The following is a 111,656-nucleotide window of genomic DNA, read 5'->3' as shown; positions in this document are numbered from 1 at the left end:
GGTGTCGTCGGCGAGAAGGTTAACTCCGCGGGCGCAACGCCCGGACTGACCGGTGCCTGGGCGGTCGCCGCGCGAGCGCTGCTTTCCTCGCTCTTCAACTCGGCCACTGCCTGCTCGGACATCACCCGCGACGGTCCGGAGTCGATCACGACAGGGCGAGCGCTGCCGCGATATACCTGCAGCCATTCGTTCGGTTTGCCAGCAAATAGCTGTGCCGCAGCCGAGCCCTCGCAAGGACCCACGCCCGTCGCCGAGCAGTCGGCGCCCAACGGCGTCATCACGATGCCGCCGCTAAGCACGTCTGCGCGCGTCACGTTTTCGTCGGTGAACACGGTGAAATCGGTGCCGCGCACGCCGAGCGCGGCGACCGGAGTGTTCATCCGATAGTGGTCGCGTGCGGCCTGAGCACCCGTACCCGATATCTCGCGCACCATGCCCCTCGTCAGCGACAGCTTGATGACCGTCTTGCGTGGATCGGCCGGGTTGTATTCGTAGCGTTCGAATGTCAGCGATGAATTGGGTCGCACACTGATAAAGCCGTGATCGACCGTGGTGATGTACACGTAGCCATCTTTGCCCGTCTCGACGGTGTCGCCCTGCTCAATGGAAGCGCCTTTGGCAAGCGGGGTGCAAAACGTTTGCGCGCGTTGTGCACACGCCTGTCCAATCACGAGGACTGCATTGCCAATCGTCGCGGACTCCGCATGCGCGTCATGGTGCACAAGAAATGCCGTGCAAACAACGAACTGCAATGCGGCCGAACGACCCCCTCGAAGTATGCGTTCCTGCATCTGATCTTTTCCCCGAGATCCTCACGGCACTGCGATCGAATAATCCGGTAATGATTAGCGAAATTTTGTAATTAGGATGTGACGGCCGTCACAGATGCCAGCGCTCGATACGCATATCGTCCTGCGTGCCCATGTCAGCAAATTACAATTGAGAGAGATGTCGACCGAAGAAGAAAGAATCAATGGAGGCCCATTAAAGGCCATGGATCTCTTGAAACAACAAAAGCTGCTGCGCAACGTTGCGAACGAAGTCATTGAAGAGACCAGCCGCCACATTCGCTATCGCCGCTTCTCGAAGCGGGAATTCGTCGTTCATAAGGGCGACGCCGGTTCATCGCTACTCATGTTGATGTCCGGGCGCCTGCAGGTGATCGCACTGTCGGAAGACGGCCGCGAGGTGGGACTCGATTTCGTCGAGCCGGGTGACTATTTTGGCGAGTTGTCGATTATCGACGGCGGTCCTCGCTCGGCTTCGATCATTGCGATCACGGAATCAGTGGTCGGCTTTTTGCCGAAGCATCAGGCGCAAACACTGTTTTACCGTAATCCCGCAGTGGTGGAGGCGCTGTTGCAACGGCTGTGCCGCACGATTCGCCAGGCTTCGAATTACCGGTCGATGCTCGGTCTGACGCGCGCTTACGCCAGGGTCTATTCAGTGCTCGAGGCTTCCATGAAAACGAGTGCAGGCGGCCTGTTGACAATCGAGAATCTACCCAACCAGCAGGCCATTGCGATCATGGCCAATGTGAGCCGCGAAACAGTATCGCGCGCGATCCGTTCTCTTATCGACGGAGAGGTGATCGAACGTGACTATCGACGCCTGATCGTTCGCAATGCGGAAATGCTGGCCAAGCTTGCAAGGGGCGAGGCTGAGTTGCAACTACGTGCGAAAGCGATGGGTGAAGGCGCTACGGTCGGGCAATCGCGCCCCTCCTGACCGGTTGTTCGAGCTAGGCCCTGGCAGGAGCGACGCTGTACCGATCAAGCATTCCACTCCATGCGTCACGATTTGTGACGCACATCACACACTCAGCCCCGTTGGTTTGCTTTACTTAAAGTTCCGGTGCGATATGCATTGCCGCCGAAACTTTCATGCAAGCCAAGCTAAAGTTCCTCGAGAAATTCGCCGTCTTTCACCGAAAGAATCCGCGCACCAGATCGTACGATCGGGTCATAAGCATTGGCTCCAATTGCGAAGTGACCTGGAATATCCGCCATCACTTCGAGACGCGAACGGCTTATCCGTTCGATTGGTGGATGACGCCCTTCCGAGCTCTGCTCGACGTTCTCGATGCGCGATTCAGCGGCCTTTTCGAGCCGTCGCATCTGACTATTCCTGCGGATCGAGGCACCGTCGTCGATACGCGCTTCAATCTCATGTATCACCACGATTTCGCGAGAGATGAAGAAGGTCGCGTGATTGTGGACGACGTCGAAAAGCAGCTTCCGGATTTGCGGAAGAAATATGCCCGGAGAATTGATCGCTTCGTCAACGAACTAGACGGCAAAAAGGTGTTGTTCGTTCGAAACAGATGCGGCAACGATCCGGCGTATTTGAATGGCGATTACGGCGACATTCAACCCGATCAATGCATCGAGATTCACCGTGTGCTCTCGGCGCTTCTGCCGCGCACGCAGTTCGATTTGTTCGCGACGAACAAGCCAGGTTTCGAGGCTTTTTCGTATCGCGGCTCCGAAATCTTCAGCGACTCGATCGTCGAGTATGGCGATTGCAGCGACTATATGGTGTCGCCCAAAGGTTGGGCGGAGATGTTCGAGCGCAACCGCATTGTTCTTCGCGCGGGTCATGAGGCATCGACGCGCACCTTGACAGTTTGACCCGGAAAGCACATATCGTCAGGTCGAGTTCGTGACCAGTTAGCCAGATCGACGATAACTAACCATAATCTCCCGGCGGATCGGCGGGACGACTGAATACATGCACCGACTCAACCGGCGATGCTGTTCTAGCCTCGCCGCAACAGGATTCGCGGCGAGCGGCAGCGCATGAATCTGCGCCGTTTTACTTGTATCGGCATCCCGACTTGATTGAATTGAACGCCATTTCGTTTATCCTGTTTCTATAGTCATGCGGTGGTCCAAACCAGCAGTGCTCTCGTCGGAGGTCACGGCCAATGAGTCCCGTCATCGTCACCCTGCTCGTGCTCCTGGGCATCGGGCTGTTGCTTGCGCTCTGGCTAATGGGCATCTACAACGGGCTGGTGGTTGCCCGGAAGCGCTTCGAGAACGCCTTTGCGCAGATCGATGTGCAGCTCAAGCGGCGCTATGACCTGATTCCGAACCTGGTCGAAGCGGTCAAGGGCTATATGGGCCATGAGAGGGAGACGCTCGACGCCGTCATCAAGGCCCGCAACAGCGCGATGGCTGCCGAGCAGAAAGTCGCCGCCAACCCCAGCGACCCGGCGGCCATTAAGGGGTTCAACCAGGCCGAGGCTCAGCTGGGCGGCGTCCTGGGCCGGCTCTTTGCCCTCTCCGAGGCATACCCGGACCTCAAGGCAAACCAGAACATGCTCGCCTTGCAGGAAGAGCTGACTTCGACCGAGAACAAGGTCGGCTTCGCCCGGCAAGCGTTCAACGATGCCGCCACCGAGTACAACATCCGGCGCGAGGTGTTCCCGGCGGTTACCGTGGCCGGCATGTTCGGCTTCAGGCAGGCGACGCTATTGGAAACCGCGGAGACCGAGCGCGCGGCGCCCAAGGTGTCGTTCCGGTAAGCCGGGACCGCATCGCTCTATGCGTCTCATGCTCCCCAAGCCGCTCTGACCGTGACCACCAATTTCTTTCAGCAGCAGGATTCGGCCCGACGCAAGACCTTTCAGCTGGTGGTCTATTTCGTCCTGGCGATCCTGATACTGATCGCCCTGGTCTACGGGCTGCTCGTGGCGTTCAGCACGTATGACGCCCACGCACCCGTGTCCTGGTGGCAGCCGGAGATGCTCCTGTTCGCGGCGCTGGGGGTGGGCCTTGTGGTCGGCGGTGCCAGCGCATTCAAGGTGAGTCAGCTCGCTTCCGGCGGCCAGGCCGTCGCCCTGATGTTGGGCGGCGTGGAGGTGCCCGGCACGACCACCGACCCGCGGCAGAAACGGCTGCTCAACGTCGTCGAGGAGATAGCCCTCGCTGCGGGAGTGCCGGTACCCCCCGTTTATGTTCTGGACGAGCCCGGGATCAATGCCTTCGCGGCCGGCTATGCTCCGGGAGATGCCGTGGTCGCCGTCTCGCAGGGCTGCCTCGACTACCTGACCCGCGACGAGCTCCAGGGCGTGGTGGCCCACGAGTTCAGCCACATCCTCAACGGCGACATGCGACTCAACATCCGGCTAATCGGTCTGATCTTCGGGATCATGGTGTTGTCCATCATCGGCCGCAGCCTGATGTTCGCTTCCAGAGGACGCTCGTCGGGAAGGCAGAATGCCCAGGGCGGCATGGTGCTGCTGGGCCTGGGCGTGTTCGTGCTGGGCCTCGTGGGAGCGTTCTTCGGTCGGCTGATCATGGCGGCGGTGTCGCGGCAGCGCGAGTACCTGGCCGACGCCAGTGCCGTCCAGTTCACGCGCAACCCCGACGGAATCGGCGGGGCGCTCAAGAAGATCGGTGGGCTGGCCGAGGGCTCACGCATAGGCAACCCCCAAGCCGCAGAGGCCGGCCACATGTTTTTCGCCAACGCCTTCGCTGGCGAGGGACTCGCCGGACTGCTAGCTACCCACCCGCCCCTCGTCGAGCGCATCCGCCGGCTCAATCCCCAGTTCGACGGCCGGTTCCCGGAGGTGCGGCCGGTAGGCGTCGATCGGGAAGAACCTGAAGGCCCCCGGCCCAGCCGTGCCCCGCCGTTCGGCGGGGCTCCTACGTTACCGGGGCTTCCGCAGGTGCCGGTGCCGGTCCTGGGGCTCGCCGACGAAACAGCATCCCGGGTCGGCCACATCGATCCGGAACTGATTAGCTATGCGCAGGGGTTACACGACGGTATGCCAGACGCGCTCCTGGTCGCCGCCCAGGAGCCGTTCAGTGCTCGCGCCCTGGTCTACGCCCTGCTCATGGACCCGGGGTCGGACCTGCGGGAACTCCAGCTGACCCGGCTGAAAGCCGGCGCTGAGCCTCAGGACTTTGCCGAGACCCTGCGGCTGATCGCCCCTGTCCAGGCTTTGCCGGACACGCATCGGCTGCCCCTTCTGGACCTGAGCCTGCCAGCACTGCGGCAGATGTCGCCGCGGCAGCATCATTCATTCCGCGCTCAGGTCGAGATGCTAATGATCGCCGACCAGCGACTGAGCTTGTTCGAGTACACGCTTCGCTGTGTACTGCATCGCCATCTCGACGCCCAATTCCTCCCGCAGCGCCCGGCGCGTGCAATGCGCAGTTCCCTGCAGAGCCTCGCGCACCCGGTGGCAACGGTATTGGCGCTATTGGCCTGGGAAGGCCAACCGGAAACCGACCAGGCCGCGCGGGCTTTCGATGCGGGCATGCGCGGCTACATCGGCGGCGAGCACGCCTACCGCTTGCGGCCTCGCGAAGAATGCTCCCTCGCCGGATTCGACGCGGCCCTGCAAACGCTCAATCAATCGGTCCCGGCCATCAAGCGCCGGATCGTCGCCGCCTGCGCGGCCTGCATCCTGGCAAACCAGCAGGTCACCGTCCGCGAAGCGGAGCTGCTCCGCGCCATCTGCGATACGCTCGGCTGCCCGCTACCGCCGCTCGTCGTGCGAGAAGCGGAAGAAGGGTAGTCCTGGCAATGCAGGTGCGAGGCGCTCCCGCCGCGTGTTGTGCCGCTCATAGCTGCATCGTCACGACACGGGCCGGCGGCAGGTTAGCCCAGATGATCCGGCTCGACAGCATCACAAAGTCGCCCATCCCACCGGCATTCACGACGTTTCGGTCCGGCCGGATATCGTAGGTGAACAGAATCACGACACCACCAGGACGCAGGACCTGCCGCCACTGGTCGACAATCTCATCCACCTCGCGATGAGGCAACGAGCGCAAGGGAAGGCACGACACGATCGCGTCGACGCGCAGGTCCAGTGGCAGGCACCAGGCCAGGCGGGCAGCGTCGGCGTGCATGACCGGCACATCCGGGAATCGCCCGCGCAGATGCTGCACGAAGGTAGGGGAGCGCTCGACGACGATCAGCCGGTCGGTTGGCACGCCGCTTTCGAGCAACGCGTGCGTGACCGCGCCGGTACCGCCACCGAGTTCGATGACCACACCGTTGCCTGCCGGCACCTCCCGCGCGAGGCGCGCGGCGAGTCGCCGTGAGCTCGGGCAGATGGCGCCGACCGACCAGGGCGCGGTCGCCCATTCCCGTGCAAACAGCCGGGACGTGTGCAGGGGGCCGGCAACCATTACTGCACCACCTTGATGTCATAGACCTCGGCCTTTGATGCGCCGACGATTTCCTTGTCGTACTCGCCGGTCAGCTCGATGGTGCCCGTCTGATTCACCGGCTGTGCGGCCGGCCAGCGTTTGTGGTCGATCTTGACCGGGAGCTCTCCCGTGCTGTCGGCGAACTGGTACTTTTCGTCGCCGATGGACTTCACGATATGGCCGCGCAGTGCGATGCGCTGGTCTTCCCTGCCTGCGTCGCGAAGCTGTTGGACCGTCGTGGCCGTCGCTTCGGCACCAGGGCCTGTGCATACCGCATGAGCCTCTGCGGCGGACGCGGCGATCAGGCAGGCAACAATGAGCTTCTTCATTGGTTCTCCTTGAACGGGCGACATCGTGGTCGCGACAGAAAGCAGTCTACGGACCCGAGGCTGAAGCCAGAGTGAAGGCGACGATGCGCTGTGTCCGCCACTTAATGCAGTGTTAACCTTCCGGCCGGTAAGCTTGCGACGCCGCGTCAGGGAACCGGCGGGAACAGGATGACGACGGAGGCGAATACTGCTGGCCAAGGACGATCCGCTGATCGGCAATGGACTAAGACTCGGCCTGCGCCGGGAAGGTTTCGCCGCACTACCCTACGGCCGCTTTCGGCGTGTCCAATCTCGCGAGCAGGGCGCGCTCGCTGCGGTGCCGCTTGTCATGTGTAGCCAGGCGCCGCAGCCGCAGACGCACGGCGGCTGACGCATTCTTCATCTTCAGCACAAAACGACGCAATGAATACCATCGAAGCATTCAACCACGCGCTCTTCCTGATGATCAACGGCACGCCGGCAACGCCGGGATGGCTGGTCAGCACGGCGCTCGTCTCTGCAAATTATCTGATCTGGTTAGTCCCCCTCATGCTGGTGATGATGTGGCTTTCCGGGGACCGCCAGCGGCGCGAGCTGGCCCTGCGTGCCTGCTGCGTCGCGCTACTGGCGCTCGGCGTCAACCAGTTGATCGGTCTCGTCTGGCAGCACCCCCGCCCGTTCATGATCGGGCTCGGCCACACCTTCCTGGCGCATGTGCCCGATTCGTCGTTCCCAAGCGATCACGCCACCCTCTTTGCGAGCATCGCGCTGCCGCTGCTCTTCGGGCGGATGTGCTGGCTCGGTGGCATGACGCTCGGTGTGGGTATCATCGTCGCGTGGGCACGCGTGTTTCTCGGCGTGCATTTTCCGCTCGACATGATCGGGGCAGTGGCCGTCGCGTGCATCGCTTATGCGGCAATTGCGCGGCTGTGGCAAACGGGCGGCACGGCGATGACAGATCTGGTGGTCACGCTCTATCGTACGCTGCTCGCATGGCCGATCAGCCGAGGCTGGCTGAGGCCGTGATTGCCTGTCGGATATAGTCTGACCCGTTAGGGCGACGCACGTGGGCGTTGGCAGGCGGAATCGCCGTGGCGCGAGAAGATGCCGAATTCCTGCTTGAAATGCTCCCAGCATTTGCGGTAGTGCCGCGTTCCCCCTGCTCGCGGCCCGCGCGCGGTTCCGCTGCCGCCGCGTGCGCAAATCTGACGGCCACGTGGCGACAGGCTACATTCCCCATCTGAGCGATGGCGTATGGACCGGGCTGTCCCAATGCCGCTTCATTTCGTCGTCCAGCACGCACAAGGTGATCGACGCGCCGGCCATTTCCAGCGACGTCGTAAGCGATCCGACCTGCACGCGCGCAACCGCGAGACCGCGCTGGTGCAGCCACGAGCGAGTGGAATTGAACAACAGATACAGTTCTCCGAGCGGCGTTCCGCCCAGTCCATTGATCAAGACCAGCAACTCGGAGCCGTTCCCCGGCTTCAAATCGGCGATGATCGCCGTCAGCAGCTCTGCCGCGATCGCATCGGCTGTGGCAAAGCGCGCGCGACGCCGCCCTGGCTCGCCATGAATGCCAACGCCGACCTCGATTTCATCGTCGCCGATCTTGAACGTCAGCGTGCCCGCCGCGGGCACCGTGCAACTGGAAAACGCGACGCCCATCGACGCCGTACGCTTGTTGATCCGGTCGCCGAACGCCTTGCATTGTTCGAGATTGGCGCCGCTCTCGGCGAGACTGCCCACCAGTTTCTCGACGATCACGGCACCCGCGACGCCGCGCCGCCCCGTTGTATAACTGGAGTTTTCGACGGCGACATCGTCGTTGATCAACACCATCGCATTCGGCAACTCCGACATCTCGGACGCCATTTCGAAGTTCATCAGATCGCCGGAATAGTTCTTCACGATGAAGAGCGTTCCCGCGCCCGTATCGACGGCCTTGGCGGCTGCCATCATCTGATCGGGCGTCGGCGAAGTGAATACCTGGCCGGGGCACGCGGCATCCAGCATCCCGTACCCGACGAAGCCGATATGCAAAGGCTCGTGTCCCGAGCCGCCGCCCGAGACGAGCGCAACCTTGCCTGGCTTCAGCGTATTGCGCCGCACGAACACAGGGTCGTTGTCGAGCACGACGAGATCACCATGCGCGGCGGCGAATCCAGTAAGGCTCTCAGTTAGAAAGTCGTCGACATGGTTGATAAATTTTTTCATGGTCTGCGCTCCTTTCACTCTCTGTCCTGCGCGAGCCGCGCGCATATCGCACTGATCATCAACTGGCTCGACCGTGCGCCGGGATCGATGTGCCCGCGCGCACGCTCGCCGAGAAACGACGCGCGCCCCTTGGTCGCGAGCATGTCGCGCGTCGCGCGCATGCCCTCTTCGGCCGTCAGCGGCAGCGCGTCGAGCACGGCTTCGGGCGCCGCACTATCTTCGGCTAGTTCCACGAAGCGTGACGAGACGGGGATGAGCACGTCCATCATCGTCTTGCTGCCGATGCCGGCTTTGCCGCGTTGGGCTACGGCGTCGACACCCGCGGCGAAGATCCGCGCCGCGTCCTCCACGCTCATTGTGTCCGCGTTCTGCGCGGCCTTTGCCATGCCATGCAGCAACGAAAAAAACAGCGGCCCCGACGAACCGCCCACGGTCGACAGCAATTTGGAAGCGGCCTGTTCCAGCGCGGGCGCAAACGCCTCGGCCTCGATATCGGCGCGCATCGCAAACAGCGCATCGACGCCCCGCAACAGGTTGAAGATATGATCGCCATCGCCAATCTGCTGATCGAGCGCGGCGATCTCGTCCGTGTGTTTCTTTAGTGTTGCATGCGCGGCCTCGATGCACGCCATGACCGTTTTCCCGTTCATGCCGGAATCCTCCTGCCGTCGGAGCGGAAATAGAGAAGGCTGCGCGGAGGCAGCGACACGCCGACTGTTTGACCAGGCGTGAAATTGCGCTCGGTCATGGTCGTCGCGACGATGGCGGCGCCGTCGCGCTCCATGATCAGCAGATGTCGCAGCGGGGAATATTCAAGCACGCGAAGATTGATCACGTCGCGCGTATCAGGCGCGTGCAGCACGATGTCTTCAGGCCGGATCGCGACCGTCGACGTGCCGGCCGGCATCGTGGAAGGATCGAACAACATGGGCGGCAGCAAGTTGATGGGCGGCGAGCCGAGACGTTGCGCAGCGCCAAGTGAAGCGGGATTGCCATACACATCGCGCGGCGCACCAATCTGCACGATGCGTCCCTGCTCGAGTATGCCGATGCGATCCGCAAGCGTGGTCGCTTCGACCTGATCGTGCGTCACGTAGATGATCGTCGCGCCGATCGTGCGATGCAGACGCTTCAGTTCGATTCGCATCTCCTCGCGCAACTTCGCATCGAGCGACGACAGCGGCTCATCCATCAGAAACACCTTGGGCTGACGCACTAGCGCGCGTCCGATGGCGACTCGCTGCATCTCGCCGCCCGACAGATGCGTCGCCAGATTGCCAAGTTTCGACTCGATGTGCAGCATCTGCGCGACCATCTGCACGCGCGCGGTGACTTCCGCCTCGCTCACGCGCCGCCGCGGGGAGCGCAGTGGAAACGCCAGGTTGCCAAACACCGTCAGATGCGGGTACAGCGAATACTGCTGAAAGACGAAGGCGACGTCTCGGTCCGCCGGATGCATGTCCTTCGCGGCGGCACCGTCGATGAATATTTCGCCTTCGTCGGGGCGTTCGAGACCAGCGATGAGCCGCAACGTGGTGGTCTTGCCCGCGCCGCTCGGCCCGAGCAACACGACGAACTCGCCCTCTTTCACGTCGAACGACACATCATCCACCGCGACGATATCGCCAAATCGCTTCGTCACCCCATGCAGGCGAATCTCAGACATAAGCGCCTCCGTTGCTGCGTCCGTTGACGGCCGTCTGCCGCACAGCGCCGGGCAGCAGCACGCCGCTGGATGCGTCGTACATCAGCGTGCGCTCCTTGTGAAACGACAACCCGACCTGCGCTCCCGCCGCTCTTCCTTCGTTCTTGCCGACCCGCACGCGCACCACGCCGAGCGCCGTTTCGACGACCAGAATCTGATGCGAGCCGAGATACTCGTCGGCAATCACGCGTCCACGCAACGCACTGTGCTCGTCGATCACGACGTGCTCGGGCCGCACGCCAAGCAGCGCTTTCGCGGCGGATCCAACAGTGCGCGGCACCGACACGGCCACACCGCGGAGCGAGACCGATTCCACGCCCGCTTCGACGCCGCCGTCCACCGCCAGAAAATTCATCGGGGGGCTGCCGATAAAGCTCCCAACGAACACGGTCGCTGGGAAGTGATAGACCTCGTGCGGCGACGCGGATTGCAGCACCTCGCCGCCGCTCATCACAACGATGTCGTCGGCCATCGCCATCGCTTCCCGTTGGTCGTGCGTCACGTAGACCGTCGTTGCGTTGAGCGCATTGTGCAGCTTGCGCAACTCAAGGCACATCAGTTCGCGGAAATCCGCGTCGAGCGTGCCCAGCGGCTCGTCCATCAGAAAAGCCTTCGGGTGCCGGACAATCGCGCGGCCCAAGGCGACGCGTTGACGATCGCCGCCCGACAGCCCACCCGTCTTTCGGTCCAGCAGACTTTCGATGCGCAGCATATGCGCGGCCGCATCGACACGCGCCGCAATCTCGCGGCGCGAAATGCCTTCGTTCTTCAGCGGAAAGGCGATGTTGTTCCGCACAGTCATATGGGGATAGAGCGCGAACATCTGGAACACAAACGCAATATCGCGTTGACGCGCCCGCAATCCCGTCACATCTTCGCCGTCGATCAAAATCTGGCCTGAGGTCGGCAGTTCGAGCCCGGCAATCATGCGCAACGTCGTCGTTTTGCCGCAGCCGGACGGTCCGAGCAGTACGACGAAGCGGCCGTTGCTCACGGTGAGATTCGTATCGTGCACCGCAGTGAAGGCGCCGAAGCGTTTATGAAGGTTGGAGAGAACGATCGTCGACATGGCTCACTCCGGGAAGTGACTGGTGACGACGAAAGCCAGCGCGCCCACTAGAATCACGGGAAACGACCAGGTGTAGAGATCGACCGTGAATGGCTGGACGAGCATCGCAATGCCGAGACCGATAAGCACGGTCGATGCGCCCTCACAGTAACGCCGTCGGAACAGGCGGCGGCGCGGCATGGCAGGTTGGGCTTTCATTTGCGCACTGCTCCAAAGGTGATCCCGCGCAACAGATGCTTGCGCAGTACAACGGTAAAGATCAGGATGGGCAGAACGAACAGCGTCGTGGCGGCCGCGACGGCCGGCCAGTCCTGTCCGCCTTCGCCGATGATGAACGGAATGAACGGCGGCATCGTCTGTGCATCGCCGCTCGTCAGCAGCAATGCGAACGCGTACTCGTTCCATGCAAAGATCAGACAGAAAATGGCCGTCGCGGCAATGCCCGTGATCGCCTGGGGCAGCACGACCTTGACGAAAGCCTGCAACCGCGTATATCCGTCGACGAGGGCTGCTTCCTCATATTCGCGCGGGATTTCGTCCATGAATCCTTTGAGCAGCCACACCGCGAGCGACACGTTCACAGCCGTGTAGAGCACGATCATGCCGAGGTAGCTATCGGAGAGGCCGAGAGCGCGATACATCAGATAGATGGGAATCGCGACGGCGATGGGCGGCATCATCCGCGTCGACAGAATGAAGAACAGCAAGTCGTCGGCAAGCGGAATCCTGAAACGCGAGAACGCATAGGCTGCGAGCGTGCCGAGAAAAACCGCAAGGAAGGTCGAGCCGAAGCCGATCACGAGCGAATTGACGAAGCGCGGCAAGACTTTCGATGGCCCCGCAATCACCATATTGCGCTTGCGCACATCGCGGTCATACCAGGTTTGAGCGGGCGGCAAGCTCGCGATGAACTCGGGCGTCTGCCTCGAGCGGATGGTGAACAGATTCACATAGCCCTCCATCGACGGGTGGAAAACCACGACGGGCGGATAGGCAACCGCGTCTTCCTGCGTCTTGAAGCTCGTCAGGATGATCCATACGATCGGCAGGGCCGCAATCAGTGCGTAGGCGATAACGATGAAGGCGGCGAACGTCTTGCTGCGCGGCGATGCCGCCACCACCGACTGTTGAAGCGCAAGGTCTGTCATCGCTGTTTCACCCGGTTGAGTGCCTTCACATAGATATTCGCCGCGCCGAAGACCGCCACGAACAGGATGATCGCCAGTGCGGACGAGTACCCCGTCTGCCACTTCTCGAACGCAGCGCGCTTGAGCGTGATCGACACAGTTTCCGTTACGGAGCCTGGGCCGCCTGATGTCAGCAGGTTCACCATGTCAAACATCTTGAAGTTCTCGATACCGCGAAAGAGGATCGCAAGCATCAGGAACGGCAGGGTCATCGGCAAGGTGATCGACCAGAATTGCCGCCACGGCGAAGCACGGTCCACTTCGGCCGCTTCGTAGATGTAGTCCGGAATCGAACGCAATCCCGCGAGACAGATCAGCATCACGTACGGCGTCCACATCCAGGTATCGACCATCACGATGGTCCACGGCGCGAGCGGCACGTCTCCGATCATCTGAAACGAGTTTGGCGGAATGCCCGTGAAAAAGCTGACGATATCGTTGAAAAGTCCCGTTTGCGGTTGCAGCAGGAAGGTCCAGAAGTTGCCGACCACAGCGGGCGAAAGCATCATCGGCAGTAGAATCAGCGTGGTCCAGAAGCTATGGCCGCGGAACTGCCGGTTGATCAGCAGCGCGAGCCCGAAACCGAGGAGCACTTCGAGCCCGACCGACCAGAACACGAAGCGCGCCGTCACCTGCATGGCGTACCAGATGTCTTCGTCGGTGAGTATGTCCGTGTAATTGTCGATGCCGACATTGCGCGCAGGCACGCTCGGCATGTTCGACTTGAAGTTCGTGAACGACAACCGCAATGCCCAGATCAACGGAAAGATGTTGATGGCGAGCAGCAGCACGATAGTCGGAAGAATGAACAGCCACGCGATCGTCCGGTCCGACAGCCCGCGCAGGCGCGCGGCAGCGCGCGTCTGCGCTTGCGTCTGCAACCCTTCCGGAGGAAAAGGCTTGTTTGCCAACATGCCTGACTCCTTGTTGTCGCTGACCGACAAGATTGATCGGCTTGCCGGTCCGCGTGTTCATGTGCAATGACGCTAATTCTTCCCTTCAGCCTTGAAGACCTTGTTCCAGTCCTTGACGAGCAGATCGAGCGCTTCCTTCGAGGTGCCTTTATCGGCAACCACATAGTCGTGCACGCGCTTTTGCATGTCGAGCAGCAGCTCGGCATACGCGGGCTCGGCCCAGAAGTCTTTGACGATCGCCATCGACTTCAGGAATGCAGGCGCAAATGGCGCGCTCTTCGGAAAGTCCGGCGCATCTACCACTGACTTCGCCGCCGAGTAGCCGCCGAGTTGCCACCACTTATTCTGCACATCGGGCTGCGCAAACCACTTGATGTATTCGAGCGCGTCAGCCTTGTGGTCTGAGTACGACACGACGGAAATGCCTTGCCCGCCGAGCTGTGTGAACTGTTTCGTTTCTTTTGGATTGACGAAGAAGCCGATCTTGTCGCCGCCGACATTCGGGTCCTTGTACAGTCCGGGGAAGAAGGCAAACCAGTTCATCTGCATCGCGACCTGGCCAGATTTGAACGCATCGAGCCCTTCCTGCATGTAGGCGTTCGTCATGCCCGGCGCCGTGCAACACTTGTAAAGCGCCTTGTAGAATTCGAGCCCCTTGATGGCGCCTGGCGAATTCACGAAGCCGTCGAGGCGATAAGGCTTGTTCGGGTCCTCGTATTCAAAGCCAAAGTTATAGAGCATGTTGGTCGCGCCCATCGTGATCCCTTCCGAACCGCGCTCTGTGAAGATATACACGCCATACACGGTTTTGCCGTCGATCTTTCGGCCCTGAAAGAACTCGGCTGTCTGCTTGAGCTCATCCATCGTAGTGGGCGGTTCGAGTTCGCGCTTGTACTTCTGTTTGAACTCCGCGCGCAGTTCGGGCCTCGCAAACCAGTCCTTGCGATACGTCCAGCCGACGGCGTCCGCCATTGCGGGCAGCGCCCAATAATTCGGCGTGTTCTTTGGCCATTCCGAGTAGCCGACGACGGTCGCCGGCACGAAATCGTTCATCGAAATCTTGTTCTTGTCGAAGAAATCATTAAGCTTCACGTAGTGCCCATTGACCGCGGCACCGCCAATCCACTGACTATCTCCGATGATGAGGTCGCAAAGTTTTCCGTGCGAATTGAGTTCATTGATAAAGCGGTCCGCGTAGCTCGTCCACGGCACGAACTCGAATTTCATCGCAATGCCGGTTTTCGCCGTAAAGTCTTTCGACAATTCGACGAGTGCATTGGCGGGGTCCCATGCGGCCCAACATAACGTCAACTGCTTGCCCTGCGCGTGTGCCGCCGATCCGAAGCTCAGCCCCAGTGACGCCAGCAGCGCCGCGATTACCCTTGCTGTCGTAAGACGTAACATGTCTCTTCTCCTTGTCTCCGTCGGGTCTCCAACCTGATGACAGACAGCGCCCATGCGCCGGACGCTGTATTTAGAGCACTGGCAGACTCAGCGAGCCGTCCGCGTGTCGCGAGCTTCAGGCATGCGCATTCTCACGAAGATAAATACGGGTTTCGGGCGTCGGAATGGCGAGCACGCCGCGCACGTCGTTCAGTAAATTGATGGCGGCGAGCCCCGCGCAATGGACGATGCCGCGCACATCCTGATCGAGGATGACGTCGATCGCCCGCTCCGACAGTTGCGCCCGAGTGTCGGCCGTGCACTCGTGGCCGATCAGCACGACGCGCGTCTTGTCACCCGATTCCTGCAACGTCGATGCGATGCCGGAAATGCCACCACCCGTCACATACACGCCGACAAGATCGGGGTGCCCCGCCATTAGCCCTTGCACAGCAAGACCGGCGCTGTCGTCGTCCTCGGCGAAGTCGGGCTCGGTCAGCCAGCGCAGGTTGCGAAAGTCTTCCTCGAGAACCTGGGAGAAGCCCGTACGACGCTCCAGCTGATCGTGCAAACGCGACGACGCCGACAGCACCGCGACCGTGCCGATGCGCGCGCCCACGAAGCGTCCCATCAGCAGACCCGCCGTTCTTCCAGCGATCCGGTTATCGACGCCGACATACGCAGCCCGCGCACTCGACGGTAAATCCGAAAAGACGGTGACGACGGGCACATTCGCATCGGTCATGTCCTGGATCATTCGCTCGACCCACGGGTAGTCGAGCGGCACGAGCACGAGCGCGTCATAGTCGATCAGTCGCTGTGCGAGCGATGTTGCGTCGCGCTGGCTGGACAGGTCGCAACGATAGAACGACGAGACGAGACGATGCTCGCGAAAGAAGCTGGCGGACAGCGCAATATCGCGCTCGACCTGATCGAGAAAGCGGGAGTTGATTTGCGGTAAGACGAAAGCGACCCGGAATGACGTGGTTTTCGCCGGCCGGCCGCGGCTTGCGCGTTCGTCACGCAACGTGGCCAGCGCGAGATGGACGCGCTCGGCTGTCTCCGGACGGACCCCCTGGTCGTCGCGCAGCACCCGATCGACCGTGGCCACGCTCACGCCGGCTCGACGCGCAATCATCATACGTGTAGCCGGCATGGGTCTCCTCCGGTGCCAGGCGAAGAATCGTTTTGTTAACCAAAGATAGTTTTTCGCGCGCGAAATGCAAGCTTTTTTGACGCGTTAAATGCGTCAAACCGGATCGTCGCCGAACCCGCTTACCGAAGACGAGCGCAAGCGCATCGCGGTGCATGAGGCGGGGTCACGGTCTGGTCGCCGCGCCGCCTGGCACCGGCGTGCTCGAGCAGGTGACGATCATGCCGCGTGGCTGCGCGCTTGGCGTCGCGCTGATCACAAAGGCGCAGGATAAGCACCTGTACCGCGAGACGGAAATCCGCAACGAAGTCGAGGTGCTGCTCGGCGGACGCAACGCGGAGATCCTGATGTTCGCAGAAGCGTCGAGCGGCGCTGCGTCGGATTTGCAGGAGGCCTCGCGTATCGGCCTCGATATGGTGTCGAAGTTCGAATGGCGCTCGTGTACTTCCCCCTTCCGGATCAACAAGCACTTGGGGGTCCACGAGCCCACTCGCTTCATACATGTCCAGCCAAATGAAAGCGTGACGCGGGATGCCATAGCCTGACCGCTGTCGCGACCGCCTCACCCACCCATGTGCGCCGCCACACCATGAGGCAGGGCTCACCAATGTCCATCTCCAGTTGCCGGCGGATCTGCGCGTCGGGCTTGTGCGCATAGATGCGGAATTCCGCGCGCTGGATCGGTGCCAGCCGCACCATGTAACGATTGGGGGTTTCCAACGAGAAATCCCGCTCCAGATAGTGCGGGAACACCTTTGGATTGACGTAGCGGTCTTCATACTGGATCGGCTCCCCCTCCTCCAGATGCACGATGGTGGAGTGGAACACCGGACCGCTGGCGAGATCGAGTTCGCTGATCGCCGTCTGCAGGTTGCTCGTCTCGAGCCTGATCACGCGCGCGGCGTGTCGATGGCCTCGCGAGGCAATCTCATCGGCGATATTGCGGATTTCGAGCACCGTGGACTCATACTCGCGCGGCGCCACAAAGGTGCCCCAGCCCTGCACGCGCGTCAGGACGCGCTCGGTGGTCAATTCGCGCAAGGCGCGGGAGACCGTCATGCGAGCCACCCCGAATTCCTTGACGAGCATGGTCTCCGAAGGAATCGCGTCCCCCGGCTTCCACGTGCCGTTCGCGATGCGCTCTATCACGTAGCGCTTGATCTGCTCATATGCGGGCGCAAGCTTGCGCTGCGTCCGTCCTGTTTCTTCCACTGCCTGCACGGTAGAGTTCATGCGCGTCATTTTCCCAACATGATCTATTTCTTGCTGGCGCTGTGCAACACCTCGCTCGAGTCCACTCGAGTGCCTCAACTGCCCACTGCGCCAGGCATGGCGTCGTTGGCGGGCTGCGCGGTACTGCGCGCCGCGGGCTCCATCGCCGCGGCCGTCCACAGGACAGGCGCCGACCTCGCGGGCACCGGGTCGGGCACCGGCGGCGGATCGCGATCGGCGATCATGCGGAAGGCCAGCGTCATATCGTCGGCAAGCGGGCGGTCATCGCGATAGGTCGGCACAATGGCGCGAATTTGTGCGTGCAGCCCCTCGGTGTATGGCGCGCGCTCGGCCTTGACCGGCTGCAGGTCGTACGCCTGCACCGCCGCGAGCAGCTCGATGCCGAGGATGCGGCTGCTGTTTTCGAGCACCGCGAGCGCCTTGAGCGCAGCCGGCGTCGCGTGGCAGAGATGATCCTCCTGCAGCCCCGAGGTCACGCCACCATCGAGGCTTGCGGGCGCGGCCTCGCGCCGGTTCTGGGCAACCAGCGAGGCTGCCGTGTACTGCGCAATCATGAAGCCCGAGCGCGTGCCGCTTGCTTGCGCCAGGAAGGCGGGCAAGCCGCTCACCAGTGGATTCACGAGCCGATCGAGACGGCGTTCGGCCATCGCGGCGACCTGAGCCAGCGCGGCGGCGAGACTGTCCATGGCGAGCGCGATCGAAGCGCCCACTGCATGCGCCTGCGAATACACCTGAGGCTCTTGCGGTGTACCCGCGACGATCGGATTGTCGGTCGTCGAGGCCAGCTCGCGATTCACCACTTCCGCCGTGGCGGCCAGTACGTCGCGCGCCGCGCCGTGAACGTGCGGAATCGTGCGCATGCTGAGCGGATCCTGCGTGCGACGTCCGATCGACGCCCCCAACAAGCCGCTACCGGCAAGCGCCGCCCGCATACGCGCGCCCACCTGGGCAAGCCCGGGCGATACGCGAAACGCCAGCGCTCCCGCGTCGAAGGCCGCCATCTGTCCGCCAAGATTTTCGAAGCTCATAGCGGACACCACATCGGCCCAGTCTAGCAGCCGCTGCGCGCGCCGGAGTGCAAGTGCCGCGAGGCCGGTCACGCAGGGCGTGCCGTTCACGAGGCTCAAACCCTCTTTCGCTACGAGCGACAGGGGTTCGAACCCGAGCCGCCGCAGCGCCTCGGCGCCGCTCATGCGTTCGCCGCGCCACTTCACGTGCCCCGCACCCACGCAGACCAGCGCGATGTGCGCCATGTGGCTCAGGTAGCCGACGGAGCCAAAGGCGGGCACCTCGGGCAGGCAGTCCGCTTCGAGCAGCGCGAGCAGACGCTCGACGACTTCAATACGCACACCCGAGTGTCCATGCGCGTAGTTGTTGATGGCGGCCGCCATGATCGCGCGCGTCTCCTCGGCGCCGAGCGGCGCACCAACGCCCACCGCGTGGCTCATCAGGATGTTGTGCGACAGATCGTGCTGCTCGGCTGGCGACACCACCACATCGCACAGCGCGCCCACGCCCGTATTCACGCCATACGCGCGAATGCCGCGCGCAACGATCTGATCGATGAGTTCGCGAGCGGCACGGATCCGTGCACGCGCGTGCGCGGAAAGCTCGAGCGTGGCGCCCGCCGCGACTGCGCAAACGTCGCGCCAGTCGAGAGGCTGCTCGGAACGGGTAACTGACATAACGCGGCCTGCCGGTGGATTATTGGGTGTTGCGGTCTTCATGGCTCGACACGAATTGGCGGAAACGCTGCGATTTCAGATCGCCGAAGACCTCCTCGGGCGTGCCGTCCGAGTCCACCTGGCCCTGATGCAGAAACATCACGCGATTGGACACGTGCCTGGCGAATCCCATTTCGTGTGTCACCACGAGCATCGTGCGACCTTCGTCGGCCAGCGCGCGCATCACGCGCAGCACTTCGCCGACCAGTTCCGGGTCGAGCGCCGAGGTGGGCTCGTCGAACAGCATTACCTTCGGATGCATGGCGAGCGCCCGTGCAATCGCCACGCGCTGCTGCTGGCCGCCCGAGAGGTGGGCCGGGTAGTGGCCGCGCTTGTCCGCGAGCCCCACCTTGGCGAGCAGCGCCTCGGCCTCCTCGACGGCCTCCGCGCGGCTGCGCTTTTGCACCCGCATCGGACCTTCGATCAGGTTCTCGATCACGGTCATGTGAGACCACAGGTTGAAGTTCTGGAACACCATACCGAGCTGCGAACGCACGCGGTCCACCTGGCGGCGGTCGTCCGGGTGCAGCTTGCCGTCGCGGCGGCGCTTCATTTTGAGCTCCTCGCCGCCGAGCGCAACCGAGCCATCGTCCGGAATCTCAAGCAGGTTCAGGCAGCGCAGGAAGGTGCTCTTGCCCGAGCCGCTCGCGCCGAGAATGGAAATCACGTCGCCTTCATGGGCGTCGAGCGAAATGCCCTTGAGGACATGATGGTCACCGAAGGACTTGTGGATGTTTCTCACGGAAAGGGCGACCGGTGCAGCTGCATTCATAAGTTTCTCCGGATGGGGCGGCCGCTCACGAGGCTGCGCGATGGGTTTCGAGTTTCGCTGCGGGGCGGCGGACGACCGACGGCGCGGGGCGCAAATGGTGCGAGAGGCGGCGTTCGAGGAGTCCGAGGATCCGCACAACGACGAAATTGAGGAACAGGTAAATCAGCGCGGCGCAGGTGAAGACCTCGGTCGTGCGGTAGGTCTGCTGGATGATCTGCTGCGCGACGCCGGTCACTTCCCACACGGTGACGAGGCTCGCCAGCGCCGTCGACTTCACGAGCAATACGGCCTCGGTCGAATAGGCGGGCAGGCACTGGCGCAGCGCGATCGGCCCGATCACCCGACGCAGCAGCGCGAAGCCCGACAGACCGATCGCACAGCCCGCCTCGATCTGCCCCACCGGCACGGCCATCAGCCCGCCGCGGATGATTTCGGCGGTGTAGCCCGCCGTGCACAGTGCCAGTGACAGCACGGCGCAGATGTACGGCTCGCGCAGCACCGGCCACAGGAAACTCTCGCGGATCACACCGAACTGGCCGAGTCCGTAGTACACGAGAAACATCTGGATCAGCAGCGGCGAGCCGCGAAACACCAGAATGTAGGCACGCGCGAAACGGTTGGGCAACCAGTGCGGCGACACGCGCATCGTCACGATCACGAGCGAGAGCAGGCCGCCCAGCACCAGCGACGCGAAGAACAGGCCCAGCGTGATCGGGACAGCCGCGATCAACTGGCGCATCGTGTCGAGAAGGAAGTCGAAATCGATATGCATGATGGGGGCGCCGTGGTGTCAGTTACGTGCGAAATTGCGCTTGAAGGACCTTGCGACGATTGCTTCCGCGCGGCCGAAAACGCGGTTCGACACGCCCGTCATCACGAGATAGAGAGCCCCGCCCACCACGAAGGAAGTACTGGTGTGTGGAACCGGCGGCCACCTGGCTTGCGCGCAGCAGTTCGGCCAGTCCGGTGACGGAAATCAGTGCGGAATCCTTGAGGCTCAGTTGCCAGACGTTTCCGATGCCAGGGAGAGCGAATCGCAGTACCTGGGGAATCAGGATGCGGCGCGCCATGGTGAGCGTAGGCATGCCGATCGCCCGCGCCGCTTCCAGTTCGCCGCGCGAGACGGCCAATACCGCAGCGCGATACACCTCGGCCTGGTAAGCGCCGGAAATCATGCCTACCGCGAACGCACCGATTGCAAAAGGCGGCACGCCGATGAAGCCGTCCGCGCCGAACCACTGGCCGATCGACGAAACCAGCGTCGAGCCGCCGAAGTAGAACAGATAGATGACGAGCAACTCAGGCACGCCGCGAAAGACGGTGGTGTAGCAGTCACCGATCACGCGCACCGTGCGATAGCGCGAGAGCTTCGCGGCGGCGATGAGCGCGCCGAATACGGCACCGATCGCCAGCGCAGCGAGCGTCAGCACAACAGTCATGAGCGCACCGAGCAACAGCACGCCGGCCCAGCCATCGGGCCCAAATCCAAGCGTTTCGAACAGAGACATTTTCTACCCCACGCAAGCTTGCGAACGGGGCCGTGCGCCCTCGACCAGGTGCTGCGCGGCCAGTCTGTAGGCGCCGCTCAGGGTGTCACGTCGGTCTTGAACCACTTCTGCGAGAGCTTCTTCACCGTGCCGTCGGCAAGCGCGGCAGCAATCGCCGTGTCGAACTTCGCCTTGAGGTCGGCGTCCTGCTTGCGGAAAGCGAGCCCTTCGCCCGGCCCCCAGATCGGGCCGCCGATCTTCGGGCCGACCGTCACCGTGGAGGACGCTTCCTTCTTGTCGGCATTGGCGGCGTAGTAGGTCACGTCGTCAAACGAGGCGTCGATGCGGCCGTTGGCCAGGTCGAGATCGCGCTCCGGCGAAGTCTTGTACACGCGGATCGACGCGACATCCTTGAAGTTCTCGTTGATGAAGCGTGTATAGACCGTGCCTGACTGGATGCCGATCGTCTTGCCCTTGAACGCGGTGCGCAGCGCGTCCACAGCGGGGGCTTGGGAGCGCGCGTCATTATCGAGCTTCAGCGGGGGGGCGCTGGCGGCCGTCTTCGGCACGATCTTCGTGTCGGTCACAGCGAAGGTCGCGGGCGTCGCCGCATAGGGCTTCGAGAATGCAATGATCTTCTCGCGTTCGGGCGTGATCGAGATCGCGTCCATCAGCACATCGAACTTGCCGGCCTGAAGGCCCGGAATCATGCCGTCCCAGTCCTGCGCCACGAGATTGCACTGCAGCTGCGCGCGAGCGCACAGGTTCGCGACCAGCTCAGGCTCGAAACCGCCCAGCTTGCCGCCCGGTAGCGTCAGGTTCCAGGGCGCGTAGCCCCCTTCGAGCGCGATCGTCACCGTTTTCCATTCTTTTGCCTGGGCGACACCGCCGCAGAGCATGGCGGCACCGACTGCAGCACCGATCAATCCCTTCGCCAACCTGCTGTACTTCGCGTGCATCTCGACTCTCCTGTGATTGCGGAAACTCCGGAATGAGCGTGCGACTCCCTTCGCATCGCATCTTGTCTAGACAGGATGCTGAAAAAAAATGTCGATGCAAGCTGAATTCCAAAAAACCCGTCTTACCCGGGGTATGCCCCCAGTCGGCGATCAGGCGCACCGATCGCGCTGACAGATGGATCTGCGGAGCCATTGATGACCTCAGTGCTCCACGGCACGGGTCGTGGGTCCGAAATGGTCGGGCATCGGTGAACCCTGAATTTGGCGCTTCCGGAACATCTTTGCTTCCGCGACACCTCCGCTTCCTGGAATGCGGGACGCGCCAAGTTTGGTAATGGACAAGGAATGGTTCGCCGTCACGTTGCATAGACAACAGCGTTTGTTCAATCGCGCCACTTCGACCGCGAGGACACTGTCCTATGCGTTCGCTCGTGCGTGCACCGGCGGCTTCACACTGACACGTGGACCAACAGTTCTTTCCAAGGACCCAAACCGCGCTAAGGCCAATTACATCGAAAAAAAATAGTGTCCGCCGCTGCTGCGGCAATCCGTTCAGCCGTGCAGATTGCGCGTTGCTCCGCTGTGTTGTTGCCTGCTCATTATTTTTTGCACAACGTTCAAATTTTTACGGCCATTTGAATGGCGTCATCGAGCTTCACACTTCGAAATACCACAGGGACGCAATGGATGGCCGGGTTGCCCCAAAACGGTCACGGCGCACAGGAGCCACTGACTTGGCGTCCGCGCTGTAAAGCCAGGCACACGATGGCAGGAGGAGCGCGCCCATACATAGCCAAATAGTCCCGACGCGATGACGACGCAGTTGCCGCATTCTTAGCAGCGCCCGGAATATCTCTTCCTCCAACCCGTTTATTCCACACGTATCTCACGGCATCCGATTTGCCGATTTCATCCAGCCACATCGAATCGCGGCTTGCCTACCGCGAGGCAGCGTCACGCTCCGTGACGGGCGACCCGCTGCCCCGACCATCTCCACACTGCCAGTCACTTTCAATGGAGGTCAAGCCACACATCATTAGCTAACTGCAGATCTGTCCGTCTAAGCGGGTCAACTCGAGGAGGAATCATGAAATCGTTATTCAAGCCCCCCAGCTTCAGGCCGCTGGGTTCTCGTGCTGCCAGCCTGTCCGTTGCCGCGTTCATCGCCGCGTTGGCCGCAGGCCAGGCATGCGCGGAACAGCCGCCGGCACCTTGCCATCCGAATCCGAACGCTGCCGCCGACGGCGCGCTGGTTCATCAGCGCGGCGACATCGCGAACCTGCCGGATCCGCTGCAGGACATTCTCCAAAGAATGGCCGAGCGGCCCCATTCCTATTTGCCCATTCAGGCCTTTGCCGAGGCCGACAAACCGAGCCAGCTATTCCAGTATTACCTGCTGTCCACGACAGGATTCGAACCCAATCCGTTCACCGCACGATTCCCGGGCATCAACGACAAGGCGATGCTGACGGCAACCGGCGCCGACTGCGGATTGCCAACCATCGGTGCGGTGCGTCTCGTGGTCGAACCGAAACCTGGGCTGCCCACTGATCCGAACAACGTTCGCGCCTTTATCGATGTCTTTACCGACCTCTCCAATCTGTTTGTGATCAACAACGAAAGCGGCTGGTACGAGGGCTGGATGATCCACGATTTGCGCGTGCCGGATATCGCACCGCCCCGACCCGACGGACACGCGCAGTTCGGCACGATGACAAGCGCGGATGCGGCGGCCTTGCAGGCGATGGGCAGCCATAACAACCTCCCAGGTCGGCTGTTCACAATGGATGGCAAGGAACCGCACTTGCCCGACGCTAACGACCACTTCCCTGACCGCCAGACCAATATCGTGCCGATCCAGCTGAGCATGGGGGCGGTCAACTGCATGCAGCAGTCGGATTGTCATGGTTACTGGGAATTCAACTACACGACCAACTGGACCCATCCACCCTACGAGTTGCCTTTTACCGGCGGTATCCCCGGTACCTTTGAGGCGGGCAAACTTGGCGCGCTGTCGTCATTGATTCCGGGCTCGGGACCGGCAGGCGTGAAGAACAGTCCGATCGACTATGGTGACGATCCGAACAATGCGGCTCCGCTCGGTGGTGCGGGTCCGCGCGACCCCGACCGCTTCGATGCGGATGTCGATAACCAGCGGGAATACCGCCAACGCTTCATCCCGAGCGGGCTGGCTCACGAAATCTACCTGGACACCTATGTGCGATTGGCATCGTTCGAGCATGGCACGCCTTTCCCGCAGCGCCTGTACGACGCCTATGTGGCCGAAGTCAGACGGGTCGATACCAATGGCGACGGCGTCATATCCGCAAGAGAGGGAGACGTCGATACCGCCAGTGATGGATTCGCGGACAATTCCCGCCTATTCTTACCAGCGACTTCGTTCCGTCGCTTTGCCGTGACGCGCGAAATCAATGACGGTTTGCTGGCACCTCGGTTCGCGCCTAGCCAGCGAGCCTGGGTGTTGACGGGTGCCGCCAACACCGTCAACCCACCTCGGCCGGCGTCTACGGGTCGCGATAGCGACGACCGTTGAACTCGACCTGACGGGATGTTTCCTGAGTTGCGAGAGGCGTTCAAACCGTATCGTGCGCTCTGAAGGTGGCCAATAGGGCGGCCCAAAAGTCGGCCCTATTGTTGCCTTCCGTTGATGCTCATCATCCAACGTTAACGCTCGTTGCTCGGGGTATAGCCGACGCTCGAACGTCCCTGTGCAAGCGTGATCGAAGGTCCCCTGTTGGCCGCTTGCAGTCTTATGCCTCCCGCACCGATCGTGCCGCCGTCCGTGGCGCGATAAGTCCCCGGCTGTGGCTCCGGCACCGGTTACGCAACTCCCGGTGCCGGGTGCGAAACGGGGCGGTACAAGGATCGCCCGGAGTGCCGATCGTCAATCCTCGTTGACTTCGCCGTCTTGATCGACGGCCGGATCTACTGGATCGGCCGCTGGGCTCTCATCAGCGGGTGCGCCTGCATCCGCCCCCGCACTTTCAGCTACCTGCGCATCAACGGCGTCGCCTGATCCAACTTCCGCCACAGCTGCACCGTCGCTTGACCCAGCTTGCGCAACTTCTGCAACGTCGCCTGACTGAGCTTCCGCCAGATCCGCAACGTCGCCCGACTCAGCTACCGCCGCATCTGCAACCTCGGCTGACTCAGCTACCGCCTCATCTGCAACGTCGGCTGACTCAGCTACCGCCAGATCCGCAACGTCCCCTGACGCATTGGGCTCCTGGATTGACTCATCGGTCGGCGTCGTAACGATCTCATCCGGCACGCCAGCCGTGCCGTCCACGTTCAGTGTCATCGAAATCCTCATATGGTCGAGTTAATGGTAGAAACCCCCAAAGGATTCCCAATGAAATGCGCGTCTCCTACGGTCGACTTTTTTATCGCAGGCAGCGTGGCCAGCGTGGGAGAGCACATAGTCTCACATCGCTAGCCCGACAATGGATCACAGCATGGACGCATTCGATCTGGATGTGTTCGCAAGCGAACACATCGCGTGACGCGCAATAAAAGCCTAAGTGTTCCGCCGAACGGCCTGCTTGATTTTCTGCCTGGAAATGGCGTGCGTCATGCCGGCAATGCGACCTGAAGTTTGGCGCATCGTCGCTGGCTAAGCTCCTGCTCGTCTGCCAGCGCCTCGTCGCAATTTGCCTTTGACGAACAGAGACGCTCGAACGAAGGCCGACTCGCGCACCGCGAATGCAATGCGAATACTCGTTCCCGCCGCTGCCAAGCGTCGCTGCGGGCCATCGGCGTCAAGCGGTGCCGCCTCGTCCTGTCCAGGTCGTCAGGAGCAAGGCGGCTGAGCCGAGGCGTCGGCAAGCGCATTTCGACTGCTATCGCCGGAATATTTGCCGCGCGCAGCCGTTTAGTGCGTACGTGCGGTCCCCTTCGTCTCGCGGCCGGGCCGCCGTGACTGCCGGACCGGTCGTGCCGGCAAGATCGGTGTTGCCGCGCACCTTGCCACAACGCCGCCTCTGTATCGCCTGATGCATCACCCGCCGCCGGTGAGGGGCATTCGCGCGCTCGCCGTGGCGCAAATGCAACGCATCAGGCGGGATCGCTCGCGACAGCCAGCACACCACCCATAGGGCGTTCGCGCGTACGTGGATGGAGGCTGCCGCAGCTTTCGTGGAGAGTCGAGTCATGAAAACTGTCATCACACACCTGGCTCCGCGTCTTGCGGCGCCTGCCAACCCCGCGCAAGCAACGCAGCCTATGCTCGCGCGAAGTACTGCCGGTTCGGGCCGTCCCGCGGGCAGCGCGCGCGGCCACCCGTGGCGCCGTCTGCTGCTCGCGCTGTGCGGCATCGGCGTCGCGCTCGGCGCAGCAAACTTTGCGTACGCCGAAGATTCGGTCCCATTGCTGCCGCCACCCTCAGTCACATCGACCACCGTGCCGGCCAATGGTGACCTCAATCCGTATGGCGTCGCGTTCGTGCCGGCCGGTTTTCCCAACTACGGCACCATCGCGCCGGGCGACCTGCTGGTGTCTAACTTCAACAATGCGCAGAACGTGCAGGGCACCGGCACTACCATCGTCAAGATCGTGCCGGGCGCGAAGCAAGCCACGACATTCTTCCAGGGCCCCCCCGGGCTTGGCCTCACCATGGCGCTCAATGTGCTGCGCGGCGGCTTCGTGCTGGTCGGTAACACCCCCACTACTGACGGCACGTTCCACACGATCAAACCCGGCTCGCTGATCATCGTGAACCGCAGCGGCAACATGATCGCGCAGTGGACGACCGCCGCGAAGATCGATGGACCATGGGGTATGACGGTCTTCGACCAGGGCGATCGCGCGAAAGTGTTCGTCTCGAACGTGCTGAACGGAACCGTTGTGCGGCTCGACGTCACGGTCGACGACAGCGGCGTGCATCTCGTGAGGGCAATCCAGGTCGCATCCGGCTACCAGTTCCGCGGCGACCCGGCAGCAGTGGAGATCGGGCCTGCCGGGCTCGTATACGATCCGTTACGCGACGTGCTCTACGTTGCGTCGATCGTCGACAATGCGATCTTCGCAGTGTTCGGTGCGGGCACCTCACAGCATGACGGCGGCAAGGGCGTGGTGATCTACGCGGACAACAAGCACCTGCATGGAGCGCTCGGTTTAGCGTCGGGACCGAACGGTCATCTCTTCACCTCAAACGGCGACGCGATCAACCCCGATCCGGCACAGCCGAGTGAACTCGTCGAGTTCACGCCGCAAGGGCAATTCGTTGCGCAACTGCCGATTGATCCGGCGCCAGACGGTGCGTTCGGCATCGCGTTTGGTCGGGTGATGAACGAGCACGTGCACTTTGCCGCGGTCGATGACAATACGAACGCAATCACGGACTGGAACCTGCCGTTTGAGGACCGTTGACGGATCCGGCGGTGCCATCAGAAACGGTGCCGCTCTGAACCGACTCGCGCCGCGGCAGGCGCAATACACGCTACGGGGTAAAGGGGTTCATATACAAGCATGAAAAGTACGGCCGATCGTTCATGGCCGACTGCCTGAAGCGGTCGGCCGTACCTCCGCCGTTGACCGGTTCCCCGCCAACGGACCACAAGACGCTGCGGAACGGACACTCAAGTGGTGTAGGCCACACACCCACCTCTTCAGCATTCCGCTTGGGCCGTCGGTGCGCCTCGTATCACCTTCGCCCGTCGCCGGGATTTCTCATGCAGGATCTGGCGCCGCCGATAGTCCGTCAGCTTCTTCCAATCCCGAATTTCTTCTCGAGTTCGAAAGAAAGCAACCGATGCATAGCTCGGTTTTACCGTCGAAAGCGCATACCTCGACGCACGGTGATATGACTGCCAACGCTTAGTTTCAGGCGCCGGCACGCGTCGGATTCACTTCTACCGTCACGTGTGACAGCCCCTTAAAACGTTTGAGCGCCGCGTGATAGAAGCTCGGGCTGCGTTGTATTTCACTGGTGACGACCGATACCACCGCGCTCATGTGCCCGGGGCCGACGCGCCAGACATGTAGGTCAAGCACGGCGTCACCGTTGTCTTCAATGACGTGACGAACGTTTTCGGCCATGCGCTTATCCAGATTCATGTCGAGCAGAATGCCTCCCGTATCGCGCATCAGGCCCCACGACCAGTTCGCAATTACCAGGGCGCCGATTACGCCTGCGAGCGGGTCCATCCAGGCCCAGCCGAATGCACGGGCCAGCAGGAGGCCGATGATCGCGAGCACGGAAACTGCCGCGTCTGCGATGACATGAATGTAGGCCGAGCGAATATTGTGATCGCGATTCGCCGCTGCATGCGCTTCGTCGTGACTGTGATCGTGTTCTTCGAACTCGATTGAGTGTTCACCATCGGGCAAGCTGACAATGGCCCTGAATGCATGTGGCTCGGGAATGTCATCTTTCGACTCCAGAAAGCTCCCACGGTCTTCAAACGTGAAGGTCTGCCGGGAACCGTCGGGCCGAATCGTCGTGATTGATACCGCGTCGGTGGTCAGCCTCGAAGAAGCCATTTCAGGCGTGATGCGGAAAACGGGCGGCACACCGTCTTCGAAGACCGACACGGCGAAAACGCCCGCGTTACCGAAGATGCGATGCGCCTCTTCCTCATGACCGTGTGCGTCTTCATGTCCATGCCCGTGACCGTGGCTGTGCCCATGTCCATGATCGTGGCCGTGATGGTTTCCGCTGAGCAGCCAGACGCTTGCGAGATTCACCAGCAGGCCGAGCACCGCGATGGGAATCGCTTGACCGAAGTGGATGGGCACGGGCGAGAGAAAGCGCGAAATGGCTTCATATCCAATCAGCAGCGCGATCATGGCAAGCACGATAGCGCTGGTAAAACCCGCCAGGTCGCCCAGCTTTCCGGTGCCAAATACGAAGCGGCTATCGCTCGCGTGTCTGCGCGCGTAGGTGTATGCCAAAGCGGCGATCAGCATTGCGCCGGCGTGTGTCGACATGTGCAGGCCGTCGGCGACGAGCGCCAGCGAGCCGAACAGGCTTCCGCCAACAATTTCAGTCACCATCATCGCACTGCACAGTGCGATGACCATCCACGTCCTGCGCTCGTTGTCTTCATGGGCCGCGCCCAGAAAGACGTGATCGTGCCCCGCTCCGAAAGCGGCATCTTCAAAGTTACTCATGGTTCCCTCTTACTTGAAGTAGCTGTGGACTACTTCAATCAGCTGCTCGGTGCCGCTGCCGTGCTCGTCGTCCGGCTCTGCGTCGACGAGATGCGTCCGGATGTGGTCTTCGAGAACCACGGCGAGCAACCCGTTCATCGCGCCACGGCTGCTGGTGATGAGCTGGAGCACATCCATGCAGCCGCGCTCCTCTTCAAGTGCACGCTCGATGGCGTCAACCTGTCCCTTGATGCGGCGAACGCGGTTGAGCAGCTTCTGTTTCTCGCGAATCGTATGGCTCACGGCTAGCCCCTCTGAATACAGTAGGGTGCTATGTTACCCCTAAAATAGGGTACGGGGGTATACGTTTCTTATGTTGAACGGTTTGGCGTAGATCATTGTCGGTGCGGCGCTGAGGCCAGAGGGCCGCAGACTTCTGGGTGGTGTGCGCCCAAATCGTATGGCTGTTTGGCAGCCCGAGGAGACATTTGGATATCTGCGCTGCAGTGCTTGCGAACGGCCGAAGCTACACGGCCATACTCACCCTGCGAGATATCCCCTCTGATTCGGAAAGCGTCGGTGATCGGCTTGAGTGTTTGGGCATCGGTTGGGGGTACTCCAATCTACACATCACCCTCTGATTCTCTAATCCGACATCAAAAAAGGGGCATCGTCCGGTTGAATCCCCCTGTAACGTGGACGACTTATTCCGTCTGCAGAATGGCGGGCCGCTCGCGTGTCGCGTATGCGAACGCAGGCGCACCCCTAAACCAACAATTATGTCGTCCGGAGAACTTTGATGAGCATTCCCTTTCGCTATGCGCTGCCTTCAGGCTTGATCGCCGCCGCAGTGCTCGCCGCATGCGGCAGCAACGACAACAGCAATCCAGGTACGCCAGCAGTAGCGAGCGGAATAGCGAACGCGCAGCACGTGCTGCTAGTGAGTATCGACGGAATGCATCAGCAGGACCTCGCCAACTGCGTTGCCGCGAAGACCTGTCCCAACATCGCGGCACTTGCGCAAACCGGCGTCACATACTCAAGTGCGTCGACACCCGGGCTCTCCGATTCGTTCCCAGGCCTAGCTGCTTTGCTAACCGGCGGATCACCGAAAACCGCCGGCCTTTTTTATGACGTCTCCTATGACCGCACGCTCTACGCACCGAGCGATACGCAATGCGCAGGCCCGCAGGGATGGAACGTGGTGTTCGATGAAACGACCGGCATCGACGCGATGAACGGTGGGGCGCTGACGCACCTTAACGGAGGCGGCGGCTTTAACCCGCAGGCAATCCCGAACGCGAAGGTGAACGGCGTGTGTACGCCAGTCTATCCTCACAATTACATCAAAACCAACACCCTGTTCGAAGTCGTCAAGTCACAGATGGCGAACGCCCGCACGGCGTGGGCCGACAAGCACGCATGGGGTTATGACTGGGTCAACGGGCCGTCAGGCAAGGGCGTCGACGACCTCGCCCGCACTGAAATCAATTCGATTGACCCGACGACGAACAGCGACTACACCGACATCTACACGCACACAGAAGCTTTTGACAATCTGCATGTGCAGGTGATTCTCAATCAGATCGACGGCAAGGATTCGACGGGGGCGACCACGCCGGGTGTACCGACCGTGTTCGGCACAAACTTCCAAACGCTGAGCGTTGCACAGAAAGCGACGAACGCATCGGGCGGTGGCTACACGGATGCCAATTTCACGCCGGGTCCGCAAGTCAGCGCCGCCATCGCTTACGTCGATGGAGCGATCGGTAAGATGGTCACGGAGCTGAAAGCAAAGAACCTGTACGCGTCGACTGTAGTCGTCGTCACGGCGAAACACGGCCAGTCGCCGTCTGACCATACGAAGCTGGTCAAAAACGGTGACACGCTGACTGCGCTGCTTGAGGCGAACAACTATCTCGATGCGAACGGCAAATTCGGCCAGTTTTCGACGACTAGCGGCTCGCTTAACGATGGCACTGGGCTCGTTGGCACTGGCATGGCTCAGACCGACGATGTCGGGCTGATCTGGCTACGTAACCCAGCGCAAGCGGCTCAGGTCGTGGCGACACTTCAGGCCAATCTCTCGTGTACTTCCACGGGAATCTGTGCCGACGGTCCGCAGGCTTCGATCCTAACCGGCGCCGCACTGGTAGCGAAGTTCGGCGATCCGGCGCAAGGTCGCACGCCCGATATCATCGTGCAGCCTAATCCGGGCGTCATCTATACGAGCAGTACGAAGAAAGATGCCGAACACGGCGGCAACGCGCCGGACGATAGCCATGTCGGTCTGCTCGTTTCGTATCCGACGCTCCAGGCGGCCACGAACACAGCAACCGTCAGCTTGACCCAGGTCGCGCCGACGGTCCTGAAGTCGCTGGCACTGGATCCGTCGCTCCTGCATTCGGTCGCGGCGGAAGGCACGCAAGTGTTGCCGGGCTTGGGCTTCTAAAGTCGTTGATGGAAGTCTTCGATCAATAGCATTTCGTGTTTCATCTCCTGGTGAGCGTTCGAGGTCCGCTCACCAGGTTGATGAATGCAGCGGAGAAGGAACAGCGATCGATATCGTTAGCAAGCGTTTTCATAGTTCGGCTTCGAACCGAGCACGATTGCCGGTCGCTTGAATGCCCCGACTTTTTCCTGTGACTTTGAATGCCACAGGGAGGGTTCTTGATGTTCTTTTCGCCATCATCGCGTTACCTTTGCGGGCGTGATGCCCGTCTCAGATCCGGGTAAATCCCCCATCATCGAGCTAACTGGATTTTCACCCCGCCGCTGCAGTGCGGGCGCTACTCGCCCATAGTTGCGCCAATATGCCCCATGACGACGGCCAGTCGCTCATCAGTCCGCGGTTCGCGCCGTGCGAATCGAGCAGCATCAGCATGGCTGCTGATGCCAGTCCAGTCATTCAGCGACCATTCTAAGCCCCGCGCTTCGTCAGCGAATTGACCCATATCGGATGTGGGCAGGATCGACGCTAGCCGACCAGTCGCTGTCTGCCGTTCACCACATGATGTAGAAAATGCGTTACCGGTGCACACGGGGGTGCCGCGGCGTAGCGGATGGTATGGCAACGCCCGCGCTACGTGTCTTGTTGTTCGAGCTAGTTAGCGGTACGTCGCGGCAATCCCAAACCACGCTGGCCAGCCTCGGTTGCTCAAGCAGCATGACGCGCCCCAAGTCAGTACTGACACGCCAAAGGCAAGAATGGTGCAAAGCATCATCGCTGGCATAGTTTCGCGAGCCTATACTTCGCAAGACCGTTTCACCCTTGGGCGCTTTGCTATGATGTCATTCGCGATCGCGGACGCTGTAAAACCAGTAGCCTTTTCCTTGCAGGGATGCACGTCCCAGGTCGAGCAGCGCAACACGACTTACCTACGCCGATTTTCCCCAAAGGGAGAAGCGCGTGAAATTCCGCCGCGGCGCACGGCGCGAACATGGCACATCCCGCGGGGTAGAGACCGTTGCTCGGCAACGCTGGCTACGCTGTCAGAGTAGTGCTGCGGACAAACGTAGCGGCGATCGATTGCTTTTCTCGGATGTCTGAAGAGGAGAAGCGACCATGAAAATCCTGTGGGTCGATGACCACGAACTTCTTTGCGTCGCTCTTTCCGAATATTTACAAACACACGCTTCGGAGCTGAGCGCAACCCCAATCGACGTCACGCCCGTCTTTACGCTTGCCCGCGCGCTTGAAGAAGTCAACAAGACACCTCCCCCCGATCTGGTATTCCTGGATCTTAATCTGGATGATGAGAACCGTGGCGCCACGACACTTGAGCATTTCCAGGCCGGAAATCCATCTAAAGTTCCCGTGGTCGTCTGCACAGGACTCGCTCCCGGGAACGATCAGGAAGTTGAAATTTTGCGCATGTGCATGCGTGACTACGCCGTTCGGGGAATTCTGTTGAAAGGAGGCGCGCACAAAAAAATGTTCATTGGACTGAGCAGGATCCTGGGAGGTGAACTCTGGATTCCGGAAGAGGTCCTGCTCCGCTTTGCCCGCTCGACACAAGCGCCCTCAGCTAGCCGGAATGAGCACCATCTTGGGCTTTCTCCTCGCGAGTGGGACGTGGGGCGTTGCATTGCACGTGGCCTCTCGGGGAAACAGATCGCTAGAGAGCTTAACGTCAGCGAAGGACATGTCAGACAGGTATCCTGTGTTATCTACGACAAACTTCGAGTCAGAAACCGCGTAGAAGCGGCACTTAGAGTCAATGCCGAGTTGGGCGGTGGAAGCGGGCCAGACAAGGGACCGTCATGAAGATCTCTGCTATACCGCGATTTATGTTGCGCTGCGAACACTAGCACCCGCCTTCGGCCGATTTTCCTGGGGCTTATGTTTTGCAAGCAAGGTCAATAAGGTCTGTTCGGAAACCGGTTTCGACAAAAGCTTCATGCCACTGGCGGCAACTTTTTTGAGCACAGCTGACGAGGTGTCGCCTGACCACAGGATCGCCGGGATCGAAGCATCGGTAGCAGCGCGGACCGCCAGAATCGCAGCAATACCGTCCTCGTTTTCCAGCCGGTAGTCTGAGAGGATGAAGTGCGGACCACTTGCCAACGCTTCAATGCGCAACTGTTCGATGACGTCGGATGATGATTCCCCCGCCACGACGTAGCAGCCATGCTCGATCAGGCGCATCGATATTTCGATTCTCAGGTCGCTGTTGTCCTCGATGATCGCCACGACCATATCGGTCAGGTCCGCTTCGCCGTCTTCAACCGTTTGAACCTCGCCGAGCAACTCCGGCGGTATGCGTTCCACGAAGGGGACCGTCACGGAAAAACGCGATCCCCGCCCGGGTGCCGAGTTCACATCCAGTCTGTGACCAAGAAGGTTCGCGAGCCCCTGGACAATGGCCAGACCCAGTCCAAACCCTTTTTCGCGATTCCTCTCGGGATTGTCGACCTGGACATAGCTTTTGAAGATATCCGCCTGTCTACCTTCCGGGATACCGATCCCGTTGTCCCAGACGCTTATCCTTACGCACGTGCCACGCCTCTGGCAACTCACCAGAACATGTCCCTTCTTTTCCCTCTGCCCGCAAGGCGTGTAACGGACCGCATTGATCACCATATTCCGGACGATCCGGTCCAACGCATGCCGATCCGTACGGACCAGATAAGGGCGACTATGGAGTCGTAATCTCAGTCCCTTCGCCTCAGCCAGCGGCTGCATATCCGCAACTATGCCGCGTAAAAGGGAAGTCAGCGCTACCTCCTGAATTTCCACACTCCAGGTGCCGGACTCGAGGCGGCAGATATCCAGCGCCCCGTTAATCATCCCTTCCATCGTATCCACCTGCCTTTGCGCCATCGAGACGTCATCGACCATCCTGGTTGCTTCAATGCTCCGCTCAATGAAACTTAACTTCAGGCCGAGCGTGGTGAGAGGCTGGCGCAAGTCATGACTTATCGCAGCGATAAGCAGGCTCTTCTCCGCCTTCGCCGCTTCAGCCCGCTCTCGCGCCTCATCAAGAATAATCTCTTTAACATATGCGTGTTTCTCATTGTAAAAAACAAAAAACGCGAGTAAACAATAGCCAATTAGTTGAGCCGTATAAAAGACCAGCATAAATGGCCGGTGAATAAACAGGGGGGGTCCAAGGCTAAATCCGAACGGGATAGCGCCGAGCACGAATGAACCCAAATTCGCGCGAAGACTGGGGGCGAGCAGCAGCAAGGTAAATGTATGGCTGATTAGCGTGTACTCAAGGAAGCCAGAACTGGCCAATTTGACGTAGCGAGTTTGGGGCGAGATGAAATCGGGTGGGGTTAGCCCAAAGCTACCCGCTGCCCACCAGAACGATGTCAGCGTGACCAATGCAGCCCATGCCCAATGTAGCTGCTCGACCGCGCTGACGCCAGCGTGCTTCGGGAGCGCCATGGTCTTTTTCAGTAAGTATGCTGCCATGGGAGTCGCCACCCCCCACAGTCCCAGGGGCCAGCCGACGCGGAACCAAAGATAGCTATCCGACGTTTTGATCCACGAGCCATACACGCACAGCAGCGAGGCTCCGACCGAAACCAGCGCGGTCCAACATAGCGCTCGCCGAGACAGCGATTGCAATAACTCGCGTTTGACGTGGAGATTCTGCTCAGCACTGAGTGCTGCAACAGGTCCCACAAAAAGATTCACAAAATCAGCGAATCTGCGGCGCCCGGTTGAGTGGGCCTTTTCATCCGCTAACTGTGATGTTCTGGGCCGGGGCGGCGTTTCGCTCCCGTCAGAATCACGTGGCGTTCGAGTACAGGAAGCCATAACAGGCCGGCAATCAGGTGCAGCTTCGCTCCGTTGTGCTGGCTTCGTGTTTGCCTGCCCTCTCTTTCTCCCGTCATCGGTCAATGTTTTTGGCTTATATTCTGCAAGTAAGGTCAATAAGGTCTGTTCGGAAACCGGTTTCGACAAAAGCTTCATGCCACTGGCGGCAACTTTTTTGAGCACAGCTGACGAGGTGTCGCCTGACCACAGGATCGCCGGGATCGAAGCATCGGTAGCAGCGCGGACCGCCTGAATCGCAGCAATACCGTCCTCGTTTTCCAGCCGGTAGTCTGAGAGGATGAAGTGCGGACCACTTGCCAACGCTTCAATGCGCAACTGTTCGATGACGTCGGATGATGATCCCCCCGCCACGACGTAGCAGCCATGCTCGATCAGGCGCATCGATATTTCGATTCTCAGGTCGCTGTTGTCCTCGATGATCGCCACGACCATATCGGTCAGGTCCGCTTCGCCGTCTTCAACCGTTTGAACCTCGCCGAGCAACTCCGGCGGTATGCGTTCCACGAAGGGGACCGTCACGGAAAAACGCGAGCCCCGCCCGGGTGCCGAGTTCACATCCAGTCTGTGACCAAGAAGGTTCGCGAGCCCCTGGACAATGGCCAGACCCAGTCCGAACCCTTTTTCGCGATTCCTCTCGGGATTGTCGACCTGGACATAGCTTTTGAAGATATCCGCCTGTCTACCTTCCGGGATACCGATCCCGTTGTCCCAGACGCTTATCCTTACGCACGTGCCACGCCTCTGGCAACTCACCAGAACATGTCCCTTCTTTTCCCTCTGCCCGCAAGGCGTGTAACGGACCGCATTGATCACCATATTCCGGACGATCCGGTCCAACGCATGCCGATCCGTACGGACCAGATAAGGGCGACTATGGAGTCGTAATCTCAGTCCCTTCGCCTCAGCCAGCGGCTGCATATCCGCAACTATGCCGCGTAAAAGGGAAGTCAGCGCTACCTCCTGAATTTCCACACTCCAGGTGCCGGACTCGAGGCGGCAGATATCCAGCGCCCCGTTAATCATCCCCTCCATCGCAGCCATCTGCCTTTGCGCAATTGAGACGTCTACGGCCAGGCTGGTCGATTTAACGCATCGCTCGATAAAACCTAACTTCAGGCCGAGCGTGGTGAGAGGCTGGCGCAAGTCATGGCTTACGGCAGCCATAAACTGGTTCTTTTCCAGCATTGCCGCTACCGCCTGAGCTCGCGCTTCCTCGAGAACAACCTCTTTTACACATATGAGTTGCTGATCGTTGCAGATGTACCGGGCGACGACGCAATAGCCAATTAGTTGAGCCGTATACCAGTCAAACATCCCCGGCCGGTGAATAAAAAACCCCGGCGCCATGTCAAATGCGAATGGGATCGTGCCGACCAGCAGTGCACCTAAAGCCGCACGAAAACTGGGCGCGAGCAGCAGCAACGTAATTGCCTGGCCGATCATAGTCAGTTCCATGAAGCCATACCTGGCAAATCTGAAGTGGTGGCTATGGACGATCACGCCGATCACGTAGGTGGGTGGTATTAGCCCAAAGCTGGCCGCAGCCCACCAGAACGATGTCAGCATGACCAATGCAGCCCATGCCCAATGTAGCTGCCCGACCGCGCTGACGCCGGCGTGCTTCGGGAGCATCATTGTTTTTTTCAGTAAGTATGCTGCGAAAGGAGCGGCCAGTACCCAGAGTCCCATGATCCAGACGACACGGAACCATGGATAGATATCCGACGTTTTGGTCCAGGCTCCAACTACGAACCAAAACGGGCTTACGACCAACAAAAGCGCGATCCAATACACCGACCGGCGGGACAGCGATTGCAATAACTTGCGTTTGACGAGGAGATTCTGTTCAGCACTGAGTGCTGCAACGGCAACGGGTCCGGCAAAAAATTTTTTGGATTCAGCGAACCTGCGGCGCACGATTTCCCGAATCGTTTCACTCACGCCCACTGGTGTTCTGGCCCTGACATTTTCGCTCGCGTCAGAATCACTTGATGTTCGAGAACAGGACGCCATAACAGGCCTCCGGGCGGGAGTCAGGGGCAGCTACAGACTATTGTGCTAGCAGTCCGCCAGCAAGTCGATGACAAGTGTGCTGTTTTAGGCCGAACAAATGTTCGTGATCCACGCAGATCGTTGCAACCGCCCGCAGTACCAGCAAGCACGGCTCGCCAGTTGCGATATTGGTCGCTCCATGTATGCCGCGTCGAACTACATCTGTAACCGGGCGCGCTACGTACTCTGACAACGGGATCAGGGCGAACAATCGCAAAACGACACCGAACATTTATTCTCCAGCAAAGGAACATTTAATACCGAACATCAAACTATCGACGTAATTACAACTGACACGGTTTCACGGCGAAATAACGCAACATAATTCGACACATGGGGGGCGTTAATAACCGCACAACTGGCCCGCCTTCTTCTCCTGTCGAGTGCCTATTGTGAGTACGTCTCCATAACCGGCCGGCGCGGAAAACGCAGTGCGTACGGGCGCCCGTATTGCCGCAGTGCCAGATTGACAACCATGAGGGGGTGCATCATGAAGTGGCTTATCCAGGCAGTTGCACTAGCGGGCGCGATCGCCGCGCCGATGGCGTCTTTCGCGCAATCGGATCAGCCGGTCACGCGTGACCAGGTCAAGGCAGAGTTGCTGCAGCTCGAACAGAATGGCTATAACCCTGCTGCCAAAAACGATGCCCAATATCCCGCGGATATTCAGGCTGCCGAAGCGCGCGTCGCCGCGCAGCGCGCAAATGGCCAGGATACGTCGGGATATGGGGCGCCGCTGGGCGGCTCGTCGTCATCCGGTTCTGGCCAACATCCGATGGTGGTTGATCCGGACGGTCAATGACGCGTGGTGAACGGCCTGCCGTGACGATATCGCCGCTGCGGGTCGTTTTCGTCCGTCGCGCCGCTCTGGGACTTGTCCTCGTGGCGCACGTTGTTCATTTTTTGCCATCGTCTGCCGTCTATCGTCTGTCGGCACCCGTATTGCCGCAGTGCCGGATAGACCACTATGAGGGGGCCATCATGAAGTCGTCTTACCACGCAGTGGCAAAAACTGTCGCGTACCTTTTGGTCGCATGCTCAGCATCGCTGGCTGCACCTGCTTTCGCAGGCGCGTACGTACCTTGTCGCTCCGGCAGCGCAGCGACAGCAACGCAAAGCGGTAAAACGATGCCGTTGCACCACGCCAGCGTGGTTCACAAGAACAATGGCGGCGTCAACGGCGGCATGCCGACCCCGTCGCAGTCCGGCAAACGCGTTCCCGGGGGCGACTCCATCGATCCCATGTATCGAGGAGGTTGATGCGCCCAAGACAGCACTTCGAGAAAACTGGCGCGCTGACCAGATGTTTCCGAAGCACGCTACGGCCGGGAATGGTGATCGTGCTTATGTGAGGAGGTCGCATGCGCAAGTTCAAACCCGTAGTTGCGCTCAAACTCGTCGCCGTGCTGCTGGGAGTCGGTCTGGCGAATTGCGTCAGTCTGGCACGCGACTGGCCGCCAGAACCGATGTTCGTCATTAACGCCGAGCCGGGGCCTTTCCTGATAACGGACGTTTTTGATTTTTTGGACATCGTCTATGTGCACCCGTATCGCCGCGGTGCCCGATAGACAACTATGAGGAGGTGCATCATGAAGTCGCTTATCCAGGCAGTTGCACTTGCGGCCGCGATCGCTGCGCCGGGCGTGTCTTTCGCACAATCGGAGCAGCCGGTCACGCGCGCGCAGGTCAAGGCGGAGATTCTCCAGCTTGAGCAGAATGGCTATAACCCGGCCAACGCGCTCGATGCCCAGTATCCCGCGGACATTCAGGCCGCCGAAGCGAAGATCGCTGCACAGGACAGCCAGCAGGCGGCCCAAAGTGACGTTGGCGGCGCGACGACCAACGCCACTGCACAGGCAAGCCAGCAGGCGGGCAGCAATGACGTTGGCGGAACGACCGTTGGCGCCTCGGCTTCCGGCAGCGTCCCGCAGGTGTCGAAGCCCTCGCCATCTTCGTGCGTTGGTCCCGCAAGTTACTGCAACCTTTTCTTCGGTAATTGACCGCTGATGGGGCCGTCCGACACCGCGCCGACGATCCGGGTAACGTGCCTCTGGATCGTCGGGGCGTCATGGCCGTACAGAGTACGACAGCTACCACCTCGATTCGGCCCTGAACGGTCCGCAAAATGAGGACAGTCCATGGACATGAGCACCAGAGAAGCCAGCCCGGCGGCACCGACGCAGAGCGGCGTATCTGCTGCACCAAAGGCGTCGACGCCAGATAGTGGGGTCGCGCGATCGTTTGCAATCCTCCTTGGGTTTCAGTGTCTCGGCGAGTTAATCGTCTATGTCACGCGAGCTCCTGTTCCCGGACCCGTGCTTGGCATGGTGCTATTGCTTTGCCTGCTCTCGGCCAAACCCTCTGTCGTGCCTGCCGTCGAGCAGGTCTCTCGCGGACTGTTGAATCACCTTTCACTGTTTTTTGTACCCGCAGGTGTGGGCGTCATGGTCTTCGCGCCGCAGCTGAAAAGCCAACTGTTCGCACTCGCCCTTGCCATCGTTGTCAGCACGATTCTTTCGATGGCGATTGCTGCGCTAGTGACAGGCATGTTGCTGACGAGGCTCGACAGAAAGCAATCACAACACAAGGCTGCGACGGCGCCACGCGGTTAGGCAGATTCTGCCGCCGCAAGGAGGAGGGGCCATGTCAATCGGTGAACTGTCCGTTTCTGTCAATGCGATCGTGGCCGCGTCGCCTCTGCCGGCGCTCACGGCAACCGTCGGCGTCTACATCGTTGCCTGCCGCCTTCACACTCTGGCGCGGAAAAATCCCCTGGCCAACCCGGTAGCGATCTCCGTGTTGCTCATGATCGCAATACTGTATTTGACAGGCACCTCCTACAGCGCATATTTCGCGGGCGCGAAATTGATTCACTTTCTACTGGGCCCGTCGGTCATTGCATTGGCTATTCCGCTACACCATCAGATGCCCAGGCTCAGACGAGCGCTCGTGCCGCTGCTTGGCGGGCTGATCGCGGGCTCGGCCGCGGCTGTTGCCTCTGCGATTGCGATATGTGTCTGGCTACATTGTCCGTTCGTGACGGTCGCGTCGGTCGCTCCGAAGTCGGTCACTACGGCCGTAGCAATGCTGATCTCGGCAAAAATTGGTGGTTTGCCCTCGCTCACCGCGGCGATCGTCATCCTGACCGGCATTACCGGTGCGACGCTGAGCAACGTGGTCCTGGATACCGTTGGTGTGCGGCGTGACGACGTGCGCGGCTTTGCAATGGGTGTTGCTTCCCACGGCATAGGTACTGCCAGGGCGTTTCAGATCAGCGAAGAAGCAGGCGCCGACTCGGGACTGGGCATGGCGATGAACGGCACTATGTCGGCGTTTGTCCTCCCAGTGCTCCTGCCCATCCTGAGCGGTTGGTTGATTTGACGAACCGCGGATCCCGGCATGCGCCCGCGTTCCTATCGTTACCGGGCAAAAAGACTTTTCGATACTCAATGGAACAAGAGCCCGGGGTGCGGGACCGTTCGACTTCAAAACCAACGAATCATTCACGTACACCCTGAACCTGGACGGTACTCGTGCGAATGCACATCACCTTCCCGGACGGAAAAGATATCAGGACGGAGTTCCTCGTGATGGACGGAGGCAAACAGATGTACAGCGTCGTGAGCGCTTACCAGTTAACCTCCCCCTTACCGCTTCCGATGGAACCAGTTGCGCCCAGGGTTGCACGCTTGGAATTAATGCGAGCACGACTTCTATCCTTGTCGGCGCGCAGGAGCTTGAGCCACCACAGCATCGACGGCAGCTATCGAAGTGATCCGGTCATCCGCGGCGGCGCCTCATGGGTAGCACACGGTTTATTGCAGAAATCCTGCGTTACGCAGTGCTTCCTCAGCGGCCTCATGATCTTGAAGGGATGCTCCGCCAGAAATACCGATGCCCCCAACCAGACGCCCTTCATGGAAGATCGGTACGCCACCGCCGACCGGCGTCAGCCGCGGATGGTGTGCCAGCGGGGCAACGGCGGGCTCGGCCATGTACTGATTCCATTGGTGCGTGGCCATGCCGAACGACGCGGCGGTCCATGCCTTGTCAATGGCGACGTCAACGGTGAGGAACGGGGCGGTATCCGCGCGCTCGAAAGCGCGCAGGTGACCTCCCGCATCTGTAATGGCGATTGTCGCGGCAAATCCGCGCGCGGCGCAGGCGCGGCGCGCCTCTGCCAGCAGTGCTTGGGCGGCTTCCAAGCTGATCGTTGCCGTGCTGATGATTTGCGATGTCATGTTGATGCTCGTTCTCAGAAGGGTTCAGTGGTTGGAGACAACGACCTTGCCGATCATGTTGCCCGCCTCGACCAGCTCATGCGCTTCGATCAGACCTGCGGCGTTGATGCCGTCAATGCGGCGGGTCAGCGTGTGCTTGAGGCGGCCCAGATCGACCAGATCCGCCGCGCGGCGCAGCAACGCTTGTTGCCGTGCGAGGGTGTCGGTGGCGAACATCGCACGGGTGAACATCAGCTCCCAGTGAATCGAGATGGATTTCCCCTTGAACGGACCGATGTCCAGACCCACCGGGTCGTCGATGAGGGCGAACTGGCCTTCCGGGCGCAGCACGGCGGCGATCTGAGGCACATAGGCGGCGCTGTTGTTTAACCCGGCAACATGGGTGACATGCTCGATACCGAGCGCGGCCAGCTGGGTTGCCCAAGGCTGATGGTGATCGAGGACGTAATGCGCCCCATGAGCCAGCACCCACTCGCGGGTTTCCGGCCGCGAGGCCGTGCCGATGACGGTCATGCCGGTCAACTCGCGCGCCAGTTGGGTCAGAATCGAGCCGACGCCGCCCGCCGCTCCGATGACGAGCAGCACGTTGTTGTCGGTCGGATCCGCTGCCTGAACACGCAGACGGTCGAACAGCAGTTCCCACGCGGTGATCGCGGTCAGCGGCAACGAAGCGGCTTCTGCGAAATCCAGTGATGTCGGCATGGGTCCGACGATGCGTTCGTCCACGGCGTGCAGTTCGCTGTTGCAGCCGGGCCGTTTGATGTCACCCGCGTACCAGACACGGTCGCCCGGCTTGAAGCGGGTGGCCAGCGGACCGGTCGCGCGGACGATTCCCGCCGCGTCCCAGCCGGCGATGCGCGCACCGCCTTCCGGAATATCTCCACCGCGCCGGATTTTGGTATCGACCGGGTTGACCGATACCGCTTTCACTTCCACCAGCAGATCGTGGTCGCGCAGTTCCGGCGTCGGCAACTCGATGTCCTGCAGCGCCTGCGGGTGGCTGATGGGATGGTTCTGATAGAAGCCGATGGCTCTCATACACGTGCTCTCCAAGGGGTATGAGACCATGTTATCTTTCGTCGATATACCGATAAATACCCGTCCAGCCCAAACAGTTTCAGCATTTCAATGAAAATGATTCGACTCGATGACGTTCAGATCTTCGTGCACACGGTGGACTACGGCAGCTTCTCGGAGGCGGCGCGCCAGTTGAATATCGCGCCCGCACATGCGAGTGCGTCAGTGCAGCGGCTCGAAAAGGCGCTGGACACGCGCCTGTTCACTCGTTCGACGCGGAGCATGCAACTGTCGGACGCCGGGGAGCGATACCTGCCGCATGCGCGGGTCATGATTGGTGCGTTGGAGCAAGGCGAGCAGGCCCTGGCAAACAGCCGGGGGGCGCTGACCGGGCCGCTGCGGCTGTCCGCTCCGTCTGACTTTGGTCGAAACCTGCTGGTGCCGTGGCTGGATGAATTTCAGCACCTGCACCCTGGACTGTCGCTGCACCTGAAAATGAGCGACAGGGCGGCCGACCTGACCCGCCAGCCGCTGGATGCCGTCGTGCGCTACGGAGCGCTACCTGATTCGTCTCTTCTGGCCATGAAGCTGGTCGACAACAACCGACGTGCATTGTGTGCCGCGCCGTCATACCTCGAACTGCATGGCGTACCGGCCAAAGTTGAGGACCTGCGGCGACACAACTGCCTTCGGTATGTCTGGAGCGAGCAGGTACATGAACGCTGGCGCTTCACGCTGCCCGGGGGCGAGCGCACCGTGGCAGTCACGGGTAATCGCATCAGCGACGATGCCGATGTCGTCCGTCGCTGGGCGATAGCCGGGGAAGGACTCGTCTATAAGTCGCGGCTGGACCTCATTGACGATCTAAAGGCAGGTCGACTGGTGGAGTTATTTCCCCCGGAGTATTGCGAGCCTGCGCCGCTGCACCTGATTTGTGCTCACCGTGCGCAACTGTCGCCGGCGATTAACGCGTTGCATGCTTTCTTGCGGGAGCGATGTGCTGCATTGCTCGCCAGCTATCCATTGAGGGGGCACTCAGGCTGTAGTCGCGACTTAAATTGCCGCCTCCAGAGCGCAACGGACGTCTGAATGCCGAACCTCTTTGCCCGCGAAGGTCGTCTGTTGGATGAACTTCGGTCATTGAGCCGCCGAAACAGACTGCCGTCGAACACAAACTCATTGTCGGCGCGGATATCATGATTTCCCCAGCAAGGGACCGCTCATGCGCCGTTAGCGAGAGCCGCGCCGAATCAAGTTGCGGGCCGACTGCAACCGGCCGCGCAAACCAGCACCGGCTCGCGGGCGCCGGCGCCCCCAATGGCGAGGCTCAGAATTGCTTGCCGAGCGAGACGCCCACCACGTCTTCGGACAGGTGAACATTCGCATTGCCTCCACCGAAGGCTGCGGGAATCGAGCTGTCGCCGTTCACCGTGTTCTTGAACGCATGTCCATAGAAGAGGCCGAATGATGTTTTCGCATCGGGCTTCCACGTGGCGCCCAGGGTCGCCTGATCCTGCACAACACCCGGTGCGAGGATATTCAGGAATGTTTCCGTGCTAGCCACCGGCTGGCTCGAATGACTGTAGCCTGCCCGGAGCGTGAGATGGCTCGATACATCATAGCTAGTGCCGATCTTGATCACGTTCGTGTTGCGCCAGCCAAAGCCTGGGCCGTCGGACGATCCCAACGCATTGCCTGCAAACAGGTTGGCGAGCGGATTCGCGATCGAATTCACGTTGCCGTACATAATGCGCTGAAAGTCGGCCGCCACCGTCCATGCCGGCGTGACCTTCCAGGAAAACCCGAGACCGTAGTTCTCCGGGATGTCGAATGAGCCGCCGTCCGCGAAGAGACCTTTGTATTTGTCGAAACGGCCATGAATCTTCGATGCCCACGTCACGCCGACGGTCAGTGTCGGCGTAATCTCCCCGGTATAGCCAAGATGCACGCCAACCCCGACCGAAGTGTCGGCGCCCTGATCGGTTACGTTGCCGGGCGCGACCGACATGCCAGTGAACGGCTGCAGCCCGCTTGCCGTAAAGCGTTGAAACGCGACGTTCAGGCCGATGCCGAACGCGTGCCGGTCGAGCAGTTTGTAAGCAATTGTCGGCGAGAGAAACATCTGTTCGAGATCCACGCCTGCTGACCCCTTGGCACCGAACGCTTGATAGGGATTATGGGCGTAGCCGGTGTCGAGCCCCCCGTTCGCGTACAGTGCAAGGCCCGCATACACGTTCGGCAGAAACTGATATGTAACGCCGAATTCGGGCAGCACGAAGATCGAGCGATTATTGCCGTCGTAGTCGCCGTTAGCACCGTAACCGTTGCCGGACACGTTGGCGCCACGATCTGGCAGGAAGAGACTGATGCCGCCATCGATGCGGTTACCAACGAAGGCAATGCCTGCGGGATTGGCCGCAGCGGCAAGGGCGTCCTGCGGAAAGCCGATGCCGACGCCGGCCATGCCCTGTGATGCGACGCCGTAGCCGTTGGAAAAATAGCCGTTGGTGGCCCATGCAAAGGTTGGTGCTGCCGCGACGACAGCAATGAGTGCGCGAGTGGCTTGTAGCTTCATTGTTTCCCCGAATAATATTTGGAATAGTCAGGGGGACGGAGTGTATTGATTCGGTCTCGCGCCTCAAACCAAGTTTTTCACATAAGCACTAGGTTAAAAACATATAAGGTTTCTCCGCCGATGAGTTTTTCCGATTCTTGCATTGACCTTTGGACCATGCAGGCTTCAGCGGAGAAAGCCTGCGCGCTACTCAAGGGCTCGCCAATCCGGATCCTCTACTGATCATGTGTCGTATGTCTTAGGATGAGACGTCCGTCGGCGAACGTCATCGGACAGCGGCGGCACCTCCCTAAAGCCATAACTGCATTTGCTCAAAGCGAGGACATGGTTGAGCCGTCGAGGACGCAACGCCGAAAGGCAGAATGCCTGAGCCGTATCGCCGGTTCCGAAGACGCGTATGACTATGACCGGTGTACGTCGCACTTAGACCTTATCGCCGCTGCGCGGCTAGGCAACCCCGTTTAGCCAGTGCTGCCGTTGCAATGCGCGATCTGAATCACGCAATGTCGAACCTGTAAAGTCTTGCAGGCGTGTCTGCCAGGACAATGCTGCGCTCTTCTTCAACCGGGAGCAGCGCGCGCAGAAGTTCGAGCGCGTGAGTAAAATCCTCGTCTGCTTCAAACTGCGTATGCGGCCAGTCGCTGCCCCACATAAGGCGATGCACGCCAAAGGCCGCTTTCAGAAAATGAAATGCTTCCTGCGCATCATGGTCATCCGGGCGAAGCTGCCGTCGATTCCGGTACGCGGCCGATATCTTCACCCACACACGCCGCGTTTCAGCCAGTTGAAGAAGACGGCGAAAGCCTACGTCTTTTACACCGATATGCGGATCGGGCCTGCCGAAGTGATCGACGACGACATTCATGCCAGCGTCCAGAAGCGGCTCGACGATGCCCTGCAGCCGCGCAGCTTCCGCATGCACCTCGACATGCCATTTCAGATCGCGGACATGGGCGAGCGTTTGCGCGCTCACCCATCTGTCGAGCGGCTGATCGGAATGTCCGATCAGGTTCAGCCGAATCCCTGCAATGCCCGCATTCGCCATCTCCGTCAGTGTGTCGATCCGACAATCACGCTCGATCACCGCGACACCGCGTAGCCGCTGCGGCGCGCGGCGCAACGCATCGAGCATATAGCTGCAATCGGTGCCGAGGAAGCTGGGCTGCACAAGCACGCCGTGCGATACGCCGTGCGTGTCCAGTTGGGCAAGGTATGCGTCGAGCGTGGCGTCGTAGTCGGGCACGTAGCGACGCTTTTGGGCGAGCGGCAAGCCGCGCTCGAATACATGAGCATGAGTATCGACAGCTGCAATGTGGGCTGGACGATACACAGCCTGCCGGTGGCTCGCCTCTATCCTCGACTTCTCCATCATGGACGTTCCTTCATCACCAGTCTTGCGCGGCTACGGCGAATGCCTTGCCCGTCAATGCCTTTGCGCGTGAGAAAGCGCGCCTGTGTGTTCGGGCTCGAACGTGGCTTCGCCCAGCGTGCGGCCGCGTGTCTCGGGCAGCATCAGCACTGACAGAACGACAATTGCGTATGCGAGTCCCGCATCGATGCCGATCGCCGTTCCAAGCGACATGGTCGCGGACATGTGCCCGACGAGCACCGGAAATCCCGCCGACACGACGCGGCCGAAGTTGTAGCAAAACCCGACGCCAGTGCCACGCATCCCGCGCGGATACAGCTCGTTGAACAGCGCGCCCATGCTTGCCGGAATGCCCGCTGCAAAAAAGCCTAGCGGAAAGCCGAAGAACAGCATCGCGGTATTGCCGAGCGGTAGGAACAGATACGCGATCACCGTTATCACGCAGCAGATCGCAAACGTGAGTATGGTCTTGCGGCGTCCGATGCGATCAAGCAGCTGCGCACTCACGAGGCACCCGGAAAAGAACGCGACGATCACGACGGCGAGGTAGCCGCCCGTACTCAAGACCGACAGATGGCGCTCGCTTTTCAGAAACGTTGGCAGCCAGGTCATCAGCGCGTAGTAGCCGCCATGCGCACCAACGCCGAGCAGTGCGCCGATCAGCGTCATGCGCAGCACTTGCGGAGAAAAGATGCCGACGACAAGGCCAGGCGTCGGCTGCTGACGCGCCCGCGCATCGCGCGTTGCGCGGGCCGGCGCGGCAGGCTCCTGCACGCCGCGTCGGACGTACAGAATCAGAAGCGCCGGAACGATGCCAACCCCGAACATCACGCGCCACGCGGTATCCGCAGGCAGCAGCGAGAACATCAGCGCATACAGCAGCACCGCTGCGCCCCAGCCGACCGCCCATGCGCTCTGCACGCTGCCCATCGCCTTGCCGCGATGCTCATTGCGGATGGTCTCGGCCATCAGCACGGCGCCCGCCGCCCATTCTCCGCCAAAGCCGAACCCCTGCAGTGTCTTCAGCACGAGGAACTGTGGATAGTTCTGCGCGAACGCGCACAGGAACGTGAACACGGAAAAACACGCGACCGTCCATTGCAGCGTCTTTACGCGCCCCAGCCGGTCCGACATCATCCCCGCGATCCAGCCACCCAGCGCCGACGCCACCAGCGTGACGCCGCTGACGAGCCCCCGCTTGCGTGCGGCTGATCGACCACTCGGCGATGATCGCCGGAATCACGAGGCTGAACATCTGCACATCGAGCGAATCAAGCGCCCATCCGCCGAAGCACGCCCAAAACGTCCGGCGTTCATTGCCTGAAATCTGGCTGAACCACTTGAACATTCCAGTCTCCTACGTCGTCGTTCCTGCGTGGGAACAACGTGTTTGTGAAGGCGCGCGATCCCTAGCGGATCTCGGCCTGATAGATGAATTCGCTGGCAGGCCCGCGTGAGCGGCGCCATTCGAGCGGCTGTCTGTCGTAGCCGTATGCAAGACGCTCGATGACGACGGCGGGCGTACCCGGCTCGATGCGTAACAGCCGTGCATGCAACGGGCCAATGGCTTCGACGGTCAGTGTTTCCGTGGCGGACGCTACGACCTGATTGCATTGCGCCTCGTACACGGGATACAGCAGGTCACCGACTTCATTCAGGTCCATCTGCGCAAACGCCGCAAACCGGACATAGGGCAGCCAGATTTCTTCAGCGAGCATCGGCACGCCGTCGATCAGCCGCAGGCGAGTCATCTGGATCACGCGCGCGCTACTCGAAATCTGCAAGATCGCGGCGACAGCCGACGGCGCATCGACGACCTCGCGTCGCAAGATGCGGCTCTCTGGAATGCGTCGTTCGCCTTGCCGTGTCTGGAAGCGGAAGAAACGAAACAGGGAGCTGTCGAAGCTCGCGCGGCGCACGAACGTCCCTCTGCCCTGAAAGCGTTCCAGCAGGCCTTCCGCGACGAGCAGATCGACGGCCTTGCGGACCGTCCCGACCGCCACGTCGTAGCTTTTGGCGAGCGCCTGCTCGGTAGGGATCGCTTCACCCGGCCGCCAATGGCGAGCCGCGATCAGAGCGACCATTTCGTCGCGCAAACGCTGGTAACGGGGCAACCGGTCATCGGCAGGCATCGTAGTCTCCGTTCAATTCATCTATATGATTTCATGATCTAGGCCGACCGTAGATCAGTGATAACCCTGTGTATGCCTTGAAATTTAGGTTCCAGCGGGTTTCTACCCATTGTCGAGAAAACAGATTCACCTAAACATATATATGAATTTTTGAACGGAGATTGATTGTGAGCCAAACCATGCTTGCCGAGCAGGCTGTCGTGAAAAAGGTCGCCTGGCGGCTCATGCCGCTGTTGATCGTGATGTTCCTGATCGCCTTTATCGACCGGCAGAACGTCGGCTTTGCCAAACTGCAGATGGTGCATGCGCTGGGAATGTCGGAGGCGTCATATGGTCTGGGCGCGTCGCTCTTCTTTATCGGCTACCTGCTGTTCGAGGTGCCGAGCACGCTTGCGCTGCATCGTTTCGGCGCTCGCCTTTGGCTCGCACGCATCATGGCGACCTGGGGCGCCATTACCGTGGCGATGGCATTCACACATTCAACGGGACTCTTCTATGTGTTCCGGTTCGCACTGGGTGTCGCCGAAGCTGGCTTCTATCCGGGCGTCATCTTCTATTTGACGCTCTGGTTTCCGCAGAGTCATCGCACGCGCATGCTCGGCTTTTTCACGCTCGGCAGCGCGCTCGCCAACATGCTCGGCTCACTCGCGGGCGGCTTGCTGTTGTCGCTGGACGGCAATCTGGGTCTCGCCGGCTGGCAATGGGTGTTCGTGGCAACCGGGATACCTGCTGTCCTCGTCGCACTCGTTGCGTTGCGCTTTCTGCCTGAGTCCGTCGAACGCGCCCCGTTCCTGTCGAACGAAGAAAAGGCCCTGATGATGGCGGCGCTGCGGCGCGAGGCGCCGGCGCAAGCGGCCGCCGGGCATCCGTGGCGGGCGCTCGTCGACAAACGCGTGCTGATGTTCGCGTGCGGCTACATGCTGATGTCCACCTCGCTCTACGGCGTGACGTACTGGTTGCCCACGCTGCTGAAAAGCGGCGGCGTCTCGCATTCGTCGCTCAATGGCCTGCTCAACATGATTCCGTGGATGCTCTCCGCGCTGCTTCTGCTGTGGCTGCCCGCGAAGCTGAAACGCGAGGGTGCGGTGCTCAGGTCGATGGCGTTGGTTGCGGGCGTCGGCGTGATCGGCTTCGCGCTAAGTCTCGTGCTGCCGGGTCTGCCGTTGCAATTTGCCGCGCTCGTGCTGGGCGGCGCATGCATTCCCCTGCTCTATCCATGCTTCTGGTCGCTGCCCCCGCGATACTTCACGGGCGCCCGCGCTGCAGCCAGCATCGCGGCGATCAATTCGATTGGCAATCTCGGAGGCTTCTTCGCGCAGAACCTGATGCCTTACATAGGAAAGGTCGCGGGCAACGCAAGCGCTCCGATGCTGGTGCCCGTCGTCTGCCTGACGTTGCTCGGCCTGGGCATGTCGATCGCGTCGGCGCGAACCAGAGCGGGCGAGCGCGTGCGGATAGCGGCGCGGCAGTAAACCATCCTGCGACGCAGGTGCTGGATGGGGCATGGGCGTGCGTCGTTCACAGCGTCGACGGTTGGGTCAGCAACACCAGAAAAAATTCCCATAAAGGCCGACATGTTGTCGAGATGACTCCAACCGCGACGGTCTGGTGGCGGGTGCGAAGCCGACGCTTGAATGGCGATCTGCGCGTCGGAGGAACGACCGTAGTTGGCCGGGTCCTGCCGCTAGCGAACGCTGGCTCTTGGCCGCCGCCGTCCCGTCGGCGAGTGAGAAGCGAGCCACTGGACCCGCCACCGCTGCGTTATAAATGCAGTTCTACCTTTGCCTCGCCATTTGCGACGATCAAAGACAGCACCCAAGCGTTCGACGATACCTCGAGCCGAGTGCAATCGACCCGAGGGTGTTTGCCACTATCGGCAATATCCGTGCCGGCACGTGCACCGCTAGCCCCACGATGCAAACGCCTCACAGTGCGTATCGATGAATGACACGTTCTTTTAAAATCGTGACATCACTGTTCATAGTAGAAGAATGACGGTGATTAAGCCATTATTCACATGGGATAGGCTTGTCCAATCAGAAATCTTTACTACAATAGTCGAATCACGTTGGCATAGGTCGTTGGCCGCGCTAATTAGCGGAATCCAGTATCTTGGGTTGCTCGCCGTCGGTGGACTGAAAGGGCCATACTGGAAAATGACCAAAATGCTGAGAACGAATTTCAAAATCCCGGTGTTGTCATCTTGTTGTCTTTGTTGGCGTGGCTGGTCCCTTATTTCATCTTCCAGATAATCGTTATGGCGATCCTGAGGCGTATGAACGGCGAATAAGGTGCATCAAGGGGCCAGTTTCGGCGGGCGTCTCAACTCCATTTTTAGGAGCGAATTATGAACTACGATCCAGCCGATACTGCGGTAGTATTCACTGATCCCCAGAACGACGTTCTCAGCCCGAACGGGAAGAATTGGGGCGTTCTTGGCGCAAGCGTGACTGAAAACAAGACCGTCGAAAATATGCTGTCAATCTTCAGGGCAGCGAAAGCCGGGAAGTTCAGTGTTTTCATCTCCCCGCACTATTTTTACCCAACCGACACTCGGTGGCAATTCAATGGGCCGCTTGAGACGGGTGAGTTTCAAACGGGAACGTTCGCGCGAACGGGCGCGCTGAACCTGAGCGGGTTCCAGAAGTCGGGGGCCGACTGGCTGGAGGAATTCAAGCCATTCATTGACGATGGCGAAACTATCGTTGTGAGCCCACATAAGGTTTTCGGTCCACAGACCAACGATCTAACGCTGCAACTTCGCAAGCGCAATGTACAGAAAGTCGTGCTTGGCGGCATGCTAGCTAATATGTGTGTCGAAGCTCATCTACGCGATCTGATCGAGCAAGGTTTCGAAGTGACCGTCGTCGCCGACGCCACGGCGGGGCCGCGCCATCCGACGTGGGGCGACGGCTATAAGGCAGCACTTGTGAACTACGCGTTTCTCGCACACGCCGTGGTCACGACTCAGGACGTCGTGAAAGCCATGACGCAAGGGTAGTTACTACGGCGCCGATTTTGGGCGTCCTCTACACGATGCGTATGACATAAGCCCACAAGTCCGGTTTCTGGCGCGCATCTCGGCCTTATGGCAAGTTCCTGCGCACAGTATCGACATCGTAAAAGAAGGTTTCCATACCTTGATCAGTTCTGCCAGCGTCGCTCACTGGCATGGAGCTCGGATGAGTACCAACGACCAGGAAATGCAGATGCTCGCAAGTCGTCCGCCCCAGACTGGACAGGCGTTCGACTACCTGCCGATCGGACTATTTGGATCGGTCATGGGGCTGGTTGGACTCGCTGTTGCGTGGCGCGCTGCTTCGCAGATGTATGGCGTGCCGGGTTCGATCGCTGATGGCATCGGAGCTGTCGCCGTAGCGGTCTTCGTCTCGCTGGTTCTTGGATATGGTTGGAAATGCCTGACTGCCTGGCACGCGGTGAAGACGGAGTTTGGGCATCCGATTGCCGGCTGTCTGTTCGGAACGGTAGCAATCAGTCTTCTGCTGCTGCCAATCGTTCTGGTACGTGTAAGCCATGAACTTGCGTTCGGCATGTGGGTATTGGGTGCCGTCGGCATGGTGTTTTTAGCGTGGCTCATCGTCAGCCGATGGATAAGTCGCCGCCAGCAGTTGCCCCACGCTACTCCTGTGTGGATTATTCCGGTTGTTGGCATGCTCGACCTGCCATTGGCGATGCCCGCGCTCGGTCTACCAGCCACTTCGGAACTCGGCGTATTCGCACTCGCGGTTGGGCTATTCTTCGCGGTGCCAATCTTTACGCTGATCTTTGCGCGATTGTTGTTCGAGGACCCAATGCCGGACGGCTTGCGACCGACATTGATGATTCTCGTTGCGCCCTTTGCCGTCGGCTACTCGGCCTACATCACGGTGACCGGTAGTCATGACCTGTTCGCGGAAGCACTCTACATGCTGACTTTGTTTTTCCTCGCGGTGCTGTTTGGACAAATGCGCTATCTTGCGGCCTGCTGTCCCTTTCGTCTTGCATGGTGGGCTGTCAGCTTCCCTCTCTCAGCGTCGGCGATCTGCTCTCTCAGAGTTGCAAGAGTGAACCCCGGTCGTATCACGAATAGCATCGCCTTGCTTCTACTTTGTATCGCCAGCCTTGCTATTCTTGGTATCTTCCTGAGGACTTTGAAGGGGCTACTCTCTGGCGAATTGCGCACCTTGAGCACCTAGACATTGCGTATGCAGGGAACATGCAGTATCTATTTAGAGGAAGGGCGACTGGCGAAAGCGGTGGGGGAAGATTCCGAAAGCCGTTTATTCGTTTGCATTGGAATACCGGACCGATTCGAATGGCCGTTGTGGGGAACGTCAGCGACGTCCGAACGTCGTCAGGCGCGCGCAGGCGAATGGCCGTAGATGGCCCGGGTCCTGCCGCTAGCGAACGCTGACTCTTGGCCGCCGCCGTCCCGTCGGCGAATGCACCAAGCCGACCCGCTTGCGCCGTTGACCATCTCATGGATCAAACGGCCGCAATAACGCGCACATCGGGCATTGGGAAAGGCACCGCGGGAGAAAGCTACGACACCGCCCTTGCGCCGATGCTTTCCATTACCGCGATGGCATGATCGATGTGCACCTTGGTATGTGCAGCATTCATCATGAAACGCAGTCGTGCTTGTCCGAGTGGCACGGCCGGAAACTGGACTGAGTCGACGTGGACACCTTCTTCACGCAGCACCTTGACGTAACGCGCGCACAGTTCCGTCTCGCCGATCAGCACGGGGACGATTGCCGTCTCGGTCGACAACAGCTGGTATCCGAGCGGGCGTATACGATCGATGAAATAACGCTGGTTGTCCCACAGTTTTTGCCGCCGTTGCGGCTCTTCGGCCAACAGGTCGAGCGCAGCAAGTAGGGCGCTAGCCTGGTCCGGCGGCGGCGGGCAGGTAAAACCATAGGCGGAACTAGTAAGCCGGATCACGTCAGCCATATCGCGATCGACTGCCACGAACCCGCCAATGGCGCCAAATGCCTTGCTCAACGTGCCCATCTGGATGATATGGGGGCTGTAGCAACCGAAGTGTTCCGAGGTGCCCCCGCCATGCTCGCCTAGTACGCCGGTAGCATGCGCATCATCGATATACAGGATGGCGCCATAGCGTTCGGCCAGCGCCACCAGGTCCGGCAGGGGGGTAATCGTCCCTTCCATGCTGAACACGCCGTCGCTGACGATGATTGGTGTGGTGCGGTCCCCCTTCCGCAGGAGGGACTCCAGATGATTCAGGTCGCGGTGTCGGTAGGTGTGCCGCAGTGCGCCGGACATCTGGATGCCTTCCCGAATGCTGACGTGATTGAACTCATCCGAGTAGTAAGCATATTTCCGGCGAGTCTTGGGGCGGTAGCCGTGTAAGCGCGCCAGCGTAGCGGCTTTGACCAGCGTCGAGAGCACGCCGAGATTGGTCATGTAGCCAGTCACGAACAGTACTGCGTCACTTTTGTGCTTGAGTGCACCCAGGCGTGCCTCGAGTTCGCGGTAGACCTCCAGATCGCCGCCCAGAAGGCGCGACTCGCAGTTACCGACGCCATAGCGATCAAGTCCCTGCTTGGCGGCAGCCACCAATCGGGGATGATTCGCCAGTGCCAGATAATTGTTCGAACTGAACGAAACGAATTGACGCCCATTTGAAATGAAGGTGGGATCCGGCAGTGTTGCGTGAACGTCAGATACGTGGTGAATAGTGTGGCTCTCCAGCCATTGGGCGATTTCGCTTAAGTCATGCATGATATTTTTCGTTTCGGCGCCGCCACGGATCGTGCGTGTGCGCATAGACGCGCGGCGCCTCGTCGTTGTCGCTGAGGCGGCTGGTCTCTGCTTACGCGCGGCGGCAACGTTAGTCGTGCGCCTTGTATGGTTGTCGTCGACGGGACAGGCGTCGCGATATGCCGGGAGGCGCGCGTATTGTAAACAAAATTTCCTACAGAATATTACGGGCAAAAACCCGCACGCACGGTGCCTAGGGAAAATGGGCGGTTTTGCAGATGAGCAAGTGAAAAGATGGAGGCAATGCAGCAAGCCCTGCCTTAGCCGGGCAGTTTCGCCCATCGTCGCCCGAATTCATCGCATCATCCAGGCGCCTGGCCACTTCGAGCATCCCGTGTGGGCCGCCTTGCTCTAACAGGGGCGAGGATGTCGCCTCGGACCACTCCGCGGTTTCCTCCCTCGAGGCTTATCCTGCGCTTGCCCGTGACGCGTCGCAAGTTCGTCGAAGAGAACAAGGAGAAGCCGCTCGGGCAAAGCCCATTGACAGGTCAGCTTCGGCCCACGGGCGGCTTCTTCTGAGTTTGAACTCGTACGGCGGTTCCGCAAACGCTCAGAAGAACAGTAGCGCGCGCAGTTCGATGCTTCGGCGTGGCTGCGCATCAAGCGGCGAGGACGGATCATCGAACGCCGTGTGTGCAGTCAGCCGCGCGACATCGCCGCCCGCCGAATCGTAGATTTTCAGCAGCAGCACTTCGTCCGGCGACATAAGCGGAAAATAGTACCAGCGGTGCCGCGGGTTGAACACGAACGCATACGTCTCGCCGACCTTGTCGCGATAGATGAGGTCCGACGGCACGAGGTCATGGAGCGAGATGCTGCGCGAATCGCACATTGCGAGCGGGGATGACTCGACTCTCCCTCCGATCGGCCGCCACAGATTGACGATCGCGACGCGGCCTTTCAGCAGATCTTCCGCCTCATGCGGTGGAAGATGATCGCGCACGCGGCGCGGGCCCGACACGAAAGTCTGATCGTTGTGGATGAACTTGACGGGTTCGCGCACCCCGTCGGCCCGCTCGGTCCGGCCATCGCGCAGCGTATGATCGAAAATCACGGTGCGCTTTGCGCCCGTCGCCCGTTTGAGCAGCGTTTCAGACTCCGGGTAATAAACGCGTTCGATCGCCGTCGGGTCGGAAAAATCGTTCAATGCACTTGCGTGATGGTGTAATTCGAAGCCGTTACGATCGAGCGACAAACCACCCGGCGGCGGCGCTATGCGCGCGTTGCTGACATTCACGCGCTGCGTCCGGTAGACGCCGCTACGCAACGGCGCACCATCGGGCGGCTCGTACGCATAGGTGGCGGGCTTTTCGCCGTTCGCAACCAGATAGTTCAACGCGGCCTCGACGACGGCCGGCTGCTCGATAACGATATCGTTCATTGCCTGCGCTCCATAACAGAGATTCGACACGCACCATTCACTCAGGCGCGAATTCTCCCAGTGCATGAAACATGTCTAGCGTGTATCCCAGATTGAAGTACCCTGCGCGCGCGTAATTCGCAATGCGTTCGAGCCGTTCCGCGTCGTTGCCGGCGGCAGCATGCGGGCTTTCTCCTGGGGCTGCTGCGTGACTGGAGCCGATATCCGTGCGCTGCCGGACCACCGCAAATCGGCGGAAGATGGCGTGATCCATCGACATGGCGCGCCCTCCTGTTCGTTACGTTCATTGAATCTAGTCACCCAAAGGCGCTTCCACAAACAAGCATTTATGCAATGCTTTTTAGCGTGGCGCGCACTTAGGCAGCAGCACTCAAGGACGGAACCGGTCGGTATGGATCGAGCGTGAGCGGTCGGGCGCCTGAGCCGACAATAGGCGACGGACTCGCGGCACGATTTCTTCCGCGAAGCTGCGCATATCCGCCTAAGCGCAACGGCTCGTGTCCGGCCGGGCGCTTGCGGGCGGAAACATCAGCGAAGCGTGGCGGATTGGCTGACATTGTTTCGAGGAGCCGAGAGACTATCTGGAAGGTTGTCCATGCTAACGCTGCCCGCGCGCCCGCCGATCAAATTTCCACCGATATGGTATTGCATGAAAATCATTAAGCGCTCGACGCCAAAGCGCGCTGCGGGACAACATGCGCATCCTATATGTTTATCTGAATTTACTATTTAGAGCCCGCATAACGCAGTGTTAGCCTCGACGGGTTCGTCCACTGACGCGCGTTCATCGCTGCGTCTGTTGCGGCATGCATTTCTCCATCGAAACGGATTTCCGCAAGGAGCTAACATGAGCGTCGAATTCATCGGCATGATCCAACAGCGCAAGGTATCGGAAACGCATCTTCCACAAGGCCCCGCTATCGACACCGACTATGTGCGCGCCTTCGCGCAGGCGCACGAGAACGCTGGCTTCGATCGCATCCTGGTTCCGCACAGTTCGACGAGCCCCGATGCGACGATCACGATCGCTTACGCGGCGAGCGTGACATCGAAGGTGCATTTCATGCTCGCACATCGTCCGGGCTTTGTTGCGCCGACACTCGCGGCCCGGCAAATCGCCACGCTCGACCACTTCTCAGGCGGACGGCTCGCCGTGCATTTCATCTCCGGCGGCAGCGACGAGGATCAACGGCGCGACGGCGACTTCCTGAGTCACGACGACCGTTACGCACGCACCGACGAATATCTGCAGATTCTGCGTCGCATGTGGACGGAAGATCAGCCGTTCGATCACGAAGGCCGCTTTTACCGCGTGGAAAAGGCCTTCTCCGAGGTCAAGCCGAAGCAGTCGCCGCATGTGCCGATCTATTTCGGCGGCGCATCCGAGCCAGCACTGGCCGTCGCTGGCAAGCACGCCGACGTCTACGCGCTGTGGGGCGAATCGAAACAGCAGGTCCACGAACAGGTGACGCGCGTGCGGGCCGAAGCAGCGAAGCATGGCCGCAGCGTGCGCTTCTCCGTGTCGTTCCGCCCGATTCTCGCCGCGACGGAAAAGGCCGCATGGGAGCGCGCAGAACACATCCTCGAAGAGACGCGTCGCCTGCGTGTCGAACAGGGCTTCTCGCGCGGCGGTCCGCAACAGAGCGAAGGGGCGCGCCGCCTGCTCGCTGCATCAGGTGAAGGCGTGCGCGCGGACGAGCGTCTCTGGACCGCCGTGGCGAAAGAAATCGGCGGACGCTCGAATTCAACGGCACTTGTCGGCACGCCTGCTCAGGTTGCACAGACGCTTGCCGAATATCATGAACTCGGCGTCACGACCTTCCTGATTCGCGGCTTCGATCCCTTAGAAGACGCCATCGACTATGGCCGCGAACTGATTCCCGCGACCCGCGAACTTACGTCCCGCGCACGCCGCGCCGCCTGACTGGAGCGATCATGAGCACCGTACTCGCCGATCGACCGTCGCTCGCGCGGCGCGACACGCCCGTGCGCAAGTTCTGGTTCGACGATGAACAGGAACCTCAGCGCTCGCTTGCCGAAGAACGTCTGCATCGCCAGCAACGTCTCGCGGGCGCGTTTCGACTGTTCGCACGATATGGCTTCGCGCAAGGGCTCGCGGGCCATATCACCGCACGCGATCCCGAATGGACCGATCACTTCTGGGTCAATCCGCTGGGCCGGCACTTCGGCCGCATGCGCGTGTCGGATCTGCTGCTGGTGAATCGCGACGGCGAGATCGTCGTCGGCGATGGGCCCGTGAATCAGGCTGCATTTGCGATTCATGCTGCGATTCACGAGGCGCGGCCCGATGTCGTCGCGGCCGCTCACACGCATTCGCTGTATGGCAAGGCATGGTCGACGCTCGGCCGCAAGCTCGATCCGTTGACACAGGACTCTTGCGCGTTCTACCAAGACCACGCGCTGTTTGATGATTTTCGCGGCGTCGTGCTCGATACGACGGAAGGCGCGCGCATCGCGGATGCGCTCGGCTCTCGCAAGGCCGTGATCCTGAAGAATCACGGCATCCTGACAGCGGGTCCGACAGTCGAAGCGGCTGCATGGTGGTACATCGCGCTCGACAACGCGTGTCATGCGCAACTGCTCGCGGAAGCGGCAGGCACGCCGCAGCCGATTCCTCACGATATGGCAGATCTCACGCATCAGCAGGTCGGCCGCGCAAACGGTGCGCGTCATGCATTCGACAGCCTGTATGAAGGGCTGATCGAAAGCGAACGGGAGTTGCTCGACTGATGGCCATTCACAAACTGCGGCACTTCGTCGGAGAGATTGCAGAACTCGTCGATGCCGGCGTCGATGAAGCCGGGCTGCTCCATCGGGGCGCGCTTGCGCTGCGCGAACTGATCCGCGTTGACGACTGGCTGCCCGATGCCTACGCGCAGCCGTCCCTCGAACGCTACCAGCAATTTCTGCTCTACGCCGATGCGCGGCAACGCTTCAGCGTCGTCAGCTTCGTGTGGGGTCCGGGCCAGCAGACGCCGATTCACGATCACACCGTGTGGGGACTCATCGGTGTGCTGCGCGGCGCGGAACTTGCGGCACCCTATGCGCGCAACAACGACGGCGCGCTACGCGCGGCGGGTGCCGAAGTGCGTCTCGAAGCGGGCGATGTCGAAGCGGTGTCGCCCGCCATCGGCGACATTCATCGCGTGCGCAATGCGTACGACGACCGCACGTCCGTCAGCATCCACGTTTATGGTGCCAACATCGGCGCGGTGCGACGCTCCACCTATCCGCGGGGCGAGCGGCCCAAGCCCTTTATTTCAGGCTACTCGAACGACACACTCCCCAACCTGTGGGATCTCAGCAAGGAACCGCATCTTTCATGACGTCATATCCCGTCCGCACATATGAAGACGTGCGTGAAGCGCTGCTCGCGCGCCGCGAAATCGCGCTGCTCGATGTCCGCGAAGAAGACCCGCACGCGCAGGCTCATCCGCTCTTCGCCGCGAACCTTCCGTTGTCGAAGATCGAACTCGATGCGTACACACGCTTGCCGCGCCGCGACGTACCGATCGTGCTGTTCGATGCAGGCGAAGGACTTGCGACGCGCGCCGCGGACAAGCTCACGTCCCTCGGATACACACAGATCGCGCTGCTGGCGCGCGGACTCGACGGATGGATTCGCGCCGGCGGCGAAGTGTTTCGCGACGTCAACGTGCCGAGCAAGGCTTTCGGCGAATTCGTCGAAGCCCAGCGGCATACGCCTTCGCTTTCCGCCGAGGCGGTCGGAGCCTTGCTTGAAAACGGTGACGACGTCGTCGTGCTCGACGCGCGCCGCTTCGACGAATATCAGACGATGAACATTCCCGGCAGCATCAGCGTGCCCGGCGCGGAACTCGTGCTGCGCGCGCGGGCACTCGCGCCGGACCCTAAGACGCGTGTGATCGTCAATTGCGCGGGGCGCACACGCAGCATCATCGGCACGCAATCGCTGGTCAATGCAGGGCTGCCGAATCCCGTCGCGGCGCTGCGCAACGGCACTATCGGCTGGACGCTCGCGGGGCAGACGCTGGAGCACGGCAGCAGCCGTCGATTCGATGCCGAGGCCGGTCTCGATCAGACGAACCTCGATGCATCGCGCACCGCAGCGCGCGCGCTCGCCGACCGTGCGGGCGTCCAACGCACGACGCTCGATGAAGCCGCTCGCTGGGCGTCCGATCCGTCGCGCACCACGTATCGCTTCGATGTGCGCACGCCAGCCGAATACGAACGCGCGCATGCACCGGGGTTTCAGGGCGCGCCGGGCGGCCAGCTCGTGCAGGAGACGGACATGTTCGCGCCCGTGCGCGGCGCGCGCGTGGTGCTGTTCGACGATGACGGAGTACGCGCCAACATGACGGCCTCGTGGCTCGCGCAGATGAACATCGACGTCTATGTGATCGATGATGCTGCCGACCAGGATCTGACGGACAGCGGCGCCTGGCGCGGCGCAAAACCCGAGTCCGCGCATACACCTGCCCTGTCCGCCGACGAACTCGCCGCGCTGCTCGCCGATCCATCGAGCGGCACCGTCGTGATCGACGTCACGTCGAGCGCCAATCACGTGAAGGAGCATATTCCGGGTGCGCACTGGATCTTGCGTTCGTGTCTGTTCAACGATGCCGAGGATCTGCGCACGCTGCCCGACGCAAAACGCTATGTGGTCGCCTGCGCGACCAACGCGCTCGCACCGTTCGCCGCGCCTGGAGTCGCCGCGCTGACAGGTAAGCCCGTGCATGTGCTGGAGGGCGGCACATCGGCGTGGATACGTGCGGGCTTTCTGACCGAATCGGGAGAGTCCCGGCTCGCTTCGCCGCGTATCGATCGCTATCGTCGTCCGTATGAAGGCACCGACAATGCGCACGAAGCGATGAACGCCTATCTGGAATGGGAATACGGCCTCGTCGCGCAACTCGATCGCGACGGCACGCATGGCTTTTTCGTGGTCTGAGCGGGGATCAGGCGGCGCGCGACAGAGGTGCCGCCTTGAAGCTTTGTTCGACGCTTTCCGCGAGCACGCCGAGCGCTGACTGTAGCTTGCCCAACGCGCGCGAACGTACTATCCACACCGCAATTTCTGGTTTGAAGTCGGCGATCTGAATCACGTCGAGCTGCGCGGCGTGCGAGCTATTGCGCAGCAGCGGCAGCGGAACCAGCCCCAGGCCAACGCCATCTGCGACGAGCCCGAGCTGCAATTCGGTGCCGAGCGTTTCGAGGTTGAGCTTTAACGTGTAGCCTTGTGACGCGAGCGCCTGCTGCAAACCCGCGCGAAAACCGCAGCCATCGGGATTCAGCACCCAGCCGTAGGATTGGCATTCCGCCAGCGTATGCGCGCGCTTCTTCAGGCTGCCCTTTTGCGCGACAACAGCCAGCTTCAGTTCGCCAAGCGTTTCGCCCGTTAGCGTATCGGGCAACGTACGGTTGGCCGGCAGCAGCACGATCGCGGCGTCCAGCTCTCCTTCATCGACTCTCTGTAGCAGCGGATTGCCCCATCCAGTCGACACGCGCGCTTGCAACTCGGGATGCGCACCGCGCAGCGCATGGAGAGCCTTCAGCATGGCCACATCGGCGACCGTCTGCGCGACGCCGAGTCGCAACACGCCCGCAAGTGGTGCGTCGTCCGAGACCAGATGCCTGAGCGCGTCCACCTCGCGCACGATGGCACGGCATTGCTCGAAAACGACGCGGCCCATCGGCGTCGTCTTCAGCGGTTTCGTATTGCGATCGAGCAGCTCGACGCCGAGCGCCTCTTCGAAGTTCTGGATGCGGCGCGTGACGGCAGGTTGCGTCAGCGCGAGAGAATCGGCGGCCTGACTCAGCGACTGGCTGCGCACGACGGCAACGAAGGCCTCGATTTCATCGAGTTTCATGGATGGTTTTGACTTCAAATGAAGTATTGATGGAGCGACATTAGCCTGCAACCGCCCGTACGCTCAAGCGGTATTTCCAGCTTTCCGTTTTCCTCTCACGCATATTAACAAAGAAGAACAATGCGTTTGCCTTATAAAACCTCCGACCGTATCGTGTGTTTTTATCCAACTACCTCGTGCTGCGCTCCCTCATGCCCCTCCTTCTCCAGCGATTTCTGCAAAGATTTTCCGGCCCTCTGATTTGCGCGATCGTCGCGAGCGCATCGCCTGCCGCGCTGGCGGAAACGACACTTAAAGTCGGCGACCAGCAGTTGCAGACGCGCGGCATACTCGAAGCGTCAGGCCAGTTGAAGGACTTGCCGTACAAGATCGAATGGTTCAACTTCCCTGCTGCGCAACCGCTAGGAGAGGCGCTCAATGCGGGGGCAATCGATGTCGGCGGCCTCGGCGATGCGCCGCTGATCTTCGCGTACGCGGCGGGCGCCCGAGTGCGTGCAGTCGCCGCAACGCGCTCGACGCCGACCGATCTCGCGATCATCGTGCCCTACGCATCGCCGATCAGAACGGCCGCCGATCTCAAGGGCAAGCGCATCGCGACCACGCGCGGCTCGATCGGCCATTACCTCGCGATTGCAACGCTCGAACGCGCGGGCATCAAGCTCTCGGATGTGTCGCTGCGCTTTATGCAGCCCGCCGACGCAAAAGCGGCGCTCGCGTCCGGTAACGTCGACGCGTGGTCCACGTGGGATCCGTATGTCGCGCTTGCCGAGCAGCGCGATCACGATCGCAGCATCGCGAATGGCGTCAATCTGTCTTCTGGCCTTAGCTTCCAGGCTGCGACGGAAACGTCCATCAAGGACAAGCATGCCGAAATCGCCGATTTCCTCAAGCGCGTCGCGGCCGGCCAGCGCTGGGCGCTCTCGCATCCGGACGAAGTGGCCGCGATGCAATCGAAAGTGACGGGCTTGCCGCCCGAAGTGTTGATGACCGTCTATCAGCGCGCGCAACTGCATCCCGTCGTCATCGACGATGGCCTCATCGCCGAACAGCAAAAGACGGCCGATCTCTATCACCGTGCGGATGTGATCAAGACACCGCTCGATGTCACGAAGAGTTTCGACCGGCAATTTCCGCTTACCGCACAGTGAACCGACCGACCATGACCAGCCGTCAACCCGAAGGCGCGCTTGCTGATGCAGAGCGCGACGGCGAAGCGCTCGAAGCACTCGCCGATCTCGACAGTCCGCAAGCCGATGCGTGGCTCGCCGCGCTGACAGCCGAATTCGGCACAGGCGCCGCCGCGCTCGACGCCGGCCCGATCTTCCCGCATGAGAACCTCGCCCGTCTGCGTCGCGCGGGGCTGCTTTCGCTGACCGTGCCGCGTGCGCTCGGCGGACGCGAGGCCACACTTGCACAAGCGCTCAAGGTGATTCGCGCGGTCGCACGCGGCGAACCTTCAACGGCGCTGATTCTCGTGATGCAATATCTCTATCATCTGCGTTTGCAGGCCAATCCGAACTGGCCGATAGCGCTGAAAGAACGCGTTGCGCGCGATGCCGTCGAACGCGGCGCGCTGATCAACTCGTTGCGCGTCGAGCCCGAACTCGGCTCGCCGTCGCGTGGCGGCCTGCCGGCCACGGTTGGCCGCAGCGAAGGCGATCACTGGATACTGAACGGCCGCAAGCTGTATTCGACGGGCAGTCCCGGCCTGACCTGGTTCGCCGTGTGGGGGCGCACGGACGAAGCGGCGCTGCGAGTCGGCACGTGGCTCGTTCATCGCGACACGCCCGGCATCCGTTTTGGCGAACCGTGGAATCATCTCGGCATGCGTGCGACGGGCAGCCATGAAGTGATCTTCGATAACGTACGCGTACCGTTCGAGCAGGCCGTCGATCTCCAACCGCCCGGCCCGACCAACGGCATGGACCTGGTGACAAGCCAGTGGATGAATGTGCTGCTGCCTTCCATCTACGACGGCATCGCACGCGCCGCGCGCGACTGGTTCGTGCAGTGGACAGCGCACCGTGTGCCATCGGGACTGAACGCCCCGCTATCGACGCTCGAGCGTTTTCAGCAGACGGTGGGGCGCATCGACGCGCTGCTGTTCAACAACCGCGTCCTGCTCGATGCAGGCGCAGCAGGCCAGATCGGCACTGTCGAAGCGCCGACCATCAAGTATCTCGTCAGCAAGCACGCTATCGATGTCGTCGAACTCGCACTCGAAGCGAGCGGCAATCCCGGCCTGAGTCGCAACAACGCACTGGAGCGCCACTACCGCGACGTGCTGTGCGCGCGCATTCACACCCCGCAGAATGACACCGTGCTCGGCAATCTGGGCCGCGCCGCATTCACCACCACTTTACCCACGAGGAGCGAACCCAGATGAGCGTCGAATTCATCGGCTATGTGAGCCATCAGGAAGCGAGCGAGATTCATTTGCCGAAAGGACCCGCCGTCAATCCGCCGTACATTGCCGCCGTGGCGCAAGCGCATGAATATGGCGGCTTTGATCGTGTGCTGATTGCGCATTCGAGCGCGTCGCCCGACGGCTTTCAGATCGCCTCGTTCGTCGCGCAACAGACAAAGCGCCTCGGCATCCTGCTCGCGCATCGTCCGGGCTTCGTCGCACCGACACTCGCGGCACGTCAGCTTGCTACGCTCGATCATTTCAGCGGGGGACGCACGGCCGTCCATATCATTTCGGGCGGCGACGACGTCGAGCAGCAGCGCGACGGCGATTTTCTGTCGCACGACGAGCGCTATCGGCGCACGGACGAATATCTCGACGTCGTCAGGCGTTCATGGACGAGTGAAACACCGTTCGATCACGAAGGCGGTTACTATCGTGTCGCGGGTCACAAGTCGCAGATCCGTCCGTTGCAGCAGCCGCATTTGCCCGTGTATTTCGGCGGCTCGTCGGACGCCGCAATCGAGGTCGCGGGCAAGCATGCCGACGTGTATGCGCTGTGGGGCGAATCGCTCGCCGCCGTCGAAGAAACGATAGCGAAGGTGCGCCGGTCTGCTGCGCGCCATGGACGGGAAAAGCTCATCCGCTTCAGCCTGTCGCTTCGCCCGATCATCGCCGCGACGGAAGAGGCCGCATGGGCGCGCGCCGAGTCGATTCTGGAGCGTGCGAAGGGTGTCGTCGCTGCCTCGCCGAATTTCACGCGCAGGCCAAAGGAGCCGAAGAATGTCGGCGCATTGCGATTGCTCGCTGAGGCGGACAAGGGAAGCGTGGTCGACACGCGTCTGTGGACGGGAATCACCGCACTCACGCGGGCAGCGGGAAATTCGACGTCACTTGTCGGCACACCGCAACAGGTTTCCGACGCGCTGGTCGAATATCACAAACTTGGAGTAACGACCTTCCTCATTCGTGGATTTGATCCGCTCGAGGATGCATTGGCCTACGGGCGTGATCTACTGCCGCTCGTACGCAACGCGGTCGCAGAGAGGAACAGGACGCGAGAAGCCCTTCCCGCTTAGCTCAGTTTCCGCACTCTCCGCAAACGCAGCACGCCGAAGCCGGCGCGCTGCGTTCCTCCATCAAGCCAATACGTCGGCAAACACCCGCGTAGCAAACCGGTCCGAGTTCGTCCCCGAATTCAACACGCCTACGGATTTCAGATCGTCGGCGTACAGCGAGATCTCTTTCTTGAAGGCATCGCCCACGGGATGATGGTGATCCGTGTGGCTCTTCAACATCTCCGTCAGTTGCGCGACGTTCGCGCCAGGCGCATTCGGCGCGAAGATCGCCGCGGCCTCGGCGGGATGATTCGCGGTCCATTCGGTGGCTTCCAGCAAGGCCTGCGTCAGCGCCTGAGCCGTCGCGCGGTCCTTGCGGACGAGGGAGCCACGAACGCCTAGCACACAACACACGCGGTTCGCATACTCGCCGCACAGGTTGTTCGACACTTCCTGCAGATGATCGGCCTCGCGCAATGTCCAGATGGTCGGGTCGCCATCGGCGATCGCGTGCACTTCACCCTTCTTCAGCGCTTCACCCAGCAGCGGCGCCGGATACTGGCGCCAGTGCACGTCGTTGTCGGGATCGACGCCGATCTTCTTCAGCGAGACCGCGAAGAAGTTCTTTGCCGGGCTCGCCAAGTCGCTCACGCCGACAGTGCGGCCCTTCAACCCTTGCAGATCGACGATGCCCGATGCGCGCGTCGCGAGCAGGCGCATGCAGCCGCCGTGGATGCCCGCCGTCAGCTTGACGTCGAATCCCTGCTCCAACGGCTTGATCCAGCGCAGCGCCATGCCGACGCCCGCGTCGGATTTGCCCGTAGCGATCGCTTCGAGTAGCTGGTCGGTCGAACCCGCGAAGTTGATCAGTTCGACCTGCAAGCCATGCTTGCGGAAAAACCCCTGCTGCACGGCGACGGGCACCGGCGCCGTGCAGATGGCGCCCGCATTCCATGAGAGTTTGAGCGGTTTCAATGCTTCGTCGGCGGATGCGCGCACGCCGGGCAGTCCGAACGTCGCGCCGCCGAGAGCCGCAGCGCCCACTGTCCATGCCGTGTTGCGCAGCCACGTGCGGCGCGCCGCGTTCGATGGTGTGTTGTCGTCTGAATGCTTCATCGCGTGATTTCCCCTAAGTGATGGTGTTGTTGGTTACGCGCCGTTCAGGTGTCGAGGCCGAGCAGCGCCAGCACTTCGCGGCGCAACCTGACGAGATCGGGGTCGTCGCGATGGCGCGGATACGGCGCGTCGTTGCGCACTTGCGAGACGATGCGCGCCGGGCGTTCGCTCAGCACGATCACCCGGTTAGCGACAAACAGCGCTTCTTCGACGTCGTGCGTGACGAGCAGCACCGAAAAATTTTCGGCCTGCCAGAGACGTACCAACTCGGACTGCATGCGGATGCGCGTCAACGAGTCGAGCTTGCCGAACGGTTCGTCGAGCACGAGAAGTTGCGGATCGTTGACGAGAGCGCGCGCGAGCGCCGCGCGCTGCGCCATCCCTCCCGAGAGCTGATGCGGAAAGGCTTTCGCGAACGCCGACAGGCCCACGAGTTCGAGCGCGGCATCGATACGCTTTGCCGCATCGCGCTGCGCACGCTGAGCCTGCGGACCAAGCGCCACGTTGTCCCGCACCGTACGCCATGGAAACAGCGTCGGGTCCTGGAACACGACCACGCGCGACGGATCGGGTCCTGTGACGGTTTCACCGTCCGCATGAATGACGCCTTGCGCGGGTGCATCGAGACCCGCCACGAGCCGCAGCAAGGTGGACTTCCCGCAACCGCTCGGTCCGAGCAGCGCGACAAATTCGCCGGGGTCGATTGTCAGGCTGATGTCGTCGAGCACCGGCAACGCTTCACCGCGCAGCGCAAACCGATGTGTGACGTTGCGCACGTCGATGCGCGCGCCCCGCTTCGCGTGAGACGTGTGAGACAAAGAAGCGGCTACCATTTCAGCATTCCTTTTTGCCAGATGAGCAATCGGTCACGAACGCGGAACAGCAAGGTGATCAGGCCGGAACACATCAACGCCATCACCAGCAGCGCGGCGTACATGTTCGGATAGGCGGCCCAGCCCTGCGCCCATTGCAGATACCAGCCGAGCCCCGCTTTCACACCCATCATTTCCGCGACGATCAACACGGCGAACGAGGCACCAAGTCCCATGAACAGCCCGACGAACACAGACGGCAATGCAGCCGGAATCGCGACGCGCAGGATCAGAAACGACGGCTTCGCGCCGAGCGTGCGCGCCACGTCGTAGAACGCGGAATTGACGCTCGCGACGCCCGACCACGTGAGCACCGCCACGGGAAACGCCGTCGCCAGCGCGATCAGGAACACGCTCGCGCTGAAACTCGACGGAAAGAAGAAGAACGCGAGCGGCAGCCACGCGGTGGCCGGCAGCGGACCGATCAGCCGCAGCACAGGATGCAGCCAGTAGCCGACTGCCTTCGACCAGCCGATGCTCACGCCGATCACGAAGCCCGTCAGCGCGCCCAGCACGTACCCATATGCGAGCAATTCGAACGAATGTGCGACGCTCGCGGCGAGGCGTGGGAGGTCGTCGGCATAAACGGCGATCAACGCTTGAGGCGGCGCAAAGAATGGCCGCGGCAGCCATTCGAGTTGCGCGGTGACGACTTCCCATGCGGTCAATCCGATGGATAGCGCGAGCAGCCACGGCGCACCGTTGAGCCATGCTTCGACGCGCGCGCTTCGGGTGTTGCTCGTACGCCAACCCGCGATGCCTATGGCAAGCGACAATGCCGCCAACAGCAGCTTGAGAATCGCCAGCTCGCGTGTATAAGGCCAGTCGTCAAGCGCGGGCCACCATCGTGTGACGGCCGCGCCGCCGAGCCAGCCGAGCGCGGCCACCAACGCGACGAGGCGTTTGCCGTGCTCGCGTCCGTCGCGCTTGCCCTCTTCTGCGACACCAGCAAGCTCAAGCGTTTGTGTTTGCGTGGACATGTCATCGTGCTCCGTCGATCAATCCAGGTTCATGCGCTGGCAAGATGCGTCTCCGAAATCGCGCGCACGTCGATGCGGCGCGGCAGGATCGCATCCTGATGCGCACGATCCGCTACTTTTTGCAGTGCTGCGATATCGGCGTCAGTGACGAAATGCTGCTTGAGCGACGCGCGCTGCGTGATCTGCCTGGCGGCATCGAGCGGCGTGCGTGTGAGCGTCGCGTAGATTTGCGCGTAGGCGTCGGGATTCGCGAGCGCCCAGTCGCCCGCACGTTGATAGCGAACGAGCACGTCAGCGATAGCGGCATGCTTGCGCGGATCAGCCAGCGATGCGCCCGAAGCGGTGATAAAGCCCAATCCGCTATTGATGCCCGAGCCGTCGCGCAGGATGCGGCCGCCACGTTGCACAGCGATGCCGTAGTACGGATCAAAGGTCGCCCACACTTCGATCGCGCCGGATGCGAAGGCCGCAAACGCATCCACGGGCAGGATGAAGCGCACCGTCACGTCGTCTTTCGTGAGTCCGGCTTCCGCGAGTGCACCGTATAGCTGAAACTGCGAAATGCTGCCGCGTGCCGACGAAACGAACACCGTGCGGCCTTTCAGATCCGCGATGGTGCGGATGGTTGATTTCGGTGCCACCAGAATGCCGAGTTGAGCGCCCGAACCGATGCGCGTCGCCACGATTTTCAGCGTCGGGTCGCCGACGGCGGCCGCCAGCACTGGCAGGTCGCCCGCCGGCGCGAGATCGACGGAGCCCGCGCGCTGCGCTTCGAACAACGGCGCGGCGCCCTGGAAGTTGGCCCATCGGAACGCGTAGGGCGCACCGTCGAGTACCTTCGCCGCTTCGACGAGCGCGCGCATGCCGCCCGCCTGATCGCCGAGCACGATGGTTACATCGTCTGCCGCACGGGCGTTACGTGCGCCTGTCAACGCACTCGCCATTGCAAGCGGCGCGGCGGCAAGCGAACGCAGCACACGTCGGCGCGAGTGCACCGACGTTGATAAAGACGTTGGAACAGAGGCGGTCATAAGTCCTCGCTGTGCATATTACGCACAGCGTAACGACGACTGTCCGCCTTGAGAATTATTCAATTTCGATATGTTTATATCGACTCAATATTTATCGTTTGCATTTTCTCCGGGGTATGCGGGCTTGGTGGAAATCAATCGACGTTCACCGTCTACCGACTGCGCGTCCCGGTCGGACTGTGGCCTGAAGGCCGACGTTTTTACGAGCGCAGTAAGCAGGTGCTCGAAGAATATGCTGATGCCATCGCCGACGTGCGCGGGCAAACGCAGCGACCGGTCGGCAGATTGACAATCAGCGCGCCGGTGGGCCTTGGTGAACTGCGTCTGAACACATTAGTTCTTGAATTTCTGGCGCAATATCCGGAAATTGAAATTGAGCTAAACCTGACTGGTCGCGCGCGAGATGCGGAACACTCGCATCGCTGCTGCGCACCTCCAACGCCTTGGCGAACGCACTTCGGCCACGCCTCGACGGTTCGGGCAGCTAGAGCTTCGTCCTTGCATCCGGCAGGCGCAGCTTTGCGCTCTCCAAGGCACTCCGTAGTGTCGGGCATGGCAGAGAAGCGTTCGCGGAGCGGCAACCGGCCCGCTCCTGAAAGCGGATGGAAGCCACTCATCAGACGGGGTTCTCGTCGCCGCGGCCCGAGCGAAACGGCCCGTATAGCAGCTTAACCGCACTCGGAAGACGTTGTAACATGCAAAGTTGACCGACGCCCCAGCCAACGTCCGTCTGGCAGTCAGAGTGACTGAAGGCCTGATTCGCTGTCGAATGGGCTCGCGCCGTAGAAGCATCATATTTTTCCATCGACACATGCGTGCTACATTCGGTTACCGACAAGCGCTCACTGTGCCATAAGGAGCACATGAACCATAGCGCACTCGCGCGATCGTTTTTTCCCTCAATCGACCAATGGAAAGGGGCATCCCACGAGGTGTCCCATCGGCAAAGGAAGACAGCAATGAGCGCGATTCCCGAACCCCACGCCCTCGAACCGCAAGGTTCGTTAAAAAGAAGCATAACGTGGACGGGCGCATTCTGGGTGGCAAGCGGCGCATCGGCGCTGGTCCTTTTCTCAATCGGCTCGATTGCCGCCACAGTCGGCAAGCTCTCGTGGGCGGTCTGGATGATCTCGATAGGTCTCGGCTTTATCCAGTCGTTTTCCTATGCGGAGATTGCGGGGCTGTTCCCGCACAAGTCTGGTGGTGCCTCGGTCTACGGTGCAATCGCATGGGTGCGCTACGCAAAACTGCTCGCACCGCTATCTGTGTGGTGCAGCTGGTTCGGATGGTCGCCGGTGATTGCGATTGGATCCGGACTTGGGGCAGGCTATGTCCTGACAATAATGTTCCCGCCGGAAGCCGCAATCAATACCTGGCAGATCACACTCGTCAATCTCGACTGGTTGAGAAGCGGATTGAGCCTCCGGATCAACGCGACATTCATACTAGGTGCAGCGATTCTGCTTGTCACCTTTGCGATGCAGAATCGCGGCATCCTGCGCACGGCGCGCATCCAGATGACGCTCGGCGTCCTTGCGCTCATACCGCTGATCATCGTTGGCACCGTGCCCCTTCTGCATGCTGATCTGCCGCTTCACAACCTTTTGCCGCTCCTTCCGTTCGCGCGAGACGCGAGCGGACAGATCGTAGATGGCACATGGGGACGCGCCGGGATCACCCTGATGGCGGGTGGACTTTTCATCGCCGGCTATTCGACCTATGCATTTGAGACAGCCATCTGCTATACGCGAGAATTCCGTGATCCGAAGGTCGATACGTTCAAGGCCAATCTCTATTCGGGCCTGCTGTGCATATTCGTATTCACGGTGTTGCCTCTGTCCTTTCAGGGTGTGCTCGGGCTGGGCCACCTGGTCACCCCTGAAGTCAAGGACGCAGCCGGGCACGTCGTGACACCGGCCGTCTATAGCGGCATGCTGGCCCCCGACATCTATAGCGGTCTGGGTATCGCGAAGGCAATGGCACCGATGATCCACGGTGGCCCGCTTGTAGAACGCGTGCTCGCGGTCATGCTGGTGCTGGCGCTCGTGCAGGCCATCATGACCGCGATGGCGGGGTCCTCCAGGACGCTCTATCAGGCTTCGCGGGAAGGCTGGTTGCCGAAATACCTCTCATATGTCAATCAAGACGGTGCTCCGACCCGGGCGATGTGGACAGACCTGTGCTTCAACCTGATCCTCCTCTTGATGTCGGACTATGTATTCGTGCTGGCAATGTCCAACGTTGGCTATATCATCTTCATTTTTTTGAATCTGAACGCTGCCTGGATTCACCGGCGCGACCGCCCGGACTGGCACCGGCCGTTCCGTGCTCCTAACTGGCTGCTGGCGCTCGGAACGTTGTTCTCATTCGTCAATCTCGGACTGCTCGGCATGGGGTCGAACATCTGGGGCTCGGGGACGCTCATTTCGGGCCTCGCTTTCGCCGCAATAATTATTCCCGTTTTTCTTTATCGCCATTACATCACTGATAAAGGGATTTTTCCCGAAACGATGATGGAGGACATGCATCGGACTGAAGAAGGCAAATTGAGCAGGCGTGCGGGACTCCTGCCCTATTGGACGATCATCGCGGGGGTCCTCGTGGTCGCTATCACGCGCAGTCTCGCGGTCTAATGACGATACACACGTTCAAGACACTGTCCCACTCAAACTGTCAACGTTGCGGCTGGTTGGTTCGAACGCGCCGCAGCGTTCAGCGTATTTAGCATCAACATCGCGATGGTCATCGGGCCAACCCCGCCCGGCACCGGCGTAATTGCGGTGGTTAGCGGCAACACGTTGTCGTAGTCGATGTCGCCGACGATGCCGGATTCGCCATTGGTTCTCGTGACCCGGTTAATACCTACGTCAATTGCGACCGCTCCCTCCTTTATCCAGTCCGCTTTCACGAGCTTCGGGATACCGACCGCGGCTACGACGATGTCAGCCTGACGGCAAATGTTCTGCGGCTCGACCGTACGACTGTGGACGATGGTGACCGTGCAATCGTTGTGCATCAACAAGTTCGCCATCGGCTTGCCGACGATGTTGGAGCGCCCTATCACGACCGCATGCTTGCCGCGCAGACCATCGCCTAGCACCTGCTTTAGCAAATGCAGGCAACCAAGTGGCGTGCAAGGAACAATGGCTTGTTCGATGTCTCCCGTTCCCAAGCGACCCGCATTTGAATAATGAAATCCATCGACGTCCTTGTTCGGGGCAATCGCCTCGATAACAGCATTGGGATTGATTTGCGGTGGAAGGGGGAGCTGCACCAGGATGCCGTGAATCTCGGGATCCTGATTGAGGTCCCGTATGAGCGCGAGCAGTTCGACCTCCCTGGTGGCCTCGGGTAGATCGTACTGACGGGACAGAAATCCGCATTCTTCGGCACGGCGTTTTTTGTTCCGCACGTAGACGCTGCTTGCCGGGTCTCTTCCCACGAGAACCACGGCCAGACCGGGCCGTAGCTTTTCGGCCTGCACTTTCGCCTTGATTGACTCGACGACATTCGAGGCCGCGGCTACGCCATCGATGATGTGAGGCTGTTCAATAGAAGACGCTCGGTTGCTGTTCATTGCCCGGTTTCCGTGTCCGTGGATGAAGAAACATCATCGTTGCGCTGTCACGCGAATCAATGAGAAATGGCAGAGACCAACAGTAGCGAAGCACACCCAAAGCGTCAACGCCAATCACCTTTTTTTCTCGTCAGGGAACACGAGTACACCCTAAGGGGTATCGCCTCGAATTGCCGCTCACTCGCACAAGCGCTGCCGTCTCCCAGACAGGCAGGTCGAAAGCCTGCCCCACCACGACTTTAGGAATATTTTTCCCGTCCCCACGATTCGCCTCACCATCACGCGCATCGGCCGCGAACTCCGTCAAGCAGTACGAAACGCGAGTACCTCCAAAAAGGTAGGCGTAGTCACCCTTAAACGGGCTACCCCTTGCCCGTTGTTGACAAGGCCACCCGGACACACAGATATTGTCACGAAACTCTGTTGACCCCACAGAACCAGGAAGATAGCCCGATCAGTGATCTTTGCCGGAGTCTCCGGCGTAACCCCAGGAAGGAGTGGACGACATGGAACACGCAATCCGTAAGCGTATTGATCGAATGTTTTCCCGCGACAAGCGTATGGCGCAAATCGCTCTCCTCCTGTTGTGGGCGACCGTGGGCTATGTGTACTTTGCCGTCACCTCCCAGACTGCCGACGCGGCGGTTCGGCTCGCACTATCGATCGGCGCAGGTGCCGTACTGGTGTTCAATTCCGCGTCGATCATCGCGATGATTCGCCACTACAGGGAAGACAAAGATCACATCTACGGCCTCGACATCCGTCACCTGGACGCAAATCGCGCTGCCAAGGCGGAGTTGGCGGGACGCGGCGATGGATCGTTCAGTCCTGCCGCCGACTAGGACTGCCTTTTTCATTTTTTTCTGCGCACGGCCGTGTCACACAGTTGCCCTAGTCGGCAACTGTGACGAACGGGATTTGTCTGCGTGCGCAATCCGCAATACCGCCTGAAGAGGAGAATCATCATGGCAGCCGATTACGTACCTCCCGTGCAGAAAGGATTCGGACAGCTGATCGATAGCATCTTTCTGCTCGTTCTCGTGTACTGCAGCCTTCTCGCGCCCCTGTTGCTGAAGGCCCCCGACCAGGCTCCTGCAACGCAGGCTGAGAGCAAGCAGGTAACGTGGCGCGATTTGGGGCAAAACGCCACTATGGAAGGGCAATGGCGCAAGCTGGGTTTCGACGTGCAACAAGCGAAGCCGATCATTACCCAACGTTTCGACTATCAGATTGAACCCGTCTCGCTGATTGCGACGGCACTCGTCATTGTCGGGTACTTCGTGTTCGTGCTGCGCGTATCGGACAAGCAATACCGTCAGGTGATCGCGGAAAAATTTGGGAGGTGATGTCATGAATCTTTGGCAATGGTCGAGCAATGCCGCATGGGGCCTGTCCGTTCTCATCTTCGCTTGGATTCTCGTCGACGCATTCAGGGTTAGCCGTGAATACGACGATGACTTCCTGATGAGTTCCACGGAAGGGAACGAATAGCTACACAGTGTTGGCATAAACCACAGGGAGCCACTCATGAGTGACGCAGCAGGAGTAGCACAGACAGGCGAGCGCATCGCTTTGCTGAAGGTGTTGGGCCCAATTCACGTGTGGGCGCTTGGCGTCGGCATCGTGCTGGTCGGCGAGTTCATGGGTTGGAACTTTTCGGTCGCGAAAGGCGGCGCATACGGATCGCTGATTGCATGCTGGATCATCGGTCTGCTCTACACATGCGTCGCGATGATCGACTCGGAAGTGACTTCAACTGTCGCGGCAGCGGGCGGGCAATATACCCAGGCCAAGCACATCATCGGGCCGCTGATGGCGTTCAACGTCGGGCTCTATCTGGTGATGGCTTACACGATGCTCGAGGCTGCGGACGCGCTCGTGGTGGGCGATCTCGTCAAAGCAGTCGCCACGGATTCGGGCTACGCGAATTTCGATTCACGGCCATTTACACTCGTCACGATCGCCTGTCTCGCCTTGCTCAATTACAGGGGCGTGTTCGTCACGCTCACGGTCAACTTCGTCATCACGGCCATTGCGTTCCTCGCGATCGTCATGCTGTTCCTTGGCGTCGCCCCCTGGCATCCGGGACAAACACTCCTTCATCACGAGTTACTGACCCAGTTGCCGTATGGATGGCTGGGGGTCGTCGCAGCCCTGCAATTTGGCATGTGGTATTACCTCGGCATCGAAGGCACTTGCCAGGCTGCCGAGGAGGTTCGCTCCGCAGGCCGCTCGATTCCGCTCGGGACGATGTCGGGCATGATCACGCTGCTCGTCGCAGCTGCCATGACATGGTATGTCGCCACGGGCCTCATGCCCTGGGAGTATCTCGGCCAGGCGGTCACGCCCCTCTACGACGCAGCGCGGCTTACCGGCAGCAAGTCGTTGCAGGTACTGTTGTTCGTCGGGACACTATTCTCGGCCGTTGCGTCGGCGAATGGCTGTATCAACGATGCCTCGCGTGCATGGTTTTCCATGTCGAGAGACCGCTATATGCCGATGTGGTTCGGCGCCGTTCACCCCCGCTACCGCACGCCATACCGCGCGATCATTTTTCTCGTGCCGATCGCCATCTCCTTCGCGTTCACGGGCCTGCTCGACCAGGTGATCACATTCTCGATTCTTTCCGGCCTGCTCGGCTATACATTCATGTCGATCAACATCGTCAGGTTCCGTCGGAAATGGCCGCTCGGAATCATCAATCGCGGCTACATTCACCCGTTCCATCCGATTCCGTCGATCGTGCTGGCCATACTCTGCTCCGCGACGTACTTCGCGACCTATCTCGGGTACGGCACTTCTCTGCTGTCGATCATGGCCTTCTATATCACGGCGTCGATCTGGTTTGCGCTGCATCGCTATAAATACGTCAAGCGCGGCGAGCAGTTCACGATGGACTGGCCGCGTCCAAAGGACTATTGATCGACATTCTCCTTGCCAAAGCCGACGTGAACCCACGTGGAGCGGCCGATATGCACTCAACGGGTATTGCCCTTGCGTTTCTGTTCCTGATCGTGCTCGCACTGATGTACCTGCGTAACAGCAAGGTACTACGAGCGGAGCGAGGCGGGCTGTTCGACGCATGTCTCGCGCTGTTCGAGCAGCATCGCCTGACCCAGGACGGTGTCTCCTGGCCCGTGCTGGCGGGGTCCTACGATGGATACGAGGTCCATGTCGCCCCCCTCGTCGACGATGCTGCTTTCCGCAAGGTGCCCTCGCTTTGGCTGCTCGTCACGGTGAAGCGCAAATTGCCGATAAAGGGAGCGGTAGACCTCCTCGCCCGCGCGCAGAACACCGAGTTCTACTCCCCTGCCGACAGCTTGCCATTACGCCTCGTGCCCCCCGAGGAGTGGCCCAGCCAGACGACGATCAAAGCCGACAAGCCCGCCACTGAGTTACCCCTTTCCGTACTAGACCCTCACGTTAAGCAATTCTTCGCGGATCCGCGTGCGAAGGAGATGCTCGTCACGCCACATGGCGTGCGGATCGTCTATCAGGCGCAAGGTGCGGACCGCAGTGAGTATCTCGTACTGCGTCGGGCCGTGTTTCGTGAAGCGAGGCTTTCCACAACGCTCGTTGAATCGCTGCTCGACCAGGCCGTGCAAGTGTGTGCAGATGTAATCAGAGGAGGTGTTTATGGACAAACCTGAATCGTCGCGTGCACGGCGTCCCGTGCATCCTTACCTAGTGCTGGTAGCGGGAGCCCTTCTTCCAGGAGCCGGTCAGGTGATCAACCGGATGCCCACGCGTGCCTTGATCATGATGTTCTTCATGTTGTCACTAGGGTTCGTGACGGTGCAGCTTGCAGCACCCGGTCGGTCTTTCATTGGGCGAAATGCCGGGGGGATTTTCGTCTATGCAATTTCAGTGATGGACGCCTACTTCATCGCACGGTACAGGTGGGAAGCGTTTCGCGTGCGCGCCGTCGGGTAACCCGCGCCCGTGTCTTCCCAACCACCTTTCACTCCCCGTTGCTGCGCTCACTCGCCCCTTCCCAACCTGAAGCGGACAGTGCGCGGTCGAGGATCTTTCTGGTGTCGGCCACGCCCGCCTCGATCCAACTGCACCCAATCTGCGTTGGAACCTTGAATTCGTGGCCTTCTACCTTGACGGGATCATCAAGGAGTTTCTGCAGGCTGTTCCGTAGCTCCTCCAGCGCCGCATCGGTGTCTGCCAACCCCCGTTCGGCGAGGTGTTGCGCACCGCCGCCACACCAGGCAAGTGCTTCTGCGCTGAAGTCGACCAGCAACACCGCGAATACGTGAGAATCCAGCAACGCAGCGCAGTTCAGTTGGCCCTGAATCGCTTCGAGCCTCCTGCCGATGGCGATCAGCACGCGATCGGCGTAATCCTGACCAAAGCGCGTCGCAACACGCTCCAGTTCTCCAACATTGATCGCGAAGATTGCACACGGCAGTGGGTTTCGCGACGACAGAGCCAGGGAAAACTCCAGGCGGCCGAGAAACAGCGGCAGACTCATGAGGCCTGTGGAATTCTCAAAAGTCTGGCTGCGCCGGGCGTCTTCTTCGATCATCTGCCTGCGCGCCACTTCCACGATGAATCCCTCCAGCCCCATCAGTTCGTCCCGGGCGGAATAGACACCGCATCCCTGATCCCAAACCCATTTAGTTTGCCCAGCGCGGTCGACAATCCGGTAAGTCAGCTCATAAGGCTTTCGCGCCACGATCCGCGTCTGCACCTCGTTCCAGACGAATTCGCGATCATCGGGGTGGATCAGCGAACGGAAGGTCAGGCGGCTTTCATCGATCAGTTCGAAAGCCTCATAGCCAGTCAGTTCGAAGCAGCCTTCACTCACGAAAGCCATCGACCTGTCACGGTTGTTCTGCCCCCGATAAATCATCGCGCGCAAATTGGACAACAGGGTGCGCAGGCTGCGCCGGCTGGCGCGCAAAGCTTCTTCGTGGCGTTCGCGATTCGAGACGTCGATCGCAAGTCCGACGGCACCGACGAGCGCGCCTTCGTGATCGGACACTGCATGACAACGCAGTTCCACCTGCGCCATCGTGTTGTCGGCACGAATGAGTCGCGCTTCCCCGACCATTTCGCTCATGTGTCCGCCGAGCAGCGCTTTGAGCCGGGCATTCAGGGTTTCTGCGTCCTCTGGATGAAAGAAGCCCGAAAATGGTCGCGGCTCCGGGTCGTTCCCGACGGCACGGACCAGGCTGCGCCACGCTGGATTCGAGAAGATCAGACGCAACTCGCGATCCACACGAAAGAGCGCCTGGGGCAGCTGGAGCACGGCATCCTGGCAATGTTGAAGAATTTGCAGCTCGCTGCGCTGAGCGTCCGTACTCGTGTAGGGCGCCGGAAATTGCAGCAGCGTCATACGCGAGTCGCGCGCACTCAGTGCCGTCACGGGTTGCAAACGGAAACTGCCGTCGCCGTAGGCGATCCGCAGCGACGCAGAGGTGCGCTCACCCCCGTCGCGCGACTGCGTGAGCAGCGCCGTCAAATCCAATAAGGACTGCGGATGAACGAGGTTGCTGAACGGCATCCCGACGATTTCATCCGCGTACGGTTCCCAACGCGCGTACTTGAGGAAAGCGCTATTGACGAACACGAGCGCATCGTTGTCGAGTAACGCGGCGGGCATCGAAAGATTCGCAGCAAATGCGCGCAGATCAGGCAACTTGACCGCGCGTGCAACGCGTGGCGCCGTGCGGCGGGCACTGTAGGCCATCGCCAGCAGAAATGCGGCAAGGCATCCCGCCAGTACAATCGCGACGTACAATAAACCACTATTACCGGGACCGTAGCCAAGCCGGGGCAACACTAGCGCGGCGACCGCACCAAGAAGTATCGTGGCGAACAGATAAACCGACATGACATTTTCGCTCGGAAAAACACGATTACAGCTCGCGACCGGTTCGGTGCGCGTTATTACTTCATTCACCCATGAATACTGCCCGGTCTGAGGCCTCTTACCACTATCCGCTCTTTGCGAAGGTCTGCTCGCTGCTCGCCTGCATCGTCGGCTTGATCGCGCTGCTCTATGTGAGTGGATATATGCAGGCCAAAGGAAACGAAGGATTCCGGCAGACCCTCTCTTCTCTCGACGAAGTCGCGCGCCTGCGAACAGCCGCCGCGAAACCACAGCCAGGCTCGCCAGGAAAGGCTCAAGCGCTAACTGAGCAGGCCGATTGGCTTGTCAGCAACGATACGCTACTGAACGACTGGAGGCAACATGGCGCCCCGACGAAAGAACTCGCTAGCGCACTCGTAGCCGCGACTGCAGGGTCTACATCAGATAGTGCCCGCGGGCCGGATGCAAAAATTTCGGCACTACGTGCGCTACGTTCGCAAGTCGCTTACCAGGCGCAAGTGCAAAAGGCCGTGCTCGGGCTGCTGCAGGGCGCAACCGCTTGCCTTCTGGTTCTTGGCATCGTTGCGCTCGCAAGGGGTGCGCATCGCGCCTTCGTCACGCGACCAGCAGCGGCGCTGCAGGCGCTCGCGGAATCCGGGCAGACAATACCGCAAGGGGACGACGAAATCGACCGGCTTTTGAAGCTTCAGGCGCAACTTGCCGTTCGACTGCGCACCGAGCAAAGCGAGTCGGCGCAACTCAAGCGAATCGTCGAAGACTACATTGCATTTGCGGACCAATCGCTCGAGCTGCTTCACCACATCTGCGCGCAGCTTGCCGAGCAAGAGCCATCGGGCCGCACGCTCGAGGCGCTGTTGCAGCGTCTCGTCGGTGTGTTGCGCGCCCAACGTATTGCGCTGGTGGTCACCGAATCGACGGCCCAGCTGCTCGATATCGATCCCGTCGTAGCGCCGAACGGCGACGTGCCGCAGATCGTCAAGGCACGCGTCACGAACGAACTGATGACGCTTGCCGGACACTATACGTTTTCTTTGCTCAATGACGGCGGGGTGTCGCCCCCGGTGCTTGCCGCCCCGGTCCGCGTGCCGCTCGCAACCTATGGGGTGCTGATCGCGGAGGGCGAGCCGGACACGCGCTTCGAGCAGCGGCATCTGTATCTGCTGGAAACGATCGCCAGCGTGCTCGCACACGCGATCTCCAATGTCAGCCGCGATGTGCGCGACCGGCGTATGGCGCTTTTCGAGGAACGCAATGCCATTGCGCGCGAGTTGCATGACTCGCTCGCGCAATCGCTCTCATATATGAAGATCCAGCTCGCGCGGCTGCAAGCCGTGCTGCCGCCTCAACTCTCGCAGAGCGATGTCGCCGAAATCGCGCGCGCGATTCGCGAGGGCATCGACAGCGCCTACCGGCAGCTGCGCGAACTGCTCACGACCTTCCGCGCGCCAATGCATGCGCACGGTCTTGCGTCCACGCTCGAGGAGCTTGCCGAAGAATTCGGATCGCGCAGTGAGGTACAAATCTCGATTGACAATCGTGTGCCGCGCATGCGTCTCTCAGTCAACGAGGAAATGCATGTCGTGCAGATCGTGCGTGAAGCGCTGACAAATGTAATCCGTCATGCGCGCGCCACGACGGCGCAGGTGCAACTCATGTCGGACGGACTCACGATGACGGTCACGATCGAGGACGATGGCAAAGGTCTCACCCGCTCACGGGGCGACGAACATCACTACGGCCTCGCGATCATGCGCGAGCGAGCCCGCAGCCTCGGTGGACGTCTGGAACTGAAGCCCGCTGAACGCGGCTCGCGCGTGGTATTGAACTTCATCCCCGCAGCGCACAAGGCTCGCGCCATCAGTGGTGCCGGTGTCCGTTAGCGTAAATTCGTGAAGCTAACACTCCGGGAGTAGCTCAGCCTACTCACAAGGAGGTAGAGTGGTCCACCGATCCATCAAAAGGCGATCCTCTTCCGCAGCCACGAAGGGTATTGCCGACGTGCTTTCCATACCGCGTTAAATGGCGCCGTATCGTTGGGGTTGAGTCTAAGGAAAACCCGCAAAGCGTCAGCATCGGGCAGGAATCTATTTTTCCCATCGCGTCATGTTGCTAGAATAATTCAGGCATCAAGTCTGAACAATAAAAGCCTCTTCTCTATGTACTCGAGATCGCACTGCCGTGCGCATCGCAGTTGACAGAGCCAGGCCGATCTAACTGGTCGATCTGGCATATGAGCCCAGGAAGAGCCGATGGTCACTAACACAGTACTTCTGATCGACGATCACGCGTTGTTTCGAAAGGGCGTCGCGCAACTCATCCAGATGAATCCCGCCTTCGAAGTGGTGGGCGAAGCGACTTCCGGAGAAGACGGCGTTGAGATGGCCGTGCGCCTGAAGCCGGACGTCATCCTGATCGACCTGAACATGCCGCGCATGAACGGGATCGAAACGTTGGACCGCATGCGCGAAGCCGGCGTCGAAGCGCGTTTCATCATGCTGACGGTGTCGGATAACGAGCGCGACGTGGTGGCCGCGTTGCGCGCCGGCGCGCATGGCTATTTGCTAAAGGACATGGACCCCGAGGACTTGTGCCTGTCGCTCGAAAAGGCGCTCAGGGGATCTGCCGTTCTCAGCGAGTCGGTGACGGGCGCGCTGGTTCATGCATTGTCGGGTGGCCAGCGCCTTCCTGTCACACAGAACGAGCTGACCGCGCGCGAGCTCGAGGTCTTCGACTTTCTGGTTGCCGGCCTGAGCAATAAGGCCATCGCGCGCAAACTCGATATCAGCGTCGGCACCGTGAAAGTTCATGTTAAGCATGTGCTGCGGAAGCTCGATCTTCACTCGCGGCTCGAGGCCGTGCTCTGGCAGCGGGATCACGGCGCGCGCGCGCACTCTTATTCATGAGGGCACGGCGCGGCTTGAAACCCGCGCCGGCACATCGAGCTGTCACGCGCCTCGTTGAACTCAATTCGACTGCTGCGCTTGCATCGCCCGCATAGGGATTCTCTGATCAGCATGAGTAGCACTATGCCCCTTGTGCAGACCGCCGAGCAATTCCGTCAGCTCGCCGATGTGGTGAATGACGCGCAAGCAAGGCAACTCCGATACCGGGTGATTGTGGCTGTATCCGTAGCTGACGCACACCATCGGCATATTGGCCGCCTGTGCCGCTAACGCATCCGTCACGCAATCGCCAACGAATAGCGTATGGGTCGGGTCCACGCCCAGCGCTTCGCACGCCTGCAGGAGTGGCTCGGGATCGGGCTTACGCGGCAAGCGGGCATTGGCATCGACCACCATGTCGAACCATGCATGCAAGCCGAAACGCCATATCAGCGGATCGACGAAGCGCGACTCCGAGTCGGTGACGAGGCCCAGCTTGAGACCCATCTCCCGCAAGCTGTCGAGCGTCGCTTCCGCGCCCGGGTAAAACTCGCTCAACTGGTTCTTATCGCGGCAGATCTGATGATAGGACGCCTCATAGCGGCGCAGGACCAGATCCAGCGTGGCGGGGCGCGCATCGATGCCGAGCAGCGTCAGCGCGCGATCGACGAGGATCTCTGAACCGCCGCCTATCAACGTTTGCGCGACGCCAGGCGCGAGCAGGGGAAAACCGTTCTCGGCGAGTGCCCGGTTGAGCGCGTTGCCGATATCGGGCGACGTATGCAACAGCGTGCCATCGAGATCGAATAGCACGGCATCGATCGGCATATTGCGCGGCGTGACTTGCATGTTCGTGTCTCCTGTCTGGTGAGTACAAGTGTTCCCGCGGATGGTCACGATGCCCGTTTCTGGCGGTCGATCATCTGCAGGATCATAGGGGTGAAGATCAACTGCATCGCAAGTCCCATCTTGCCGCCCGGTACGACGATGACATTGGGCCGGCTCATGAACGAGTCATGCAGCATGGTAAGTAAATAAGGAAAGTCGATGCCCTTCGGATTGGCAAAGCGGATGACAACGAAGCTCTCGTCGGCGCTTGGTATGTCGCGGGCTGCAAACGGATTCGACGTGTCCACGGTCGGCACGCGCTGGAAGTTCACGTGCGTTCTGCTGAATTGAGGGCAGATATGGTGAGCGTAGTCCGGCATGCGCCGCAGGATCGTATCCATGACAGCCTCCCGCGAATAGCCGCGCAGCGCCTCGTCCCGATGAAGCTTCTGTATCCATTCCAGATTGATGATGGGGACGACCCCCACCAGCAGGTCCGTATGTTGTGCGACGTCGACGCCACGGCCGATAAAGCCGCCATGCAGCCCCTCGTAGAAAAGCAGATCGGTGGGCGGCTCGATGTCTGTCCACGGCGAGAACGTACCGGGTTCCAGACCATAAGGCGCAGCCTGGGCGTCGTCATGGAGGTATTTCCGCAACCTCCCCCGCCCGGTCGCCGAATACTCACGAAACAACTCGGCGAGTTCCTGCAGCAGATTCGCCTCAGGGCCGAAGTGGCTGAACTGGTGACGGCTTTCCTCTGCAGCTTTCATTGCAGACTGCATGCCCGCGCGGTCGAAGCGATGAAATGCGTCGCCCTCCACGATCTGCACGTTCAGCTTTTCGCGCCGGAAAATGTGCTGAAAACTGTTCATGACAGTCGTGGTGCCGGCACCGCTCGACCCCGTTACCGCAACGATTGGATGTTTGATCGACATGCTCCCACCCCCATCTACACGCGTGCTTCCGGGCGAAACAGGGAGCGCTCGTTGAAAAGCGGTGACGTGAATGGCGTGTCCTCGCCTCGATCGTGTTCCCAGTGGTATCGCTCGATACGCTCGACTTCATGCTGGCTGCCGACGAATAGCGGCGTGAGTGCATGCGCATCGGCGTCGACATCGAATATCCGTGCACGCCCCGAGCTGGCAAGTCCGCCCGCCTGTTTGACGATCCAGGCGAGCGACTGCGCCTGATATAGCAACGGTTGACGTGTCGCAATGGGCCCCCGGCGCCTTTCGCACGGGAAAAGACACAGGCCGCCGCGCATCAGCGTGCGGTGCGCATCGGCCGCCAACGAATCGTTCCAGCGTGTGTCGAAATCGCGCTGGCGCACGCCCGCGCTTCCGTCACGGCACTCGTTCACATAACGCTGCACAGGCCGCTCCCACGAGCGCTCATTGCTGCAATTGATGGCGACCACAGGGCCTTGTTCGGGGATGCGCATTGCGTGATGCGTCAACATGAATTCGTCCCGTTGACGGCAAAGCGTGAACCCATGGGTGCCGCGCCCGACGGTGATCACCAGCATCGTGGAAGGACCGTAGAGAGCGTAGCCAGCGGCAATCTGCTTCGTGCCGACGATCTCGCAGTCACCGTCATGGCTTCGCGCCTCTGTCTGCCGTATCGAGAATACGGTTCCGAGCGCAACGTTCGATTCGATATTGGCCACACTATCGAGCGAACTGGCAAACAGCACATATGGCCCTGCCACCGCAGGATGCCGCGCCTGCTCGCAATGCAGCACAATGCCCGCTTTCTGCGCCCTGCACTCGCTCGACGCGATGAAGGCTTCCTTCGCGGCATCACGGCACGACCCGCTATCTGGCGAGGCGCTCGCCACCTGTAGCGTCTGCGAATCGACGATCGTACCCTGTGCGATACGCGCCGCAATGATCTTCGCCGCTTGCGCAATGCCCTGAAGAACGTTACGCAGCGAGACGGCATGCGGATCCTGCTCGATGGCAAGCGCTTGCTCGCGGCCGGTGCCGAGGTGGGCCGCAAGAAAAACCGGCAGCGTCGGTTGGGTCACGATCGCCGCGGTGCGTCGATTTCCTGCGCCAACCGCCTGCGCATGCTCAGCTGATTCAATTCGTGCATTCATCGCTACCTCGATCGTCCATTGCTCGCCAGGACTGCTGACTAGAACGGTAAGCCAGCGCATACTCGGGGAAAATTCAAATGTTTTTACTTGCGTTTTAAGCGATGCTTATCTGTCGCATCCAGGAGTGCCGATCATGCTCAATCTCCTTCGCAATCTCACGCTACGTCAGTTGCAGATCTTCTCTGCCGCCTCTCAATACGAGAGCTTCGCCCGCGCCGCGGACACCCTGCACCTGACCCAACCCGCCGTCTCAATGCAGATCAAGCAGCTCGAGGAGGCGATTGGAGTGCCTCTATTCGAGCGCATCGGCAGGCGCATTGCCCTGACCGAAGCCGGTTCGACGCTTTCTCACCACGCAAAGCGGATTCTCGGTGACATCAAGGATGCCGAAGATGCGATGCGTTGCCTTTCATCGGCGGATGGGGGCAATATCTCCATCGGAATCGTCAGCACGGCCCGCTATTTCATTCCTCGCCAGATTGCGCGCTATGTGGAACGTCAACCCAAGGTCAATATCAGCTTTTCAATCGGCAAGCGCGATGTACTGCTGCGCCAGTTGCAGGACAATGAGATCGACCTCGCCGTCATGGGCCCGCCTCCCGTCGAGCTCGATGCGCACAGCGAGCCGCTCGCGTACAACCCGCATGTCGTCGTCGCGAGCACGAATCATCCTTTTATCGACGCGGCATGCTTCGACTTGCACGAAATGCGCAGCGAGACGTTTCTGATGCGTGAGCCAGGTTCCGATACGGAGGGCGTCGCGAGCGAAATGTTTCGCCATCATCTTTTCACTCCAGCCCGCACCCTCACCTGTGACAGCAACGAAACAATCAAGCAGGCGGTGGCCGCTGGCATCGGCGTCAGTCTGTTGCCGCTGCATACGTTACGGCTCGAACTGCTGACGGGCGAAGTGTCAGTCCTGCATGTCAACGGCACGCCCATTAACCGTGTGTGGCACGTGGTTCACATGAAGGCGAAGCGGATGTCTCCGACCTGCGTGGCGTTCCGCCGTTTTTTGATCGAGAAGTCTGGTGCGTGGCTCGAAGGCCAGTTCGCCGACCTCACCCCTCATGACCCGGCCGCCCGCCCCTTCGTGCAGATATGACGCGAGAACCAGGCGAGCCGATGTGCCGCTTACGGCCATCGTATGGTGCGCTCGATAGTCACGCCGACAGCCTTGACGTTTGCGAACTTCGCTGGCTTCGCAATTGAAATGCGCACCCAATGCGCGTTGAAATCGGCCAATAGCATCTGCGCAATCGACTCTGCCAGCGCCTCCAGTAATTTCACCCTGTGGTGCACGAGTTGCAATTGCAGCGCCTCATGAACCTTGCCGTAGTCGATCGTGTCGGCAATAGCGTCCGTATCGCATGCGTGGCTATGCGGCACCCCGGCCCACAAGTCGATTCGCACGGGTTGCAGCGCAGTCAGTTCATCGGGATCTATCCCGATGACGGTATCGCCCTGAAAGCCTTCGATAAAGATCATGTCCATCCCCGACGAAGCGAGGTAGGGCCTCGCCGCGAGGTTTTTGTCGATCATATTCATGTGGTTTCCTTTTCGCTATGGTCGCGGGAACTCCGGAGCCTAGGCTTGCATTGCGACGCGCTCGCCCGCCTCTTGCGCCCCACTCATCAGGCTCTCCCTGAACGCGGACGCGGCTGAAGAAAGCTGCTTGGATTCTCTGTGCACCAGATACAAATACCGGAGGATCGGAAAGTTCTCGACGTCAAGCACCTTCAGTCGCAAGGTTTCCAATTCGGCCATTATCGTTGCGAGCGCGACGACAGACAGTCCCATTCCCGCCTGCACGGCCCATTTGATGGCCTCATTGCTGCTCACTTCCATCCCGGGCCGCAAATTGATGCGATGCTCGGCAAAGAAGCGCTCTACCGCGCGGCGGGTTCCCGAACCCGACTCACGCATGAGAAAGGTTTCGCGTTCGATCGTGCTCAACGCGATGCGGCGCTCCCGTGCGAGCGGGTGATCGGGTGGCGCGATCATCACAAGCGGATTGCTCGCCACATGCACAGCGACCAGACCCTGTCCTTCAGGCGGGGCCCCCATGATCGCGACGTCCGTTTCGTTGGTGGCAAGCTCGTTGAGAACACACTCCCGATTTCCTACCGAGAGGCTCACCGTCACGCCAGGAAACGCGCGAGTAAATTTCGCGATCAACTGCAGTGCTAGCGGGTTGGCCGTGCCACTAACCAGGGACACTTTCAGCTTTCCTTGCTTCGTGTCGCGCAACTGGTCGAGCGACTCTTCGAGGACGGACAGTTGCTGTTGAAGCAGCCGCGTATGGTTGTAAAGCTCCTTGCCGGCCGCGGTCAGAAACACCTGCCTGCCGACCTGTTCGAACAGCGGCATACCGACGATCGCTTCGAGCTGTTTCAATTGCGACGAAACGCCTGGCTGAGTCAGGTGAAGCTCCCTGGCTGCGCGCGAAAAGCTCAGATGCCGCGCGCTCGCTTCGAATACCTGTAACTGGCGCAAAGTCAGATGCAGCATCGCTTTTCATTGCCTCCCGAATGCCTGGGCCGCACGCTCGAAGCGGCCTGATTTCACGCCTCAACTCTATCAGCCGGACCTGGGCGCGCAATGCCCATGAAGAGGTACTCCGCAAGGCGAAAAGCCCGTCCTGCAAGGCTCGCATGCAGGGTTATGGGTCGAATAAGTAAGCCGAATGAGTGTTTCCGCGTGCATGGCGCTACGATCGTTTCACAGGAATGCCAACCAGCCGACCGCAGCAAAGCGGCAAGGGAACGCGCGGGTTGCCGAGTGAACGACTCCACTAAAGCGAGGTTCAGCCATGTTCAGCTACAAAAACACGATTGCGGTGACGGACCCTGAGCTGCATCGGGCCATCGCAGGCGAGACTCAGCGCCAGCAGGACCACATCGAGCTGATCGCATCCGAAAACTACGCGTCGCCCGCCGTGCTGGAAGCGCAAGGGTCGCAATTGACCAACAAATACGCGGAAGGTTATCCGGGCAGGCGTTACTACGGCGGATGTGAACATGTCGACCTGGTCGAGCAACTCGCGATCGACCGCGCAAAGCAGTTGTTCAACGCCGAATATGCAAACGTTCAGCCCCACTCGGGCTCGCAGGCCAATCAGGCCGTGTATCTCTCCGCACTCAAGCCGGGCGACACGATTCTCGGCATGTCGCTCGCGCATGGCGGGCATCTCACGCACGGCGCCTCCGTCAACGTGAGCGGCAAGCTGTTCAATGCGGTGTCGTATGGCCTGAATCCGGATACGGAAGTCATCGACTACGACGAAGTGCGCAAGCTGGCGCAGACGCATCGCCCGCGCATGATCGTCGCAGGCGCGTCAGCCTATTCGCTCGTGATTGACTGGCAACGCTTTCGCGAGATCGCCGACAGCGTCGGTGCAACGCTGCTCGTCGACATGGCGCACTATGCCGGTCTCATCGCGGCGGGACTCTATCCCAGCCCTGTCGGCATTGCAGATTATGTGACCACCACCACTCACAAGACGCTGCGCGGGCCACGTGGCGGGCTGATTCTCGCCCACGCACAAGCGGCGAAGGCGATCGACTCGACGATCTTTCCCGGCATCCAAGGCGGCCCCCTGATGCACGTGATAGCGGGCAAGGCGGCCGCCCTGCGCGAAGCGATGACCGGCGAATTCCGTCAATACCAGCAACAGGTACTCCTGAATGCGCGAGTCATGGCGCAAACGCTTCAGCAACGCGGCCTTCGCATCGTGTCGGGACGCACCGACTCACACGTGTTCCTCGTCGACCTGCGCGCGAAGAATGTGACTGGCAAAGAGGCCGAAGCCGCGCTTGGCCGCGCACTCATAACCGTCAACAAAAACGCCATTCCCAACGATCCGCAAAAGCCGTTCGTCACGAGCGGCGTGCGCATCGGCTCGCCTGCCATCACGACACGCGGCCTGCGCGAAGCCGAAACGAGCGAGCTTGCCCATCTGATCGCCGACGTGCTGGATGCGCCTGCCAACGATCTCGTCATCCGTCGCACAGCCGACGCCGTGCTCGCCCTCACCGCGAAGTTTCCGGTCTATCGCGATGGGCCCGTCGCGACGACGCCCGGCGCGTCTGCGAACGACGACGCATCGGCCGCAACTGCGCGCACCGCGCACTGAAACCTCCAGACGATTTCTCACGACCACTACCCAAGGAGACAGTCATGTCAAACACGCCAGTCACGCGCATTCCGGGACGTAACATCCTCGCAGTCCCCGGTCCGACGAACATTCCCGACGCCGTACAACGCGCGATGGTCGTATCGATGGAAGATCACCGCTCGACGAAGTTTCCCGAACTCGCGCATGGTCTGCTTTCCGATCTGAAAACGCTCTACCGGACGGCAGACGGCCAGCCCTTCATCTTTCCGTCGTCAGGCACGGGCGCGTGGGAAGCGGCTCTCACCAACACGCTCTCGCCCGGTGACCGCGTTCTCGTTCCGCGCTTTGGCCAGTTCAGCCACCTTTGGGCCGATATGGCGCAGCGTCTCGGACTCGACGTGGAAATTCTCGATGTCGATTGGGGCGAAGGCGTGCCCGTCGAACGGATCGGCGAGATCCTGAAGGCGGACCGCCAGCACACGATCAGGGGCATCCTCGCCTGCCACAACGAAACTGCGACGGGCGTGACGAGCGATATCCGCGCACTGCGCCGCGTGATGGATGACGCGGGCCACCCTGCCTTGCTGTTCGTGGACGGTGTGAGTTCGATCGGCTGCATCGACTTCCGCATGGACGAATGGGGCGTGGATCTCGCCGTAACCGGCTCGCAAAAAGGTCTGATGCTGCCTGCGGGACTCGGCATCCTGTGTGTGAGCCAGAAGGCGCTGAAGATGATTACGCAGGCGAAATCGCGCCGCTGCTACTTCGATCTCGCCGATATGGTGCGCGCCAACGCAACCGGCTACTTCCCTTACACGCCTGCGCTGTCACTCCTCTACGGACTGCGCGCAGCACTCGATCTGCTGTTCGACGAGGGTCTCGACCGGGTCTTCGCACGCCACCACTACCTCGCGTCTGGCGTGCGCGCCGCCGTCGCGGAAGGCTGGGGTCTGGAGTTGTGTGCAAAGGCGCCAAAGTGGCACTCGGACACGGTCTCGGCAATCGTCGTGCCCCAAGGGTTCAACGCCGCACAGGTCATCGACACGGCCTTTCGCCGTTACAACCTCGCGCTCGGCGCCGGGCTCTCGAAGGTCGCCGGCAAGGTATTCCGCATCGGCCACCTCGGAGACCTGAACGAACTGATGCTGATGAGCGCGATAGCGGGCGCGGAGATGGCGATGCTCGATGCCGGTATCGACGTTTGCCCGGGCAGCGGCGTGGGTGCAGCCGGACAGTACTGGCGCACCCACACGCAAGCCGCGGCAGACCCCGTCGCCAAGCCGGCGCTGCGCCGTGTCGCCGCGGCCTGATTGCGGCGGTCTCGATGAAATCTTCAGGCCGAGGCGCGCCAGATCGCAATCCTTCCGATCACTCTATGGCAGGAATGACATCATGCAACACGAAATCGTCTTTCTCGACCGATCGACATTGAACGCCGATGTCCGTCGCCCGGCGTTCGAACATGGGTGGGTCCAGTTCGCGTCGACGTCGTCGCACGAGGTCGGGCATCGGCTCGAACGCGCGACCATCGCCATCACCAACAAGGTGCCGCTGCGAGCCAACGTGCTCGAAAGGCATCCGTCGATCAGGATGATCGCGGTGGCGGCGACAGGCTACGACTGTGTCGATACCGAGTACTGCCGCGAGCGCGGCATCGCGGTCGCGAACATTCGCAACTACGCGACCCATACGGTGCCCGAGCATACCTTCGCACTGATCCTCGCGTTGCGGCGCAACCTGCTCGCTTACCGCAGCGACGTGTCGCGCGGGCGCTGGCAACAGGCAAAGCAGTTCTGCTTCTTCGATCATCCCATCCATGACCTGCACGGTTCGACGCTCGGCATCATCGGCGGCGGCGCTCTGGGCCAGGCAACGGCACAGATTGCCCGGGCCTTCGGTATGCGTGTCGTCTTCGCGGCTCACGACGCGAAGCGCCCCCGCTCGCCGGACCTCGAATACGTCTCGCTCGACACGCTGCTGCGCACGTCGGACGTCATCTCCTTGCATGCGCCGCTCACCGCCGCCACGCGCAACCTGATCGGACTCGACGAGCTGCGCCTCATGAAGCGTAGCGCTCTGTTGATCAACACGGCACGAGGCGGGCTCGTGTGCGAGGCGTCGCTTGCCACTGCACTCACCGAAGGACTGATCGCGGGCGCCGGCTTCGACGTGCTGAGCCACGAGCCGCCTGTCGCGGGCAATCCCCTGCTCGAGCTCGATTTGCCCAACTTCATCCTGACCCCGCACGTCGCCTGGGCTTCCGGCAATGCCATGCAGTTCCTCGCCGACCAGCTGATCGAGAACATCGAGGCATTCGCGCGCGGCGAACCCCGCAACCTCGTGGTCTGAGCGCCACGGGACCACGCACAACCTCGCAACGCAAACGACGCAAACCACCGGAGACACCGATATGGACATTCACGAATATCAGGCCAAGGACCTGCTGGCAGGGTTCGGCGTGCCGATCCAGCGCGGCGCGGTCGCCTACACCCCTGACCAGGCCGTGTACTGCGCGACGGAACTCGGCGGCTGGCATTGGGCCGTCAAGGCTCAGGTCCACTCCGGCGCGCGCGGCAAGGCGGGGGGGATCAAGCTATGCGAGACCTACCACGACGTGCATGAAGCGGCCACCGGTCTCTTCGGCAAGCGCCTCGTGACGGCGCAGACGGGACCGGATGGCAAGATCGTCGAGCGTGTCTACATCGAGGTCGCGGAGAGATTCGAAAGGGAAATCTATCTCAGCATCGTGCTCGACCGCAAAGCCGAACGCGTGCGCGTCATCGTTTCCGCGCACGGCGGCATGGATATCGAAGAGGTCGTGCACACGAACCCGCAAGCCGTGCTCCAGACAGTCGTCGAGCCCGCCGTCGGCTTGCAGCCATTCCAGGCGCGCGAACTCGCCTTCGGACTTGGCCTGAACATCAAGCAGGTGAGCCGCGCGGTGTCCGCGATCATGGGCGCATATCGGGCATTTCGTGACCTCGATGCGACGATGGTCGAAATCAATCCGCTCGTCGTGACCGATGACGATCGCGTCATTGCCCTCGACGCAAAGATATCGTTCGACGACAACGGCCTGTTCCGGCATCCGCACGTCTCGGAGATGCGCGACCCGACGCAGGAGGATCCCCGTGAGGCCGAGGCCGCTCAGTTTGGCCTGAACTATGTCGGGCTCGACGGCGATATCGGCTGCATCATCAACGGCGCCGGGCTCGCGATGGCCACCATGGACACGATCAAATATGCCGGGGGCGAGCCCGCCAACTTTCTCGACGTCGGCGGCGGCGCATCGCCCGAGCGCGTGGCGGCCGCGTTTCGCCTCGTGCTCTCGGACGGCAACGTGTCGGCCGTGCTCGTCAACATCTTCGCCGGCATCAATCGTTGCGACTGGGTCGCCGAAGGCGTCGTACGGGTGGCCCGGGGACTGACGGTGCCTCTCGTGGTACGCCTCGCGGGGACCAACGTCGAGGCGGGGCGACGCATCATCAAGGACAGCGGCCTGCCCATCATCACAGCAGATTCGCTGCTGGAAGCGGCGCAAAAGGCCGTCGAGGCCTCGAAAGCGCATCGTGCGCGCCGCGCGGCGAACCACAGATAAGGACTACCGACATGAGCATCCTGATCGACGAAACCACTCGCGTCATCGTACAGGGCTTTACAGGTGACAAGGCCTCATTCCACGCGAAAGAGATGATCGCCTATGGGACGAACGTGGTCGGCGGCGTGACTCCTGGCAAGGGAGGAAAGCATCACCTCGAGCGCCCCGTGTTCGACACGGTGAAAAACGCCGTGAGCGAAACAGGCGCAACTGCGAGCCTCGTGTTCGTGCCGCCCCCTTACTGCGGCGACGCCATCATGGAAGCCGCCGACGCGGGCCTGAAACTCGTCTGTGTGATCACGGACGGCATTCCGGCGCAGGACATGATGCGCGTGAAGCGTTATCTCCTTCGCTATCCGAAGGAGACCCGCACCATGGTGGTCGGTCCGAACTGCGCGGGCATCATCAGCGCGGGACGCGCGATGCTCGGCATCATGCCCGGCCATATCTACCGCCGCGGCAATGTCGGCATCGTCTCGCGCTCGGGCACGCTCGGTTATGAAGCCGCTGCGCAACTCAATGCGCTCGGCCTCGGCGTCACCACGAGCGTGGGCATCGGCGGCGACCCGATCAACGGCAGTTCGTTTCTCGACCACCTGAAATTGTTCGAGCAGGACCCCGAAACCGAGGCTGTCGTGATGATCGGGGAAATCGGCGGGCCGCAAGAGGCCGAAGCGGCCAGGTGGGTCAGCGAGCATATGACCAAGCCTGTCGTCGGCTATGTAGCGGGCTTGACCGCGCCCAAAGGACGGCGCATGGGACATGCGGGCGCCATCATCTCGGCAGCGGGCGACAGCGCGGCCGAAAAAGCGCAAATCATGCAGTCCTACGGCCTCGCGGTTGCGCCCAGCGCGTCCGACCTGGGTTCCACGGTTGCTTCTGTGCTCGAACAAAATGTCACGCGCCGCGTTGCCTGACTGGGGCTATGGCACAGACACACAGTCCGACTCGCCGCGCGTCGAGACTGTGCGCCCCCTCCATGCGCTCGGACACACCGCCGACGACGGGCTGCACAAGCTCGCAACGGCCTCGGCGTCCTTGCCCACACTCAGCGCGGAGAACTATGAGCACGCAGTGATCGACCTCCTGTCGCAGCTGTTGTGCGACGTCGCGCGCGCCCGTCAGCCCGAGGTGGAACGTGCTTTGCGCGGCGAGTCCGCACACGAGTCGATGAGCGAACTGATGCACGAACGGATGAACGATCGCACCGCGCGCGTCGTCCTGCGACGCATGCTGCAAGCCCAGGGCATGTGGTTCCAGTTGCTCAGCATCGCCGAGCAGAGCACCGCAATGCGCCGGCGCCGCGAGATCGAGATCAAAGGCGGCTACGACCGGCTGCCCGACTCGTTTGCACGGGTCATCGCCGAAGTCGCCGGCGCCGGCGTCCCCGCCGCCGAAGTACGCCACGCGTTGAGCCATCTGAAAGTGCGGCCGGTGCTGACGGCTCACCCGACCGAAGCGAAGCGAGTCACCGTGCTCGAAAGCCACCGGCGCATCTACCGGCGTCTAATGGAACTCGAATCGCCGCGCTGGACGCCGCGAGAGCGCTATACGCTCGTCCTCGCGCTCCGCAACGACATCGAGCTCTTGTGGATGAGCGGCGAATTGCGGCTTGAAAAGCCCACCGTTGCGCAGGAAGTCGCATGGGGACTGCACTTCTTCGGCGAAACGCTTTTCGAAGCCGTGCCGCAACTCATCGATAAGCTGCAGAGCGCGCTCGAGCGTTGTTATCCGGGCGAGCGATTCGACATGCCGCGCTTTTTCCAGTTCGGCTCGTGGATAGGCGGAGACCGCGACGGCAATCCATTCGTCGATGACAGCGTCACACGCGCCACCTTGCACGAGCACCGGGCTGCGTCTCTCAAGCGATACCGGCTACGTCTCGTCGAGTTGACGCAGATGCTGAGCATCACGTCCGAAGCGCTGCCCGTACCGGACAGTTTCCACGCAGCGTTGGCTCGCGCGCTGACGCGCAGCGGCGAACCCGGGCCGATCGCATCGCGCAATCCTGGGGAGTTGTTCCGGCAATACCTGACCTGCATCCTGCGCCGCCTCGATGCGACGCTCGCCGACACCAATCAGGCGAGCCACGGTTCGCCGGTTCCGGCCGCATACGCGAGCGCGGATGATCTGGCGGCCGATCTGCTCGTGATCGAGCAGGCGCTACTCGCGACACAAAGCCAGCAGCTCGCACGGATGCTCGTGCGGCCGTTGCGTCATGAAGTCGAGACGTTTCGCTTCAGCACCGTGCAACTCGACCTGCGCCAGAACACGACGGTCATCGGGGAAACGCTGCGCGCGCTGTGGCGCGCGACATGCGGGACCGCGGGCGAACCGCCCGCGAGCGACTCGCCCGAATGGAAAGCCTGGCTGATCGGCGAACTGGGAAAGCCCTCGGAGAGCGAAGCGCAAAGGACCCGCCGTTTCGAATCGCTGCCGCCCGACGAAGCGGAGACACTGCAGATGTTCCGTACGGTGCTCGAAATGCGTCAACGGGTGGACCGTCATGCGTTCGGCGCGTTCATTCTGAGCATGACGCATCGAGCGAGCGATGTGCTCGGCGTCTATCTGCTGGCAAAGGAAGCCGGCCTCTTTTCCGACTCGCTCGGCACCGAGAGCTGCACGTTGCCCGTCGTGCCCCTGCTCGAAACCATCGACGACCTGCGGCGGGCACCCGAGATACTGCGCGAGTTGCTGGCAGTGCCGATGGTCCGTCGCAGCATACGCGCGCAAGGCGGCGTGCAGGAAGTCATGATCGGCTACTCCGATTCAAACAAGGATGGCGGCTTTCTCGCCAGCAACTGGGAACTGTCCAAGGCGCAAACGAAGCTCAAGCGGGTTGGCGACGAGCTTGGCGTCACGATCGCGTTTTTTCATGGGCGCGGTGGATCGGTGAGCCGCGGCGGCGTTCCCGCTGGCCGCGCCATCGCCGCGCTACCCGCCGGTTCGGTCAATGGACGTTTTCGCGTCACCGAACAGGGTGAAGTGGTCTCGTTCAAATATGCGAATCGCGGCACGGCGCAGTATCACGTCGAATTGCTTGCATCGAGCGTGCTTGAACATACGATGAAGTCCGAGCGGGAGGACGCATTGTTGCCCAAGGGCGAATTCGACGAGGCGATGGAAGCGCTCAGCGGCGCGTCGCGGGCAGCGTACGTGAAGTTCATCGAACAGCCTGGCATGCTTGCGTATTTCCAGGCCGCCAGTCCGCTCGAAGAACTGTCGATGCTCAACATGGGCTCGCGCCCTGCCCGCCGGTTTGGCGCAAAGAGCCTCGAGGATCTGCGTGCGATTCCGTGGGTGTTCGCATGGGCGCAGAACCGGCATGCGCTCACTGGCTGGTACGGCGTCGGCAGCGCGATAGAGGGCTTTCTCGCGGTACGGCAAGAGCGCGGCGCTGAACTGCTGCGGCGGATGTTCGACGAGTCACGGGTGTTCCGGCTCGTCATCGATGAAGTCGAGAAAACGCTGGCACAGGTGAACCTGGTTATCGCGCGCGAATACGCGAGCCTCGTGCAGGATGCCCACATCCGCGACACGATCTTTTCGCAAGTCGAAGCCGAATACCGGCTCACCGTGAAGATGGTGCAGGCCGTCACGGGTTCGGCCGGCCTGGGCACGCGCTTTCCGAAGTTCAGCGCCCGCCTGCTGCGGCGCGCGCCCGCCATCGATCTCATCAGCCGGCAACAAATCGAACTGCTGCGCCTCTACCGCACGGCGGAGACCGAACGGCAGCGCCGGGCCTATCAGGTGCCCCTGCTGCTTTCCATCAACTGCATTGCGTCAGGCTTCGGCGCGACGGGCTGAGCGCCCTTGCGCCGGTCCGCGCGCCGCGCCCATTGGACAACCCAGGAGATTTCACTATGAGTTTCACTGTCATCGAGCAGGCCAAAGCACGGTTGCACCGTTCCGAGTTAGCCGTCCCCGGTTCGAACACCGCGATGTTCGAAAAGGCCGCACGTTCGGCCGCGGACATCATCTTCCTCGACTGCGAAGATGCCGTCGCGCCGGACGACAAGGAGCACGCACGCAAGAACATCATCGAAGGACTCCACGACATCGACTGGGGAAACAAGACGATGATGGTCCGCATCAACGGACTCGACACGCATTACATGTATCGCGATGTCGTCGATATCGTCGAGGCATGCCCGCGCCTCGACATGATCCTGATCCCCAAAGTCGGCGTGGCCGCCGACGTGTACGCCGTCGACATGCTCGTCACGCAGATCGAAACGGCACGCAAGCGCACACGACGGATCGGCTTCGAGGTGCTGATCGAAACCGCGCTCGGCATGGCGAACGTCGAGAGCATCGCTCAGTCGAGCCGGCGGCTCGAAGCCCTGTCGTTCGGCGTCGCAGACTATGCGGCCTCGACGCGCGCACGCACGACGGTGATCGGCGGCGTGAATCGCGATTACGGCGTGCTCGCGGATAAGAATGAGCGCGGCGAACGCGACTACTTCTGGGGCGATCAGTGGCATGCCGCACAAACGCGGATGATGGTCGCCTGCCGCGCGTACGGTCTGCGTCCCATCGACGGACCGTTCGGCGACTTCAGCGACCCCGATGGCTACATTGCAGCAGCCTGCCGCGCCGCCGTGCTCGGCTACGAAGGCAAATGGGCCATTCATCCGTCGCAGATCGAACACGCGAACCAGGTGTTCACGCCCGCCGAAGCGGAAGTGACGAAGGCGCGCCGCATCATGGACGCCATGGCGCAGGCCGCGAAGGAGGGCAAAGGCGCGGTATCGCTGGATGGCCGCCTGATCGATGCCGCCAGCATCCGGATGGCCGAGGCGCTGCTCGCGACGGCCAGCGCGATCGGCAACGACAGCAGCCGTTAGCGATCCAGGTGCGTGGGCCGTGGCAAACAAAAAGGGCGTCCGCAGGGCGCCCGAAACACACTGGATGAAGGAGAATACTCTGCCGCCTAACTTGCCGGCACCTGCCAGAACGGCTGCGGCGGGTGAAACGCCTGGCCGTCCGCAAACCGTTCGGCGGAGCGCAGCGTGTTCTCGATCAGCATCGTGACCGTCATCGGACCCACGCCGCCCGGCACCGGCGTGATCCATGCCGCCCGCTCGCGCACGGGCTCGAAGTCCACATCGCCGACGATGCGCCCGTCCTGCATCCGGTTGATCCCGACGTCGATGACGATCGCACCCTCCTTGACCATTTCGGCCTTGATGAGCCCGGGCTTGCCCGCCGCGACGACGAGAATATCGGCGTGTATCGTGTGCTGTGCGAGGTCCCGCGTCTTCACGTGGCAAACGGTGACCGTCGCTTCCTTCTGCAGCAACATCAGCGCCATCGGCTTGCCGACGATATTGCTCGCGCCGACTACCACGACGTTTTTCCCCGCCACGTCGATGCCCGTCGTCTCGAGCAGGAGCTGCACCCCATACGGCGTGCAAGGCGGAAAGATCGAGTCGCCCACCACCAGCGCGCCGACGTTGTACAGATGAAAACCGTCGACGTCCTTGTCGACCACGATGCCTTCCAGCACGCGCCGCACGTTGATCTGCGGCGGCAACGGCAGTTGCACGAGAATGCCGTGCGTGCTGCGCTCGACGTTGAGGGCGGCAATCCGGTCGAGCAGTTCCGCCTCGCGGCAGTCCGCGTGAAAGCGATGCATGAACGAGCGTACACCGCAGTCCGCGCACGCCTTCACCTTGTTCGCCACGTACAGCTCGGACGCGGCGTTGTCGCCGACCAGCACCACCGCGAGACCGGGCACGACACCTCGCACGGACAAGGCCGCCACGCGCTCGCGAAAGCGCGTGCGCAGACGTCGCGCGAGGTGGCGGCCGTCGATCAGTTGCGCCGTCATCGTGCGCCGTTCACGCCGGGGATCCAGTTGGTCCCGGCAAGCGGCACACGGGCCATCGCTGCTGCTTCGACCGTGAGCGCCACGAGGTCCTCCAGCTCCAGGTGGTGCACGTTCTGCTTGCCGCATGCTCGCGCGATCGTCGTCAGCTCCATGTTCAGCGTCTTCAGATAGTTCTTCAGGCGCTTCGCGCCGACATCGGGTTTCAGCCGCTCCTGCAACATGGAGTCCTGCGTCGTGATGCCCACGGGACACTTGCCCGTGTGGCAATGGTGGCAGAAACCAGGCGCCGTGCCGAGTCGCGCATAGTCGTCGAGCGCGTTGATATGGTGGCCGTCCTCGACGTACGAAGCGCTATTGCAGCCGAGCGACACCAGCACCCCCTGACCGATCGCGACGGCGTCGGCGCCCATCGCCAGCGCCTTCGCAATGTCGGCGCCGCTGCGGATGCCCCCGGAGATGATGAGTTGCACCTGCCCCTTCATGTTGAGGTCTTCGAGCGCGTCGACGGCTTGGCGCAGGGCAGCAAGCGTCGGAATGCCGACGTTTTCGATGAAGCAGGTTTGCGTGGCAGCCGTACCGCCCTGCATGCCGTCGACGACGATCACGTCCGCGCCGGCATGCACCGCAAGCTTGACGTCATTGAACGTGCGCGTCGCACCAACCTTCACGTAGATGGGCTTCTCCCAGTCCGTCATTTCGCGCAGTTCGAGGATCTTGATCTGCAGATCGTCGGGGCCCGTCCAGTCCGGATGGCGCGATGCCGAGCGCTGGTCGATACCCTCGGGCAGCGTGCGCATCTTCGCGACACGCGGCGAGATCTTCTGGCCGAGCAGCATGCCGCCGCCACCCGGCTTCGCGCCTTGTCCGATCACGACCTCGATGGCGTCCGCCTTGCGCACGTCGTCGGGATTGAAGCCGTAGCGCGACGGCAGGCACTGATAGACAAGCGTTTTCGACGACATCCGCTCTTCTTGTGTCATACCGCCGTCGCCGGTCGTCGTCGAGGTGCCCATCTCCGTGGCCGCACGGCCGAGCGACTCCTTCACATTGGCCGACAGCGCACCGAAACTCATGCCCGCAACCGTGATGGGAATCGCGAGTTCGATCGGCTTTTTGGCGAAGCGTGTGCCAAGCACAGTCTTCGTCACGCACTTCTCGCGGTATCCCTCCAGCGGATAGCGCGACAGCGATGCTCCGAGAAACAGCAGGTCGTCGAAGTGCGGCACGCGCCGCTTCGCCCCCAGGCCACGGATCTCATACAGTCCGTGTGCCGCGGCGTTCTGGATATAGTCGATCGTCTTGCGGTCGAAGCCCCAGGACTCTTCAGTGGCGATGTGTTTCATGTGTACGGGCTTGATTTCCATGGCGGGGTCCCTGGTTCAATATTCCTGATTCGCGTCGGCATTCCAGTGGTACAGCGAGCGAGCCGATGCTACGCGTCTGAATTCCTTGGGGTCGAACTCGGCGAATGCTGGGCCGGCCGCGCGCAACAGCTGTGCAACGGCTTCCACGTCGGCGCCTTGCATCGGCTCTTCACGCGCATCCGCACCCAGCGACTTGACCTTGCCGCGCACGTAGATCACCGCCTCGTACAACGAGTCGCCCAGCGCATCACCCGCATCGCCGCAGATCACGATCCGACCGGCCTGCGCCATGAACGCCGAAAAGCTTCCGACCGATCCCTTCACGACGATGTCCGCCCCTTTGAGCGAGATGCCGCAACGCAGGCCTGCATCGCCTTCGATGACGAGCAGACCGCCGTGCGCGGATGCACCCGCCGCATTGGAGGCGAAGCCCTTCACATGCACGCGCCCGCTCATCATGTTCTCGGCCACACCCGTACTGGCGCTGCCCGAGATCGTCACTTTCGCTTCCTTGTTCATGCCGGCGGCGTAGTAGCCCGCGTGGCCGTCGATCTCCACCTCGATGGGCAAATCGAGTCCCACGGCGATGTTGTGCGCACCATCGGGATTGGAGATGAACACCTTGCGCGTGCCCGCTTGCGCGGCCTCGCGATGCAGGAAGCCATTCACGTCCGTCACCGAGGCGGACGCCAGGTCGAAGTTCACACTGTCCATACGTACATCTCCTCTGGGGCCGGTTCGAAAACACGCGCGTGCTTGATGTCGGGAAGGTGCGCAAGCGAGCGGAACTCCGAAGCAATGGCGACGAAGTCGTCCGTCTCGGCCACGACGGCCGGCTTGCACGCGAACGGATCGCGGATCAGTGCGAGCTTGTCCGGCGTGCCCATCAGGAACGTGTAGAAACCGTCGAGCTGCTCGAAGCCCTTTTGCAAGGCGGTTTCGAGATCGTCGCCCTCACGCAGCCGGTATTCGAGAAAACGGCATGCCGCTTCCGTGTCGTTGTCCGTGTCGAAGCGAATGCCATGCGGTTCGAGCATGCGCCGCACGCCGTTGGGGTTCGACAGCGAGCCGTTGTGCACGAGGCAAAAGTCTTCGCCAGCCGTGAACGGGTGTGCCCGATCGGGCGTCACGGCGGACTCCGTCGCCATACGCGTATGGCCGACCAGATGCGTGCCCGTCAGCCCGCTGAATGCGTAGCGGTCTGCGACCATGCCGGGCGTGCCCGTGTCCTTGTACAGGTCGATCATGCGCCCGGTCGACAGCACATGCAGCCGGGGATGTGTTTCGCGGATCCAGTGCTTGACCGTCTCGGGATCGATGGCGACGCTCAGGATCGCGTGATTGTCCTTCGCATGCACCGATGCCTTCGCGCCGAGATGCTCGTTCAACTCATGCGCGAGCCCCTGCCAGTTGAAGTCGGCGCCCTCATCGGTGAGGCCCGAGTAGAGGCTGATCTTGCGCACGCCATCCGCAGTGGGCTCCGTGAACACGGCCAACCCTGCCGAATCGGGCCCCCGCTCCGTCATGCCCAGCAACATCGGCACCATCAATTCTCCGAGCCGGCCCCGCAGCTCGGGCTTTTTAACAAGTAGTCCCACAATTCCGCACATCGTTTTCTCCTCGCGATCACATTCAAATCGACAAACTGTCCTGGTTTTCGTCAGAAAAATTCGAGGTACGTCTTCTGTTCCCAGTCCGACACATGGCGCATGTACTCGATCCATTCCATGTTCTTCAGACGCAGGAATTCCCCGCCCGCCGGTCCCAGCGCTTCGAGCATCACTTCATCGTGCTCCAGTGCATGCAGCGCGGCCGAGAGGTTCTGCGGCAGGATGCTGATGCCGTGCTCATTGAGTTCCTGCGGGGACATTTCATAGAGATTGGCATTGCATGGCTTGCCTGGCTCCAGACGGTTCTCGACGCCATCGAGCCCGGCCGCGATCACGGCGGCAGTCGCGAGATATGCGTTGCAGGCGGCGTCGGGCAGGCGCAGTTCGATCCGGCCGCCCGGAATACGCACCATCGACGAACGATTGTTGTCGCCATAGCTCACGTAGGCGGGTGCCCATGTCGCGCCGGTCAAGGAACGGCCCACGACAAGACGCTTGTATGAATTGACCGTCGGGGCGCAGATCGCCGTGAGCGCCGCGGCATGCTTGAGAATGCCCGCCGTCCAGTGATACGCGAGCTTCGAAAGGCCAAGACCGTTCTCGTCGTGGTCGTCGGCGAAGAGGTTTTTCTTTCCGTCCGAAATCGACATGTGCATATGCATGCCGTTGCCGGGCCGGTTCGCGAAGGGCTTCGGCATGAACGAACAGATCAGGCCGAGTTCGTTGGCGATCTCCGCGGCCGCCATCTTGAAGAATACGTAGTGATCGCAGGACTTCAGGCAATCCGTGTACGTGTAGTTGATCTCGAACTGGCCGTTGGCGTCTTCGTGGTCGATCTGATAGACATCGATGCCTGCCTTGATGAGCGCATCCGTCAGGCGTTCGAGGAACTCGCGCGAGCGCGAGAGCCCCTTGTAGTCATAGCAGGGTTTGGGCAACGCGTCGGTGTGATCGCACGGCACGATCGCGCCGTCGGGGCCCTTGCGCAGCAGGGAGAACTCGGGCTCGAGGCCCGTGTTCAAAATCCAGCCCCGTTCTTCGAGACGCCGCACCTGCCTCTTGAGGGTCACGCGGCTTTCGAACGGCCAGGGTTCGCGCTTGACATGCCCATCGCACACGATGCGGGCGTAGCCCGGCTGCCATGGCACGAGTTGCAACGTGTCGATGTCGCCGACGGCCATGAAGTCAGGCCCCTGCGGATCGATACCGAGCCCCCATACTGCGAAGCCTGCGAAACCGGCGCCTGCCGTCAGAATGCTGTCCAGGTGAGCGGCGGGCACGGACTTCGTCTTCGCCACTCCGTGGATGTCGACGAACTGGGCGAGGATGTACTTTACCTCGTTCTCTGCTAGAAACTTGCGGGCGGATTCGGGGGTCATGTGAATGTCCTCAAACGTAATAAGTCCAGGGGTTTCGGAGAACGCTGGCCCGTGTTCGCGCCCGCGTCGACCACGTGCTCACTACCGGGGCGGCGACTGATCGATATCCGTAATCGCGGCGATCCCGACCGGGCCGCCGCCAAGCTCGGCAGCGATGCCCGAGAAGGTTTCCCACAGATACAGCCCGTACGTTCCGTCGGCCCAGATCCGGTAGTAAGGCTTGCCTGCCCGGGCGCCTGGCATGACGGTGACGGCGACTCCCGCCATCGAGGTCAGCACGACTGGCCGGGCCGCCAGATCGAGCGCGCCGAAGTTGACATTGCAGGTTTGCAGCAATAACTCGTGCACCGCTTCGCCGCACAGCACGAGCGCGACATCCTGATGCAGCACGGGATACACGTGCACGGGCGTGTCGAGATGCGACATCCGCGCCGAGCTGCCTTGAATGAGCCCGTCTTCCATCAGATACTCGGCGAGGCCCAGCCGCAACACCACGCCACCGGCAGCGAGCGGCGCCCAGCTATTGGGCTGCGCCGGCACGGGAATGCCCTGCGCCTGCAGCCAGGCGGCCACGCCGTTGCCCTTGAAGCCGGTGCGGGCAAGGTACGAGACGTCGGCAATCCCGAGCGTCTGCGCCCGTGCGCTGTCTGCGTCATCGATCTGCAAGTCGATGCGCATGTCGTCGCGCACGCTCCATTGCAGGCTCGCCGGCTTGCGTGCATCGCTGACCGGGCTCATTCGAAGTGGCGCGTTCATGCAGTCTCCTTTTTCGGCGAAGCGGCTTCGGTCGTGACGCTGTCCTTCTGACGTTCGTTCCCCGGGTCGTAGAACGGTGTGGGAACGACCGTTGCGGGAACCATCCGGCCATCCGTCAAACGGAAGCTGATGCGCGTGCCGGGCTCGGCCTGGTCCGGCCGCACGAACGCGAGACCAATCGTCTTTTTCAGGGTTGCGCTCCATGCGACGCTCGTCACGCGCCCCGCAATCTCACCGCGATCGATCACGAGATGACACTCGCGCAGCCCGGTTTCGCGTTGACCCGCGTCCAGAGCAAAGCCGACGAGACGCTGTTTGGCCGGCGCCCTGTCGATGATCTGCAGGCTGCGCTTGCCGACGAAGAACGGCTTGTCCATCTTCACGGCCCATTCCATGCCCGCGTCGCGCGGCGTCGTCAGACCATCGGTGTCCTGGCTGACGATCACGTGGCCCTTCTCCAGCCGCAACAGACGCTGAGCTTCGACACCGAATGCACGAATGGCGTGTTCCTTGCCGGCTTCGAGAAGCGTGCGCCAGAGCGCCGCGCCGTACTCGGCGGGAATGTGGATTTCGTAGCCCCATTCGCCGACGAAGCCGACCCGCATGAGCCGTGCTGGCACGCGATGCTGATCGAGCGCGATGCCCGTCACGCGCACACCGAGATACGGAAACGCGGCGGACGACAGATCCAGATCGACGAGCCTGGCGAGCACCGCACGCGACGCCGGGCCGGCGAGATTGACCGCCGCAAACGCGCCCGTGACGTTGACGATGCCGCAATCGAGTTGCCAGATTGTGTTGAGCCGCGACAGCTCACGATAGATGGCGGCAGCGCCCGAGGTCGTCGTCGTGAAGTAGAAGTGATCATCCGCGAGACGCGCGATCACCCCGTCGTCGATCACCACACCCGATTCGTCGCACATCACCGCATAGCGCGTCATGCCGGGCTTCAGGCCTGCGTATTTCGACACGTACACGCGTTCCAGAAATTCGGCGGCCTGCGGCCCGCGCACCTCGATCTTGCCGAGCGTGCCCACGTCGATGACGCCCACGCCATTGCGCACCGCGAGCGCCTCTTCCTCGATGCATGCCCCGCGCGCCTTGCCCGGGACCGCGTAGTACTCCGGCCGCTGCCAGACCCCTGCCGCCATCCAGACTGCATTGAGCGACTGATGCTGCGCGTGCAGCGGCGTGCGCCGCTCGGGATTGAAACCACGGCCGGCGAGATGCGACATCGGTACCGGATGGAAGAACGGCCGCGCCGTAGTCGTGCCGACTTCCTGCGGCTTCTTGCCGGTGAGCCGCGCAAGGATGCGCAGGCCGTTCATGTTCGAGTGCTTGCCCTGGCTCGGCCCCATGCCGTTTGTCGAGAAGCGCTTCAACAGTTCGATGTTGTCGAAACCCTCCTGAACCGCATTCGCGAAGTCCTTCAGTTGCAGGTCCTCGTCGAAATCCACGAAGTTCTTGCCGGAATCATGGCCCACGATCGGCCAGGGATGAGAAGGCGATTCCTGCTCCGCGAGACGCGACCGGGGCGCGCTCGCCGTCTTCACATCGCAGAGGCCGCTGTGCGCCGCCGCCTGAATGCCGGCGCGGACGCCGTCCAGCAGCTTGCTCTCGAACGTATAGACGCCATTGACACGGCCGCACGCGAAGACACCGGGCGGCAACTGCTCCGGCACGAACTGCTCGACGTCATGGTCGTAGCACATCTTCGTGTTGGCCTGGTACAGAAGGTTCGCCGCGGGCGCCCAGCCCACGCTCATGAGCAACGTGTCGCATTCGATCAGGCGCGTCGCGACCGTCGAGGCGCGCAAACCGTCTTCCGCCGAAAACGCGCCGACGCGTACACCCGTCAACTGGCTGCCCTTGGCGTCCGGCACGGCCTCGACGACACAGCTCGACATCAGCACGTCGACACCCTTCGCTCTCAGAACGCGTTCGAGCTCCTGGCATTTGTGCGATGCGCGCAGGTCCACGACCGCAGCGACCGGGATGCCGCGAGCGAGCATGTCCAGCGCCGCGCGATAGCCATCGGCGTTGGCCGTGAGCACCACGGCCCGTTTCCCGGGCGCGACGCTGTAGCGATACGCGAGCCGCTGCGCCGCCGAAGCCAGCATCACACCAGGCAGGTCGTTGTTGCGAAATACTGCCGGCTGCTCGAAGGCACCGCTCGCGACGATCACCGCTTTCGCGCGCATCTTCGTAATGCGCGTCGGCTCCACGAGAGGCACCCACAGGTCGGCGTAATAGGCCGCCGCGAGCGTTTCCGTCATTACGCGGATGCGCGGGTGTCCAAGCGCCGCCGTCTCCAGCTCACGGGTCCGCTCGAATCGCTTCTCGTCGCCACCCAGTTGATAGCCGCCGCTGCCGCCGATGCGCGCGTTCTCGTCGACGATGACGACGTCGGCGCCCTGTTGAGCCGCAGCGAGCGCCGCCGAAAGACCCGACGGACCCGCGCCGATCACGAGGACGTCACAGAAGCCATAGCGTTTCGGTGTGCGAATATGCGGCGCGTTGAAGTCGACGGTACCAAGGCCCGTCATCGCGCGAAACATACGTTCCCAACGCGGAAACCAGCGCTTGCTGTGGAACGCCTTGTAGTAGAAGCCGACGGGGAGGAACGCGGCGAGCTTGCCAATGACGCGCCCTCGATCCGCGTCCACGCCGCCGAACGTGTTGACCGAATGCCAGTTGCCCTGCGTCAGGGCCGTCACATCTGCGCGCACATTCAATCTCGCGCCGTCCTGAAGCATCACGTTGACATCGTGATTGGCGAGCGAAAGCACGCCGCGCGGCCGGTGGTATTTGAAGCTGCGGCCGAGCACGTGCACGCCGGATGCCCACAGTGCGCTCGTGATCGTATCGCCTGAAAGGCCGCTATAGTGCTTGCCTTCGTACGAGAAGCCGATGTGCGTATTGCGTGTGATCCATTCGCCGCGATGAGGTGTGAGACGCATTCAGGCCTCCGCGCCGGCAAGGTAAGTACGCAGCACGAGATCTTTCGCAGTATCGCGCTCGGCAATGAACCACGTGTTGCTCGAGGTGTGGCACCACCACTCCTGCTTCACGCCCGCAGCGCCGTTGCGGCAGAACACGTAGTCGGCCCATTGCGCATCGTCCGCGACCAGCGGGTCTGGCATCGGCCGTATTTCGCCCCAGTACGTAAACTCCGACATCGGGCGCGCACCATTCACCGGACAGGTCATGATCTTCATCGTCATTCTCCAGGTCAGTGGCCAACGGATGCCGCACCCTTTTCGCCCGTCAGCGAGAAGCGGCGGAACCGGTCAAGCGAGAAACCCTCGATCAGCGGGTGGCTGGTGTCGTTTGCCACCGTGTACGACATCGTCTTGCCGCATACGGGCGTGGCCTTGAAGCCCCAGGTGCCCCATCCCGCATCGAGGTAGAAGCCCTCTACGGGAGTCTTGCCCATGATGGGCGCAAAGTCAGGCGTCATGTCGGCCATCCCCGCCCATTGCCGCATCACCTTCGCCTGCGACAGGAACGGGAACATTTCGAGCATGTGAGCAGTGAGGCCTTCCACGAAATCCAGCGTGGAGCGGGTCGAATGCAGCTCGTACGGATCGAGCGACGCACCCATCACGAGTTCTCCGCGTGCCGACTGGCTGATGTAGACATGCAGGCTGCCGGACACGAGGATCGGATCGAGCCAGGGCTTGAGCGGCTCGCTCACCATCGCCTGAAGCGGGTGGATGAAGATGGGCGTGCGCACGCCTACCATGTCCGTCATGCGAGGGGTCGAGCCCGCGACGGCGCACAGCACCTTGTTCGTCGAGATGTAGCCGCGCGAGGTCTTCACCCCTTTGACCTTGCCCCCCACCACGTCGATGCCGAGCACCTCGGTTTGCTGATGAATCTCGACGCCTCGCTGATCCGCCCCGCGCCCGTAACCCCAAGCCACCGCATCATGCCGTGCAACGGCGCCTGGCGCGTGATACAGCGCCCCCATGATCGGCGCGACACCCCCGCATGAAATATCGATCATCGGTGCGGCTTTCTTGATCTCGTTCGGCCCGACGACTTCCGAATCCACCCCGTAGTGTTTGTTGACTTCCGCGCGCCAGCGCATCGTGCGCATCGCAGAATCCGTATGGGCAAGTGTGTAGTGGCCGCGCGTCGAATAGAACAGATTGAGGTCGAAGTCCTGAGAAAGGTCCTGCCAAAGTTTCACGGACTCGTCATAGAACTTCACGCCTTCGGGCGTCAGATAGTTCGAGCGGATAATCGTGGTGTTACGCCCGGTATTACCTCCACCGATATACCCCTTTTCCAGCACTGCCACATTCGTAATGCCGTGCTCCTTCGCAAGGTAGTACGCCGACGCAAGACCGTGGCCTCCAGCGCCGATGATCACCACGTCATATGAACGACGCAACGTCTCGTGTCTGGTGAACATCCTCGGTTCGGGGTGTTTCTTCGAGAGAGCGAAGCGGACAAGACGCCATGGCATAACACACACTCCTTTGTGTTGCCCCCGCGAGGGGGCGGCTCTGCGACCTGGACAAACCAAAGATGACCGCGCAACTACCGCAGGACGATGGTCTTGTTGCCGTGGATCAGCACACGATCCTCGAGGTGATAGCGTAAGCCCCGCGCCAGTACGGCCTTTTCGATATCGCGGCCAAGCCTCACGAGATCGTCTGGCCGGTCCGAATGACGCACGCGAATCACGTCCTGCTCGATGATCGGCCCCTGGTCGAGTTCTTCCGTCACGTAGTGACAGGTGGCACCCGTGAGCTTCACGCCGCGCCCGTATGCCTGGTGATAAGGCTTGGCGCCCACGAAGCTCGGCAGGAACGAGTGATGGATGTTGATGATTCGCCCCGGATAGGCCGAGCACAGGGTCGGAGACAGAACCTGCATGTAGCGCGCGAGCACCATCGTGTCGGCGCGCGCATCGTCGAACAGGCGCTGGACTTGGTCGTACGCCTGTGCCTTGGTGTCGGGGGTAACGGGCACGTAGTGAAACGGAATGCCGTGCCACTCGACGAAGCTGCGCCACGTCTCGTGATTCGAGATCACGCACGGAATCTCGATGTCCAGCTCACCCGCCTTCCAGCGCGCGAGCAGATCGTAGAGACAGTGCTCGAGCTTCGATACGAGTATCACTACCCGCTTCTTGACCGAGTTGTCGGAGATCTTCCAGTCCATCGCATACTCGCGAGCGATGTTGGCAAAGCGCTCGCGAAACGCGTTGATGCCGAATGGCAGCGACTCCGCGGCAATCTCATGACGCATGAAAAAGCGCTTTTCGATCTCGTCCGCGTGATGAGTGGCCTCGATGATCCACGCGTGATGTTCGGCAAGGAACGTGCTTACAGCAGACACGATCCCGATGCGGTCGGGACACGAGAGGGTAAGCGTGAAGCGGTGCATGGTGGAGGACATGGTGCGCATCGAGCCGAAGTGGGAAGTCGTTGAGCACAACAGTAGCCAGATAAAATGCCACCGTCAACGTGAATCAACTTTTTTTCTTGTCAGGAAACACCCGTACGACTTTTCTACCCATCGGGGAGTATCGCGATGCATGTAATCCCACCGCCCAGAAAATCGCTCCCGTTTACCCCAAAAATGCTCTGCAATCCCCATCCGGAGTCCGAGGTGCATCTATGCTCGCGACACCTATCGGTCGAAAGCTTGCCTTTTAAACAGCGTGAATGCGAAGAGCGGGATGAATGCGCACCCCCGACCATCAGGTGCGGATTTGCGCGAGGCGTCGAACTTGTCGATGTGCACTCGGTCGACGCAGCGCTCAATCGCTGTCAGTTCGACCGTGCGCTAGTTGATGCCGTAGCGCGCGAAAGGCAGTTGTCCCGCCAGCGCGCCAGTTTGTGGAAGGTCGTGATGCCAGAACGCAGGTGAAATGCTATTCACTCACGTCGGGCGAGTGCCCGTACATGATGACGGTAATGAAGCGGATGGGCAATTTGATTAGTCGTTCGGGGCCATGCGCAACCGACCCTTGAAAGGTCAGTGCGTCGCCGGGCTGCAGCAGATAACTGCGATTACCATGGCGATATTCCATTTTTCCCTGCAGCATATAGATGAACTCGGTGCCAGGGTGTTCGAAAGTCGGAAATACTTCGGCTTCGTCGTCCAGCGTGATGAGGAACGGTTCGAACAGCTTGACGGGCCCCTGGTCATAGGCGAGCAGATGATACGTGTGCCCTTTGGTGGTACCGCGCCGCACTACCTCCATTCCAGTACCCGACTTCACGTGCTGCGCATTCCCCTGGCGATGCTCGAAGTTCTTGAATAGCGCGGAAATCGATATGCCCAGTGCGCGCGCAAGGCTCACGATAGAGTCCAGGCTGGTCGACACCTGCCCGTTCTCGATCTTCGACACCATGCTGCGCGACAGACCGCTTTGCTCCGCGAGGTCGGCAATCGTCAGTCCCTGATTCGTCCGGTGCTCCTTGACGACCTTCCCAAGGAATGCCTCGATCGACCTCCCGTCGCCAGTCTCATCAGACTCACTGGCAAACAACTCGGAATCTTTTTCGCTTTTCATCGCTCGGCTCTACACGTAACTTATCGACAACCGGATGCGGAGACCCATGCGTAACGGCCCGCACTCGCATAGTACCAGCGGCTGGCGAAGGAAGGAGGCTGTCTGGCGGATAAAGCGTCAAACAGCTTGCCCGTCACCGCTTCGCTGAGCACGGACGTGCCCTGCAGCGCTTTCTGAAGGCTAAGGCACAACTCCTTGGGCTCCATGTCCTTCAGTAGATACCAGAGAGCAGGCAGTGGCAATGGCGGGTTCTCCTCGCGACAAACATTTGTATCTGAAAACTCTCGTGATTGCGCATAGAAACCTAAACTCAGTCCTCGCCGAAGTGCAAGAGCTCATGGAAGAAGACGCGGGCCTTGCCATTATTGTGGTTGTCGGCCCGACAGGAGTGGAGAAATCATCTTTCGGCAGAAAACAATTAAGAGAAATTCTCACGAAATACTACTATCTAATACAAGAAAGCCCTGTGATCATTCCTGCTGTGATGGTGGAAGTGGACTCTCCAGATAAAAAACATTAGATAGATTTCAGTCTATTTTATGCACGAATCTGCACAGTTTTACTATCACCAAGTGTCCTGGATGTCACGCTGCGAACATTGCTTCCGCTACGTACCCTCGTCCCCTGCTTCAAGCTTCTCTCAAAAGAAGAGCGTTTCTGAGGCATAGGGAAAAAATAGAACGCGAAGAAGCTCGCTTCAAAGACTACTGGCCAGTCCTTCCAAGAACTACGCAAAGAGAAGATAGAGCCAACGGGAAATAAGGTTGCGGCGCGGCTGGCAAAGCGTACCGGAAAAAGAAACCACATTTTTGAATTTAGCAAGTTCCACATGGTGGCGTTGAGACTAGCAGACGTATCAAGCGTTGACCTTGATGAGGATACTCGAGATTTGTCTCTGAAGAGAATTCGGGGCAATGCAAAACCAACGAATTATCGTCGTAAACGACAACAATTGATGAACTCCACACAACAACATGCCGGAATGCCCGGAAAGCATGCCGGGCGGAAGGCAGCAGGGTCCAACAACCGCCCGGAAAGCCGCGCCAGGTTGGACTCCCGCTTTCCCAAGCCGCCGCCTACCCATTATCCTACCCATACAGCAGAATCGATAGCCACGACAGAGCAAAAAGAGCGAGCGCAGCGCTTCCGGTCTTGCACTTGCGTGCCTAGGCGTGAATTCCCACTCGATTCACAACCATCTGCCGCGAACCCAACGCCGGCCTCACTTGCGTCGCACGCGTCCGTCGATACTGTCAGCGATACCGATAATCCCTCCCGGCGCTCAACATCTTCACGTGGACCGCATCGGAAAATCAGCGCCGTCTGATTAAAAAAGATTGTGTAAGCCTCGCATCTCCAGAGGACTTGGGGGCCATACCGTCACGTCACCGCTTCCTAATTACTAAGTCGGCCGGCGGCTGATCGGCCAATGCTGACGCTCGTGTGTCGACGCCGACATGCGTGCTTACGGGCGCTCACCGGCCGTTCGCCGAGACGGGGCTACGAACGGCCGCTACCGAGTTCAACGAATGCGTACTGTCGTTAAGGGTTATTCGATGCCTGCCATCGGCCACAGGGATGTGATGGCGCCTCTGCGCGGGTTGGCAGGCGTCGAATAAGCCTCGATGGAGGAAACCGCGGGGCGCGCCGATGCGCCCGGAGCTTC

At 61.0% G+C, this 111,656-nt stretch carries 95 protein-coding genes and 4 pseudogenes; 44 read left to right on the top strand and 55 right to left on the bottom strand.

From position 1 onward, the window contains the following. The coding region (locus AB3X95_RS36660) for a FecR domain-containing protein (protein ID WP_368623808.1) at nucleotides 1-563 on the bottom strand (563 nt) is incomplete at its 3' end. 322 nt (nucleotides 564-885) lie between these two features. On the opposite strand from AB3X95_RS36660, the gene AB3X95_RS36655 reads away from it, so the two are divergent. The 4 genes from AB3X95_RS36655 (at nucleotide 886) to AB3X95_RS36640 (ending at nucleotide 5,527) form a co-directional block, all read left to right on the top strand. Beyond that, on the top strand, nucleotides 886-1,728 hold the full coding sequence (locus AB3X95_RS36655; RefSeq protein WP_260332217.1) for a Crp/Fnr family transcriptional regulator: 843 nt from the start codon (nucleotides 886-888) through the stop codon (nucleotides 1,726-1,728). 155 nt (nucleotides 1,729-1,883) lie between these two features. Next, nucleotides 1,884-2,630 (top strand): DUF1796 family putative cysteine peptidase, encoded by a 747-nt coding sequence (locus AB3X95_RS36650; RefSeq protein WP_368623807.1) that lies wholly within the window; start codon nucleotides 1,884-1,886, stop codon nucleotides 2,628-2,630. Nucleotides 2,631-2,926: 296 nt separating this feature from the next. Continuing rightward, entirely contained in the window at nucleotides 2,927-3,526 is a 600-nt protein-coding gene (locus AB3X95_RS36645) for a LemA family protein (protein WP_176120486.1), read from the top strand. 51 nt (nucleotides 3,527-3,577) lie between these two features. Continuing rightward, nucleotides 3,578-5,527, top strand: coding sequence for a M48 family metallopeptidase (locus tag AB3X95_RS36640; RefSeq protein ID WP_368623806.1), 1,950 nt, complete (start codon nucleotides 3,578-3,580; stop codon nucleotides 5,525-5,527). 46 nt (nucleotides 5,528-5,573) lie between these two features. On the opposite strand, the gene AB3X95_RS36635 is transcribed toward AB3X95_RS36640, so the two are convergent. Beyond that, complete coding sequence (locus tag AB3X95_RS36635; RefSeq protein WP_176107363.1) at nucleotides 5,574-6,146, bottom strand: class I SAM-dependent methyltransferase; 573 nt, start codon at nucleotides 6,144-6,146, stop codon at nucleotides 5,574-5,576. Next, a complete protein-coding gene (locus tag AB3X95_RS36630) occupies nucleotides 6,146-6,496 on the bottom strand; it encodes a NirD/YgiW/YdeI family stress tolerance protein (protein ID WP_368623805.1) in 351 nt (116 codons plus the stop codon). The genes AB3X95_RS36635 and AB3X95_RS36630 overlap by 1 nt, the downstream gene beginning before the upstream one ends. A gap of 402 nt (nucleotides 6,497-6,898) precedes the next feature. Between AB3X95_RS36630 and AB3X95_RS36625 the strand changes: the two genes are divergently transcribed. Further along, a complete protein-coding gene (locus AB3X95_RS36625; RefSeq protein ID WP_368623804.1) occupies nucleotides 6,899-7,501 on the top strand; it encodes a phosphatase PAP2 family protein in 603 nt (200 codons plus the stop codon). A 201-nt stretch (nucleotides 7,502-7,702) separates the two neighbouring features. On the opposite strand, the gene dhaK is transcribed toward AB3X95_RS36625, so the two are convergent. The 9 genes from dhaK to AB3X95_RS36580 all read right to left on the bottom strand — a co-directional run bounded on the left by dhaK (nucleotide 7,703) and on the right by AB3X95_RS36580 (nucleotide 16,106). Next, nucleotides 7,703-8,692 (bottom strand): dihydroxyacetone kinase subunit DhaK, encoded by a 990-nt coding sequence (gene dhaK / locus AB3X95_RS36620; RefSeq protein ID WP_152767297.1) that lies wholly within the window; start codon nucleotides 8,690-8,692, stop codon nucleotides 7,703-7,705. Between the two features lie 14 nt (nucleotides 8,693-8,706). Continuing rightward, nucleotides 8,707-9,342 (bottom strand): dihydroxyacetone kinase subunit DhaL, encoded by a 636-nt coding sequence (gene dhaL / locus AB3X95_RS36615; protein ID WP_184226768.1) that lies wholly within the window; start codon nucleotides 9,340-9,342, stop codon nucleotides 8,707-8,709. Then, nucleotides 9,339-10,358 (bottom strand): ABC transporter ATP-binding protein, encoded by a 1,020-nt coding sequence (locus AB3X95_RS36610; protein ID WP_368623803.1) that lies wholly within the window; start codon nucleotides 10,356-10,358, stop codon nucleotides 9,339-9,341. The genes dhaL and AB3X95_RS36610 overlap by 4 nt, the downstream gene beginning before the upstream one ends. After that, a complete protein-coding gene (locus AB3X95_RS36605; RefSeq protein ID WP_368623802.1) occupies nucleotides 10,351-11,466 on the bottom strand; it encodes an ABC transporter ATP-binding protein in 1,116 nt (371 codons plus the stop codon). Before AB3X95_RS36605 ends, AB3X95_RS36610 begins: the two co-directional genes overlap by 8 nt. A 3-nt stretch (nucleotides 11,467-11,469) precedes the next feature. Continuing rightward, entirely contained in the window at nucleotides 11,470-11,664 is a 195-nt protein-coding gene (locus AB3X95_RS36600; RefSeq protein ID WP_013094038.1) for a hypothetical protein, read from the bottom strand. After that, on the bottom strand, nucleotides 11,661-12,614 hold the full coding sequence (locus tag AB3X95_RS36595) for a carbohydrate ABC transporter permease (protein ID WP_152767293.1): 954 nt from the start codon (nucleotides 12,612-12,614) through the stop codon (nucleotides 11,661-11,663). The genes AB3X95_RS36600 and AB3X95_RS36595 overlap by 4 nt, the downstream gene beginning before the upstream one ends. Continuing rightward, entirely contained in the window at nucleotides 12,611-13,567 is a 957-nt protein-coding gene (locus tag AB3X95_RS36590; protein WP_176368213.1) for a carbohydrate ABC transporter permease, read from the bottom strand. The genes AB3X95_RS36595 and AB3X95_RS36590 overlap by 4 nt, the downstream gene beginning before the upstream one ends. 72 nt (nucleotides 13,568-13,639) lie before the next feature. Continuing rightward, nucleotides 13,640-14,971: an ABC transporter substrate-binding protein gene (locus AB3X95_RS36585; RefSeq protein ID WP_368623801.1), complete on the bottom strand. Its 1,332-nt coding sequence runs from the start codon at nucleotides 14,969-14,971 to the stop codon at nucleotides 13,640-13,642. A 115-nt stretch (nucleotides 14,972-15,086) separates the two neighbouring features. Next, nucleotides 15,087-16,106 (bottom strand): LacI family DNA-binding transcriptional regulator, encoded by a 1,020-nt coding sequence (locus tag AB3X95_RS36580; protein ID WP_176120477.1) that lies wholly within the window; start codon nucleotides 16,104-16,106, stop codon nucleotides 15,087-15,089. Nucleotides 16,107-16,224: 118 nt separating this feature from the next. Here AB3X95_RS36580 and AB3X95_RS36575 point away from each other — a divergent pair. Then, a pseudogene (locus AB3X95_RS36575) lies at nucleotides 16,225-16,531 on the top strand (cell division protein); the annotation flags it as partial. 67 nt (nucleotides 16,532-16,598) lie between these two features. Here AB3X95_RS36575 and hutC read toward each other — a convergent pair. The 6 genes and pseudogenes from hutC to AB3X95_RS36545 all read right to left on the bottom strand — a co-directional run bounded on the left by hutC (nucleotide 16,599) and on the right by AB3X95_RS36545 (nucleotide 22,218). Further along, entirely contained in the window at nucleotides 16,599-17,336 is a 738-nt protein-coding gene (gene hutC / locus AB3X95_RS36570) for a histidine utilization repressor (RefSeq protein WP_368623800.1), read from the bottom strand. Between the two features lie 74 nt (nucleotides 17,337-17,410). After that, nucleotides 17,411-19,021 carry a histidine ammonia-lyase gene (hutH, locus tag AB3X95_RS36565; protein ID WP_368623799.1) on the bottom strand — a complete coding sequence of 537 codons (1,611 nt, stop codon included), beginning with the start codon at nucleotides 19,019-19,021 and terminating at the stop codon, nucleotides 17,411-17,413. Nucleotides 19,022-19,040: 19 nt separating this feature from the next. Continuing rightward, complete coding sequence (locus tag AB3X95_RS36560) at nucleotides 19,041-19,832, bottom strand: ABC transporter ATP-binding protein (protein WP_018437499.1); 792 nt, start codon at nucleotides 19,830-19,832, stop codon at nucleotides 19,041-19,043. 25 nt (nucleotides 19,833-19,857) lie between these two features. Continuing rightward, nucleotides 19,858-20,604, bottom strand: coding sequence for an ABC transporter permease (locus AB3X95_RS36555; protein ID WP_176368209.1), 747 nt, complete (start codon nucleotides 20,602-20,604; stop codon nucleotides 19,858-19,860). An 18-nt stretch (nucleotides 20,605-20,622) separates the two neighbouring features. After that, nucleotides 20,623-21,340, bottom strand: a pseudogene (locus AB3X95_RS36550) (ABC transporter permease). A gap of 77 nt (nucleotides 21,341-21,417) precedes the next feature. Further along, complete coding sequence (locus tag AB3X95_RS36545; RefSeq protein WP_254905779.1) at nucleotides 21,418-22,218, bottom strand: transporter substrate-binding domain-containing protein; 801 nt, start codon at nucleotides 22,216-22,218, stop codon at nucleotides 21,418-21,420. A gap of 1,147 nt (nucleotides 22,219-23,365) precedes the next feature. On the opposite strand from AB3X95_RS36545, the gene AB3X95_RS36540 reads away from it, so the two are divergent. Next, nucleotides 23,366-24,832: a hypothetical protein gene (locus AB3X95_RS36540; RefSeq protein ID WP_176120471.1), complete on the top strand. Its 1,467-nt coding sequence runs from the start codon at nucleotides 23,366-23,368 to the stop codon at nucleotides 24,830-24,832. A gap of 351 nt (nucleotides 24,833-25,183) precedes the next feature. On the opposite strand, the gene AB3X95_RS36535 is transcribed toward AB3X95_RS36540, so the two are convergent. Further along, nucleotides 25,184-25,600 (bottom strand): mucin-associated surface protein, encoded by a 417-nt coding sequence (locus AB3X95_RS36535; protein ID WP_184226761.1) that lies wholly within the window; start codon nucleotides 25,598-25,600, stop codon nucleotides 25,184-25,186. Nucleotides 25,601-26,448: 848 nt separating this feature from the next. Here AB3X95_RS36535 and AB3X95_RS36530 point away from each other — a divergent pair. After that, entirely contained in the window at nucleotides 26,449-27,666 is a 1,218-nt protein-coding gene (locus tag AB3X95_RS36530) for a hypothetical protein (RefSeq protein WP_368623798.1), read from the top strand. Nucleotides 27,667-27,905: 239 nt separating this feature from the next. Here AB3X95_RS36530 and AB3X95_RS36525 read toward each other — a convergent pair. The 3 genes and pseudogenes from AB3X95_RS36525 to AB3X95_RS36515 form a co-directional block, all read right to left on the bottom strand. Continuing rightward, nucleotides 27,906-28,110: pseudogene (locus AB3X95_RS36525) on the bottom strand (DUF1289 domain-containing protein). 9 nt (nucleotides 28,111-28,119) lie between these two features. Then, the gene (gene dmeF, locus AB3X95_RS36520; protein WP_176120468.1) at nucleotides 28,120-29,409 is read right to left on the bottom strand and encodes a CDF family Co(II)/Ni(II) efflux transporter DmeF; all 1,290 of its coding nucleotides are present in this window, start codon (nucleotides 29,407-29,409) and stop codon (nucleotides 28,120-28,122) included. A 9-nt stretch (nucleotides 29,410-29,418) separates the two neighbouring features. Then, nucleotides 29,419-29,691 carry a metal/formaldehyde-sensitive transcriptional repressor gene (locus tag AB3X95_RS36515; protein WP_176120467.1) on the bottom strand — a complete coding sequence of 91 codons (273 nt, stop codon included), beginning with the start codon at nucleotides 29,689-29,691 and terminating at the stop codon, nucleotides 29,419-29,421. A gap of 496 nt (nucleotides 29,692-30,187) precedes the next feature. On the opposite strand from AB3X95_RS36515, the gene AB3X95_RS36510 reads away from it, so the two are divergent. After that, the gene (locus AB3X95_RS36510; RefSeq protein ID WP_176368202.1) at nucleotides 30,188-31,840 is read left to right on the top strand and encodes an alkaline phosphatase family protein; all 1,653 of its coding nucleotides are present in this window, start codon (nucleotides 30,188-30,190) and stop codon (nucleotides 31,838-31,840) included. A gap of 1,113 nt (nucleotides 31,841-32,953) precedes the next feature. Continuing rightward, nucleotides 32,954-33,655: a response regulator transcription factor gene (locus AB3X95_RS36505; protein WP_176368201.1), complete on the top strand. Its 702-nt coding sequence runs from the start codon at nucleotides 32,954-32,956 to the stop codon at nucleotides 33,653-33,655. Between the two features lie 21 nt (nucleotides 33,656-33,676). On the opposite strand, the gene AB3X95_RS36500 is transcribed toward AB3X95_RS36505, so the two are convergent. Beyond that, nucleotides 33,677-37,618 (bottom strand): ATP-binding protein, encoded by a 3,942-nt coding sequence (locus AB3X95_RS36500; RefSeq protein WP_368623797.1) that lies wholly within the window; start codon nucleotides 37,616-37,618, stop codon nucleotides 33,677-33,679. 601 nt (nucleotides 37,619-38,219) lie between these two features. Here AB3X95_RS36500 and AB3X95_RS36495 point away from each other — a divergent pair. From AB3X95_RS36495 to AB3X95_RS36475, 5 genes are all read left to right on the top strand, one after another. Further along, complete coding sequence (locus AB3X95_RS36495; RefSeq protein WP_176120778.1) at nucleotides 38,220-38,531, top strand: DUF4148 domain-containing protein; 312 nt, start codon at nucleotides 38,220-38,222, stop codon at nucleotides 38,529-38,531. Nucleotides 38,532-39,090: 559 nt separating this feature from the next. Then, a complete protein-coding gene (locus tag AB3X95_RS36490) occupies nucleotides 39,091-39,297 on the top strand; it encodes a hypothetical protein (protein WP_176120463.1) in 207 nt (68 codons plus the stop codon). A 21-nt stretch (nucleotides 39,298-39,318) separates the two neighbouring features. Further along, the gene (locus tag AB3X95_RS36485) at nucleotides 39,319-39,729 is read left to right on the top strand and encodes a DUF4148 domain-containing protein (RefSeq protein ID WP_176120462.1); all 411 of its coding nucleotides are present in this window, start codon (nucleotides 39,319-39,321) and stop codon (nucleotides 39,727-39,729) included. 138 nt (nucleotides 39,730-39,867) lie between these two features. Then, a complete protein-coding gene (locus AB3X95_RS36480) occupies nucleotides 39,868-40,341 on the top strand; it encodes a CidA/LrgA family protein (protein ID WP_176120461.1) in 474 nt (157 codons plus the stop codon). 31 nt (nucleotides 40,342-40,372) lie between these two features. After that, complete coding sequence (locus tag AB3X95_RS36475) at nucleotides 40,373-41,110, top strand: LrgB family protein (RefSeq protein WP_368623796.1); 738 nt, start codon at nucleotides 40,373-40,375, stop codon at nucleotides 41,108-41,110. A gap of 434 nt (nucleotides 41,111-41,544) precedes the next feature. On the opposite strand, the gene AB3X95_RS36470 is transcribed toward AB3X95_RS36475, so the two are convergent. Then, a complete protein-coding gene (locus AB3X95_RS36470; protein ID WP_176120459.1) occupies nucleotides 41,545-41,970 on the bottom strand; it encodes a heme-binding protein in 426 nt (141 codons plus the stop codon). 24 nt (nucleotides 41,971-41,994) lie between these two features. Beyond that, on the bottom strand, nucleotides 41,995-43,008 hold the full coding sequence (locus AB3X95_RS36465) for a zinc-binding alcohol dehydrogenase family protein (RefSeq protein ID WP_368623795.1): 1,014 nt from the start codon (nucleotides 43,006-43,008) through the stop codon (nucleotides 41,995-41,997). A gap of 96 nt (nucleotides 43,009-43,104) precedes the next feature. Here AB3X95_RS36465 and AB3X95_RS36460 point away from each other — a divergent pair, with 96 nt between their 5' ends. After that, nucleotides 43,105-44,076 (top strand): LysR family transcriptional regulator, encoded by a 972-nt coding sequence (locus tag AB3X95_RS36460; RefSeq protein WP_368623809.1) that lies wholly within the window; start codon nucleotides 43,105-43,107, stop codon nucleotides 44,074-44,076. 238 nt (nucleotides 44,077-44,314) lie between these two features. Here AB3X95_RS36460 and AB3X95_RS36455 read toward each other — a convergent pair whose 3' ends face one another. The 4 genes and pseudogenes from AB3X95_RS36455 to AB3X95_RS36440 form a co-directional block, all read right to left on the bottom strand. Beyond that, the gene (locus AB3X95_RS36455; RefSeq protein WP_176125205.1) at nucleotides 44,315-45,562 is read right to left on the bottom strand and encodes an OmpP1/FadL family transporter; all 1,248 of its coding nucleotides are present in this window, start codon (nucleotides 45,560-45,562) and stop codon (nucleotides 44,315-44,317) included. Between the two features lie 496 nt (nucleotides 45,563-46,058). Then, the gene (locus tag AB3X95_RS36450; protein ID WP_368623794.1) at nucleotides 46,059-46,934 is read right to left on the bottom strand and encodes an amidohydrolase; all 876 of its coding nucleotides are present in this window, start codon (nucleotides 46,932-46,934) and stop codon (nucleotides 46,059-46,061) included. Nucleotides 46,935-46,985: 51 nt separating this feature from the next. Further along, nucleotides 46,986-48,279 (bottom strand): annotated as a pseudogene (locus AB3X95_RS36445) (MFS transporter). A 61-nt stretch (nucleotides 48,280-48,340) separates the two neighbouring features. Continuing rightward, nucleotides 48,341-49,063, bottom strand: a complete 723-nt coding sequence (locus AB3X95_RS36440; RefSeq protein ID WP_008922347.1) for a GntR family transcriptional regulator — start codon at nucleotides 49,061-49,063, stop codon at nucleotides 48,341-48,343. Between the two features lie 167 nt (nucleotides 49,064-49,230). On the opposite strand from AB3X95_RS36440, the gene AB3X95_RS36435 reads away from it, so the two are divergent. The 3 genes from AB3X95_RS36435 to AB3X95_RS36425 all read left to right on the top strand — a co-directional run bounded on the left by AB3X95_RS36435 (nucleotide 49,231) and on the right by AB3X95_RS36425 (nucleotide 53,259). Beyond that, nucleotides 49,231-50,535, top strand: coding sequence for an MFS transporter (locus AB3X95_RS36435; protein ID WP_368623793.1), 1,305 nt, complete (start codon nucleotides 49,231-49,233; stop codon nucleotides 50,533-50,535). An 875-nt stretch (nucleotides 50,536-51,410) separates the two neighbouring features. Beyond that, nucleotides 51,411-52,064 (top strand): isochorismatase family protein, encoded by a 654-nt coding sequence (locus AB3X95_RS36430; protein ID WP_176107311.1) that lies wholly within the window; start codon nucleotides 51,411-51,413, stop codon nucleotides 52,062-52,064. 181 nt (nucleotides 52,065-52,245) lie between these two features. Next, nucleotides 52,246-53,259 carry an SLAC1 anion channel family protein gene (locus tag AB3X95_RS36425; protein ID WP_221314010.1) on the top strand — a complete coding sequence of 338 codons (1,014 nt, stop codon included), beginning with the start codon at nucleotides 52,246-52,248 and terminating at the stop codon, nucleotides 53,257-53,259. A gap of 346 nt (nucleotides 53,260-53,605) precedes the next feature. On the opposite strand, the gene AB3X95_RS36420 is transcribed toward AB3X95_RS36425, so the two are convergent. The 3 genes from AB3X95_RS36420 to AB3X95_RS36410 all read right to left on the bottom strand — a co-directional run bounded on the left by AB3X95_RS36420 (nucleotide 53,606) and on the right by AB3X95_RS36410 (nucleotide 56,490). After that, nucleotides 53,606-54,856 (bottom strand): aminotransferase class I/II-fold pyridoxal phosphate-dependent enzyme, encoded by a 1,251-nt coding sequence (locus AB3X95_RS36420; RefSeq protein ID WP_254906073.1) that lies wholly within the window; start codon nucleotides 54,854-54,856, stop codon nucleotides 53,606-53,608. 544 nt (nucleotides 54,857-55,400) lie between these two features. Further along, a complete protein-coding gene (locus AB3X95_RS36415; RefSeq protein ID WP_184226747.1) occupies nucleotides 55,401-56,231 on the bottom strand; it encodes a CmcJ/NvfI family oxidoreductase in 831 nt (276 codons plus the stop codon). 37 nt (nucleotides 56,232-56,268) lie between these two features. Continuing rightward, the gene (locus tag AB3X95_RS36410; protein WP_184226935.1) at nucleotides 56,269-56,490 is read right to left on the bottom strand and encodes a hypothetical protein; all 222 of its coding nucleotides are present in this window, start codon (nucleotides 56,488-56,490) and stop codon (nucleotides 56,269-56,271) included. 588 nt (nucleotides 56,491-57,078) lie between these two features. On the opposite strand from AB3X95_RS36410, the gene AB3X95_RS36405 reads away from it, so the two are divergent. Genes AB3X95_RS36405 through AB3X95_RS36390 form a run of 4 tightly spaced genes read left to right on the top strand, consistent with a single transcriptional unit; the run spans nucleotide 57,079 to nucleotide 61,182 of the window. After that, a complete protein-coding gene (locus AB3X95_RS36405; RefSeq protein ID WP_176368189.1) occupies nucleotides 57,079-58,155 on the top strand; it encodes an LLM class flavin-dependent oxidoreductase in 1,077 nt (358 codons plus the stop codon). Between the two features lie 11 nt (nucleotides 58,156-58,166). Further along, the gene (locus tag AB3X95_RS36400; RefSeq protein ID WP_176125212.1) at nucleotides 58,167-58,982 is read left to right on the top strand and encodes a class II aldolase/adducin family protein; all 816 of its coding nucleotides are present in this window, start codon (nucleotides 58,167-58,169) and stop codon (nucleotides 58,980-58,982) included. Then, on the top strand, nucleotides 58,982-59,578 hold the full coding sequence (locus AB3X95_RS36395; protein WP_368623792.1) for a cysteine dioxygenase: 597 nt from the start codon (nucleotides 58,982-58,984) through the stop codon (nucleotides 59,576-59,578). Before AB3X95_RS36400 ends, AB3X95_RS36395 begins: the two co-directional genes overlap by 1 nt. Next, nucleotides 59,575-61,182 carry a rhodanese-related sulfurtransferase gene (locus AB3X95_RS36390; protein ID WP_368623791.1) on the top strand — a complete coding sequence of 536 codons (1,608 nt, stop codon included), beginning with the start codon at nucleotides 59,575-59,577 and terminating at the stop codon, nucleotides 61,180-61,182. Before AB3X95_RS36395 ends, AB3X95_RS36390 begins: the two co-directional genes overlap by 4 nt. Nucleotides 61,183-61,189: 7 nt before the next feature. Here AB3X95_RS36390 and AB3X95_RS36385 read toward each other — a convergent pair whose 3' ends face one another. Beyond that, nucleotides 61,190-62,101 (bottom strand): LysR family transcriptional regulator, encoded by a 912-nt coding sequence (locus AB3X95_RS36385; protein WP_184226742.1) that lies wholly within the window; start codon nucleotides 62,099-62,101, stop codon nucleotides 61,190-61,192. A 191-nt stretch (nucleotides 62,102-62,292) separates the two neighbouring features. On the opposite strand from AB3X95_RS36385, the gene AB3X95_RS36380 reads away from it, so the two are divergent. Genes AB3X95_RS36380 through AB3X95_RS36370 form a run of 3 tightly spaced genes read left to right on the top strand, consistent with a single transcriptional unit; the run spans nucleotide 62,293 to nucleotide 65,587 of the window. Further along, nucleotides 62,293-63,249, top strand: a complete 957-nt coding sequence (locus AB3X95_RS36380; protein ID WP_368623790.1) for an ABC transporter substrate-binding protein — start codon at nucleotides 62,293-62,295, stop codon at nucleotides 63,247-63,249. An 11-nt stretch (nucleotides 63,250-63,260) separates the two neighbouring features. Then, nucleotides 63,261-64,487 (top strand): acyl-CoA dehydrogenase family protein, encoded by a 1,227-nt coding sequence (locus AB3X95_RS36375; protein WP_176368184.1) that lies wholly within the window; start codon nucleotides 63,261-63,263, stop codon nucleotides 64,485-64,487. Then, the gene (locus tag AB3X95_RS36370) at nucleotides 64,484-65,587 is read left to right on the top strand and encodes an LLM class flavin-dependent oxidoreductase (protein WP_184226740.1); all 1,104 of its coding nucleotides are present in this window, start codon (nucleotides 64,484-64,486) and stop codon (nucleotides 65,585-65,587) included. Before AB3X95_RS36375 ends, AB3X95_RS36370 begins: the two co-directional genes overlap by 4 nt. Nucleotides 65,588-65,647: 60 nt before the next feature. Here the strand turns inward: AB3X95_RS36370 and AB3X95_RS36365 are convergent, their stop codons facing one another. From AB3X95_RS36365 to AB3X95_RS36350, 4 genes are read right to left on the bottom strand one after another with little or no spacing between them, the layout of a single operon-like run. After that, a complete protein-coding gene (locus AB3X95_RS36365) occupies nucleotides 65,648-66,682 on the bottom strand; it encodes an ABC transporter substrate-binding protein (RefSeq protein WP_368623789.1) in 1,035 nt (344 codons plus the stop codon). Between the two features lie 44 nt (nucleotides 66,683-66,726). Further along, on the bottom strand, nucleotides 66,727-67,515 hold the full coding sequence (locus tag AB3X95_RS36360) for an ABC transporter ATP-binding protein (RefSeq protein ID WP_368623788.1): 789 nt from the start codon (nucleotides 67,513-67,515) through the stop codon (nucleotides 66,727-66,729). Further along, entirely contained in the window at nucleotides 67,509-68,534 is a 1,026-nt protein-coding gene (locus AB3X95_RS36355) for an ABC transporter permease (protein ID WP_368623787.1), read from the bottom strand. The genes AB3X95_RS36360 and AB3X95_RS36355 overlap by 7 nt, the downstream gene beginning before the upstream one ends. A gap of 29 nt (nucleotides 68,535-68,563) precedes the next feature. Then, nucleotides 68,564-69,565 carry an ABC transporter substrate-binding protein gene (locus tag AB3X95_RS36350; RefSeq protein WP_368623786.1) on the bottom strand — a complete coding sequence of 334 codons (1,002 nt, stop codon included), beginning with the start codon at nucleotides 69,563-69,565 and terminating at the stop codon, nucleotides 68,564-68,566. A 48-nt stretch (nucleotides 69,566-69,613) separates the two neighbouring features. Between AB3X95_RS36350 and AB3X95_RS36345 the strand changes: the two genes are divergently transcribed. Together AB3X95_RS36345 and AB3X95_RS36340 are read left to right on the top strand one after the other, a co-directional pair. Continuing rightward, the gene (locus AB3X95_RS36345; RefSeq protein ID WP_254906074.1) at nucleotides 69,614-70,237 is read left to right on the top strand and encodes a hypothetical protein; all 624 of its coding nucleotides are present in this window, start codon (nucleotides 69,614-69,616) and stop codon (nucleotides 70,235-70,237) included. Between the two features lie 287 nt (nucleotides 70,238-70,524). After that, nucleotides 70,525-72,198, top strand: coding sequence for an APC family permease (locus AB3X95_RS36340; RefSeq protein WP_176368178.1), 1,674 nt, complete (start codon nucleotides 70,525-70,527; stop codon nucleotides 72,196-72,198). 32 nt (nucleotides 72,199-72,230) lie between these two features. On the opposite strand, the gene AB3X95_RS36335 is transcribed toward AB3X95_RS36340, so the two are convergent. Further along, nucleotides 72,231-73,142 carry a bifunctional 5,10-methylenetetrahydrofolate dehydrogenase/5,10-methenyltetrahydrofolate cyclohydrolase gene (locus tag AB3X95_RS36335; RefSeq protein WP_368623785.1) on the bottom strand — a complete coding sequence of 304 codons (912 nt, stop codon included), beginning with the start codon at nucleotides 73,140-73,142 and terminating at the stop codon, nucleotides 72,231-72,233. Nucleotides 73,143-73,648: 506 nt separating this feature from the next. On the opposite strand from AB3X95_RS36335, the gene AB3X95_RS36330 reads away from it, so the two are divergent. The 5 genes from AB3X95_RS36330 (at nucleotide 73,649) to AB3X95_RS36310 (ending at nucleotide 77,075) form a co-directional block, all read left to right on the top strand. Then, nucleotides 73,649-73,984 (top strand): hypothetical protein, encoded by a 336-nt coding sequence (locus AB3X95_RS36330; RefSeq protein WP_176368176.1) that lies wholly within the window; start codon nucleotides 73,649-73,651, stop codon nucleotides 73,982-73,984. 123 nt (nucleotides 73,985-74,107) lie between these two features. Next, on the top strand, nucleotides 74,108-74,488 hold the full coding sequence (locus AB3X95_RS36325; protein WP_368592561.1) for a hypothetical protein: 381 nt from the start codon (nucleotides 74,108-74,110) through the stop codon (nucleotides 74,486-74,488). Between the two features lie 181 nt (nucleotides 74,489-74,669). Beyond that, the gene (locus tag AB3X95_RS36320; RefSeq protein ID WP_176125227.1) at nucleotides 74,670-76,064 is read left to right on the top strand and encodes an APC family permease; all 1,395 of its coding nucleotides are present in this window, start codon (nucleotides 74,670-74,672) and stop codon (nucleotides 76,062-76,064) included. Beyond that, nucleotides 76,061-76,792 (top strand): hypothetical protein, encoded by a 732-nt coding sequence (locus AB3X95_RS36315; protein WP_255215156.1) that lies wholly within the window; start codon nucleotides 76,061-76,063, stop codon nucleotides 76,790-76,792. Before AB3X95_RS36320 ends, AB3X95_RS36315 begins: the two co-directional genes overlap by 4 nt. After that, on the top strand, nucleotides 76,779-77,075 hold the full coding sequence (locus tag AB3X95_RS36310) for a hypothetical protein (protein ID WP_176125228.1): 297 nt from the start codon (nucleotides 76,779-76,781) through the stop codon (nucleotides 77,073-77,075). Before AB3X95_RS36315 ends, AB3X95_RS36310 begins: the two co-directional genes overlap by 14 nt. 28 nt (nucleotides 77,076-77,103) lie before the next feature. Here the strand turns inward: AB3X95_RS36310 and AB3X95_RS36305 are convergent, their stop codons facing one another. Then, the gene (locus tag AB3X95_RS36305) at nucleotides 77,104-78,987 is read right to left on the bottom strand and encodes a PAS domain-containing protein (RefSeq protein WP_368623784.1); all 1,884 of its coding nucleotides are present in this window, start codon (nucleotides 78,985-78,987) and stop codon (nucleotides 77,104-77,106) included. A gap of 497 nt (nucleotides 78,988-79,484) precedes the next feature. Between AB3X95_RS36305 and AB3X95_RS36300 the strand changes: the two genes are divergently transcribed. Both AB3X95_RS36300 and narL read left to right on the top strand, forming a co-directional pair. Then, nucleotides 79,485-80,867 carry a histidine kinase gene (locus tag AB3X95_RS36300; RefSeq protein ID WP_368623783.1) on the top strand — a complete coding sequence of 461 codons (1,383 nt, stop codon included), beginning with the start codon at nucleotides 79,485-79,487 and terminating at the stop codon, nucleotides 80,865-80,867. Between the two features lie 369 nt (nucleotides 80,868-81,236). Then, complete coding sequence (narL, locus tag AB3X95_RS36295; protein WP_176368172.1) at nucleotides 81,237-81,890, top strand: two-component system response regulator NarL; 654 nt, start codon at nucleotides 81,237-81,239, stop codon at nucleotides 81,888-81,890. A gap of 60 nt (nucleotides 81,891-81,950) precedes the next feature. Here narL and AB3X95_RS36290 read toward each other — a convergent pair whose 3' ends face one another. Genes AB3X95_RS36290 through AB3X95_RS36280 form a run of 3 tightly spaced genes read right to left on the bottom strand, consistent with a single transcriptional unit; the run spans nucleotide 81,951 to nucleotide 84,798 of the window. Beyond that, the gene (locus tag AB3X95_RS36290; RefSeq protein WP_368623782.1) at nucleotides 81,951-82,718 is read right to left on the bottom strand and encodes an HAD-IA family hydrolase; all 768 of its coding nucleotides are present in this window, start codon (nucleotides 82,716-82,718) and stop codon (nucleotides 81,951-81,953) included. Nucleotides 82,719-82,762: 44 nt separating this feature from the next. Then, nucleotides 82,763-83,635, bottom strand: a complete 873-nt coding sequence (locus AB3X95_RS36285) for a phosphoribulokinase (RefSeq protein ID WP_176125233.1) — start codon at nucleotides 83,633-83,635, stop codon at nucleotides 82,763-82,765. 14 nt (nucleotides 83,636-83,649) lie between these two features. After that, nucleotides 83,650-84,798 (bottom strand): fructose-1,6-bisphosphatase, encoded by a 1,149-nt coding sequence (locus AB3X95_RS36280; protein ID WP_368623781.1) that lies wholly within the window; start codon nucleotides 84,796-84,798, stop codon nucleotides 83,650-83,652. Nucleotides 84,799-84,931: 133 nt separating this feature from the next. Between AB3X95_RS36280 and AB3X95_RS36275 the strand changes: the two genes are divergently transcribed. Further along, on the top strand, nucleotides 84,932-85,903 hold the full coding sequence (locus AB3X95_RS36275) for a LysR substrate-binding domain-containing protein (RefSeq protein WP_368623780.1): 972 nt from the start codon (nucleotides 84,932-84,934) through the stop codon (nucleotides 85,901-85,903). Between the two features lie 29 nt (nucleotides 85,904-85,932). Here the strand turns inward: AB3X95_RS36275 and AB3X95_RS36270 are convergent, their stop codons facing one another. Together AB3X95_RS36270 and AB3X95_RS36265 are read right to left on the bottom strand one after the other, a co-directional pair. Next, entirely contained in the window at nucleotides 85,933-86,346 is a 414-nt protein-coding gene (locus AB3X95_RS36270) for a dihydroneopterin aldolase (protein ID WP_176383687.1), read from the bottom strand. Between the two features lie 39 nt (nucleotides 86,347-86,385). Continuing rightward, entirely contained in the window at nucleotides 86,386-87,309 is a 924-nt protein-coding gene (locus tag AB3X95_RS36265; protein WP_176368168.1) for a LysR family transcriptional regulator, read from the bottom strand. Nucleotides 87,310-87,610: 301 nt separating this feature from the next. Here AB3X95_RS36265 and glyA point away from each other — a divergent pair, with 301 nt between their 5' ends. The 7 genes from glyA (at nucleotide 87,611) to AB3X95_RS36230 (ending at nucleotide 97,360) form a co-directional block, all read left to right on the top strand. Then, nucleotides 87,611-88,933 (top strand): serine hydroxymethyltransferase, encoded by a 1,323-nt coding sequence (gene glyA, locus AB3X95_RS36260; protein ID WP_368623779.1) that lies wholly within the window; start codon nucleotides 87,611-87,613, stop codon nucleotides 88,931-88,933. A gap of 44 nt (nucleotides 88,934-88,977) precedes the next feature. Continuing rightward, nucleotides 88,978-90,225, top strand: coding sequence for an aminotransferase class V-fold PLP-dependent enzyme (locus AB3X95_RS36255; RefSeq protein WP_176125237.1), 1,248 nt, complete (start codon nucleotides 88,978-88,980; stop codon nucleotides 90,223-90,225). An 82-nt stretch (nucleotides 90,226-90,307) separates the two neighbouring features. Further along, nucleotides 90,308-91,264 carry a D-2-hydroxyacid dehydrogenase gene (locus AB3X95_RS36250; protein WP_368623778.1) on the top strand — a complete coding sequence of 319 codons (957 nt, stop codon included), beginning with the start codon at nucleotides 90,308-90,310 and terminating at the stop codon, nucleotides 91,262-91,264. 61 nt (nucleotides 91,265-91,325) lie between these two features. Continuing rightward, a complete protein-coding gene (locus tag AB3X95_RS36245) occupies nucleotides 91,326-92,513 on the top strand; it encodes a malate--CoA ligase subunit beta (protein WP_176125239.1) in 1,188 nt (395 codons plus the stop codon). An 11-nt stretch (nucleotides 92,514-92,524) separates the two neighbouring features. After that, on the top strand, nucleotides 92,525-93,430 hold the full coding sequence (sucD, locus tag AB3X95_RS36240; protein ID WP_176125240.1) for a succinate--CoA ligase subunit alpha: 906 nt from the start codon (nucleotides 92,525-92,527) through the stop codon (nucleotides 93,428-93,430). A gap of 49 nt (nucleotides 93,431-93,479) precedes the next feature. Beyond that, on the top strand, nucleotides 93,480-96,320 hold the full coding sequence (locus AB3X95_RS36235; protein WP_368623777.1) for a phosphoenolpyruvate carboxylase: 2,841 nt from the start codon (nucleotides 93,480-93,482) through the stop codon (nucleotides 96,318-96,320). Between the two features lie 56 nt (nucleotides 96,321-96,376). After that, nucleotides 96,377-97,360, top strand: coding sequence for a CoA ester lyase (locus AB3X95_RS36230; RefSeq protein ID WP_368623776.1), 984 nt, complete (start codon nucleotides 96,377-96,379; stop codon nucleotides 97,358-97,360). Nucleotides 97,361-97,446: 86 nt separating this feature from the next. On the opposite strand, the gene folD is transcribed toward AB3X95_RS36230, so the two are convergent. The 11 genes from folD to AB3X95_RS36175 form a co-directional block, all read right to left on the bottom strand. Continuing rightward, a complete protein-coding gene (gene folD, locus AB3X95_RS36225) occupies nucleotides 97,447-98,346 on the bottom strand; it encodes a bifunctional methylenetetrahydrofolate dehydrogenase/methenyltetrahydrofolate cyclohydrolase FolD (protein WP_176125243.1) in 900 nt (299 codons plus the stop codon). Next, nucleotides 98,343-99,710 carry an FMN-binding glutamate synthase family protein gene (locus AB3X95_RS36220; RefSeq protein WP_368623775.1) on the bottom strand — a complete coding sequence of 456 codons (1,368 nt, stop codon included), beginning with the start codon at nucleotides 99,708-99,710 and terminating at the stop codon, nucleotides 98,343-98,345. The genes folD and AB3X95_RS36220 overlap by 4 nt, the downstream gene beginning before the upstream one ends. 15 nt (nucleotides 99,711-99,725) lie before the next feature. After that, nucleotides 99,726-100,424 (bottom strand): protein glxC, encoded by a 699-nt coding sequence (locus tag AB3X95_RS36215; protein WP_176125245.1) that lies wholly within the window; start codon nucleotides 100,422-100,424, stop codon nucleotides 99,726-99,728. Then, complete coding sequence (locus tag AB3X95_RS36210; protein ID WP_176368160.1) at nucleotides 100,412-101,320, bottom strand: amidophosphoribosyltransferase; 909 nt, start codon at nucleotides 101,318-101,320, stop codon at nucleotides 100,412-100,414. Before AB3X95_RS36210 ends, AB3X95_RS36215 begins: the two co-directional genes overlap by 13 nt. 50 nt (nucleotides 101,321-101,370) lie before the next feature. Then, the gene (gene glnT / locus AB3X95_RS36205; RefSeq protein ID WP_176368159.1) at nucleotides 101,371-102,699 is read right to left on the bottom strand and encodes a type III glutamate--ammonia ligase; all 1,329 of its coding nucleotides are present in this window, start codon (nucleotides 102,697-102,699) and stop codon (nucleotides 101,371-101,373) included. A gap of 81 nt (nucleotides 102,700-102,780) precedes the next feature. Beyond that, on the bottom strand, nucleotides 102,781-103,455 hold the full coding sequence (locus AB3X95_RS36200) for a hypothetical protein (protein ID WP_368623774.1): 675 nt from the start codon (nucleotides 103,453-103,455) through the stop codon (nucleotides 102,781-102,783). Beyond that, complete coding sequence (locus tag AB3X95_RS36195; protein ID WP_184226722.1) at nucleotides 103,452-106,415, bottom strand: glycine cleavage T C-terminal barrel domain-containing protein; 2,964 nt, start codon at nucleotides 106,413-106,415, stop codon at nucleotides 103,452-103,454. The genes AB3X95_RS36200 and AB3X95_RS36195 overlap by 4 nt, the downstream gene beginning before the upstream one ends. Beyond that, entirely contained in the window at nucleotides 106,416-106,673 is a 258-nt protein-coding gene (locus tag AB3X95_RS36190) for a sarcosine oxidase subunit delta (RefSeq protein ID WP_176110953.1), read from the bottom strand. It abuts the gene before it with no gap. Between the two features lie 14 nt (nucleotides 106,674-106,687). Next, complete coding sequence (locus AB3X95_RS36185) at nucleotides 106,688-107,875, bottom strand: FAD-dependent oxidoreductase (RefSeq protein ID WP_254906077.1); 1,188 nt, start codon at nucleotides 107,873-107,875, stop codon at nucleotides 106,688-106,690. A gap of 128 nt (nucleotides 107,876-108,003) precedes the next feature. Next, on the bottom strand, nucleotides 108,004-108,855 hold the full coding sequence (purU, locus tag AB3X95_RS36180) for a formyltetrahydrofolate deformylase (protein WP_176368222.1): 852 nt from the start codon (nucleotides 108,853-108,855) through the stop codon (nucleotides 108,004-108,006). Between the two features lie 490 nt (nucleotides 108,856-109,345). Continuing rightward, a complete protein-coding gene (locus AB3X95_RS36175; protein ID WP_176368157.1) occupies nucleotides 109,346-109,990 on the bottom strand; it encodes an XRE family transcriptional regulator in 645 nt (214 codons plus the stop codon). Between the two features lie 241 nt (nucleotides 109,991-110,231). Here AB3X95_RS36175 and AB3X95_RS36170 point away from each other — a divergent pair, with 241 nt between their 5' ends. Next, a complete protein-coding gene (locus tag AB3X95_RS36170; RefSeq protein ID WP_368623773.1) occupies nucleotides 110,232-110,510 on the top strand; it encodes a hypothetical protein in 279 nt (92 codons plus the stop codon). Nucleotides 110,511-111,656 lie beyond the last annotated feature (1,146 nt).

Source organism: Paraburkholderia sp. BR13444 (assembly GCF_040948755.1).
Lineage (GTDB): Bacteria > Pseudomonadota > Gammaproteobacteria > Burkholderiales > Burkholderiaceae > Paraburkholderia > Paraburkholderia youngii.
The sequence above is the reverse complement of the archived record's forward strand: the minus strand, read 5'-3'. Positions and strand labels throughout refer to the sequence as shown.

Excerpts from the sequence above, each read along its gene's own strand:
- AB3X95_RS36655 (WP_260332217.1), top strand. The coding sequence starts at position 886 with ATGCCAGCGCTCGATACGCATATCGTCCTGCGTGCCCATGTCAGCAAA.
- AB3X95_RS36650 (WP_368623807.1), top strand. The coding sequence starts at position 1,884 with ATGCAAGCCAAGCTAAAGTTCCTCGAGAAATTCGCCGTCTTTCACCGA.
- AB3X95_RS36645 (WP_176120486.1), top strand. The coding sequence starts at position 2,927 with ATGAGTCCCGTCATCGTCACCCTGCTCGTGCTCCTGGGCATCGGGCTG.
- AB3X95_RS36635 (WP_176107363.1), bottom strand. The coding sequence starts at position 6,146 with ATGGTTGCCGGCCCCCTGCACACGTCCCGGCTGTTTGCACGGGAATGG.
- AB3X95_RS36630 (WP_368623805.1), bottom strand. The coding sequence starts at position 6,496 with ATGAAGAAGCTCATTGTTGCCTGCCTGATCGCCGCGTCCGCCGCAGAG.
- AB3X95_RS36625 (WP_368623804.1), top strand. The coding sequence starts at position 6,899 with ATGAATACCATCGAAGCATTCAACCACGCGCTCTTCCTGATGATCAAC.
- dhaK (WP_152767297.1), bottom strand. The coding sequence starts at position 8,692 with ATGAAAAAATTTATCAACCATGTCGACGACTTTCTAACTGAGAGCCTT.
- dhaL (WP_184226768.1), bottom strand. The coding sequence starts at position 9,342 with ATGAACGGGAAAACGGTCATGGCGTGCATCGAGGCCGCGCATGCAACA.
- AB3X95_RS36610 (WP_368623803.1), bottom strand. The coding sequence starts at position 10,358 with ATGTCTGAGATTCGCCTGCATGGGGTGACGAAGCGATTTGGCGATATC.
- AB3X95_RS36605 (WP_368623802.1), bottom strand. The coding sequence starts at position 11,466 with ATGTCGACGATCGTTCTCTCCAACCTTCATAAACGCTTCGGCGCCTTC.
- AB3X95_RS36600 (WP_013094038.1), bottom strand. The coding sequence starts at position 11,664 with ATGAAAGCCCAACCTGCCATGCCGCGCCGCCGCCTGTTCCGACGGCGT.
- AB3X95_RS36595 (WP_152767293.1), bottom strand. The coding sequence starts at position 12,614 with ATGACAGACCTTGCGCTTCAACAGTCGGTGGTGGCGGCATCGCCGCGC.
- AB3X95_RS36590 (WP_176368213.1), bottom strand. The coding sequence starts at position 13,567 with ATGTTGGCAAACAAGCCTTTTCCTCCGGAAGGGTTGCAGACGCAAGCG.
- AB3X95_RS36585 (WP_368623801.1), bottom strand. The coding sequence starts at position 14,971 with ATGTTACGTCTTACGACAGCAAGGGTAATCGCGGCGCTGCTGGCGTCA.
- AB3X95_RS36580 (WP_176120477.1), bottom strand. The coding sequence starts at position 16,106 with ATGCCGGCTACACGTATGATGATTGCGCGTCGAGCCGGCGTGAGCGTG.
- hutC (WP_368623800.1), bottom strand. The coding sequence starts at position 17,336 with ATGAACTCTACCGTGCAGGCAGTGGAAGAAACAGGACGGACGCAGCGC.
- hutH (WP_368623799.1), bottom strand. The coding sequence starts at position 19,021 with ATGTCAGTTACCCGTTCCGAGCAGCCTCTCGACTGGCGCGACGTTTGC.
- AB3X95_RS36560 (WP_018437499.1), bottom strand. The coding sequence starts at position 19,832 with ATGAATGCAGCTGCACCGGTCGCCCTTTCCGTGAGAAACATCCACAAG.
- AB3X95_RS36555 (WP_176368209.1), bottom strand. The coding sequence starts at position 20,604 with ATGCATATCGATTTCGACTTCCTTCTCGACACGATGCGCCAGTTGATC.
- AB3X95_RS36545 (WP_254905779.1), bottom strand. The coding sequence starts at position 22,218 with ATGCTCTGCGGCGGTGTCGCCCAGGCAAAAGAATGGAAAACGGTGACG.
- AB3X95_RS36540 (WP_176120471.1), top strand. The coding sequence starts at position 23,366 with ATGAAATCGTTATTCAAGCCCCCCAGCTTCAGGCCGCTGGGTTCTCGT.
- AB3X95_RS36535 (WP_184226761.1), bottom strand. The coding sequence starts at position 25,600 with ATGACACTGAACGTGGACGGCACGGCTGGCGTGCCGGATGAGATCGTT.
- AB3X95_RS36530 (WP_368623798.1), top strand. The coding sequence starts at position 26,449 with ATGAAAACTGTCATCACACACCTGGCTCCGCGTCTTGCGGCGCCTGCC.
- dmeF (WP_176120468.1), bottom strand. The coding sequence starts at position 29,409 with ATGAGTAACTTTGAAGATGCCGCTTTCGGAGCGGGGCACGATCACGTC.
- AB3X95_RS36510 (WP_176368202.1), top strand. The coding sequence starts at position 30,188 with ATGAGCATTCCCTTTCGCTATGCGCTGCCTTCAGGCTTGATCGCCGCC.
- AB3X95_RS36505 (WP_176368201.1), top strand. The coding sequence starts at position 32,954 with ATGAAAATCCTGTGGGTCGATGACCACGAACTTCTTTGCGTCGCTCTT.
- AB3X95_RS36495 (WP_176120778.1), top strand. The coding sequence starts at position 38,220 with ATGAAGTGGCTTATCCAGGCAGTTGCACTAGCGGGCGCGATCGCCGCG.
- AB3X95_RS36490 (WP_176120463.1), top strand. The coding sequence starts at position 39,091 with ATGCGCAAGTTCAAACCCGTAGTTGCGCTCAAACTCGTCGCCGTGCTG.
- AB3X95_RS36485 (WP_176120462.1), top strand. The coding sequence starts at position 39,319 with ATGAAGTCGCTTATCCAGGCAGTTGCACTTGCGGCCGCGATCGCTGCG.
- AB3X95_RS36480 (WP_176120461.1), top strand. The coding sequence starts at position 39,868 with ATGGACATGAGCACCAGAGAAGCCAGCCCGGCGGCACCGACGCAGAGC.
- AB3X95_RS36475 (WP_368623796.1), top strand. The coding sequence starts at position 40,373 with ATGTCAATCGGTGAACTGTCCGTTTCTGTCAATGCGATCGTGGCCGCG.
- AB3X95_RS36470 (WP_176120459.1), bottom strand. The coding sequence starts at position 41,970 with ATGACATCGCAAATCATCAGCACGGCAACGATCAGCTTGGAAGCCGCC.
- AB3X95_RS36465 (WP_368623795.1), bottom strand. The coding sequence starts at position 43,008 with ATGAGAGCCATCGGCTTCTATCAGAACCATCCCATCAGCCACCCGCAG.
- AB3X95_RS36460 (WP_368623809.1), top strand. The coding sequence starts at position 43,105 with ATGATTCGACTCGATGACGTTCAGATCTTCGTGCACACGGTGGACTAC.
- AB3X95_RS36455 (WP_176125205.1), bottom strand. The coding sequence starts at position 45,562 with ATGAAGCTACAAGCCACTCGCGCACTCATTGCTGTCGTCGCGGCAGCA.
- AB3X95_RS36450 (WP_368623794.1), bottom strand. The coding sequence starts at position 46,934 with ATGATGGAGAAGTCGAGGATAGAGGCGAGCCACCGGCAGGCTGTGTAT.
- AB3X95_RS36440 (WP_008922347.1), bottom strand. The coding sequence starts at position 49,063 with ATGCCTGCCGATGACCGGTTGCCCCGTTACCAGCGTTTGCGCGACGAA.
- AB3X95_RS36430 (WP_176107311.1), top strand. The coding sequence starts at position 51,411 with ATGAACTACGATCCAGCCGATACTGCGGTAGTATTCACTGATCCCCAG.
- AB3X95_RS36425 (WP_221314010.1), top strand. The coding sequence starts at position 52,246 with ATGAGTACCAACGACCAGGAAATGCAGATGCTCGCAAGTCGTCCGCCC.
- AB3X95_RS36420 (WP_254906073.1), bottom strand. The coding sequence starts at position 54,856 with ATGCGCACACGCACGATCCGTGGCGGCGCCGAAACGAAAAATATCATG.
- AB3X95_RS36415 (WP_184226747.1), bottom strand. The coding sequence starts at position 56,231 with ATGAACGATATCGTTATCGAGCAGCCGGCCGTCGTCGAGGCCGCGTTG.
- AB3X95_RS36410 (WP_184226935.1), bottom strand. The coding sequence starts at position 56,490 with ATGTCGATGGATCACGCCATCTTCCGCCGATTTGCGGTGGTCCGGCAG.
- AB3X95_RS36405 (WP_176368189.1), top strand. The coding sequence starts at position 57,079 with ATGAGCGTCGAATTCATCGGCATGATCCAACAGCGCAAGGTATCGGAA.
- AB3X95_RS36400 (WP_176125212.1), top strand. The coding sequence starts at position 58,167 with ATGAGCACCGTACTCGCCGATCGACCGTCGCTCGCGCGGCGCGACACG.
- AB3X95_RS36395 (WP_368623792.1), top strand. The coding sequence starts at position 58,982 with ATGGCCATTCACAAACTGCGGCACTTCGTCGGAGAGATTGCAGAACTC.
- AB3X95_RS36390 (WP_368623791.1), top strand. The coding sequence starts at position 59,575 with ATGACGTCATATCCCGTCCGCACATATGAAGACGTGCGTGAAGCGCTG.
- AB3X95_RS36385 (WP_184226742.1), bottom strand. The coding sequence starts at position 62,101 with ATGAAACTCGATGAAATCGAGGCCTTCGTTGCCGTCGTGCGCAGCCAG.
- AB3X95_RS36380 (WP_368623790.1), top strand. The coding sequence starts at position 62,293 with ATGCCCCTCCTTCTCCAGCGATTTCTGCAAAGATTTTCCGGCCCTCTG.
- AB3X95_RS36375 (WP_176368184.1), top strand. The coding sequence starts at position 63,261 with ATGACCAGCCGTCAACCCGAAGGCGCGCTTGCTGATGCAGAGCGCGAC.
- AB3X95_RS36370 (WP_184226740.1), top strand. The coding sequence starts at position 64,484 with ATGAGCGTCGAATTCATCGGCTATGTGAGCCATCAGGAAGCGAGCGAG.
- AB3X95_RS36365 (WP_368623789.1), bottom strand. The coding sequence starts at position 66,682 with ATGAAGCATTCAGACGACAACACACCATCGAACGCGGCGCGCCGCACG.
- AB3X95_RS36360 (WP_368623788.1), bottom strand. The coding sequence starts at position 67,515 with ATGGTAGCCGCTTCTTTGTCTCACACGTCTCACGCGAAGCGGGGCGCG.
- AB3X95_RS36355 (WP_368623787.1), bottom strand. The coding sequence starts at position 68,534 with ATGTCCACGCAAACACAAACGCTTGAGCTTGCTGGTGTCGCAGAAGAG.
- AB3X95_RS36350 (WP_368623786.1), bottom strand. The coding sequence starts at position 69,565 with ATGACCGCCTCTGTTCCAACGTCTTTATCAACGTCGGTGCACTCGCGC.
- AB3X95_RS36340 (WP_176368178.1), top strand. The coding sequence starts at position 70,525 with ATGAGCGCGATTCCCGAACCCCACGCCCTCGAACCGCAAGGTTCGTTA.
- AB3X95_RS36335 (WP_368623785.1), bottom strand. The coding sequence starts at position 73,142 with ATGAACAGCAACCGAGCGTCTTCTATTGAACAGCCTCACATCATCGAT.
- AB3X95_RS36330 (WP_176368176.1), top strand. The coding sequence starts at position 73,649 with ATGGAACACGCAATCCGTAAGCGTATTGATCGAATGTTTTCCCGCGAC.
- AB3X95_RS36325 (WP_368592561.1), top strand. The coding sequence starts at position 74,108 with ATGGCAGCCGATTACGTACCTCCCGTGCAGAAAGGATTCGGACAGCTG.
- AB3X95_RS36320 (WP_176125227.1), top strand. The coding sequence starts at position 74,670 with ATGAGTGACGCAGCAGGAGTAGCACAGACAGGCGAGCGCATCGCTTTG.
- AB3X95_RS36310 (WP_176125228.1), top strand. The coding sequence starts at position 76,779 with ATGGACAAACCTGAATCGTCGCGTGCACGGCGTCCCGTGCATCCTTAC.
- AB3X95_RS36305 (WP_368623784.1), bottom strand. The coding sequence starts at position 78,987 with ATGTCGGTTTATCTGTTCGCCACGATACTTCTTGGTGCGGTCGCCGCG.
- narL (WP_176368172.1), top strand. The coding sequence starts at position 81,237 with ATGGTCACTAACACAGTACTTCTGATCGACGATCACGCGTTGTTTCGA.
- AB3X95_RS36290 (WP_368623782.1), bottom strand. The coding sequence starts at position 82,718 with ATGCAAGTCACGCCGCGCAATATGCCGATCGATGCCGTGCTATTCGAT.
- AB3X95_RS36285 (WP_176125233.1), bottom strand. The coding sequence starts at position 83,635 with ATGTCGATCAAACATCCAATCGTTGCGGTAACGGGGTCGAGCGGTGCC.
- AB3X95_RS36280 (WP_368623781.1), bottom strand. The coding sequence starts at position 84,798 with ATGAATGCACGAATTGAATCAGCTGAGCATGCGCAGGCGGTTGGCGCA.
- AB3X95_RS36275 (WP_368623780.1), top strand. The coding sequence starts at position 84,932 with ATGCTCAATCTCCTTCGCAATCTCACGCTACGTCAGTTGCAGATCTTC.
- AB3X95_RS36270 (WP_176383687.1), bottom strand. The coding sequence starts at position 86,346 with ATGAATATGATCGACAAAAACCTCGCGGCGAGGCCCTACCTCGCTTCG.
- AB3X95_RS36265 (WP_176368168.1), bottom strand. The coding sequence starts at position 87,309 with ATGCTGCATCTGACTTTGCGCCAGTTACAGGTATTCGAAGCGAGCGCG.
- glyA (WP_368623779.1), top strand. The coding sequence starts at position 87,611 with ATGTTCAGCTACAAAAACACGATTGCGGTGACGGACCCTGAGCTGCAT.
- AB3X95_RS36255 (WP_176125237.1), top strand. The coding sequence starts at position 88,978 with ATGTCAAACACGCCAGTCACGCGCATTCCGGGACGTAACATCCTCGCA.
- AB3X95_RS36250 (WP_368623778.1), top strand. The coding sequence starts at position 90,308 with ATGCAACACGAAATCGTCTTTCTCGACCGATCGACATTGAACGCCGAT.
- AB3X95_RS36245 (WP_176125239.1), top strand. The coding sequence starts at position 91,326 with ATGGACATTCACGAATATCAGGCCAAGGACCTGCTGGCAGGGTTCGGC.
- sucD (WP_176125240.1), top strand. The coding sequence starts at position 92,525 with ATGAGCATCCTGATCGACGAAACCACTCGCGTCATCGTACAGGGCTTT.
- AB3X95_RS36230 (WP_368623776.1), top strand. The coding sequence starts at position 96,377 with ATGAGTTTCACTGTCATCGAGCAGGCCAAAGCACGGTTGCACCGTTCC.
- folD (WP_176125243.1), bottom strand. The coding sequence starts at position 98,346 with ATGACGGCGCAACTGATCGACGGCCGCCACCTCGCGCGACGTCTGCGC.
- AB3X95_RS36220 (WP_368623775.1), bottom strand. The coding sequence starts at position 99,710 with ATGGAAATCAAGCCCGTACACATGAAACACATCGCCACTGAAGAGTCC.
- AB3X95_RS36215 (WP_176125245.1), bottom strand. The coding sequence starts at position 100,424 with ATGGACAGTGTGAACTTCGACCTGGCGTCCGCCTCGGTGACGGACGTG.
- AB3X95_RS36210 (WP_176368160.1), bottom strand. The coding sequence starts at position 101,320 with ATGTGCGGAATTGTGGGACTACTTGTTAAAAAGCCCGAGCTGCGGGGC.
- glnT (WP_176368159.1), bottom strand. The coding sequence starts at position 102,699 with ATGACCCCCGAATCCGCCCGCAAGTTTCTAGCAGAGAACGAGGTAAAG.
- AB3X95_RS36200 (WP_368623774.1), bottom strand. The coding sequence starts at position 103,455 with ATGAACGCGCCACTTCGAATGAGCCCGGTCAGCGATGCACGCAAGCCG.
- AB3X95_RS36195 (WP_184226722.1), bottom strand. The coding sequence starts at position 106,415 with ATGCGTCTCACACCTCATCGCGGCGAATGGATCACACGCAATACGCAC.
- AB3X95_RS36190 (WP_176110953.1), bottom strand. The coding sequence starts at position 106,673 with ATGAAGATCATGACCTGTCCGGTGAATGGTGCGCGCCCGATGTCGGAG.
- AB3X95_RS36185 (WP_254906077.1), bottom strand. The coding sequence starts at position 107,875 with ATGTTCACCAGACACGAGACGTTGCGTCGTTCATATGACGTGGTGATC.
- purU (WP_176368222.1), bottom strand. The coding sequence starts at position 108,855 with ATGCACCGCTTCACGCTTACCCTCTCGTGTCCCGACCGCATCGGGATC.
- AB3X95_RS36175 (WP_176368157.1), bottom strand. The coding sequence starts at position 109,990 with ATGAAAAGCGAAAAAGATTCCGAGTTGTTTGCCAGTGAGTCTGATGAG.
- AB3X95_RS36170 (WP_368623773.1), top strand. The coding sequence starts at position 110,232 with ATGGCGGGTTCTCCTCGCGACAAACATTTGTATCTGAAAACTCTCGTG.